We start from the raw sequence: 113419 nt of genomic DNA, 5'->3' as shown, positions 1-113419 counted from the left end.
AAGCGTCTATTCCATGGAAAGCGACGTGGCCCCGCTGGAACGGGTCGCGGAGCTGGCCCGTACCTACAACGCCTTCACCTACCTCGACGAGGTGCACGCGGTCGGCATGTACGGACCGCACGGTGCGGGCAAGGCCGCCGAACTGGGCCTCGACGGACGGTTCGACGTGGTGCAGGGCACGCTGGCCAAGGCGTTCGGCACGGCCGGCGGGTACGTGGCGGGCCCCGCGGCGGTCGTGGACGCGATCCGCAGCTTCGCCTCGGCGTTCATCTTCACCACGTCGCTGCCCCCGGCGGTCGCCGCCGGAGCGCTGGCGGCCGTCCGCCATCTCAAGCGCTCGGACCAGGAGCGCAAGCAGCTGCAGGCCAAGGCCGGCCTGCTGCAGGAACTGCTGCGGGAACGCGGCATACCGGTGGTGTCCGAGGCCGCGCACATCGTCCCGGTCCTGATCGGCGATGCCGTCAAGTGCCGTGAGGTGGCGAGCGAACTGCTGGAACGGCACGGCTACTACGTCCAGCCGATCAACGCGCCGAGCGTCCCCACGGGTTCCGAGCGGCTGCGGGTCACCCCGACCCCGCAGCACTCCGAGGACGAGATCGTGGGCTTCGCCCGGGCACTGGACGGGGTCTGGGAGCGCGCCGGCCTGCCGCGCAGGCTCGCCGGGGCCCTGGCCTGAACGGTGCTCCCGGCCGGGCGCCGCACGGGGTGGGGCGCCCGGCCGGGAGCCGGGTGAGGTACGGCCGCAGCAACAACGGCCTTACCGGCAAGGGCCCTGCCACGACGGCCACTTCGCAGGACGCCGCAACCACGGCCTCAGCGGGTGGCCAGTTCCCGTTCCGTGTGGTGGCGCGCCGCCTGAGGGGGCAGGCGCAGGGACCGGCGCGCCGAGATCACCCGGCGGGCCACCGCGGTGAAGCGGTCGGCCAGTGGATGGGCGCCCTGTGCGGGGCGGACCAGCGAGATGGGGACCTTCGGGGCCCCGCGCAGGGGCACGAACCGCACCGACGGGTGCAGATTGCGCCGCAGTACGAGGTCGGGCAGCACGCTGATCCCCCGCCCGGTGGCCACCGATTCCAGGCACTCGTCGAAGTTGTGGCACTGCACGGTGAAGACGGGCCTGCTGCCCGCCGGCCAGTCGTTCTCCCCGACGACACCGCTGACCGAATTGAACACGAGGGGATAGTCGGCCAGTTCGGCCCAGTCCGCCCATGGGCGTCCGCTCCATGGGTGCCCTTGGGGAACGGCGGCAACGCATTCCTCCGTGTCGAGTTCGGTGGCTCTCATTCCCTCGACCGTCGTGCGTCCGCGCAGCAGAGCGAGATCCACGATGCCCTGGTCGACGCCCGCACAGCGGTCGTCCCGGCGGCGCAGCTCGACCCCTGCCCCGGTCTCCTTCTCGAAACGGACAATGGCTTCCTGCATCCACGCGTCCGGCAGGAGCCAGGAGAACCCCAGCCGCAGTACCGGCCGTTCGGAGACCGGGAACAGGGCCCGCTCCAAGTGCGGGAGCAGCGTCTGCAGATGATCGCGGAGTTTGACTCCGGCCGGGCTCAGCGTCACCTGTCGCGTGGTGCGGTGGAAGAGAGGAACGTCGAGCTGTTCCTCCAGGCGCCGGATGGAGCGCGTCAGCGTCGGCTGGTTGCTGTCGAGCCGGGCTGCGGCATGAGTGAAGCTGAGGGTGTCCGCGACCGCCAGGAAGGCCTGGAGGTGCTTGAAATTGACATCCCATATGCGCATGGACGGGCTTCTTTTCTCCTCCTGGGAGTCCCCCGACGGCAGCCCACCGCTCATCGTGTACCCCGGCTGCCCTCTTCCGGGAGTGCGGCGGGGGGCCGGCAGGTGACGGACGCGGAGAAGCAGAGCCGGTCGTGTTGCACAGCCGTGACCCGCACCTGATGTTCCCCGGGCCCGTCGGTGTCCGTGACCGTCCGCAGTGGAGTGGCGGTGATCGTGCACGGTGCGTCCAGTTCGACATACTGCTGGAACTCGCAGTCGAGGCGGGTGACCTGGGCGCCTCCCACTGCCTGGTGGGCCGCTTCCAGCAGCACGATTCCCGGGACGTGGTCGACGGGGTGGTCGAACAGGACGGGGTGGCTCGTGTCCGTCCGCAGGAGCCACTGGTTCTCGTCGAGCGCCGAGAGGACCACGTCCTGGGGCCGGGAACGGCCTGTGGTGGCACACGGCACCGGCCGCCCGGGGGGCACGGCCGACGCCATGGCGGCCCCGGCGTCCGCACGCGCGCCGCGAAGCCGCCCGTACGCGCCGGGAGAGAGCAGGGCGAAGCGGGTCTCGACGGTGGCCACGCGCACACCGTCCCAGTAATAGACCGCCCGCAGGGACAGGGCCGCGGGGCGAGCACCTCGGTACGCAAGGTCGAAGCACTCGATGTGCAGCTCGGCGTGCGGGCCCCGGCCGGCGCCCGCGTGGGCGCTGTCCTCGATGGTGTAGCGCAAGGTGTCCCAGATCAGCTGGTGGCCCAGCGGTACGTCGTACGCGGCGTGACACAGCATCGGAAGAGCCTGGCGGACGGTCTCGCAGATCAGCAGCGGGTCCCCTTGCGCACCCACCCGGTAGAAGGCATGCGCCAGGGGCCGGCGCGCGTCGATCCGGAATCGGTCCTCGCCGGTCTGCTCCCAGTGCGTGAGGTAGACCTCGGCGGCGCGTTGCTTATGGGTGTGTATCGGCTCTACGACGCTCTTTCTGTTCAGGCATGACGACGCAACCACTCTTCCCCCTTGGTGCTGCGACCAGGGGCGGAACCCCCGGCCACGAAAGTACGTGTACAGGTAACATAGAGGTCGTTCCGTTTGTTTGTCGAGCAGTTGGTTGAAGGACTGATGACAGGAAGACGTATGCATGAGCGGGCCCTGCACACCCGGGCAACGCTCATCCGCGCGGCGGCCGAGGTGTTCGAGGAGTGCGGGTACCACGGAGCCGGGATCAACAGGATCCTGACCAAAGCGGGCGTGACGGCCGGCGCGATGTACTTCCACTTCAAGTCCAAGGAGTCCTTGGCGCGAGCAGTCATGCTGGAGCAGGCGACCGACGTCACGCTGCCGCAGCAGCCCCAAGGCCTCCAGCAACTCGTGGACGTGACACTGGCCCTGGCCAGGGAGCTGCAGAGCAACACCCTGCTGCGGGCGGGCGTGCGGCTCGCCGTGGACCAGGGCGGCCCGGCCGTCCAGGACGACACGGTGTACATGTGGTGGGCGGAGCGCTTCCGCGAGGAGCTCGTGGCGGCACGGCGGGAAGGCGAACTGCTGGCTTCCGTCGACGACGCGGAGTTCGCCAACGTGCTGGTGGCAGCCTTCACCGGGACACAGCTGAAGTCGCAGTTCTCGACCGGCTGGGCCGATCTGCCGCTGCGCATCATGTCCCTGTGGCGCTATCTGCTGCCCGGCATCGCGACGCCCGAGGCCGCGGCGCGGATCACCCTGGACAGCGAACGGCGCCTGCCATGGGAGTGAGGCCCCTGCGCATCGTCCTCACCGGCGCCACCGGCTTCATCGGCAGCAGAGTGGCGGCCGAACTGCTGCGGGATGCCGCACAGCCGCACGTCCGCGTCGTCGGGCGCTCGGCCCCGCACCAGCTGATCGCGGCAGGGGCGGAGTGGGCCGAGGCGGACCTGACGAGGCCGCACACCCTGCGCGGCGTCTGCACGGACGCCGACGTGCTGCTGCACCTGGCCTCGCGCGTCAGCGGCGACCCGGAGCAGTGCGCCGCGGTGAACACCGACGGCTCGGCGCACCTCATGGCCGAAGCCGCCCGGGGCGGCGTCGCGCGCGTGACCTATCTGTCGACCGCCGCGGTGTACGGCCACGGCCCGCACCGGGGAGCGGACGTGGCAGAGGCCGAGCCCGCCCCGGTTTCCGCCGCCAGCTCGACACGGCTGGCGGCCGAACAGTACGCCCTGAACGCCGGGGGCACGGTGCTGCGCCCCGGCCTGGTCCTCGGCGAGGGGGACCGCTGGGTGGTGCCCGCCCTGGCCGAGCTGCGCCGCCGGGTACCCGCCCGCTGGGCGTCCGGCGCGGCACGGCTCTCCCTGGTCGCCGTGGAGGACCTGGCCCGGCTGATCGCCAGGACCGCGCTGGCCCCCCGGCCCCTCCCCCGGGGCGTCCACCATGCCAGCCACCCCGAGCCGGTGCTCGCCCGGGACCTCATGGACGTCTTGGCCGACCATCACGTCCTGCCGCCCACCCCGGCGGACGACTGGCCCTGGCCCCGCTGCCTGGAACGGCTCGCCGCGACTCCGGGACGGATCTCCCCGCGGCAGTTCGCCCTGCTGGCCCAGGACAACTGGTTCCGCAGCGACAGCATCTGGCGGCTCACCGGCACCGCCCCGGGGCCGAGCCCCCTGGAACGCGTCGGGGGCTGGGCGCCCTGGTACCGCGAGCACCTCTCCCGTACGCCCCCCGCGCAGTGACCGCTCGGCGGTGGTGTCAGGGGGTGGTGGTGGAGACGACGTAGACGCGGGGGCGCTGGGGGTCGTCCATGTTGGCGACGATCTCGAAGTTGGGCTTGGGCTTGTCCTGGGTGTGCACGGCACCCTTCCAGTGGTGGGCGCCGGTGAACTTCCAGCCGACCACGGCGGCCTCGTCCTCGTCGATGGGCACCTCGCCGTCGCGCAGGGCGGAGGCGTCGGTGCCGATCTGCTGCAGCCAGGTGTCGAAGGCGCTGCGGGTGGTGGTGAAGCGCAGGTACAGCGAGCTGGCCTTCCACGAGTTGGTCTCGAAGGAGGCGACGTGCTGGGCGTAGGGCGGCACGGTCATCCCGTAGATGCGGCGCTGCAGGCGGGAGGGCCAGCCCGGTTCCAGGCCGGTGGCCGCGGCCTCCTCCCGCTTGGACTCGCTGCCGCTGCGGCTCTGCATCGCGGAGATGTAGAGGTAGCCGGCGGGGATGGCGATCAGCAGGAAGACGACGACGGGTTTGACCCAGCGCGGGCCGCGCCAGGGTACGGGCTGCTCGGTATGGTGCACGGCGCTCACCCCCGGCCCGCCCGGGAGTAGCGCTCGTAGCGTTCGGCGCGGCGCCGGTTGGCACGGCGGAAGCGGCGGGCGACGAGGCGGGCGAGGTCGGCGGCGCCGACCATGCCGGCCTCGGGGCCGAGCTGCGCCTTGACGATGCGGGCCTCGGGCCGGTAGCCGCGGCCGGTGAGGTGGCGGCGGAAGGCGTCGCGGGCGGGGCCGATGAGCAGGTCGTCGGCGGCGCTGACGCCGCCGCCGATGACGAAGCAGGAGGGGTCGAGGGCGGCGGCGAGGTTGGCGATGCCGACGCCGAGCCACTGGCCGATGTCCTGCAGGAGCTCGACGCACATGGCGTCGCCCTCGCGGGCGAGCTCGGTGATCAGGGGGCCGGTGATGTCGGGGACGTGCCCGCCGACGCGGTCGATGATCCCGTAGGCGACGGGGGATTCGGCGGCGGCCAGTTCGCGGGCTTCGCGCACGAGGGCGTTGCCGGAGGAGTACTGCTCCCAGCAGCCGCGGTTGCCGCAGGGGCAGCGGTGGCCGCCGGGGACGACCTGCATGTGGCCGAATTCGCCGGCGACGCCGAACTTGCCGCGCTTGACCTGGCCGTCCTCCAGGATGGCGCCGCCGATGCCGGTGCCGAGGGTGATCATGACGAGGTGGTCCTCGCCCCGGCCGGCGCCGAAGCGCCATTCGGCCCAGGCGGCGGTGTTGGCGTCGTTGTCGACCATGACGGGCACGGCGAGCCGGCCGGCGATGCGGTCGCGCAGGGGCTCGTTGCGCCAGGACAGGTGGGGGGCGAACAGGACGCGGTTGCGGTCGGCGTCGACCCAGCCGGCGGCGCCGATGCCCACGGCGTGCACGTCGTGGCGGTCGGAGAGGTCGAGGACGAGCTCGACGATGGTGTCCTCGACGACCTTGGGGCTCTTGGACTTGTCCGGGGTCTCGGTGCGCAGCTTCTCGAGGATGTTGCCGTCGGCGTCGACGACCCCGGCCATGACCTTGGTGCCGCCGATGTCGATGCCGACGGTGGGGACGCGGGGGGCGGTGAGGTGCGAGCGCCGCTCGCGCGTGCCGACCGTGCGGAGCACGGTCGCTCTGCCGGTGCCCCGGTGGACCCGCTCCCGGTACATGCTCATCGCGACTGTCGCCCCTGGAATGCTCTCGTGAGGCCGTGGCCTCGGTCTTTTCGTCGGTCCTGGCCGATTGTGCCTCACCGGCGAGGTGCCCCGCCAAACAGCGGGGGTGACCTCCGGGCCCGTGGCCGGGAGGTCACCCCCGCTGCGGAAGGGGAGCCTCAGGCGTCCTTCTCGGCCGCCTGCGCCGCGTCGAAGCGCTTGCCGCCGATGACGTCGGGCACGGGGGCCCGCTCCAGCTCGTGGCTGAGCTGCTCCAGCTCGCTGCCGCCGGCCATCTGCCGGGTGAGCTCGTCGAGGGCGATCTCCGCCTTGGTGTGGCTGCCGGCCATGGCCCCGCGCTTGAGCAGCACGAACCGGTCGCCGACGAGGTAGGCGTGGTGGGGGTTGTGCGTGATGAGGACCACGCCGAGGCCGGCGTCACGGGCGGCGGCCACGTACTTCAGGACGACGCCGGACTGCTTGACGCCGAGCGCGGCGGTCGGCTCGTCCAGGACGAGGACCTTGGCGCCGAAGTACACGGCGCGGGCGATGGCCACGCACTGCCGCTCGCCGCCGGAGAGGGTGCCGATGGGCTGGTCGACGTCGCGCAGGTCGATGCCCATGCGCAGCAGCTCGGCCCGGGTGGTCTCGCGCATGGTGCGCACGTCCAGGCGCTTGAAGGGCCCGGCGCCCTTGACGGGCTCGGAGCCGAGGAAGAAGTTGCGCCAGACCGGCATCAGGGGGACGACGGCGAGGTCCTGGTAGACGGTGGCGATGCCGCGGTCGAGGGCCTCGCGGGGGGAGGCGAGGGCGGCCGGCTCGCCCTCGATCTCGAAGGTGCCGGCGTCGTGCCGGTGCAGACCCGCGATGATCTTGATGAGGGTCGACTTGCCGGCACCGTTGTCGCCCAGGACGCAGGTGATCTCGCCGGGGTGGACCTCCAGGGAGACGCCTTCGAGCGCGCGGACGTTGCCGTAGTACTTGCTGACGTCGGCCAGCTTGATCAGCGCCGTCATTTGCTCGCCTCCGCGCGCCTGCGGACCCACGCGTTGAGCAGGGTCGCCAGGAGCAGCATCGCGCCCAGGAAGAACTTGAACCAGTCGGGGTTCCACTGCGCGTACACGATGCCCTTGCTGGTCATGCCGAAGATGAACGCACCGACCGCGGAGCCGATGGCCGAGCCGTAGCCGCCGGTCATCAGGCAGCCGCCGATGACGGCCGCGATGATGTAGAGGAACTCGTTGCCCACGCCCTCGCCGGACTGCACGACGTCGTACGACATCAGCAGGTGCTGGCCGGAGATCCAGGCGCAGAAGGCCACGGCCATGTACAGGCCGATCTTGGTGCGGTTGACGGGGACGCCGACCGCGCGGGCGGCGTCGGCGCCGCCGCCGACCGCGAAGATCCAGTTGCCGGCGCGGGTGCGCAGCAGGATCCAGGTGGCGAGGGCCACCAGGCCGAGCCACCACAGGACGGTGACCTGCAGGTCGACGCCGGCGATCGTGAAGTGGGAGGCGAAGACGGCGCGGGCGGAGGGGAAGCCCTCCATGTCGCCGATGGTCTTGGTGGAGACCGTGCCGCTGATGAGCTTGGTGAAGCCCAGGTTCAGGCCCGTGAGCATCAGGAAGGTGCCCAGCGTGATGATGAAGCTGGGCAGCTTGGTGCGGGTGAGCATGAAGCCGTTGAAGAAGCCGATGGCCAGGGTGACCAGCAGCGAGACCCCGGTGCCGACCCAGACGTTGGCCGTCATCTGGTAGCTGAACATCGACGAGACCAGGGCCGAGCTGGTGACCATGACACCGGCCGACAGGTCGAACTCGCCGCCGATCATCAGCAGCGCGACGGGCACCGCCATGATCCCGATCGTCGAGGACGCGTACAGGACGGTGGAGAGGCTGGAGGCCTTGAGAAACGTTTCGGCCGCGAACGAGAAGAAGACGAAGACCGCCGCCGCGCCCACGACCGCGCCGAGCTCCGGGCGGCCGATCAGGCGGCGCGCGAAGCCCCGGGTCATCAGGCGTTCGTCCGCCCCGGTGGTGGTCGCCGTCGTCATCGGGTGCCCCGCTTCGTGTACTCGGCCAGGGTCTTCGCGTCGTCCTTGGTGACGATCTGCGGACCGGTCAGCACCGGGCGGCCGCCGCCGAGCATGTCGCGGTTGTACTTGTACAGCCACAGCAGGTCGACGGCCTCGTAGCCCTGGAGGTACGGGTCCTGGTCGACGGCGAAGCCGAGGGAGCCGTCCTGCAGGCCGCCGGCGACCTTGGCGTTGAGGTCGAAGGTGTCGACCTCGGCCTTGCTGCCGGCCTGCTGGGCCGCCTTGACCGCGGTCGGCGCGAAGGGGGCGCCCAGGGTGACCACGGCGTCGACGTCCTTGTCGGACTGCAGCTTGGCCTCCAGCGAGGACTGGACGGCGGGCATGTTGGTGCCCTCGACGTAGAGGTTGTCCACCTGGCCCTTGAAGGTCTTCTTCACACCCTCGCAGCGCTGCTCGTGGCCGACGTTGCCCTGCTCGTGCAGGACGCAGACCGCCTTCTTCCTGCCACGCTGGTTCAGCTGCTCGCCGACGGCCTCGCCGGCGATGACCTCGTCCTGGCCGATGTGGGTCAGGGCACCGAACTCCTTGGACTTGTCGGAGCCCGAGTTCACCGTGATCACGGGGATGCCGGCCTTCTCCGCCTTGGCCACGACGTCCTTCATGGCGTCGGGCTTGGCGAGGGTGACGATCAGGCCGTCGACCTTCTGGTCGATCATGGCCTGCACGCTCTGCGCCTGCTTGTTGCCCTCGACGTCATGGGCGTAGAGGAACTTGATGTTGTCCTTGGCCGCCGCCTGCTTGGCACCGTTCTGCACGATGTCCCAGAACGTGTCGCCATCGCCCGAGTGGGTGACCATTGCGAAGGTCCACCGGGGAGTGTCGACCGCCGCGCGGCCCTGGGCCGCCTTGGCCGCCCGCTCCTCGGCGCGCTTGCCGCCCGTACTGCTGCACCCCGTCAGAGTGGCGCCGAGCACCGCTGCCAGCACGGCACTCACCGCGCGTACGCCTGTCCGAACCCTTGCCACGAGGACTTGCCCTTCTCACTGTCTGTCACGGTGCGGCCGGGCCCCTCGTTCCACGGACCCAACCGCCCAAGTATCCGTCACCATCCGTCACCGCTGTCGGCCGGGGCGTCGGCGGCGGCGTGCGGGCCGCTTCCTGTCCGTGGAGTTGTAGTGGCGCAGGCCACACGGCGTCAATACTTTGTCAGAACATTCTTACTGACTGACAACGTGGCCCGACAGCGCGGCCGGGTGGCTCAGGAACGGGCCAGGAGCTGGAAGTCGAAGGCGTAGCGCGAGGCGCGGTACAGGTGCGAGCCGAATTCCACGGCCCGCCCGGTGTCGTCGAAGGTGGTGCGCTCCATGGTCAGCAGCGGCGCACCGGCGGGCTCGGCCAGCAGCGCGCCCTCGGCGGCGGTGGCCGCCCGGGCGCCGACGGTCTGCCGGGCACTGTGCAAGGTGATGCCGGCGCCGCGCATCAGGCGGTACAGGCCGGTGGCGGCGAGGCTCTCGTCGTCCAGGTCGAGCAGCCCGGCGGGCAGGTGGTTGCGCAGGTGGGCCATCGGCTCGCTATGGGCCAGCCGCAGCCGCTCGATCACCACCACCTCGGTGCCCTCGGCGACCCCGAGGGCGGAGGCGACACGGGCGCAGGCGGGTTCGAGGGTGTGGCGCAGGACCTGCGTGGCGGGCTTCTGGCCGGCCTCCTCCAGGTCGTCGTAGAGGCTGCTGAGCTCCAGCGGGCGCTTGACCTGACTGTGGACGACCTGGGTGCCCACGCCGCGGCGGCGCACCAGCAGGCCCTTGTCGACGAGCGACTGGATGGCCTGCCGGACGGTGGGCCGGGACAGGCCCAGCCGCCCGGCGAGCTCGATCTCGTTGCCGAGCAGGCTCCCGGGCGCGAGCTCGCCGCGCTCGATGGCGGCCTCCAGCTGCTGGGAGAGCTGGAAGTACAGGGGGACCGGGCTGCCGCGGTCGAGGGTGAACCGGAGGGGATGCTGCTTCGCCACGGAGGGAGCGTAGCCCCAGGACCTGATGACGGGAAGTCGTGAGGTCAGGATGTCCGGACATGGCGACCGCACGCGGCGCCCCGCAGGGCGCGGGGCAGTGTCGATCTGCGGCTGCCGCCGGTGGGCGCGATCGCCCACCGGCGGCCTGCCGGCCGAGGCGCCACCGGCGGGGTCCGGGCGAAGCACGGCACTCCGTCTGCGGGCGCGTCGTGGCTTGTCGCGCAGTTCCCCGCGCCCCTGCGGGGCACTGCACCGCCGGATCGGCCCTAGAAGCGGACCGGCAGGCGCAGGGGGCCGCGCATCAGCAGGCCCTCGCGCCAGGTCAGTGCGTCCGGGTGGCAGTCCAGGGCGAGGTCCGGGCAGCGCTCCAGCAGCGAGCGCAGGGCGATCCGGGCCTCCAGGCGGGCCAGCGGCGCGCCCAGGCAGTAGTGGATGCCGTGCCCGAAGGCCACGTGCCCGCGCGCGTCGCGGCGTATGTCGAAGCCGCCGGGTTCGGGGAAGCGGGCCGGGTCCCGGTCGGCGTCGGCGAGCGCGACGAGCACCAGCTCGCCGCCGCCGGGCACGACGGTGCCGCCGATCTCGACGGGCTCGGTGGTGAAGCGGTACGTGGAGGTCTCCACCGGTCCGTCGTAGCGCAGCATCTCCTCGACCGCGCTCTCGTACAGACCGGCGTCGGCCCGCAGGGCCGCCAGCTGCTCGGGGTGGGTGAGCAGGGCGAACACGCCGTTGGTCAGCAGGTTGACCGTCGTCTCGTGACCGGCGACCAGCAGGATCCAGGCCATGCCGATCAGCTCCTCGGAGGAGAGCCGGTCGCCGTCCTCGGCCGTGGTGCGGATCAGCGCGCTCAGCAGGTCCTCCCCCGGCCGGGCCTGCTTGGCGGCGACCAGCCGGGTGAGGTAGGCGGCGACCTCCCGGGCGGAGGCGGCCTTCTCGGCCGGCGGCGCCGAGCCCACGGCCGTGGACGTCCACACGCGGAACGCCTCGCGGTCGAGGTCCGGCACGCCCAGCAGCTCGCAGATGACGCCCATGGGCAGCGGGAAGGACAGCGCGTCGACCAGGTCGGCGCGGCGGCCCGGGGAGGCGAGCATCGCGTCGAGGAGCTCGTCGGTCATCTCCTGCACGCGCGGCGCCATCGCCTCCACCCGGCGCGGGGTGAACTCCTTGGCGACCAGCTTGCGCAGCCGGGTGTGGTCCGGCTGGTCGGAACCGAGCATGTGCGGGCCGGCCGCCACCATCTCGATGCCCAGGCCGGGCGAGCGGTTGTCCCACCGCTTGGAGAGCCGCGGGTCGTTGAGGGTGGTGCGCACCTCGTCGTAGCCGACGACCAGCCAGCACACCGGCCCCTCCGGCATCCGCACCCGGTGCACGGGGCCGCGCTCGCGCAGCGCGGCGTACACGGGGTACGGGTCGCGGGCGAACGCCGCGCCCATTGCCGCCAGATCGACGACGCCGTCCCGCTCCTCCAGCAATGTCGACACCATGCCATCCCCCTGCGCGTCTTTGTTCGCACGAACATCCGTTCAGCGTTCACCTTACGCGCCGGTAGGGGGAGTTGAGCAGGTGTCAGCGGTCGGTGATCTCCTGGAGGTGGGGATCGGACAGGTGCAGCACCCGGTAACGCTCGCCGGCCTCGCCGTCGGGCACGCCCTCCTGCCACAGCACGAACCGCAGCAGCTGCCACTCGCGGGGGTCGACGCCGACGGCGGCCGTGTGCACCCCCGCCGTACGGGCCGCTCCGGCCAGCCCGGCCAGCGCCTCGGCGACCGCCTCGGCGGGGTCGGCGTCGGCCGGCAGGGGCGTGAGCTGCCGCGAGGCGGCCTTCGGCGCGCAGCCGCGGGCGGGGCCGGCCGCACAGGCCACACCCGTCCAGTGCCGGACGGCGGGGCGGCCGAAGTCGCGCACGATGCCCTGGAATCCGCCCCCGCCGACCAGGAAGTCGCTCATCGCGCCGGTGTCCTGCCACAGGTAGAAGGGGGCGTACGCGTTGACCGGGGACCCGTCGGCGCCGCGTTCGCGGACGAGGTAGGCCTTCAGCCCCAGGCCGGCCCGCTCGTCGAGCGCGTGGCCGCGGGTGGCGACCCGGTGCCGGATGATGCCCATGTCGTAGTCGGCGGGCAGGGCGATCTCGTACTGCATCGCGTACACGGGACGCGTTCTCCTTGTCGTTGTGCGTGCTGGACCGCTTCAGGCCGTGGCCTGCGCGGCCAGCAGGCCGAGCACGCCGTCGACGGCGCGGGTGAACGGCTCGGGGGAGCCCGCGGCCCGGGCGAGGACGTAGCCGCCCTGGAGCACCGCCATCACGGTCGAGGCGGTGGCCTGCGGATCGAGCGTGGCGGGGAACTCCCCCGCGTCCCGCCCCTGCGCCAGCACCTCGGCCAGCCGCTCGCGCACCCACGCGAACATCTCGTCGACGGGGACGCGCAGCACGGGATCGGCCATGACGTCGGGGTCCTGGGTGAGGCGTCCGATCGGGCAGCCCTTGAGCACGTCGCGCTCGCGCCGCAGGTACGCGGTGATCCGCTCCAGGGCCGTGCCCGGCCCGCCCAGCCACGTCTCGACGGCGGCGCGCATCTCGTCGGCGGTGCGCCGGATGGCGGCCAGGGCGAGGTCGGGCTTGCCGGAGAAGTGGTGGTACATGCTGCCCTGGCCGGCACCGGCGCGCTGCTGGATGGCCTTGGGGCTCGTCCCGACGTACCCGCGCTCCCACAGCAGCTCGCGGGTGCTCTCGATGAGGCGTTCCGAGGTACTCATGATCGTATTGTACATACCAGTAGGTACAGCTGGGGCCACGAAAAGCCGCCGCCCGGAGCGGGCGGCGGCCGGACGGCGGCCGCGATGCCTCAGCAGCCGAAGTCGACCAGGTCGAAGGTCTCGTAGTGGTCGCCGGTGTAGTAGTCCTCGTGCGCACCGCGGCCGGTGACGATGCGGCGGGCGCCGCGGTCACGGGAGCCCGGGGTGATCACGGTGTACTCGTGGTAGTAGCCGCTGTTCTGGGACGGCAGGACGCCCTCGCGGTTGGAGAAGACGACACCGTCCTTGGGGTACGGGAACGGTCCGCCGTTGTCGATCAGGCGCAGGGTGTCGTGGGCCTGCGAGGGCAGCTCGGAGTAGCAGACGTCCCCGACGCTGCTGGCGGCAGCGACCCGGGTGACCTGGGCGGGCGCGGCGAGGGCGGGCGTGGCGGTCAGCAGCGCGGCGGCGAGGGCGGCAACGGCGCCGAGGCGCGCAAAACGATGGGGGGTTGACATGGGCACAGCATCTCTCTGCGTGCACATGCCACGTCAAGAGATGGCCGGAAAGTTACCTCGGCATTCACCGGACACCGGCGGAATGTTTGCCTCAGAGGCAAAGATTTTGCCCAACGGACAACTTGGTGGCTATACCGGAAGCATGTCGCCACCACCCGCCTCACCCGGCGAACCCGGGACCGGGCACGTCCTGCCCTTCGTCGCCCCGCACCTGCGCGAGCTGCGCCGGCGCAGCGGGCTGACCCTGGAGGGGGCCGCCGCCCGGGTGGGCCTGTCCCCCGCCCACCTCTCCCGGCTGGAGACCGGGCAGCGCACGCCGTCGCTGCCGGTGCTGCTCTCCCTGGCCCGCGCCTACGGCACCACCGTCTCCGACCTGCTGGGCGAGGTCACCCCCGCGTCCGATCCGATCGTACGCGCGGACCGCATGGCACCCCAGGAGGCCGGCGGCTGGACCTACTGGCGGGCCGGCGGCTCCGGGCGCGCCATGCAGGCGCTGCGGCTGCACGTGCCGTACCACGGCGGTGGCCAGGAGGAACTGGTGCGCGTCCACCCCGGCGAGGAGTGGCTCCACGTCACCCACGGCCGGCTGCGGCTGGTGCTGGGCGACGCCACGCACCTGCTGGAGGTGGGCGACGCCGCCCACTTCGACTCGCTGACCCCCCACCGCATCGCCGCCGACTCGCCCGGCGGGGCGGACCTGTTGTTCGTGCACACGCTGATGCAGAGCGGCGTCGCCGGGCTGTGCCTGGGCGAGGCCGCATCCGACCGGAGGGCACTGCCATGAGCTTCCACGAGGAGGACCGCGCCCCCATGGGCATGACGGTCCGGGTCTTCATCTACCTCGTCGCCGTCCACTTCATCGCCGCCTTCATGTTCCTGCTGTTCTATCTGGGCGGCGCCGTATAGGCCTCGCTACGCTGGGTGCCATGGCCCGTACCGCCCGGGAAGCCGTCGACGAAGCGGTCCGCGCGCTCGCGCCCCGGGCGGAGGACAACCGCCTGGTCGCCCGGATCGCCGCGGGCCGGGCGCCGCTGGCGGCCGTGGCCGCCCTCGCGCTCGAACAGCACCACGTCGTCCCCGCCGACCGCCGCAGCTTCGCGCACCTCGCCCTGCGGGCCACCCCGCTGGGCGAGCCGGCCGTCGTCGCCTTCTTCGACCACCTCGTCCGCGGCGAGGACGCCGCGTACGCCCGCCTCGCCCCGCTCGCCCGCGCGTGCGGCCTGGACGAGACGGCCCTGCGGGCCCACGAGCCACGGGCCGGCTGCCAGGCGTACCCGGCGTACGTGGCCTGGCTCGCCCTGAACGCCGAACCCGTGGACGCGGCCCTCGCGCTGACCGCGAACTTCGCCGCCTGGGGCGGCTACTGCGCCACCGTGTCCCTCGCCCTGCGGGAGCACTACGGCTTCGAGGACGAGGCGTGCGGCTTCTTCGACCTCTTCGGCACCCCCGACCCCGAGGCGGCCGAACGGGCCCTCGCGGCCGTGGGCACGGGGCTGGTCGACGACCACCTGTCGGAAGGCCGGGCGCACCGCTACGGGCGGCTGCTGCAGGAGTACGAGGCCCTGTTCTGGCACACCCTGGAGGAGGCCGCCCGGCCGGCGCGCTGACGCCGTGCGGGTCTGCTCCACCACACGGGCGAGTGCAAGATCGCCGAAGCGCGGACGCCGCGCGGGGCGCCGCGCAACGATGTCGGCCATGTCGGGAGAGCCGTACAGCCAGCCCGCACCGGTGCGGTGCAACCGGTGCCACAACCCCCTGTGGTGGGACATGACGCCGGGGCAGCCGACCTGCTGGTACTGCTCGGTGTGCAACCATCCGCCGGAGCGCAAGGTCAACGCGGCTGCGTTCCCGCCGCCGTGTCCTGCGGGGTGCTCCTCCCCCGTCTTCGAGATGAGGGACGGCGCGCGCCGGCCCATCTGCCACTAGCGCCTGTCGGCGGCTCGGGCAGCGCCCCGTAGGGGCGCGGGGAACTGCGCGATCAGCCACCGACGGCCTGCAGTGGACGTACCACCTCGGGGCCCGGGCGCAGCACGGCACTTCATCTGCGGACGCGTCGTGGCTTGTCGCGCAGTTCCCCGCGCCCCTTCGGGGCACTGCCTCAGCCCTGTGTCAGGGAACCGTGCACCCGCAGGCGTGCGATGCCGCCGTCCGGGTGGATGTCCAGGCGGACGTGCGTGCCCACCGGGGCGTCCTCCAGCACGATCCTGTGCACCGCGTCGGGCTCCAGCCGCGTCCGTGGCACGATCTGCCGCCAGGCCGTGCCGGTGGCGGCGTCGAGGACCGACAGATCGGCCCATCCCGCCGCATTGCCCTTGTAGTGGCCCGTGTCGATCTCCACTGCCCGTATCCGTGCACGCCCCGTCAGCCGGTAGCGCACCCAGTCGTGTCCGTCGTCCCGGCGGCGGCGGGTCTCCCAGCCCTCGCCCATCGCGCGCGAGCGGCCGGGCAGGACGGTGCCGACCGGGTCCGAGAAGAAGCGGTCGGACGCGTCCTCCACCATGCCGCCGTTCTCCAGCGCGACGAGGTCGAAGGTGCCCAGGGCCGCGAGCCAGGCGGGATCGGGCACCGGTTCGCCGTGCACCCGCAGCCGGGCGATGCCGCCGTCGGGATACTGCTTCAGGCGCAGGTGGGTGAGGCGCTGCCGCCCGCCGAGCGGGAAGCCGTGGGCCGCGTGTCCGCCGACCGGCGTGCGCGGCACCAGCTCCGTCCACTTCACGTCGTCGGCGAGGAGGTCGGCCACGCTCGGCGTGCCGGGCAGTTCGGTGCCCTCCAGGGCGACCGCCTGCGGGTGGTTGCCGCGGAAGTGGGCCGTGTCGACGACGACGCCGTGCACCGTGCCGGGCACACCGAGCCGGACGAGCGCCCAGTCGTGGTCGTCGTCCGCGGGGTGCGGGGCGGTGGCGGACGCGCCGCGCCGGCGGCGGGTCTCCCAGCCGTCCATCACCTTGCCCTTGGGCCCGTACGCGGCGGGGTCGAACCGTGCGGGGCCGGGCAGGAGCAGGTTCTCGCGGTCGGCGAAGAACTCGTCGCTGGCGGCGACGACGGACGCCCCGAGCCGCCGGTCGGCGAGGTCGGGCAGGTGGGTGAAGCCGAAGTCGGCGTCGGCGCCGCGGTAGTCGGCGTACGGGTCGCCGCCGGCGTACGGGCGGGCGTTGCCGGTGAACGGCGGGAGGTGGCGCGGTGCGCTGCTCATGCACGCTCCAGGAGTCGGCCGGTGGGTTCGGTCAGGGGGGTGCCGTGATCGGCGATCCGGCGCCCGCGCAGCCAGGTGGAGCGGACCACCCCGTGCAGCGTGCGCCCCGCGTAGGCGGTGACGGGGTTGCGGTGGTGGAGCCCGGCCGCCTCGACGGTGAAGGTCTCGTCGGGGGCGAGGACGGCGAAGTCCGCGTCGCGGCCCGGGGCGATGGCTCCCTTGGTGTGCAGGCCCGCGAGGGCGGCGGGCGCGGTGGCCATCCAGCGGGCGAGGTCGCCGGGGCCGTGCCCGCGGCGCCGGGCCTCGGTCCACACGGCGGGCAGGCCCAGTTGCAGGGAGGAGATGCCGCCCCAGGCGCGGGCGAAGTCGGGCACCTTGAGGTCGGCGGTGCACGGTGAGTGGTCGGAGACGACGCAGTCGAGCGTGCCGGTGGCCAGAGCGCTCCACAACGCGTCGCGGTTGGCGGCCTCGCGGATGGGCGGGCAGCACTTGAACTCGGTGGCGCCGTCGGGGACTTCCTCGGCGGTGAGGGTGAGGAAGTGCGGGCAGGTCTCGGCGCTCACGGGCAGGCCCGCCGCCCGTGCCCCGGCGAGCACGGGCAGCACCCGGGCCGAGGACACGTGCAGCACGTGCACGCGCGTGCCGTGCCGCCGGACGGCCGCCAACAACGAGGTGACGGCGTCGCGTTCGGCGTCGTGCGGCCGGGAGGCGAGGAAGTCGGCGTACCGGGGGCCGCCGGGCTGCGGGGCGCCGGCCAGGCGGCCGGGGTCCTCGGCGTGCACGATCAGCAGCCCGCCGAAGCCGGCGACCTCGGGGGCGACGGCGTCGAGGTCGCCGGGCGCCAGGTGCGGGAACTCCTCCACGCCCGACGGGGAGAGGAAGGACTTGAAGCCGAGGACGCCCGCGTCGTGCAGCGGCCGCAGGTCACCGCGGTTGCCGGGCAGCGCCCCGCCCCAGAAGCCGACGTCCACGTGCACCCGGCCGCGCGCGGCGGCCTGCTTGCAGCGCAGGTGGGCCACGGTGGTGGTGGGCGGCAGGCTGTTGAGGGGCATGTCGACCAGGGTGGTGATGCCGCCCGCGGCGGCGGCCCGGGTGGCGGTGGGGAAGCCCTCCCACTCGCTGCGCCCGGGGTCGTTCACGTGCACGTGGGTGTCGACGAGCCCGGGCAGCAGCACGTCGTCCCCGAAGTCCTCGACGCGGGCGGCGCCGCCGGGCGGGGTCGCGTACGGCAGGACGGCCTCGATGCGGCCGCCGGTGACGGCGACGGCGGCGGGGCCGGTGCCGTCCGGCGTCACCACGCGGGTCGATCGCAGCAGGAGCTCCACGGTCCGCCTCTCGACAAGCCGGGGGATGGGGTTCAACATTTCGTTGCACGCCGCTCGCCCGCAGTCTCCAGGGCCCCTTCCGCTCCGTCAAGGCTTTCCCGGCAGGCTTTTCCGGGACATGGAAGCTATATTCCACGAGCCAGAAACCGGTCGGCGACGCCTCGGACGGCCGGTAGGCTTCTGCCCCCATTCCCCCGGAAGGAGCGCCGTGCCCCCGTCCGCCGAGCCCCGAACCGCAGCCAGCAGCGGTGGAGTCCAATCCCTCGAGCGAGCCTTCGACCTGCTCGAGCGGATGGCCGACGCCGGTGGCGTGGTCGGGCTGAGCGAGCTGTCCGCGAGCAGCGGCCTGCCGCTGCCGACCATCCACCGGCTGATGCGCACGCTGGTGGCCTGCGGATACGTCCGGCAGCAGCCCAACCGGCGCTACGCGCTCGGCCCCCGGCTGATCCGGCTCGGCGAGAGCTCCTCCCGGCTGCTGGGCACCTGGGCCCGCCCGCACCTGGCCCGGCTGGTGGACGAGACCGGCGAGACGGCGAACATGGCCCTGCTCGACGGCGACGAGGTCGTCTACGTCGCCCAGGTGCCCTCCCGGCACTCGGTGCGCATGTTCACCGAGGTGGGGCGCCGGGTGCTGCCGCACACCACGGGCGTGGGCAAGGCGCTGCTGGCCCAGTCCCCGGACGCGGAGGTGCGCGCCCTGCTGGCCCGCACCGGCATGCCGGCGGCGACCGAGCGGACCATCACCACGCCGGACACCTTCCTGGAGGAGCTCGCCCGGGTGCGCGAGGCCGGCTTCGCCGTCGACGACAACGAGCAGGAGATCGGCGTGCGCTGCCTGGCCGTGCCGGTGCCGGACTCGCCCACCTCCGCGGCCATCTCCATCTCCGGCCCCTCGGGCCGGGTCACCGAGGCGGCGACGGACCGGATCGTGCCGCTGCTGCGGCAGGCGGCCGCGGAACTGTCGGCCGCACTGGCCGGCTCCGGCGCCTGACACCTGCCCCCTGGCACCCGGCACCTGACGGCGGGAACGGGCCGGCCGGACCGGGACCGCGCGCCTACTCCCCCTCGCGCGGCCTGGGTACCTCGGCACCCGCGGCCGGCTCCGCCCCGTCCGCCGCGCCCGTTTGCGGCGCGGCGGAGCCGAAGCGCTCGACCGCGGCCCGTACCTCGCCCAGCGCCGGCGCGAGCGCGCTGACGGATCCGACGGCCCCTGCCACCAGCAGCAGCGAGCGGCGCAACCGGGAGACGTCGGGGTCGCCGGTGCGCACCATCGCGTCCAGAGCGGCGAGTTCGTCCTCGGCGGCGTCCCGGTCGGGCAGGGCGGCGGGGTGGCCCGCGAGTTCCCGGCGCATCCGGGACACCGCGGCGCCCAGCTGGTCCACCCTCGGATCCGGCTCCCCGCCGGACCGGCCCGTCCGTTGCGCGTCCACCACTACGGCGCCTTCCGCCACGACTGCCCCCCTCCCGTGCGCTCGCCCACCCGCCGGATCAGTTAACGCCACTTTCCGTGCGCCGCGCCACACGCACAGCGAAATTGAGGCTGCGCGTTCGCGTGCGGGTGACGAACTGACGTACAGCGCACATCCGGCCGTGTGTGCGGTATGCAGGAGCCATGACGGCACCCCCCGTTCCCGCGGTCGCGGGGCTCCTGCTGGCCGCGGGCGGCGGCCGCCGGCTCGGCGGCCGCCCCAAGGCGCTGCTGCCGTACGGCGACGGGCTCCTGGTGGACCACGCGGTGCGGGTGCTGCACGCCGGCGGCTGCTCCCCGGTGCTGGTGGTGCTGGGCGCCGGCGCGGACGAGGTACGGGCCCGCCTCGCCCCCGCACCGGGGACGACCCGGTGCGTCGACAACCCCGACTGGGCACGCGGCATGGGCACCTCGCTGCGCGCCGGCCTCGCGGCCCTGGCCGCGACGGACGCCGGCGCGGCGCTGGTGACGCTCGTCGACCAGCCGTACGTCGGCCCCGCCGCGGTGGCCCGCGTCCTGGCCGCGCACCGCGCGGGGGCGAGCCTGGCGGCGGCCGCGTACGACGGCGGGCGCGGGCACCCGGTGCTGCTCGGGCGCGAGCACTGGCCGGGCGTGGCGGCGGCCGCGGAGGCGGACCGCGGGGCGCGGGCGTACCTGCACCGGCACGCCGCCGCCGTACGGCTCGTGGAGTGCGGGGACGTCGCGGCGCCGGACGACGTGGACACCCCGGCCGACCTCGCCCTCCTGGACCGTCCCGGCGGCCGGAACGGCCCGATGCGCCATTGAACTTCCACGATGAGAAATCTATTCTCCACAGATCCGTTGCACCGGTGGGAGGTTGCACCGGTCGAAAGACCATCAAGGAGTGAGCGCCCCATGCCCGCACCAGCGCCGTCCCCGCTGGCAGTCACCCGCGCCCCGCACGTGGCACGGCAGGAGGAAGTGCTGACCGACGAGGCCCTCGCCTTCCTCGCCGCCCTGCACCACCGCTTCACCCCGCGCCGCGACGAGCTGCTCGCCCGCCGCGCCGAACGCCGGGCGGAGATCGCCCGCACCGGACGGCTGGACTTCCTGCCCGGCACCGCCGGCATCCGGGAGGATCCGCACTGGCGCGTGGCCCCCGCCCCGCCGGCCCTCGAGGACCGGCGCGTGGAGATCACCGGCCCCGCCGACGACCGCAGGATGACCGTCAACGCCCTCAACTCCGGCGCCCGGGTCTGGCTCGCCGACTTCGAGGACGCCTCCTCTCCCACCTGGCACAACGTCATCAATGGCCAGCTGAACCTGATCGACGCCCACCGCCGGCGCATCGACTTCACCACTCCCGAGGGCAGGACGTACGCCCTGCGGCCGGACGCCGAGCTCGCGACCGTCGTCGCCCGCCCCCGCGGCTGGCACCTGGACGAGCGCCACCTGACCGCCGGCGGCCGGGCCGTTCCCGGCGCCCTCGTCGACTTCGGCCTGTACTTCTTCCACAACGCCCGCCACCTGCTCGATGCGGGCAAGGGGCCGTACTTCTACTTGCCGAAGACCGAGTCGCACCACGAGGCCCGGCTGTGGAACGACGTCTTCCTCTTCGCCCAGGAGTACGCCGGCATCCCGCGCGGCAGCATCCGCGCCACCGTCCTGATCGAGACGATCACCGCCGCCTACGAGATGGAGGAGATCCTCCACGAGCTGCGCGAGCACGCCTCCGGGCTCAACGCCGGCCGCTGGGACTACCTCTTCTCCCTCATCAAGAACTTCCGCGACGCCGGCGAGGACTTCGTCCTGCCCGACCGCAACGCCGTCACCATGACCGCGCCGTTCATGCGCGCCTACACCGAACTGCTGGTGCGCACCTGCCACAAGCGCGGCGCCCACGCCATCGGCGGCATGGCCGCCTTCATCCCCTCGCGCAAGGACCCCGAGGTCAACGCCGTCGCCCTGGAGAAGGTGCGGGCCGACAAGGAACGCGAGGCCGGCGACGGCTTCGACGGCTCCTGGGTCGCCCACCCCGACCTGGTGCCGGTCGCCCGCGCCGCCTTCGACGCCGCCCTGGGCGAGCGCCCCCACCAGAAGCACCGCCTGCGCGAGGACGTCCGCGTCGGCGCCGGCGACCTGATCGCCGTGGGCGGCCTCGACGCCCGGCCGACCGCGGCCGGACTGCGCAATGCCGTCCAGGTCGCTCTGCGCTACATCGAGGCGTGGCTGCGGGGCATCGGGGCGGTGGCCATCTTCAACCTCATGGAGGACGCCGCCACGGCCGAGATCTCCCGCTCGCAGCTGTGGCAGTGGGTCCGCGCGGGCGTCGTGCTCGACACCGGCGAGAAGGTGACGGACGCCCTCGTACGCAAGGTCGCCGCCGAGGAACTCGCGGACGCGGGCACGGGCGCGGACGGCGCCTGGCAGGAGGCCCACGACCTCCTGCTGGAAGTGGCCCTGAGCGAGGAGTACGTCGACTTCCTGACGCTGCCGGCGTACGAACGACTGGGCTGAGGACTGCCGAGGACTGCCGTCGGGCCTACGGCTCGGCCATCGCGCCCAGGGCAACGAAGCCGCAGATCAGAACCGCCAGGATGAGCAGCAGCGGCCAAACGAACCGCAAGTACTTGTCGTAGCCCACCTTGGCCAGGGCCACGCCGCCCACCACCACCGCGGTGGTGGGCACCCACAGGTTCATCCAGCCGCTCGCCGCCTGCCAGGCCGTGACGACCACCGCCCGTGAGACGCCCGCGAACTGGGCCAGCGGGGCCAGGATCGGCATGGCCAGGGTGGCGTGGCCGGAGGTGGAGGGGATGAGGAAGGCCAGCGGCAGGTTGACCACGTAGACCATGACGCCGAAGAGGGCCTCCGGCGCGCCGCTGACCGCGCTCTCGACGGAGTGCAGCACCGTGTCGATGATCTTGGCGTTCGTCATCAGCACGGTGATGCCGCGGGCCAGCACGATCACCAGGGCCGGGGCGACGAAGTCGGCGACGCCCTGGACGATGGTCGCGCTCAGGCGTTGCTCGCCCAGACGGGCGACCACGCCGACGAGCACGGCGGCGGCGATGAAGAGCGCCGCCAGCTGGGCGAAGGACCAGTCGAGTTCCCAGCCGTAGGGGGTGGCGTCGGCCCGGCCCGTCAGCGCGCTCGCCCAGGGGATCACCGAGAAGATCATGAAGGCGAAGACGAGGGTCACCAGGACGAGCACGCCCTTCTGCAGCCCCGTCAGCTCCGGCGGCTCCTCGGCCTGGGCGGCGAGCTCGCGGTCGCCCGCGCGGAAGCCGACGAGCGAGCGCCCCGGGTCGGTGCGCACCCGGTGGGCGTAGCGGACGACGTAGGCGATGGTCACGGCGGTCAGAACGAGCCACATCGCGAACCGCAGGCCGATGCCGTCGCCGAGGGAGACGCCCGCCGCCGAGGAGGCGACCCCGGTGGCGAAGGGATTGACGGTGGAGGCCAGGACGCCGACGCCGGCCCCGAGGATGATGGCGCCGGTGGCAACCATGCGGTCGTACCCGAGTGCCAGCATCAGCGGCACCAGCAGTCCGTAGAAGCCGAGCGTCTCCTCCGCGAATCCCTCGACGGTGCCCAGCAGCGAGAAGACGGTCATGACGGCGGCGATGAGCAGGCCGCCGCGGTGCCGCAGCCGGTGGGCGAGCCGTTCGATGCCGCGGTCGAGGGCGCCGGTGGCGAAGACGACGGTGATGAAGGCGCCGATGGCGAGGACGAACAGGAACACCGCGGCGCTGCCGTACAGCACGCCCACCCCGTCGGGGGCGACCTGGCCGGTCTTGACGTCCCGCACGCCGTAGAGCCCGTTGACCGGGGCGAGGAAGAGCTGGCCGAGGCGGTGGACGAAGCCGCCGGGGGCGGCCTCGCGGTGGTACGTGCCGTGGACGGGGCTGCCGTCGGGGCCGCGGTCGTAGGCACCGGAGGGGATGAAGAAGGCGACGATCCACACCAGGACCGTGACGGCCGCGAGGACGGTCAGGGCGCTGGGGAAGACGAATCCGCGCTTGTGCCCCTCTTCCTCTCCTTCCTTCATCCCCTCCTCTGGTTGCTCCTCCACGGCGGGACCCCTTCGGCACGGGCGGACGATCGTCCCGATTGTCCCGTAATGGCGGGTTTCACTCTAGCCGCCACGCGAGGACCGGGGCACGGCGGTGCCGCGCCCCGGTCCCGCCGGCCGAGGGCCGTCCCCCTCGGCGGCTCGTGATGGCCCCGCACCCGGCCCGGTCAGCCGGCGGCCAGGCGGGCCAGGCGCCGGGCCTCGTCGCGCGCCCGGCGGGCGATGGCGTCCTCGTCGGCGGTCACCAGGTGCCCGTCCTCGACGACCACCCGGCCGTCGACGAGACAGAGGGCGACCGGCGCCGGCGGGCCGAGGACGAGCGCGGCGACGGGGTCGGCGATGGTGGAGTGCCCGAGCCCGTCCAGCTTCCACAGCACCACGTCGGCGAGCTTGCCCGCCTCCAGCGAGCCGGTCTCCGCCGCCCGGCCGAGCACCCGGGCGCCGCCGTGGGTGCCCAGGCGCAGCGCCCGGCGCACCGTCAGGGCGTGCTCGTCACCGGCGAGGCGGTGGACGAGCAGGGCGTTGCGCAGCTCGGTGTGCAGTTCCCCGGACTCGTTGGAGGCGGTGCCGTCGACGCCGAGGCCGACGGGCACGCCGGCGGCCAGCAGGGCGGGCACGCGGGCGGTGCCGGCGGCGAGGCGGGCGTTGGAGGAGGGGCAGTGGGCCACGCCGGTGCCGGTGCGGGCGAAGGCGGCGATGTCGGCGTCGTTCATGTGGACGCAGTGGGCCATCCAGACGTCCTCGCCCAGCCAGCCGGTGGACTCGAAGTAGTCGGTGGGCCCCATGCCGAAGCGTTCCTTGCAGAAGTCCTCCTCCTGCACGGTCTCCGAGCCGTGGGTGTGCAGGCGCACGCCCTTGCGGCGGGCGAGGGCCGCGGATTCGCGCAGCAGCTCGGTGGTGACGGAGAAGGGGGAGCAGGGGGCGACGCCGATGCGCAGCATCGAGTCGAAGGAGGGGTCGTGGTGGGTGTCGATGGCCTCCTCGGTGGCGAGCAGGGCCTGCTCGGTGCTCTCGACGGCGAAGTCGGGGGGCAGGCCGCCGGCGGAGGCCCCGAGGTCCATGGAGCCGCGGGTGGGGCTGAACCGCACGCCGAGCTCGCGCGCGGCACGGATCTCGGCGCCGAGGAGGTCGCCGCAGCCGCGGGGGAAGACGTAGTGGTGGTCGGTGGTCGTCGTCACGCCGCCGCGCATCATCATGGCCAGCGAGCCGCGCGCGGCCTCGTACACCATGGGCTCGTCGATGCGGGCCCAGACGGGGTAGAGGGCGGCGAGCCAGTCGAAGAGGGCGGCGTCCTGGGCGAGGCCGCGCGTGAGCCACTGGTAGAAGTGGTGGTGGGTGTTGACCAGGCCGGGGGTGGCCAGGTGGCCGGTGCCGTCCACGCGGCGGACCACGTCGTCCAGGTGGCCGGGGGCCGGGCCGGGGCCGACGGACTCGATCCGGTTGCCGGCCACGACGACGTGCCCGGTGGCGTGTTCGGTGTCGTCGGCGTCGACGGTGGCGACGGCGCAGTTCTCGATGACGATGCGGCCCGTGGGGCGCTCCGTGGGGGCGGGGGGTGTCATGGGCTGACGTCCTCGTGCTCGCAGGTCGGGGGGCGGGCCAGGGCCTGTCCGGCGGATCTTCGTCACGCGGTATCACGGTGCCCCGTAGGGGCGCGGGGAGCGTCGATCTGCGGCTCCGCCGCGCGGGCGCGACGAGCCACGACGCGCCCGCAGACGGAGTGCCGTGCTTCGTCCGGCTCCCGGGGTAGCACGTACGGGGCGCTGCACGATCCGCCGGACACGCCCTAGGGCAGGTTGGTCACGTCGACCGGTATGCGCGGCCGGGCGCCGTCGCGCAGGACGGTGGCCTCGATGAGCCCGTACGGGCGGTCGGCGGCGTAGTAGACCTCGTGGTCGTTCTTCAGGCCGAAGGGTTCGAGGTCGACGAGGAAGTGGTGCTTGTTGGGCAGGGACAGCCGGATCTCGTCGATGCCGGGGCACTCCTGCAGCACGCGCTCCCCCATCCGGTAGAGCGTCTGCTGCAGGGAGAGCGAGTAGGTGGTGGCGAAGGCCTGCAGGAGGTGCTCGCGGATCCGCTCGTAGGAGCCGTCCCAGGGGGTGGCGGGGTCCGGTTCCGCGGTGCCGGGCGCGGCGGCGTGCCGCCAGACCGCGTGGACCTCGGTGGCCAGGACGCGGTCCCGGGTCTCGGGCAGGGTGGTGTAGCGGTCCTTGGCGTAGCCGGTGAACTCGGAGTCGGTGGAGTTCAGGACGGTCAGGTGCTTGAGCCCCGTGAGGACCTCCCAGCCGCCGTCGTCGTGGGTGACCTGCGCCGTGCGCGTCTCCTGGCGGCCGCGCACGAAGGAGTGGCGTTTCGGGCCGGGGGTGGGGATGCGGCCCCAGGTGTGCTCCTCGATGCGGATGCGCGCTCTGGTGATGGGGTCGTGGTTGGTGACGAAGTGCCGGGCCAGCCGGATGCCGAACTGCTCGGCGGAGGCGATGCCGTGCTCCTTGGCGAAGGCGAAGACGGTGTTCTTGGTGGTGTCGGTGGTCAGGACGTTGGCATTGGACCCCGAGAGGTGGACGTCGGCCATGTCCCCGGAGAGGGCGACCGAGACGGTGAGGTCCTTGATGTGGTGGGTGGGGCCGTCGCGGGTGATGCGCACGACGCGGGTCTCGGCCTTGCCGTACTGGTTCTGGCCCAGGATCACGGTGCTAGCTCCCTCGGTAGACGGAGTATCCGAACGGGCTGAGCAGCAGGGGTACGTGGTGGTGCTCGCCCGGTGCGACGACGAAGGTCACCGTCACCTCGGGGAAGAAGGCCGCACCCGCACGGCGGGCCGCCACGTCGAAGCGCAGCCGGGCGGCGGTGGCGCCGGGCGGCAGGGGCGCGAGGCCCGTGCAGCGCCCGTCGTCGTCGGTCGTGGCGGATCCGGCCGGGGTCCAGCGGCCGGCGCACAGGGCGCTCAGCTCCACCCCGAGACCGGCGGCCGGGCGGCCGGCGGCGGTGTCCAGGACGTGGGTGGAGACGGTGGTCGTCGCCGGCTGTGCGGTCATGGTCGTGCCGTCCCTTCCCCAGCGGGTGCCTGCACGGCCAGGCGGGCCAGCCTGAGGCGGTTGATGCCGGCCAGTTCGCCGCGCAGGACCTCCCGCTCGCGCTCGGCGGTGTTGCCCAGGCGCCGGCGCAGCGCGTCGCGCAACTGCTCGGCCGTCAGGCCGGTGGCGCAGATCAGGAAGACGTGCCCGAAACGCTCCTGGTAGGCGAGGTTGAGGGCGGCCACCTCGGCCCGCAGGGCGGCCGGGGCGTCCGCCATGCCGCGCTGTTCCCGCGCGGAGACGGCGTCGCCGGGCCGGGGCCGGCCGATCGGCGGATGCCCGGCCATGGCCTCGGCCAGAGCGGCCTCGCCGAGCCGGGCGACGGCCGCGTCGCTGGCGGTCAGCAGCTCCTCGGCGTCGTGGTACGGGCGGCCGGCGAGGACGTCGTCGGCCCAGGCGGTGCTGGTGCAGATCTCGTGCAGGGCGGCGCGGGCGGCGTCCTGCCCGGCCGCGTTGAACCGGGCCAGGCCCGGCGGCGAACTCGCAGTCACGGTGCAGACCTCCGCAGACCTCCGTGGCGCGTCGGACGAGCGTGCGGACAGCTAACGCCCTCCGGGAGGTTGCGTCAACAGTTTGTTGAATAAACCCCGGTCATTCGGCCGCCCGTTGGCGGTTGAGGTAGTTGTAGATGGTGAAGCGGCTCACCCCGAGCGCGGCGGCCACGGTCTCCACCCCGTGCCGCAGCGCGAAGGCGCCGCGCGCCTCCAGGCTCCGCACGACCACCTGCTTGGTGGCACGGTCCAGTTCCGCCAGCGGCCCGCCGTACCGGCGCTCCAGCTCGGCGAGTATCCCGCCGAGCGAGGCCGACAGGTGCGGCAACCGCACGGCCACGACCTCACGGCCCTCCCAGGAGAGCACCACGTCGTCCTCGCCGGCCTCCTCCGGCGCCAGCATGTCCCCGCCCAGCGCGTCGACGAGGGGACGCAGGGCCGACCGGAAGGGATGCTCGCTCAACGGCCGCCCGCCTCTTCCCCGTTGATGACGTTGACCTGCAGCGACACCCGCGTGGCACCGGCCTGCAGGGCCTCGCGCAGCAGCGTGTCCAACGCCCCGAGGACGCCCTCGGCGCCGCCCTCGACGGTGTTGCCGAACGGGCCGATCTCGACCGCGTCCAGCGCGGCGCGCTGCACGGCGTCGCGGGCGGCGACGGCGTGCGGCGGGGGCTCGTCGAGATCGAAGGGCTCGGTCGTGAACTCCAGTCTCAGTCGCACGGGTTCACGGTACTTGACAGGGCTGCGGGGCAGCGGCAGCCTGCAGACACGCCTCACGCTTTGGAAGTTTCTTTCCGCATAACGGAAGGAGGTGGCTTCCGGTGGACCGCTTCGCGGTGAACCTCTCGATGCTCTTCACCGAACTCCCCCTGCTGGACCGCCCCGCGGCCGCCGCGGCGGCCGGCTTCACGGCCGTGGAGATGTGGTGGCCCTGGCCCGGCACGCCCGTACCGGACCGCGACGAACTCGACGCACTCGCGTCGGCGTTGAAACGCGCCGGTACGCAGCTGGTCGCGCTCAACTTCTACGCGGGCCACCTGCCCGGGCCCGACCGGGGCGCCGCCTCGGTACCCGGCGAGGAGTCCGCACGCTTCCGCGCCAACACCGCCGTCGCCACCGCCTTCGCCGGCGCCCTGGGATGCCGGGCCCTCAACGCCCTGTACGGCAACCGGGCCGACGGGGCCGACCCGCGCCACCAGGACGAACTCGCCCTGGAAAACCTCGCGCTCGCCGCGCGGGCCGCGGCCGACGTCGGGGCCGTGCTGCTCATCGAGGCCCTCAACGCGGCCGAATCGCCGCACTACCCGATCACGTCGTCGGCGCGGGCCGCCCGGCTCGCCGAGACCGTGAACGCCGTGACCGGACTGGACAACGCGCGACTGCTCCTCGACCTGTACCACCTGGCGGTGCAGGGCGAGGACCTCGCGGAGACCATCGCCCTCCACGCGGCACGAGCCGGCCACGTCCAGATCGCGGACGCGCCGGGGCGCGGGGCGCCGGGGTCCGGCTCGCTGGACTTCCCCGACGTCTTCGCGCGGCTGGCGAAGGCGGGCTACGGCGGCTGGATCGGCCTCGAATACCGCGCCGCCCCCGCAGACCGCTTCACGTGGCTGCGACGCTGAGCGCCTCGTACCCCCTGCCGCCGGTTTGTGGGCAGGCGTTCCGCTGGGCGGAACGGGTGGGCACAAACCGGCCCACCGGGCAGCAACCGCCCCGGGGGTCCGGGGCGCAGCCCCGGGAAACGGCGAAAGGGCGGGACCGGGGCACCACAACCCACCGAAAGGACACCGCATGGCCCCCGCAAAACGCTCCGTCGCCTGGATAGGCCTCGGCATCATGGGCTCCCCCATGGCCGAGAACCTGCTCGCCGCCGGCTACCACGTCACCGGCCACACCCTCGAACCGCACAAGCTCGACCGTCTCGCCGCCCGTGGCGGCGTTCCCGCCGCCTCCGTGGCGGAGGCCGTCTCCGGCGCGGAGGTGGTGGTCACGATGCTGCCCGCCGACGCCGAAGTGCGGGCCGTCGTCCTCGGCGACGGCGGCGTGCTGGAGCACGCCCGCCGCGGCGCGCTGCTCATCGACATGTCGACCGTCTCCCCCGGCACCGCCGTGGCCCTCGCCCGAGCCGCCGCCCCGCGCGGCGTACGGGTGCTGGACGCGCCGGTGTCGGGCGGGGAGGCGGGGGCGGTCGAGGGGACGCTGTCGGTCATGGCCGGCGGGGAGGCCGACGACGTCGCCGCGGCCCTGCCGCTGCTGCGTGCCCTCGGCACGACGGTCACCCACTGCGGCCCGCACGGCACCGGCCAGACCGTCAAGGCCGCCAATCAGCTGGTCGTGGCCGCCACCTTGCAGGCCTGTGCGGAGGCCGTGGTGCTGCTGGAGAAGTCGGGGGTGGACCTGGTCGCGGCCCTGGACGTGCTGGGCGGTGGTCTGGCCTCGTCCGCCGTCCTGTCCCGCAAGCGGGAGAACTTCCTTTCGCGCACCTATCCGCCGGGGTTCCGGATCGACCTGCACCACAAGGACATGGGCATCGTCCTGGCGGCCGCCCGCGAGGTGGGCGCGGCGCTGCCGCTGGGGGGCCTGGTGGCGGCGCTGGTGGCGGCGGCGCGGGCGCAGGGCGACGGGGGGCTCGACCATTCCGCCCTGCTGCGGGGCGTGGAGCGGCTCTCGGGCCTCACGCCGAAGGGGGAGGCGTCGTGAGCGTGCCGGTCGTCCCGGCGATGGCAGCTGCCGTGCACATCCTGCGCGACGAGGGCGTGGACGTGGTTTTCGGCTGTCCCGGCGCGGCGATCCTGCCGCTGTACAAGGCCATGGAGGTGGACGGGCGGATCGCTCACCTGATCGTCCGTCATGAGGCGGGGGCCGCCCACATGGCCGACGGCTGGGCGCGGACGAACGGCCGGGTCGGGGTGGCGCTGGCGACGTCCGGTCCGGGTGCCACCAATCTGGTGACCGGTCTGTACACCGCCTTCGCGGACTCGGTTCCGATGGTGTGCGTCACCGGTCAGGCGGTCTCCGGCAAGCTGCACCAGGAGGCGTTCCAGGCGGTGGACATCACCGCGGTGGTACGGCCGGTGACCAAGTGGGCCGTGCAGGTCAAGGAGGCGGCGCAGATCCCGTGGGCCTTCCGGGAGGCGTTCCGCGTCGCGCGGGAGGGGCGCCCCGGGCCCGTCCTGGTCGACATTCCGTTGGACGTGGCGCGGCGGGAGATCCGCTACGACGCGGGCCTGGACGCCCCGCTGCCCGTACGGACGGCGGCCCCGCACCCCCCGAGGGTGGAGGCGGCACTGGAGATGCTGCTGGCGGCCGAGCGGCCGCTGGTGCTGGCGGGCGGCGGGGTGGTGCTGGCCGAGGCGGCGGCGGAGCTGCGGGCGCTGGTGGAGCGTCTGCGGGTGCCGTTCCAGGTGACGTTGATGGGCAAGGGCGTCATCGAGGACGACCACGAGCTGAACATGGGCACCACCGGCATCCAGACGTCCCAGCGCTATGCCAACGCCTCCTTCCTGGAGTCGGACTTCGTGCTCGCGGTGGGCGCCCGCTTCGGTGACCGGCACACCGGTGAGGACCTCGCGGTCTACCGGGGGCGGCGCACGTTCGTGCACGTCGACGTGGACCCCGGCCAGCTGGGCCGGGTCGTCGAGCCGGACCTCGGCATCGTCTCGGACGCCCGGCTGTTCCTCGCCGCGCTGCTCGAGGCGGCCGAGCGCCGGGGCGTACGGGAGGGCGCGGGGTGGCGGGCGTGGCGGGAGCGGTGCCGGCACCTGAAGGGCACCCTGACCCGCCGGGAGGACTTCGCGGGTGTGCCCGTGAAGGCACCGCGTGTCTACAAGGAGATCAACGAGGCGTTCGGCGAGGACACGTACTTCGTGACCGCCATCGGCCTGTACCAGATCTGGGGCGGTCAGCACCAAAGGGCCCACCGGCCGCGCCACTACCAGGTGTGCGGGCAGGCCGGACCGCTGGGCTGGGAGGTGCCGGCGGCCATCGGGGTGAAGACGGCGCTGCGCGGCATGGGGCGGGGCGCCACGGAGGTGGTGGGGATCGTCGGCGACTACGGCTTCCAGTACACGGTGGAGGAGCTGGCGGTGGCGGCCCAGTACGACATCCCGTTCGTCCTGATCATGCTCAACAACGAGTACCTGGGCCTGATCCGGCAGGCGTCCGTCGGCTATCGCATGAACTATCAAGTCGACGTGCACTACGACGAGCGGGGCACCGACAACGTGGCGCTGATGGCCGCGTACGGGTGCGCCGGGCGCCGGGTGGAGACGCCCGAGGAGATCCGGCCGGCCGTCGAGTGGGCCCGCAAGGAGGCGGTGGCGACCTCGCGGCCCGTCCTCGTCGAAATCATGATCGACCGGGAGGCGAACACCCCGCACGGCTCGAACATCGATTCCGTGCGGGAGTTCGAGCCACTTCCGTGACATGAGCCCCTGTGGCCCCGGAAACCTCCGGGCGGCGGCGCACGACAGAAGACCGGTCGCGCCCGGCGCCGCCGTCCGGAGCACATGAGCCGCCCTGCCTTGCCGATTCGCTCCCCGGCCGCCCCCGCATCGTGGACGATGGGGATCCCCACTTCCCCTAGGACCCTTCGCTGGAGCCGAAGATGGCCAAGAGCGTGCCGGTGCACTGCCCCACGTGCCACCGGGAGCACTCCTTCACCCCACCGACCTTCCCCTGCGCCTGTGGAGCGCCGCTGACCCTGCCCGTGCCGGCCGACGCGACGCCGGAGTTACTGGCCCACCGCAGCTGGCGCGACTCCTGGGTCGCGGTGCGCTGCCCCTCGTGCGACCGGCAGGGCCAGTGGCCGCGGCCGGAACTGGGCTGCGCCTGCGGCACCGTGGTCCGCCTGCCCGTCGTACCGCCCCGCGCGAACGCCGCCGAGCCGGGTGCGCCGGAGGCGGGCGCGGCGGAGCGGGGAGCCGCCGAGCAGGGCGCGCCCCGGTCTGCGGCCGGCCGGGAGCGGCAGCGGCCGCGGGCTGCCGGGCCGTTCCGCCCGGTGCCCATCCGCACCGAGCGCGATGCGGTCATGTCGGCCGAGCGCTACCTGCGCTGGCTCGGCTTCACGGACGTGCGCCGGCCCGGCGTCCGCGCGGCTCCCACCGCCTCCGGGGTGAACCTCCGCGGCTCGCGGGTGATCGCCCGGATCGACCCCACGACCCTGCCCACCACGCTGCGTGACGTGGAGTGCCTGTGGCTGCGCAGTCTCATGGAGGACGTGATCGGCATCTGCTTCTCGCTCGCCGGCTACGCCCGGGACGCCCGGTGCCGGGCGGACGACCTGCGCCTTCCGCTGTTCGTGATGGACCTCACCGGGGCTCCGCAGGCCCTGAACGACTGGGCGGACGACCTGCTGCGCACGGGCCGCCCCTGAGGCGCGCGAGCCCTTGGCGCCCCCTGGGTACCACCGGGTCCCCCACGCTGCGTGAAACCTCAATTCTTGCTCTGAACTGCCCTTCCCCCATGGCCAGTTGGGCGAGCCGAGGCGGAGACTGGACGCAGGGCCCGCGAGCCACGGGGGACCGCGGGCCCGTCCAACGGGGGAGCACGGGGGAACCAACGGGGGAAACGCAGGAGGGAACGGGGGACAACGGGGGGAACGAGGAAGAGTTCGACGGGGGAACCGGGGGCGGTGGGGCAGGGCCCGTGAAGGGCCGGCCCACCGCCCCCGGCCCGTGCCGGCCCTAGCCGCCCGCGGCCGCCGGGTCCGTCCCGCCCAGCAGGGCCGCGCCCTGCTCCCGCAGCTCGACCTTGCGCACCTTGCCGCTGACGGTCATGGGGAAGGCGTCCATCACCCTCAGGTGGCGCGGCACCTTGTAGTGCGCGAGCCGGCCGTCGCAGTAGGCGGCGAGCTCCTCGCGCGTGAGGGGGTCGGCCGGATCCCGCAGGACGACGCAGGCCATGATCTCCTCCCCGTACTTGGCGTCGGGGACCCCGACGACCTGAACGTCGGCGATCTTCGGGTGGGTGTGCAGGAACTCCTCGATCTCGCGCGGGTAGACGTTCTCCCCGCCCCTGATGATCATGTCCTTGATGCGGCCCACGATGCGCACGTAGCCGTCCTCGTCCATCTCGGCGAGGTCGCCGGTGTGCATCCAGCCCTCGGCGTCGACGACCTCGGCCGTGCGCGCGGGGTCGTCCCAGTAGCCGAGCATCACCCCGTGGCCGCGGGTGCACAGCTCGCCCGGCTCGCCCCGGCCCACCGTGGCGCCGGTCACCGGGTCGGTGATCTTCACCTCGGTGTGCGGCAGGACGAGACCCACCGTGCCGGTGCGGCGTTCGAGGTCGTCGTCGCGCCGGGTCTGGGTGGAGACCGGGGAGGTCTCCGTCATGCCGTAGCAGATGGCGACCTCGGCCATGTGCATCTCGGCGACCACCCGCTTCATCACCTCCGACGGGCAGGGCGAGCCGGCCATGATGCCCGTGCGCAGGGAGGACAGGTCGTAGGTGGCGAAGTCCGGCAGGCCCAGCTCGGCGATGAACATCGTCGGCACCCCGTACAGCGAGGTGCAGCGCTCGCGTTCGACCGCGTGCAGGGTGGCGGTGGCGTCGAAGACGGGCGCCGGGATGACGATGCAGGCGCCGTGCGAGGTGGCGGCGAGATTGCCCATGACCATGCCGAAGCAGTGGTAGAAGGGCACGGGCAGGGCGATGCGGTCCTCCTCGCCGTAGCCGAGACCCTCCCCGACCAGGTGGCCGTTGTTGAGGATGTTGCGGTGCGAGAGGGTGGCGCCCTTGGGGAAGCCGGTGGTGCCCGAGGTGTACTGGATGTTGATCGCGTCGTGGCAGCTCAGCGTGGCCTCGCGAGCGGCGAGCAGGGCCGGGTCGGTGCCGCGGCCGAGCTCCACCAGTTCGTCCCAGGTGGAGTCGCCGATGAAGACGACGTCGCGCAGCCCGGGGCAGTCGCCGCGCACCTGCCCGGTCATGTGCCGGTAGTCGCTCGTCTTGTACGCGGTGGAGGCGACGAGCACGCCGACGCCCGCCTGCCGCAGCACGTACCCCAGTTCGTGCACGCGGTAGGCCGGGTTGACGTTGACCATGACGGCGCCGATGCGGGCGGTGGCGTACTGGATCAGGACCCACTCGGGGCAGTTGACGGCCCAGATGCCGACCCGCTCGCCCTTGGCCACCCCCTTGGCGAGCAGTCCGAGGGCGACCTCCTCCACGGCCCGGCCGAACTCGGCGTACGTCCAGCGGCGCCCGCCGCCGACGTCGACGAGCGCGTCCCGGTCGCCGAAGCGGGCGACGGTACGGGCGAGGTTCGCCCCGATGGTCTCCTCCAGGAGCGGGGTGTCGGTGGGGCCTGCCGTATGCGCGGGCGTGTGCGCGGACAAGGTGCTGCTCACCGGTGGTCCTCCTCGCGGTACTCGGTTCCCTCGCCGCGCGCGGTGCGCTCGCGCAGCTCGATGCGGCGGATCTTGCCGGAGACGGTCTTGGGCAGGTCGGCGAACTCCAGGCGCCGCACGCGCTTGTACGGGGCGAGCACGGCCCGCGAGTGGGCGAAGAGGACCTTGGCCGCCTCCGGCCCCGGCTCCCAGCCCTCGGCCAGGACGACGTACGCCTTGGGCACCGACAGCCGCAGCGGGTCGGGGGCGGGCACGACGGCGGCCTCGGCCACGGCCTCGTGCTCCAGCAGGGCGCTCTCCAGCTCGAAGGGGCTGATCTTGTAGTCGCTGGATTTGAAGACGTCGTCGGCCCGCCCGATGTAGGTGATGTATCCGTCCTCGTCCCGGGCGCCGATGTCGCCGGTCCGGTAGTAGCCGTCCGCCATGACCTCGGCGGTGCGCTCCGGGTCGCCCGCGTAGCCGGTCATCAGGCCCACCGGCCGCTCGCCCAGGTCGAGGGCGATCTCCCCTTCGCCGGCCGGCCGCCCGGTGTGCGGGTCCAGCAGGACGACCCGGTAGCCGGGGCTCGGGCGGCCCATGGAACCGGGCTTCAGGCGCTGCCCGGGCGGGTTGGCGATCTGCACGCACGTCTCCGTCTGCCCGAAACCGTCGCGGACGGTCACCCCCCAGGCGCGCCGTACGGCCTCGACGACCTCGGGGTTGAGCGGCTCTCCCGCGGCCACGGCCTCGCGCGGCGGGGTGCGCAGGGCGCGCAGGTCCGCCTGGATGAGCATGCGCCACACGGTGGGCGGGGCGCAGAAGCTCGTCACCCCGCAGCGGTCCATCTCCGCCATGAGGCGGGCGGCGTCGAAGCGGGTGTAGTTGTGGACGAAGACGGTGGCCTCGGCGTTCCAGGGCGCGAAGAGATTGGACCAGGCGTGCTTGGCCCAGCCGGGCGAGGAGATGTTGAGGTGGACGTCACCGGGGCGCAGCCCGATCCAGTACATGGTGGCCAAGTGGCCGATGGGGTACGAGGTGTGGGTGTGCTCGACGAGCTTGGGGCGGGCAGTGGTGCCGGAGGTGAAGTACAGCAGGAGGGGGTCGTCGGCCCGGGTGGGCCCGTCCGGGGTGAAGTCCTCCTCGTCCCCGGCCGGCTCCTCGTAGGAGATCCAGCCCTCGGGCGCTCCCCCGACGGCGATGCGGGTGAAGTCACCGGTGAGACCTGCGAACTTGGCGGTGTCCTGCGCCCGCACGACCACGTGCCGGGCGCCGCCGCGCCCGATGCGGTCGGCCAGGTCGGCCGGGCCCAGCAGCGGGGTGGCGGGGATGACGACGGCACGCAGCTTCATCGCCGCCAGCGCCGTCTCCCACAGCTCGGCCTGGTTGCCGAGCATCACCACGATGCGCTCCCCGGCCCGTACGCCGTGTGCGCGCAGCCGGTTCGCGACGCGGTCGGAGCGGCGGCGCAGCGCGTCGAAGGAGATGCGCTCCTCGCCGCCGTCCTCCTCCACGATCCACAGCGCCGTGCGGTCGTTGCCGCGGGCGATCGCGTCGAACCAGTCCAGGGCCCAGTTGAAGTGCGCGGGCCGGGGCCAGGCGAAGCCCTCGTACGCCGCCGCCCAGTCCTCGCGGTGGGCGAGCAGGAAGTCCCGCGCCGCCCGGAACCCGGCCGGGGCCGGTGCGTCCGCCGGGCCCGGGGCGCCGGTCGCGTTCATTGCCGTCACATGTCCTCCCTGTCGCCGGGCACCCGGTCGGGCCCGCACTCCAGCATCGTGCGCCGGTGATCGCCCGCGGACCAGACCCGGGGGGAGTGGTTTCCCGCCCGGGCAGGCACCGGGCCCGGACCGCGGGCGGCGTCAGCGACGCGTCAAGGGACGGCCGGGCAGGGTCAATGTGCTGTCAAAGCGGCGTACGACCGCGCCGGGAACGGGCATACCGTGACCGACGAACCGACCGATCCTCCGACTGTTCTCCCGAGGAACGTCATGCATGTGAGCCGTACCCCGGCCGAGGCCGCCGCCGTCGCCGCGGCCGCCGCCGGCACCGACACCCCGCAGGGCCCCGCCGGCCGCGCCGGCGAGGACGGGGAACCCTCCCATCCCGGCCCGGCGAAGCCCCTGTACGTGCCCGTCAGGCCCTGCCCCTGGGGCTTCGCCCTCCGCGTCTTCCGCACTCCCCTCGGCACCCGGACAGCCGTCGCCTTCAGCAGCAGGCGGCGGCTGTCGGACTGTCTGGGGCCCGGCGTGGCCGCCGTCCGTCTGTCCCTGCCGGCCGTCCGGGCGCTGGCCGCGCCGCTGGGCGTCCGCGAGGTCTCGGTGGACCCGCAGCTGAGCGCTCCCCCGGTACGGCCGTTGCCGCCGGAGGACACCGCACCCTCCCTGCCGGCCCTGCCCGCGTAGGCCGTGTCCGGCGGATCGTCCAGTGCCCCGTCAGGGGCGCGGGGCGGTGCCGATCTGCGGCTGCCGCCGCGTGGGCGCGACCAGCCACGACGCGCCCGCAGATCGCCCGGGCCTCGGGGCGGTGTGTCAGCTGCGGGCCGTCGCGGGCCGATCGCGCAGTTCCCCGCGCCCCTTCGGGGCGCCGTGGTGGCCACGTGCCGAAGAGCGCCGGACATGCCTCGAAGCCCCCGCGCCCCCGTGCCGCGGGCGCTCGCCGTTCATTCTTCGTGCCCCTGGAGTCCTTGACGTGACCCTGCCCCTGTCCCCCGCCGCCCTGCCGCCGTTGCCGCCCCTGCCCGGGACGCCCGCGCCGGTGTGGCCCGCCTCCACCACCCTCCTCTCCCCCGGCGATCCGGCCGTCGGCGGCGTCGGTCTGGCCGAGCTCGCCGACCGCTTCGGCACCCCGGTCTACGTGATCGACGAGGCGGAGGTGCGGGCCAGGGCCCGGGCCTGGCGGGCGGCGCTGCCGGACGCGGACGTCGCGTACGCCGGCAAGGCGTTCCTGTCCCGCGCCATGATCCGCTGGGTCGAGGAGGAGGGCCTCCTGCTCGACGTGTGCTCGGCCGGCGAGCTGGACCTCGCCGCCCACGCCGGCTTCCCCGCCGAGCGGATCGTCCTGCACGGCAACGCCAAGAGCCCGGCCGACCTGCGCGCCGCCCTGCGGCTGGGCGTGGGACGCATCGTCCTCGACAGCGCCGGCGAAGTGGCCCGGCTGGCCGCGCTGGTACCGGCCGGAACGCGCCAGCGCGTACTGCTGCGCGTGGTGCCCGGGGTGGCCGCGGGCGCGCACGCGGCCGTACGCACGGGGGTGGAGGGACAGAAATTCGGGCTGCCGGTCGCGGGCGGCGAGGCGGAGGAGGCGGTGGCGCGGATCCTGGGCCAACCGCGGCTGGAACTCACCGGACTGCACTGCCACCTCGGCTCCCAGATCACCTCGACCGGCCCCTACGTCGACGCCGTGCGCCGCCTGGTCGACGTGCTCGCGCGCATCCGCGACCACCACGGCGTCACGTTCCCCGAGCTCGACCTCGGCGGCGGCTTCGGCATCGCCTACCGCGAGGGCGAAAGCGCCCTGGACCCGGTCGCCTACGCCACCCGCGTCACCGCCGAGCTGGCGCTGCGCTGCGCCCACGCCGACCTGCCGGTGCCCCGGCTGACGGTGGAGCCGGGACGCTGGATCGCCGGGCCCGCCGGAGTGGCGCTCTACCGCGTCGTCGCCGTCAAGCACACCGGCGCCCGCACCTTCGTCGCCGTCGACGGCGGCATGAGCGACAACCCGCGCCCGGCGCTGTACGGGGTGCGCTACACCGTACGGCTGGTGGGCCGCGCCCCGGCACAGCCCACGCGCCCGGTGACCGTGGTGGGCCGGCACTGCGAGGCGGGCGACGTGCTGGCCGAGGGCGTGGAACTGCCGCGGGACGTACGCCCCGGCGACGTGCTCGCGGTACCGGCGTCGGGCGCGTACCAGGTGTCGATGGCCTCGGCGTACAACCTCGTCGGCCGGCCCCCGGTCGTCGCGGTCGCGGACGGCCGCGCCCGCCTGCTCGTCCGCCGCGAGACACCGGCCGACCTGCGCAGCCGCGACGTCGGGGAGTGAGGGCCGGGACCGGGCCCGGACCGGCCGGAGAGGTGGCCGGCCCGGGGCGGGTCAGGAGATCTTGCCCGCCGCGCGCAGGGAGGCCAGGACGGCGTTGACGGCCTCGGAGGACAGGTCCTCGCCGGTGGCGCGCCGGTGGTAGTTCAGGCCGCCGGGGTTCTCCATGTTGACCTCGATCACATAGGGGTAGGCCAGATCGATGCCGACGTAGAAGATGCCGTGGTCCATCATGCGCTTGCCGAGACGGCGCAGGAAGGCGTCCTCCTCCTCGGTGAGGGTCAGCCGCTCGAAGCGGGCGCCGACGGTGGCGTTGGCGCGGTTGTCGTTCTCGCGGTGGAAGCGCAGGAAGCCGGTGACCGGGGTGTCGCCCGCGAGGATCACGCGCTTCTCGTTCTCGCGGACGTTGGGGATGTACTCCTGGATGGCGGTGTACCGCTTGGCCATGCCGATGATGTCGCGGCCGTAGCTGATGTAGCGGGAGGTGACGTTGCCGGTGGCGGACGCCAGCAGGGCCGAGCGGTTGCGGTCGCGCTCGTTGACGACGTAGACGTTCTGGCCGCAGCCGCCGTTGGTGGGCTTGGTGACCCAGGAGCGGTCGGGGTCGGCCTCGACGAGCTCGTTGAGGAAGTCGTAGTCGTTGGAGACGTACGACACCGGCAGGTTCTCGCGGGGCACCAGCGCACCGAGGTTGATCTTCGAGTTGAGGTAGAAGAGGGCGGTGGCGTCGTTGACGAAGGGCACGCGCTGGTTGAGCAGCCACAGGAGCTGGAAGTAGTCGGTGAGGGCTTCGGGGTGGGTGCCCGCCAGCACCCACACGAGGTCGAAGTCCTCGGCGGAGGCGTAGGACTCGCTCAGCTGCGGGAACGCGCCGCCGGCGACGAACTCCTGCGAGACGCGCATGCGGTCGCAGACGACGACGCCGTCGTGCAGGCAGAGGGTGTCGATGTCACCGATGTGAACGTCGTGGCCCTCGCGGTACAGGGCGCTGGGGATGATCGAGTGGTTGTCGAGCTTGAACTTGTACGCCTCGGACACCAGGACGAGGATCCGGTAGGCCATGGGGGTCGCCTTTCTCGTGGTCATGCGCTCGGCAGGTCTTCCAGGTGCTCCATCAGCCACGTCTCGGCCTGCAGGAGCCGCTCCTCCACCTCGGCGGCGTCGCGGCCGCGGACGGTGACGAAGCACAGGTACGAGGCGCTGTGGAGGGTGACCGCGTCGGGCGCGATCTGTTCGTTGACCTCGTAGTGGTGCACCCACTCGAACGGCGGCCGGCCGGGCAGGCGCACCGGCCGGCCCTGCGGGAGGATCGACACCGAGCCGTGCACCTCGGCGGGCGCGGCCGTCGTTGGGGGGTCGGCGGGCAGGCCGCTCGACAGGCGCAGGGCGGCGGTGTGCAGGTCCACGCCGTAGGTAGCGCGGGTCAGGACGGGGATGCGGTCGCCGCCGACGCGCGCGGCGATCTCGCAGAAGACCAGTTCGTCCCCGGGGGTGTGGAAGACCTCCAGGTGGTAGGCGCTGGCCTCAGGCACCTCGAAGGCTTCCAGGACCCGGTCGAGGTACTCCTCCAGGCGCTTGGCGAAGGGATCGTCCGGCCGCAGCTGCACGGAGCCGTTGTTCTCGCCGGAGAAGACGCCGAGGCAGCTGCGCAGGTAGCGGGAGGAGGCCACGAAGCGGTAGCCGGGGCCGAGGACGGCGTCCACGTGGTACATCGGCCCCTCGACGAACTCCTCGGCCATGAGGTCCTCGCGCCAGGGGCGGCGGCTGAAGGCGACGAGGTCGTCGTCGCCGCGCAGGACGGAGATGTCGCGCGAGCCGCCCTGCTTGACGGGCTTGACGACCACCGGGTAGCCGGTCGCCTCGATGAAGTCGGTGAGGTCGGTGAAGACCTCCAGCCGGGCGAAGCGGGCGGTGGGCACCGTGCGCGCGGCGACGCGCTTCATGACGGACTTGTCGCGGAAGGACAGCGCGCTGGCGGACGACTGGCCGGGGAGGCCGAGGTCCTCGCGCATGCGGGCCACGCGCTCCAGGTCGTACTCGTTGTCCGTGATGATGTGCGTGAAGGGCTTCTCGCGCGCCAGGCGGCGGATCATCAGCTCCGGGTACGGCACGGTCTCGCAGTTCTCGACGTACTCGTAGTGGGCCAGGCCCTCGGTGTTCTTCAGCTCGTGGTGGCTGAAGACGTGGAGCCGGTCCTTCGCGTCGGGGAACATGGCGGGGTAGTCGAGCCGGGGGCCGTAGTTGATCACGGCGACGTTGGTCATGGGAGTCGGCCTCTTCCTGTGGCGTGCGAGGGGCTTCGTCGGGGGTGCGGGCGCGGCTCAGTGGAGCCGGCGGCTGCCGGGGACGGCCCGGTGGCGGATGTCCCACTGGTTGCGGCGCACGTAGGTGCGCTGCAGCCAGCGGTCCCGGCCGTCGTAGCGGGCGGTGAACGGCGAACGGGCGTGCAGGCCCTTGCGGTTGTTGATCAGCAGCGCCTGTCCGGGACGCAGGAGGACCTCGTGGGCGACCTGGCGGCAGGCGGCCTGCAGGCGGTCGAGGGCCGTACGGGCCTCCTGCGTCATCGGGTGGACACCGTTGGCCGCGGCGGACACCTCGGGGAAGGCGTCCGGGCCGCTGATCATCGGGACCGGGTCGGAGAGCACGTCGACGCCGCCGGCGACGTCCCGCACGTAGCTGCCGGGGGCGTTCATGCGGAACAGCGGGCTGCGCAGGACCGTCAGGGTCTCGGCGTCGACGGCGCGGCAGATGTCGCGGGCGTCGGCGTAGTACGTGCCGGCCACCCCCTCGTGGTCGGCCCGCAGGCAGCTGAGCACGAGGAAGTCGGGGCTGGCCAGGTCGTAGCGGCCGCCGGCGTCGTGGACGATGTCGTTGTGGAAGTTGAGGAAGACGGAGGAGCCCTGGTTGGTCTGGGTCATGGCGCCGCCCGGGACCGGCACGACGTCGTGCACCAGTTGTCCGTCCTTCTCAGTGGCGAAGCCGACGGGCTCTCCTAGCAGGCCGCTCAGGCCCAGCAGCACGCCCTCGGCGACGAAGGTGGTCTTCTCGCGGCTGGGGCGGCCGTCCGCCGGGGTGGCGGGCAGGTGCGCGTCGACGGGCAGGTTGCGCACGTAACCGACGCCCGGGGTGTCGCAGTGGCGGCCGAAGTCGAGGATGCGCTGGAGGGTGTCGGTGGGCAGCTGGGCGAAGACCTGCAGGTAGCGGGTCATGGCCCGGTCGATGTCCGCGGTCGGCTCGCCCTCGGCGGCCAGGGCCGCGCCCAGGCCGTCGCGCACGTCGTCGGGCAGGGCGATCTCGATGAGGGTGGCTTCCGCGGCGGCCGCGGGTGCGTGGACGGTCATGGGCGTGCTCCTGCGGGGAGGGGAAGGTCCGGGGAATCGGGGGTGGACAGGGGCAGTTCGGCGTGAAGCCGGCGCGCGAGCGCGACGGCCGCGTCCTCGTCGGCGGCGACGTGGACGGCGGCCCGGCCGCCGCGGATCCGCGTGACGGGGATGCCGACGACGCGGCCGGGGGCCAGGCCGTGGCGGCGCAGGGCCTCCTCCTGGTCCACGTAGCCGCCGATGACGGCGACCCGCGGGCCGTCCACGAGCCGGATCGCGTCGACGCCGTCGGCGCGGAAGGCGTCGAACGCCAGGTCGGCGGCCGTCCCATCGGGGAAGTCCAGGACGACGGAGCGCAGGTTGAGGACGACCGCGTCGGCCCCGGCACCGCCCGCGCCGATGACGGTGCCGCGCGCGAAGGGTGCCTTGTTGTGGCGGCAGACGAGGGTGACGCCGTGCTGTTCGGCCAGGCGCACGGCCCGCCGGTGCAGGACCTTGGCGCCGTGCCGGGACATCTCGGCGGCGTCCCGGTAGGAGACGTGCTGCAGCAGACGGGTGCCGGTGACCTGGTTGGGGTCGCTGGTGTGGATGCCCTCGACGTCGGAGTGGATCTCGCAGTGGGTGGCGCCCAGTGCGACGGCCACGGCGACCGCGGACAGGTCGGAGCTGTTCTTGCCCAGCCAGGTGGGCCGGCCGCGCCCGTCGGCGGCCTGCCCGCCGGGGACGACGACCACGTCGTGCGCGGCGGCGGCCCGCCGCAGCGGCTGCGGGTCGATGTGCTGCAGCCGGGCCCACATGAAGGTCTCGTCGGTGGTGAACCCGTTCTCGTGCCCGGCCAGGACGGTGGCGGATCTGCCGGCCGCGTTCAGGGCGGCGGCCAGCAGGTGGGCGCTGACGGTGTCGGCGAGGGTGAGCAGGCCGGCGACGCGGTCGCCGGTGGGCCGGGGGTCGGCCTCGTGCAGCCGCGCGCGCAGCAGTTCCGTCTCGCCGGGCATGGCGCTGACCACGACGGCCAGCGGCCGGCCCTCGGCGTCGACGCGGGCGGCCAGCTCCTTCGCCAGCTCGCCGTAGGCGGCGGGGCGGGGGAAGCTGGAGCCGCCGAACTTCAGCACGGCGGGCGTGCGGGAGGACTTCGCGGCACTCACAGCACGCCCCGCTCGGTGAGGGCCTCGGCGATCTGAAGGGCGTTCAGGGCGGCGCCGATGCGCAGGTTGTCCGCCACGATCCACATCCAGAAGCCGCGCGGGTTGTGCGGGGCGACGCGGACGCGACCGACGTGGACGTGGTCGGGCTCGCCGGCGGTGCGCGGCGTGGGGAAGGCGCCGGGCGTGGTCGCGTCGTGGACGGTGACCTCGGGCTCGGCGGCCAGCAGGCGGACGAGCTCGTCGCGGTCGACGACGTCGTTGCACTCCACCCAGGCGGCCTCGGAGTGGCCGTTGACGACGGGGACGCGCACGCAGGTGGTGGTCACGTCGAGGTGGGGCAGGCCGAGGATCTTGCGGGATTCCTGGAGCATCTTCTGCTCCTCCAGCGTGAACCCGCTCTCCAGCAGCTCGTCGATGAAGGGGATCACGTTGAAGGCGAGGGTGGGGGTGAACTCCTCGGCCGGCGCCTGGGCGGCGGGGTCCGCGAGCGTGACGCGGCTGGCCTCCTGCAGCTCGGCGATGCCGGAGTGGCCGCGCCCGGAGGCGGCCTGGTAGGTGCTCACCACGACCTGCCGGATGCCCCACCGGTCGGCGACCGGCCGCAGCAGCCTGACGAGCGGGATGGTGGAGCAGTTGGGGTTGGCGATGATGCCGCTGTCCGGACGCCGGCCGAGCTCGTGGGCGTTGACCTGCGGAACGACCAGGGGGGTGGCCGGGTCCATCCGGAAGGCGTTGGTGTTGTCGACGACGAGCGCGCCCTGTTCGACGGCACTCGGCACCCAGGTGCGACTGACGGAACTGCCGGCGGAGAAGAAGGCGAGGTCGACGGTGGAGAAGTCGAAGGTGTCCAGCGCCTCCACGCGGTAGGGGCGGCCGTCGACCTCCAGTTCGCGGCCGGCCGAGCGCGGTGAGGCGACCAGGCGTACGTCGCGGTAGGCGAAGCCGCGCTCCTCGATGAGGCGGATGAGCGCGGTGCCGACGGCGCCGGTGGCGCCGACCAGGGCGATGCGGGGGGCTGGGGCGTCGGTGGTGAGGGTCATGACGGTGGTGTCTTTCCGTTCGATTCCGGCTCGTTCCGAATTCGGCCGGGCCGGCGGCCCGGCGCCGTTCACAGCAGGTGGGCGAGCACCGCGCGCAGCGCGCCGGGCCGCTCGGTGACGGGCAGGGGGTCCACGAAGTGGACGGGCGAGCCGAGGGCGGCGGCCCCGGCGTCGGCGACGCGGTCGTCGCCGACCATGGCGACGTCGGGTGCGGCCAGGCCGAGGAGGTCGCAGGCGATGCGGAACAGCCGCGGGTCGGGCTTTTGGATCTCGTGCTCGAAGGAGAGCACGAAGGCGTCGACGTACTCCTCCATCCCGTGGTGGCGCAGGATGGGCCGCAGGTCGTAGCCGATGTTGCTGACCACGGCGACGGGCACGCCGCGCTCGTGCAGCGTGCGCAGCACCTCCAGGGTGTCGGGGTAGGGCTGCCAGGCGGGCGGGGTCATGTGGCGCTCGTAGAGGGGCTCGACGAGCTCGGGCCAGGGCAGGCCGGCGGCGCGCAGCAGCCCGGTGTACGCGGCCCGGTGCCGGACGACGTCGAGGTCCCGTTCCTGCCACAGCCGCATGAGTTCGGGGCCGGCGGCGGTGGGGGCCGGGCCGCCGGGCACGGCGCCGAACTCCCGCAGCCGTGCCGCCCACCTGCGCACGTCGTCCTCGCCGATGCCGAGCCCCGAGTCCGCGGCGACCGCACCGAGCCAGGTCTCGGCGTCCTCCAGGTGGAAGAGCGTGCTGGAGAAGTCGAACATGCATCCTTTGACGGCCATGGGGCCTCCTTCGGTCGTGACAGGGGGTGCGGCGCGGGGTGGGCGCGGTGGGCGGTGAGCGTCCCTCAGGCTGGTGGGCGGTGGCGCCGGGCGCGGTCCAGCAGGTGGCCGAGCAGCGCGGCGAGGGCGGCGAGGGCGGCGATGGTCGTCATGGCCCGGGGCAGGCCGAACGCCTCGGTGAGGAAGCCGATGGAGGGCGGGCCGAGCAGGATGCCGGTGTAGCCGAGGGTGGAGGCCACCGCGACGCCGTGGGAGCCGCCGAGGGCGCCGGCGCTGCCGACGGCGACGGGGAAGACGTTGGCGAGGCCGAGCCCGGTGAGCCCGTAGCCGGCGAACACCAGCCAGGGCTGGGGGGCCAGGGCACCGGTGAGCATGCCCACCGCGGCCAGCAGGCCGCCGGCGACGAGGACGGGGGTGCCGCCGAGGCGTTCCAGGAGGCGGGTGCCCGTGGCCCGGGCGAGGGTCATCAGCAGGGCGAAGAACGCGTAGCCGGCCGCCGCGACGCCGGGCCCGGTGTGCAGGTCCTCGGCGAGGTGGAGCGAGCCCCAGTCGGCGAGGGCGCCTTCACCGTAGGCCGTGCACAGGGTGATCAGGCCGTAGACGGTGAGGAACAGCCGTACCCGGCCCGCCGGCGTCCCCGCGCCGCCCTGCCCGGTCTCCGCGCGGGCCGCGGCGCCGCCGGCGGGCGGTACGGGCGCGCGCAGCAGGACGCGTCCGGCGCCGGCGGTGACGAGCAGGCCGATCAGGGTCAGCAGCAGCAGGTGCGGCTGGGGGCCCAGGTGGGGGGCGAGCAGCCCGCCGAGGCCGGCGCCGGCCAGGCCGCCCGCGCTGAAGGCGGCGTGGAAGGACGGCAGGATCGGGCGCCGGACGGCCTCGGCGAGGTCCACGGCGGCCGCGTTGAAGGCGACGTTGAGGCCTCCGTACGCGGCGCCGAAGACCAGCAGCACCAGCCCGAGGGCCGGCGCGGACCCGGCGAGCGGGGGCAGGGCGACCGACAGCGACAGCAGGGCCGCGGTGACCACCGTGACGGGGTGGTTGCCGTAGCGGCGGCACAGCCGTCCGGTGAACAGCATCGTGGTCACCGAGCCCACCGACACGCCCAGCAGGGCCAGTCCGAGCGCGCCGGCGGAGGCGTCGGTCTGTTCTTTGATGGCGGGGATGCGCACGACCCAGCCGGCGAAGACGAAGCCGTCGAGGGCGAAGAAGAGGCTGATCGCCCAGCGCAGCCGGGTCACGGGCAGGTCGGCGGCGGCCGGCGCGGGCCGGCCGGTGTCCATGAGCTGGTCCATGAGGGGGCCTTCAGCGGCTGGTGGGGGCGGCGGGGGCGAGCGGGGCGGCCAGGGCGGCCGCGAGGGCCTCGCGCAGGATGCGGCCGGCGATCTCGACCTCCTCGGCCGTGCAGTTCAGGGGCGGCAGCATGCGCAGCACCCCGTCCTCGCGGCCGCCGAGCTCGATGATCAGTCCGCGCTGCAGGGCCTCGCGCTGGACGCGTGCGGCCAGGTCGGAGGCGGGCCGGCCGGTGACCGGGTCGGCGAGCTCGACGCCGAGCATCAGGCCGAGGCCACGGACGTCGGCGACGCGGTCGGTCAGGCCGCGCAGGTCCGCCAGGTGGCGGGTGAGCTGTTCGGCGCGGTCGCGGACGTTGGCCAGAATGCCGTCGCGCCGCACGGCCTTGATGGTGGCGACGCCTGCGGCGAAGGCGGCCTGGTTGCCGCGGAAGGTGCCGGTGTGCGCGCCGGGGGCCCAGGTGTCGAGCCGCTCGTCGTAGAGGATGACCGCGGCGGGCAGGCCCAGGCCGCTGAGGGCCTTGGAGGCGACGACGACGTCGGGCTCGATGCCGTACTGCTCGAAGGCGAACCAGGTGCCGGTGCGGCCGCATCCGGTCTGCACCTCGTCGACGACGAGCGGGATGTCGAGGGCGCGGGTGAGCTCGCGCAGGCGGCGGACGAACGCCGGGTCGGCGGGGATCACGCCGCCCTCGCCCTGGACGAGTTCGAGGATGACGGCCGCCGGCAGCGGGATGCCGCCGTTGGGGTCGGTCAGTGCGCGCTCCAGGTAGGTGGCGCAGTTGACGGCGCACGTGTCGCGCTTCAGGCCCAGCGGGCAGTCGTGGCAGTGGGGGTAGGGGAAGAAGTGCACGCCGGGCATGCGGCCGCGCACCGGTGCCTTCTGCTCGACGAGCCCGGTCAGGGACAGGGTGGCCAGGGTGCTGCCGTGGAAGCCGCCCTGGAAGGCGATGATCTCCTCCCGGCCGGTGGCCGTACGGCACAGCTTCAGTGCGGCCTCGACGGCGTTGGCGCCCGTCGGCCCGCAGAAGTGGATCTTCGTACGGTCGCGCATGGCGTCGGGGAGCATCCCGAGGGTCAGGTCGGTGAACTCGTCCTTGACCGGGGTGGGGAAGTCCAGGCCGTGGACCAGCTCGTCCAGCTGGCGGTGGGCCGCGGCCAGGGGCTCGGGCGGGTTGTGGCCGAGCGAGAGCACGCCCGCGCCGCTGAGGAAGTCGAGGAAGACGTTGCCGTCGAGGTCCTCGACGAAGCTGCCGGACGCCCGCCGGATCGCGAGCGGCAGCCGGCGGGGGTAGGTGCGGGCGCTGGACTCGCGCCGGCTCTGCCGTTCGAGCAGCTGCGCGCTGCGGGGGCCGGGGAGTTCCCCGCTGACGAAGGGTTCCTTGTGGCGCGGGGCTGCGGGCACGGGAACGTCGGCGGTCTGGGTCACGATCCACTTCCCTCGGACGGGTGGGCGGGGACGGGGGTGCGGTCCCGGCGGGCGGGCCGGGCGGTGACGAGGACGACGAGGACCGCTGCGAGCAGGGCCTGCGCCCCGGCGTAGAGCCAGAAGTCCTCGGCGGCGCCGCCGGACTGGGCGGTGGCGTACAGCTGGCCGCCGGCGATGCCGCTGGTGAAGGAGCCGAGGCCGAGCGCCAGGCGCTGGCTGCCGACGGCGAGCACCGGGCGGCCGGGGACGGCCGCGAGGGCCTCCAGCTCGTTCTTGAGGAAGATCACGCCCTCGCCGATGCTCATCAGCACGGTGCCGGCGATGACGAACACCACTCCCGGCTGCGCGAAGGCCAGCAGGCCGAGCGTGAACGCGGGGAAGGCGACGGCGACGGCGACCGGGTAGCGCACCCGGCCGATCCAGCGGGCCGCCGGCGGCTGGCCGAGGATGACCAGGGCGCTGTTGACGACGAGGGCCAGGCTGTAGACGAAGGCCGGGTGCCCGGCGGTGACGAAGACGCCGAGGTAGTTCTGGAAGAACCAGAAGACGTAGGCGGTCACGAAGGCCACCAGGGCGGGCGGGGTGAGGAAGGCCCGGGCCCAGTCGGCACGTGAGCCGCCCGCGGTGGGCCGGGTGGCCGACGCGCGCGGCAGCAGCACCGCGTGCAGCAGCGTGAGCGCGGCGAACATCGCCGTGACCACCATGAACACCAGGAACGGCCGGGTGACGATGAGCACTCCGGAGATCAGGGTGCCGAGCGCCATGCCCGTGCTCAGCGCCGAGTTGTTCAGCGACAGCAGGACGGGCCGGTGCTCCTCGGGCACCTCGCCCACGACGAACGCCTTGTTGGCCGGGGAGTACAGGGCGTCGCCCACGGCGGTGAGCAGCACGGCGGCGACGGCGAGCCGCGGCACCGACAGGCCGGCCGCGAACAGGGCGAACCCGCTGGTGCGGACGGCCAGTCCGGTGACCATGGCGGTCTTCAGGCCGATGCGCTCGGCCACGAGGCCGCCGCCGAGCGCCCCGGCGAACTGCAGGAAGGAGGTCACGCCCAGCAGCAGGCCGACGGTGCCCATGGCCATGCCCATGCGCTCGTGCAGCAGGATCGCCAGGAAGGGCAGCACCATGAAGCTGGCGAGCGGCATGAAGAACGAGGTGGCGAGCAGGAAGCGCAGGGTGACGGGGAGGCCGGCCAGCTGCGCCCACAGCTCAGAACGACGGGTGCCAGACATCGCCGTCCTCGAACTCGACCCAGTAGGTGCGGGAGATCTCCTGCTTGGTCGCCTCCGCGGCGGCCTCGTCGGGCACGTGCAGCCAGATCAGGCCGGGCCGCTTGGTGTTGGCGGCGACGGGCAGCGGCACCTCTCCGGGCCGCAGGTCGATCTCGAAGTCGTCCACGCCGTCGATGGCGCGCAGGAGTTCGGGGTCGGCGGTGCGGCGGATGCGCTTGGCGGGCGGGATCAGCGAGACGACCATGCCGATCGCGTGGGTGGGCGGCAGGTGGGGGGAGGTGACGTCCTGCCCGCCCGGCAGCAGGCTGCGCAGGGCGGTGGCGATCTCGTCGACGCCGCCGGCGTGCTCGACCATCTTGAAGAGGCGGTAGCCGCCCATGCGGGTCTGGGACTCGATGATCACCGGCCGGCCGTCGCGGGCGATCTTGAGCTCGGTGTGGGTCAGGCCCCAGGTGTGCCCGATGGTGTCGAGGAAGGTCACGACGGTGCGGGCGAGGGCCGGTACGTGCCGGTCGTGGGGGGCGGGCGGCGGTACGCAGACCTCGGTGATCGCGGGATTCGGGTGCGCCGCCAGGCGGCACAGCGACACGCCCGCGACCGCGTGCCGCCCGCCGAGGGTGACGGTCTCCACGCTGAAGAGCTCGTCGCCCTCGATGAACTCCTCGGCGATGTAGGGGCCCTTGATCCAGAAGGCGGAGTCCTCCAGCAGGGCGCGCAGCTCGTCGGGGGTGGTGATCTGGCGCACCCCGACGCTGCCGGACCCGGCGACGGGCTTGACGATCAGCGGCAGGCCGTGGCGGGCGTGGAACTTCTCCAGGTCCCCGGCGCCGGCGACCCGGGCCCAGCCGAGGGCGAGCTCGGGGTGGTCGGCGAGGATCTCGCGCATCCGGTCCTTGTAGCGGGTGACGGCCACCGATTCGAGCGGCAGGCCGGGGATGCCGAGGGCGTCGGCGATCACGGCGCAGCTCTCCAGGCCGAACTCGCCGAAGGAGACGGTGGCGTCCAGCCGGTGGGCGGCGTCGAAGCGGCGGGCGGCGCTCAGGCAGGCGACGACCTGTTCGGCGGGGATCGGGGCGACGAACCGGCAGCGGTCGAGGACCTCCATGTCGCGCGGGGCGAAGTCGGCGGTGTTGCCGATGAAGCTGACGTCGAAGCCAAGCGACAGGGCGGTCTCGACGACTCCGGCCCAGCCGCTGAGGACGAGCAGGTGCGGGGCGCGGTCAGTCACGGCACTCCCCCTCCATCCGGACGGTGATCTCGGCCGCGGCCGACAGGACGTTCTGCAGGGCCAGTTCGGAGGTGGCGCCGTGGGCGAAGACCACGGCGACGCAGCCGTCCTGGTGGGAGGTGGCCTGCACGACCGTGCCGGGCGGCAGGGCGGGGTACAGGGCGGGGTCGCCCGGGTGGCCGTCGAGCAGCTCCTCGCCCTCGCACGCGGTGAACAGGCCCGGGCACGGGGCGTACACCCGCGCGTGGGCGGTGCCGTGGCGCGGGGTGAGCGGGGCGTCCAGCAGGGCGGGGCGCCGGCGCAGGGCGAGGTCGACGAAGGCCCCGTAGACGTTGGCGCCGAGGGTGCGGCACATCTGCTCGCCGAGCAGGCCGCCGCCGAGGCGGGGGTTGATCTCGACGACCTCGAAGCCGTCGTCGGTCAGGATGAACTCGGTGTGGGCGAAGCCCTCGGTGTAGCCGACGGCCTTGAGGACCTGCTCGATCCATCCGGCGGCGTCCTCGGCGAGGGCGGGCGGCAGGGCGACGGGGAAGGCGAGGGCCTCCTCGCGCACGACGGGGGGCGCGGACAGGACGCGGCTGCTGACGCCCAGCACCCGGGTGCGGCCCTCCCAGGTGAGGGTCTCGATGCTGTACAGCGGTCCGAGGAAGTACGGCTCGGCGGTCGGCCGGCCGCGCAGCGAGGAGCGCCGGATCTGCTCCAGCGCGGACGTCAGCTCGTCGAAGGTGCGGGCCAGCCAGACGTGCTTGCTGCCGGTGCCGGCGCTGTCCTTGAGGACCAGGGGCAGGCCGACGCGGGCGGCGACCGCGCGGGCGTCGTCGTCCGGGGCCAGGGGGGAGGCGTCGGCGCGGGAGAGCCCGTGCTCGTACAGCCGCCGGCGCAGCCGGGCCTTGTCGCGCACCAGGCGCACGCCCGCGGGGTCCTGACCGGCCAGGCCGAGCTCCTCGCGCACGGCGAGGGAGACCAGGCTCCAGGTGTCGGTGGTGCTGACCAGGCCCGCCACGTCGCCGATGCGGCGGACGGCCGCGACGACCTCGCCCACGTCGTGGGTGTTGACGTCGTGGACGACCAGGTGGGGGCTGCGGACGAGGGACAGCTCGTGCAGGTACTCCGGCCGGTCGCAGGTCAGCAGGTGGACGGTCAGGCCCTCCTCGGCGGCCGCGGCCACGAGGCGGCCGAGGCCGAACTGCAGCCACTCCAGGGCGATGATGTTCCGTCCCGAGGGCGTGTTCACTGGGCGTGCTCCTTGAGGTGGTGGTGGAAGGGCCGGCGGTCCCAGTCCATGACCGACCAGGGCAGGGCCAGCTGGTCCAGGGAGTCGATGCGCCGGGGGGCCAGGTCGAGGACGCCGTGGTCGAGCGCCCCGGGGCGGGCGTAGACGTTCTCGGCGTAGCGGTGCCCGGTGTCGGCGGCGAGGAAGACGCAGGGGCGCCCGGTCTCCCGGGCCGCCTCCCAGCGGGCGGCGAGGAAGTTGCAGCCCGAGGAGAGCCCGGCGTAGACGCCGTGGCGGCTGAAGAGTTCGACGGTGGCGCTCACGGCGGCGTCGAAGCCCACCCAGTGCACCCGGTCGAACAGTTCGTGGCGCACGTTGCCCATGACGATGGGGCTGCCGATGCCGGAGATGCTGGCGACGGGGTCCTCGACGGGGTCGCTGCCGAAGGTGACGCTCTCGAAGGGTTCGACGCCCACGAGCCGGACGTCGTCGTTGAGCTCCCGCAGGGCGGTGGTCAGGCCGCCGGAGGCGGCGCCGGTGCCCACGCCGGCGACCAGGGTGAAGGGCTCGCCGCCGAACTCCTTGTTCAGGAACTGGGCGCATTCGCGGTAGCCCAGGTAGTGCACGGAGTCGTGGTACTGCCGCATCCAGTGGACGCCGGGCTCGGTCTCGAGGATCTCGGCCACCCGGGCCAGCCGGGCGCCCTGGTCCATCTTGTCGACCAGCGGACCGGGCGGCACCCGGACCTGGTCGACCTCGGCGCCCAGCATCTCGAACTGCCGCCGGACATTGTCGTCGACCTTCGTCGAGCAGACGATCCGGCATTTCATTCCGTATTTGTGGCAGGCCAGTGCCAGGGAATAGCCGTACGTGCCGCTCGAACTGTCCATGAGCGTATCGCCCGGTTCGACGACTCCGGTCGCCAGAAGATGCCGGACGGCTTCGAGAGCGGAATACAGCTTCATCATCTCGAAGCGCAGGACATAAGTGTCACGGTCCAGCCGGACCACATCCGGCTGCTTCATCGCGTCCGCGATGTGATCAAACACGGCCCCATCCTCCAGGGGGTTTCCGGGGATTTCCCGGGGTTTTGCGCCGAGGCTGTGCCAGTGGTTTCCCGGCGTGCGAGGGGACGCGGCCGGCGCCGGGGGTACGCCGGCCGCGCCGTCGGGAAGGGCGGTCGTCAGGCCGCCGCCACCATCGCCTCCGCGGCGATACCGAAGGTGCGGTGCGCGGTGCGGGCGATGAGGTACTGGATGTCCTGGTCGGACAGGCCGTTGGCCTTGGCGTTGGCGATGTGCCGGGCGAGCGGCTGGGAACCGGCCGCCACGACGCCGTTCTCCTCGTACCACAGGCCGTTGTCGCCGGTGTGGTGCAGCGGACGGCCGCCGAGGCGGGCGGAGTCGCACCGGTCGGTCATGATCATGGCGTTGCGCGGGCCCATGAGCTGGACGGCGCGGGTGGCCAGGGCCAGGTCGACGTGTTCGCCGTCGAAGTTGATGCAGGCGGCGATGCGGCAGTTGACGGCCTGCTTGATGATGGCGCCGGGCACGGGGCCGGCGATCTCGCTGATGTTGTCCAGCGTCCAGTTGGGCACGTCGTACGACTCGATGATGCGGTCGCGCTCGCGCCGGGCCCGCTCGGTGCGGAAGGCGTGCCGGATGTTCAGCGGCATGTCGTTGAAGAGGTGGTCGGTGGTCACGCGCACGCCCGTGCCGTTCCACTCCGACTGGTAGGCGATCTCCACGATGGCGTCCACGGTGTCCGCGCTGCGCTGCGGGTTGTCGCGGGTGAAGTGGCCGAGGGCCGGGCGCACGCCGTGGGCCAGCAGGGTCGGCACGATCCAGGAGAAGTCGCTGGTGCGCAGGTTGGGGTCGTCCTGCAGGACGGACTCCGGGGAGTAGGCGTCGGGGGAGACCACGGTGTAGACCAGGCCGTGGTCGCCGAGGGCGGCCAGGCGCTCCCACTCCTGGCGGCTGGGCGCCCACACGGTGGAGGTCGGGGTGCCGCCGCGGTGGGAGAGCAGCGGGCCCTCCAGGGCCACGCCGGGCACGTGCGGCAGCAGGCCGTCGTTGCGCATCTGCGCATAGCGCTTCATGAACTGCTCGAACTCGGCGAGCCGGTCGCGGTGCAGGTACATGGTGGGCAGGGCGAGCACGCCCTCGCCGGCACACCACTTGTCGAGGCGGGCCAGGTCCACGCGGGTGAAGTCGGAGAAGTCCACGTCGCCGAATCCGTGGCAGTGGACCTCCACCGGACGCATGCCGTTCTCGTCCACCTCGAACGGCTTGATGCCGGTTGCTGCTTCTGTCGAACTCATCACCCAAAGCTCCCTGTTCGGTCGGGGGGTCGCCATGATTCTGGGCCGCTCGAAGACGCCGTATCCAGTGCGGATCACGGTCATGAAGCTGCATTGCAGCTTGCTGAAGGAGCGGAGCCGCAGGGGCCGGGGCTTATTCTCACGATGCCGGACCACGGGATCTTTACGGGCGGCGGCCGCGTGAACGACCCACGGCCGCAAGGCCGTCACACGCGCGGCGTCGCCGACCCCCCTTCCTTCCACGGGAGTCAACCTCCATGTCCTCTCCTGCGGTCGTATCCGACCGGGAATTCACCATGCCCCGCCAGGGGCTGCGAGTCCTCGTCTCCAGCGTTTCCTCCGATTCCCACACCTGGAATCTGGTCTATCTCCAGCTGCTGCTGGAGGAGATGGGCCACGAAGTGCACAACACCGGCGCCTGCGTGCCGGACGACCTCCTGCTGGGCGAGTGCCGCCGCCTGCGGCCGGACCTGGTGGTCATCAGCAGCGTCAACGGCCACGGCTTCCTCGACGGGCGGCGCCTGATCGGCCGGTTGCGGCGCGAGGCGGACCTCGCGGCGCTGCCCGTCGTCATCGGCGGCAAGCTCGGCACCGAGGGCGCGGGCGCCGGCCGGTACGGGCCCGAGCTGCTGGCGGCCGGGTTCACCGCCGTCTTCGAGGGCGACGACGCCATCGAGGACTTCCGCGCGTACCTCGACCCGCACGGCGCCCTGCTGCTGCCGGCGGCGCCGGCCCTGGCGGGCGTGGCGTGAGCGCCGGCCCCGCGGCGTCCGGCGGCTTCGTGCCGGCCGTGCCGTCCTTCGGGGCGGCGGTCGCGGCGGCCCGGGCGGCCGGCGAGCTGGTGGTCCAGCCGCGGATGGGCTTCGCCACCCGGCCGGCCATGCGGCGCGGGCTGGAGGCCGTGCGGGACGTGCCGGTGCGCACCGTCGGCACGATCACGCTGGACAGCTACACGAGGGTCGGCGACCACGCCTCCGCACGCCGGGCCCTCGACGGCGGCGAGAGCCTCAACGGCTATCCGCTCGTCGCCCAGGGCGCCGCGGCCACGCGGGAGATGACCGCGGGCCTGGGCGGCGGGCGGCACTTCGCGCTGCAGGTCCGGCACGGCTCGTCGCTGCCGCTGGACATCTTCCGCACGCTGCTCGACGCCGGGCTCGACGCCACCGAGGGCGGTCCCGTCTCGTACTGCCTGCCCTACAGCCGTACGCCGCTGGAGCGTTCGGTCCGGGCGTGGGCGCGGTGCTGCGAGATGCTCGCGGCCCGCTCGCCCACCGCGCACCTGGAGAGCTTCGGCGGCTGCCTGCTGGGCCAGCTGTGCCCGCCGGGCCTGCTGGTGGCGACGACCGTGCTCGAAGGGCTGTTCTTCGAGCAGCACGGGCTGCGCGACATCTCCCTCAGCTACGCCCAGCAGACGCACTTCGGCCAGGACGCGGCGGCGATCGCCGCGCTGCGCCGGCTGGCCAGGGAGATGCTCACGCGCTCGCGCTGGCACCTGGTCCTGTACACGTACATGGGCGTCTTCCCCCGCACCGAGGCCGGTGCGCTGGCCCTGCTGCGGCACAGTGCCGCCCTGGCCGCGCACACCGGGGTGGACCGCCTGATCGTCAAGACCCCGGCGGAGGCCCACCGCATCCCCACCGTCGAGGACAACGTCCTGGCGCTGACGGAGGCGGCCCGGGCGGCGGCCGCGTACGGCGCACGGCCCGGTGCCGTGGCCGACGACGGGGTGTACGAGGAGGCCCGGGCCCTGGTGGAGGCCGTCCTGGAGCTCGACGCGGACGTGGGGCGGGCGCTGGTCACCGCGTTCGCCCGCGGATACCTGGACGTGCCGTACTGCCTGCACGCCGACAACGCCCAGCGCTCGCGCAGCTGGATCGACGGCGACGGCCGGCTGCGCTGGTTCTCGGTGGGGTCCATGCCGATCCGTGCCCAGGCGCCGCCGGGCGCCTCGCGGCTGCGGGCGGACGACCTCCTCGGGATGCTCTCGCACGTGCAGTCGGCCTTCGACCACGCCGCCCTCGCCCGGGCCTGACGCCTTCGCCGCGCCCTCGCCCCCGCTCCCCCAGCCTCCCGTTCCCCCACCCCTTCCGCCCCGTGCGGCGCGCACCGCACCCCACCGGGCACTAGGAGAGTCGCAGTGAACAGCCACGCACAGCCGCCCGTCCCCTACACCGTCGTCGTCGTCGGCACCGGGCCCCGGGGCGTCTCCGTCCTGGAGCGCCTCGCCGTCCTGCTGCGCGACGCCGGCACCGATCCGCATCCGGTCCACATCTACGCCGTCGACGCCGTGGAGGTCGGGGCCGGCCGGGTGTGGCGCACCGACCAGGACCCCTGGTACACGATGAACACCGTCATCGGGCAGGTCACCATGTTCTCCGGCGAGCCCGACGGCGGCCGTCCGCGTCCCGGCGCCGGGCCCTCGCTCGGCCAGTGGCTCGCCGCGTACGCGCCGGACGCCGCCGATCGCCCGGCCCCCGACCCGGACGACTTCGCCTCCCGCCTCGACTACGGGCGCTACCTGCGCTTCGTCCACCGCACCATCACCGAGGAACTCCCGGCGCACGTCCGCCTGTTCTCCGTGCGGGGCCGGGTCACCGCCGTACGGCCGGGTCCGCCGGGCGAGTACCGGGTGACCCTGGACGACTCCCGCACGCTCACGGCGCACAAGGTCGTGCTCGCCACCGGGCACCCCCGCAACGAGCCCGACGACTTCGACCGGACCATGCAGGAGTTCGCCGCCGAGCACCCGGGCCTGGCCTACATAGCCGGCGACTCGGCCGCCGACATGGACCTCGCCTCCGCCGTGCCTCCCGGGGCCACCGTGGCGGTGCGCGGGCTGGGGCTGTCCTTCTACGACGTCGTGCTGTCGCTGACCGTCGGGCGCGGCGGCACCTTCGCCCGCGAGGACGACGGCCGGCTGCGGTACGTGCCCGGCGGGCGCGAACCCCGCATCGTCGCCGGCTCCCGCAGCGGCCTGCCCATCCCGGCGCGCGGGCGCAGCCAGAAGGACCCCGGCTATGTGCACCCGGCGCTGTTCCTGACCAAGGAGGCCGTCGCGGCCGCCCGGGCCCGGCGGCGCGAGGCGACCGGCAGCGCGCTGCTGGACTTCGCCGAGGACCTGCTGCCGCTGCTGCTGAAGGAGGTGGAGCACGTCTACCGCACGACGTACGTGCGGATGCGCTCCGGCGAGGAGGCGGCGCAGGAGTTCGCCCGCGCGCACGCGCAGCTGCTGCACGCGGACGAGGACACCTCCGTCCTGCTCAAGGAGGCCGGCCTGGACGACGTTCCCGCGCTCGACCTGTGGGCCCTGGCCCGCCCCTTCGAGGGCGAGTCGTTCGAGAGCCCGCTGCAGTGGCGCGAGCGCCTCTTCGACGTGCTGCGGCGCGACGTGGCGGAGGCCGCGCTGGGCACCGTGGACGGTCCGCTGAAGGCCGCCCTGGACGCCCTGCGGGACCTGCGCGGGATCGTCCGCTGGGCCGTCGACTACGGCGGGTTGCTGCCGCACTCGCACCGCGACGCGTTCCTGCGCGACTACGTGCCCGTCAACGCCCTGCTCTCCGCCGGGCCGCCCATGGTCCGCACCGAGCAGCTGATGGCGCTGATGGAGGCGGGCGTCGTGGAGGTCGCCGGGCCCGGCACCCGGTTCGCCACCGACGCCGCGACCGGCCGGTTCGTCGTGGGATCGCCGCAGGTGGCGGGCTCGGAGCGGACGGCCGAGGTGCTGATCGACGCCCGTATCCCCACCCCGTCCCTGCCCCGCGACACCTCGCCGCTGATGCGCCAGCTGCTCGCCGAGGGCGTCGTACGGGAGTTCGTGAACACCGACGAGCCGTCCGGCACGCGGTTCGCCACCGGGGGCGTCGACGTCGTCGAGGGCTCCTTCCGCGTCCGTGACGGCGCGGGGCACGTGCACCCCGGCCTGTACGCCCTGGGCATCCCGACCGAGCACGTGCGCTGGTTCACCCAGATCGGCAACGGCCGCCCGGGAGTGGCCACCGACTTCATGAAGGTGGCGGACACCGTCGCCCGCGACGTGCTGGCCCCGCTCGCCGCAGGCGACGGCCCCCGGGCCCACCATGCGCTCGTCGCCGCGCAGGCCGCCCTCGCCGGGCCCGAGTCCCGTGCGCACGGCTAGGCCCCACCCTTCCCACCACGAAAGGCACCACCGGCAATGACACTGCACGAGAACGACGCCACGCGCGCCTTCCGGCAGGCACGCGACGTCCTGCTCGACCACCGCGACGACCTCGACGAGGCCCGGCGGCTCTTCCGCTGGCCCCGGCCGGAGCGCTTCAACTGGGCGCTGGACTGGTTCGACGTGATCGCCCGCGGCAACGACCGCCCCGCCCTGCGGGTCCTGGGCCCCGGCGGGGTCACCGACCACTCCTTCGACGCCATGGCGCGCCGCTCGGACCAGGTGGCGTGCTGGCTGCAGGCGCTGGGCGTGCGCCGCACCGACCCGCTGCTGCTCCTGCTGGACAACCGCGTCGAGCTGTGGGAGGTGATGCTCGCGGCCATCAAGCTGGGGGCCGTCGTCGTCCCCACGTACACCACGACCACTCCGGCCGACCTGGCCGACCGCGTGGAGCGGGCCGGCATCCGGCACGTGGTGGCCGCCTCCTCCCTGGTGGACCGCTTCGCGGGCATCGCCGGCGACTTCACGCGCATCGCGGTGGGCGACGACCGGCCGGGCTGGCTGCCGTACGCCGCCTCGCGCACCGCTCCCGAGGAGTTCACGCCGGAGGGCGTCACCCTCTCCGGCGACCCGCTGTTCCGCTACTTCACCTCGGGCACCACCTCGCGGCCGAAGATGGTCGAGCACACCCACCTCAGCTACCCGGTCGGCCATCTGTCGGGCATGTACTGGAACGGTGTGCGCCCGGGCGATCTCCACCTGAACGTCTCCGCGCCCGGCTGGGCCAAGCACGCCTGGAGCTCGTTCTTCGTGCCGTGGAACGCCGAGGCCACGATCGTCGTCCTCGCCGACCCGCGGCCGGGACCGGCCACGGTCCTCGACGCGCTGCGCACCCACGGGATCACCACGCTGTGCGCCCCGCCGACCGTCTGGCGCGGCATGGTCCAGCAGGGCCTGGGCGAGCGGCCGGCCCACCTGCGGGAGGCGTCGGCCGTCGGCGAGTCGCTGGAGCCGGCCCTCTTCCACGCCGTCCACGACGCCTGGGGCATGCCGGTGCGCGACGGCTTCGGCCAGACCGAGACCACCGCCCAGATCGGCAATCCCCCGGGGCGACCGATCACGCCCGGCCGGATGGGCTGGGCCCTGCCCGGTTACGACCTGGTGCTGATCGACAAGGAGAGCGGACGCGAGGTGCCCGACGGCACCCCGGGCGAGTTGTGCGTGCGCCTGGACCCCCGCCCCGCCGGCATGATGACGGGCTACGCGGGCGACGAGGAGCGCACGGCCCGCGCCTTCGAGGGCGGCGTCTACCACACGGGCGACCTGGTGGTGCGGCACGAGGACGGCAGCTTCGGCTACCTCAGCCGCACCGACGACATGTTCAAGTCCTTCGACCACCGCATCTCGCCGCTGGAGCTCGAACGCGCCCTGCTGCGCAGCCCGCTGGTCGCCGACGCCGCGGTCGTGGCCGTCCCGCACCCGGTGGGTCTGTGGGAGCCGAAGGCGTACGTGGTGCCCGCCCGCGGCCATGCCGCGGACGCGGCCTGTGCCGAGGCCGTCTTCCGCCGGGCCGTCGAGGAGCTGCCCCGGGAGAAGTGGGTGCGGCTGCTGGAGTTCACCGACCGGCTGCCGCTGACACCCTCGGGCAAGATCCGCCGCGCCGAGCTGCGGGAGCGGGCCGAGGTGCCCGGCATGGTCCACCGGCTGCCCGGCACGTGGGAGGAGGAGAGTGATGGAGAAGCACACCGAGGAGTCGAGCCCGCTGCTGTGCACGTGCCTTCGGGTGACGGAGCGTGAGGTGATCGAGGCCATCGAGGGCGGTGCCCACGACCTGCCGGCGGTGCGCGAGGCCACGGAGGCCAACACCGGCTGTGGTGACTGCGCCGACGACATCGAGGACCTGATCGCCGACCACTTCGAGCGCCGCCCGGCCTGCTGAGCCGTGCCGCGGGGGGCGGGGGCCGGGCCGGTGGCCCGGCCCCCGCGCCGTTCAGCGGCGGACACGGTTGGCCAGCAGCGTGCCGGCGGTGGCCAGGACGAGCCCGCCGAGGGTGAGCGGGCCGAGGTGCTGCCCGAGCACCAGGGCGCCCAGCACGGCGGTGCTCATGGGCACGAGGTAGAACAGGCTGCTGACCTGGCTCGTGCCGTGCCGCTGCAGCAGGTGGTAGAGCAGGCCGACGCCGACGATGGAGTTGATCAGCGCGCTCCACAGCAGCACGGGCGCGTAGCCGGCGGTGAACTCCACGTCCCAGCCCTCGTACGCGAGCGCCGGGACGAGTGCGACCAGCGAGGCGGCCAGCAGCTGCACGGCGTTGCCGCTCACCGGGTCCATCCGGCCGCAGAACCGCTTCTGGTAGACCGTGCCGACGGAGATGCCCAGCAGCCCCAGGACGAGGAAGCCCAGGCCCAGCAGGTAGCCGCCGCTCACGTGGATGCCCTCGGCGACCGCGAGGGCCACGCCGCCCAGGCCGAGGACGAGCCCGAGGTACTGGCCGGCCGTCACGCGCTCGCCCAGCACCGGCACGGCCAGCAACGAGGCGGTCAGCGGGTACAGCGCGATGATCAGTGCCGCGAGGCCGGAGGGGACGCCGAGGTCCATGCCCACGTAGATGCTGGAGAACTGCACCGCCTGGACGAGGGCGCCCGCCACGCACAGGTGCAGCAGCTGCCGCCCGCGCGGGAGCCGGTCGCGCCGGGCGAGCGCGACGGCCAGGAGCACCAGGCCGGCGATGGCGAAACGTAACGCCGCGAAGGTGTAGGGCGCCGCGTGCCGCAGCCCGAGCTTGCCCGAGATGAAGCCGGAACTCCACACCACCACCAGGGCCGCGCGGGCGGTGAGGTCGGCGGCGCGCCCGCCGGACGCGGCCGGGGCCGGGGTGGCCGCCACCGGGGCCGTGGGGCGCTCGGAACGGTGGACGGGCGGGTTCGGGATGGACACCGCTGACACTCCCTCCTGTTCGATAAAAAGCACTGTAGAGCAGAATATCGCTCAGTCTCAACGTCGCCCCGAAAGCCGAAAAGCCCCACGGACCGTGGTCCGTGGGGCTGTTGAGCAGGAAACGGGAAGGCCGCCGGCGGCGGGCCGCTCAGTAGAGGCTGGAGAAGAGGATGCAGACCAACTGGGCCGGCTCGTCGGTGTCGTTGCGGAAGCTGTGCGGATGGCCGGCCGACCACTGGGCGCAGTCCCCGGCGCGCAGCACGTGGTCCACGCCGTTGTACCGCGCGACGATGACGCCACGGGTCACCGTGACCAGGTCGGAGCCCTCGTGCTGAAGGTCCTCCGTCAGGCCGCTGCGGGGCTCGAAGTCGCCGGTGACGACCTGGTAGCCGAGCTCCGGCGAGCGCAGGACGCGGTAGAGCACGCCGGGCGCGCGGTGGAGCACCTCCTGCTTCTCCCGGGGGAAGAGCGAGGGGGTGGCCCGGCCCCGGGAGAAGCCCAGGAAGGAACCGACGTCGTGGTCGAAGACCTTGGCCAGCCGGCCCAGGCGCTCCAGGGCGATGTCGGTCTCGCCCCGCTCCAGCGCCGCGAGGAAGGACACCGACAGCCCGCACTCCGCGGCCACTTGCCGCAGCGACATCCCCTTGTGCGTGCGCAATCGGTGCAACACCTCACCGGGAGGCGGGAAGCCCAGTTCCGGGTCCCGCGGGAGGGCGCCGGGCGTGGCGGGGGACGGGTCAGTCATACCCGGCATCCTAGAGGCTTGCGCCCGCCGGCCGACCGGCCCGCACCCGGGCTCATCTCTGCCCGAGGAGGCCGGACTGGGCGATGAGCACGCCCAGCTGGCAGCGGCTGCGCGCGCCCAGCTCCTCGTAGATCTTGGCGACGTGACTGCGGCAGGTGCGCACGCTGACGCCGATGCGACGGGCGATCGCCTCGTCGGTCTCGCCCTCGGCCAGGAGCTGGATGATGGACATCCGCACACCGGAGATGAGTTCGCTCACGTCCGCCGCGCGGTTGTGGCTCTCGAAGGGCCGGGCGGCCAGCCAGGCCCGCTCGAAGACGCCGGCCAGGTAGCCGACGACGCCGGGCTGGCGGACGACGAGGGCGGCGCCGCGGTCGCCGTCGGCCGGGATGACGGCCACGTCACGGTCGAAGATCAGCAGGTGCTCGAAGGAGTCGCCGAGGGTGCGCACTTCTCCCCCGGCCGCCGCGATGCGCTCGACGTGTTTCCTGGTGGGCGTGTCGAAGCGGGTGGCGTGCTGGTACAGCGCCCGGGTGCGCACCCGGCGGGCGAGCTCGGCCTCGGGCGGCTCCCAGGCGATCTGCAGGACGTCGGCGGCGCTGCGGCCGCCTCCGGGCCGGGCGATGAGGGCCTCGGAGCGGCACTCCTCGGCGGCCGCCGCGATCTCCGCCGCGATGGCGTCCTCGCCCACCACCATCTGGAACGGCTCCGCCATCCGGGCCTCGCGCAGCACCTGTTCGTGCAGTTCCTGGAAGACGGCCAGCTCCGCGCGGATCTCCTCCGACTCCCGTTCCATGCGCGCGATCTGCGAGTGCAGCGGGGCCAGCCGCCGGGAGGCGGCCGTGCGCGGGGCGACGGGGACGAAGACGCTGCGCCCGCTCGCCAGGGGCCGCAGCAGCTGCCCCTCCACCAGCACCCGCACGGCCCGGGCCACTCGGGCCTCCGGCCAGTCCAGCTCCTCGGCCGCGCGGCTCAGGCACAAGAACTGCCGCCGTATCGCCAGTTCGTAGAGCTCCTCGACGTCTTCGGTCTCCCTTAACGGGTCGGCGTGCCGACTTTTGAGATCCGCCTGCATCAATCCCCCTTTGTGCGGCTGGGCGAGAGGCCAGTCGTCACTTATACTGGCCAATCGTCCTTAATATCGCACGCAGTTGATGCATCCGTCAACGATGGCGGATGAAGGAATCGTTCCATGGTGGCGACTGTCCATTCTGGCGGATGCCCGGCCGGCGGGCATCCGTTCATCCGGGCGGACGGAGCGCGGTGACCGCACCGCCCCGGCGCGCGAGCCAGGCGTCGAAGCCGCGCACCGCGGGAGAGGTGTACGCCGTCGCCACCTCGACCAGGAAGGACGTCTCCTCGCACAGATCCGCGGTGCGGAAGTCGCCGACGGCGGACGGCTCCTTCCCCGGCGGCAGCCCGTCCAGTACGGCACGGCGTGCCTGGCGCGCCAGGCACGCGAGGACGGCGGCGCCGTGGCCGACGAGCGGCGCGCGCACCGTGCGCAGGTACTCCTCCGCCAGGCCGGGCATCGCGGGCCCGCTGTGGGAGCTCAGGACGAGCAGGGCGTCGCGGATCTCGATCACCTTGCGGTACTGCAACAGCGAAAAGGACCCCTGGGGACGCAGCAGTTCACCCAGCCGCGAGCGCCGCCGGACGAGGACGACGTGGGGCGCGAGCGCCGTCACATCGCGCCACAGCGGCCACAGCCGCCAGACCGTGACAACGTTTTCCCAGGCTCCGGCCACCGCGGTGACCAGGGGCACGAGGATCGCTCCCGCCCGCAGCAGCCCGTGCAGGACCATGCAGTACGGCAGCAGCATGCCGATGCCCGGCACCGGCAGGGTCACCCGCAGCAACTGGCCGGACCAGTACAGGCCGGAGAAGGCGGTACCCAGGCCGAAGAGCCACAGGCCGCGGCGGGCCGGGCGGCTCGCGCTGCGGCGGGCGTAGTGGCAGCACACCCACGTGCAGGCCGCGTCCGCCGTCAGGTGGGTCCCGATCAGCAGCAGCCAGTACGCCAGTCCCGGGTGGCACAGGCCCACGCGGTGGATGGCGTGCGTCCCGTGCGCGCTGCCGGTCCGGTCGAGCACGACCAGCGCGGTGATCACCAGGGCGGTGGCCAGGTACAGGGCATACCGGCGTCTTCGACCCCGGCCCGTCGCGACCATGACAAAGTCCAGGACGGCTCCGGCGGAGACGACTCCGAAGAGGTTGGTGGCCAGCCCCAGGACCTCGGTGCAGCCGAAGGCCCGCCGCAGGAGAGGTGCCGGCACGACGCTGAGCGTCATGGCCGTGGCCGCGGTGGCCACCGCCAGCCACAGCCCGCGCTGCCGGGGACGGCGGACCGACGACGGGGCGCGCAGCACCACGGCGGTCCACAGGACGACGGCCGCCGCGATCTCGAGCCGGCGGCCGAGGACGGTCAGCTCAGCGATCATCAGGACGTTCCGACTCCCAGTGCCGCCTCCGGCCCGGCCGGCAACCCGGCGCCGCCCGGCGCCGGCGCGTCGTGCCTGCCCTGCCACGTCCGCAGCACGCTCGCGAACATCTCCGCCTCCTGCTCCTCCCGCGTGGTGTAGTCGGTGCGGCCCAGGAGGCGTCGGATCAGGCGCGGGCTGAGATCCGGCAGCAGGGCGGCGAGGCCGCCGAAGTCGTCCGACCGCAGGGACCGGTGGTCGAAGAGCATGTGCCCGATCTCGTGGAGCACGATGTGCTCCTGGTGCGCGCGCGTGGTGCGCTGCTCGTAGAAGATGTGGTCGTCGGTGTCGGTGGCCAGCCACAGGCCGCAGGCCCCCGACGCCGCCGCCTGCAGCGGCAGCGGATGCAAGTGCAACGGGCGCCCGCGCCGGCGCACCAGAGCACGGCGGAGCTCGTCCAGCGAGAACGGGCGGGGTGGGTCCAGCTCGTCCAGCATCGCCTCGCACCGGCGGCGAAGCTTGACATACCTGGCCGGCATCGACTGTTCCCCCGTGCTGTGTCACGTCCGCTGGAGCGCCCGTGAGCGCCCGCCGGCGGACGGGCGGTTCAGTCCTGCGCGGCGGTCCGCGGGGCCTCGCGCCCCTCGTCACCGATCCGCGGCAGGTCCTGCATCCGCCGGACGTCGTCCACCATCGCCAGCAGGGCGTCCAGGCTGGCCGGCGAGAGCCCCTGCGCGCGCAGCGCCAGGTTGCGCACCTGGGCGTCTCCGAGGGCCGAGGCCAGCGCCAACTGGGAGTTGACCCTATCCGCCACGCCGTCATTCAGGAAATACTCGGTGGGGACGCCGAAGAACTCGGCGAGCGCGTCGAGGTGATCGAGCGTCACATTCGACTTCTTCCCCGTGGCCAGCTCCCACAGGTACGTGCCCGAAATCGGCCGCCCGGTCGTCTCCCGTATTTCCTCGGCGAGTTTGGCGTACCCGGGCCGCTTGCGCTCGTCCGGGTAGACGGTGGCGATGAGGGCGGTGAGCCGCTCGTCGATCTTCCGCTCGGTGGCGGCCCCCGGGCGACGGGCCTGGCCTCTCGTCATGTTCCTCTGTGCTCCTCGTTCATCGGACCGGCGCCGCGCGCCCTCCGCTGGCGTGGACGAGGACGGCGCCTATAGCAGTACAGTCAACCGCCAACGTTGACAAGCCGCCCATGAACGCCGTGCGCGAACACGCGCCGCGGAGCCATGGGCCGCATCGGTCACAGCGGTGACGTACGCGGTTCGACGTGGAAGCCGAAGCCCACCGTGCCGGGGTCGACGGCCGTGACGCCGCCGTCCACGGTGAGCACCGCGCCGTTGACGAACGAGGCGGCGGGCGAGAGCAGCCACGTGACGGCCTCGGCGACCTCGCCGGGCTCGCCGGGGCGGCCGGTGGGGATCAGGCGGGTGGCCTGCGCGTAGGCGGCCTCGACACCGTCCTCGCCCGCGCCGAGGTCCGCGTCGTCGGCGAAGCGCCTCATGCGCCCGTCGGCCATGTCGGTGCGCACCCAGCTGGGGCACACCACGTTGGCCCGCAGCCCCTGGGGGCCGTAGTCGACGGCGATCGAGCGGCACAGTTGCAGCAGGCCCGCCTTGGACGTGGCGTAGGCGGGGTTGCCGATGCCGTTGCGCAGGGCGGCGACGGAGGCGACGGCGACGACCGCGCCGCGGGTGCGGACGAGGTGCGGGAGCGCGGCGCGCAGGAGCAGGAACGGGCCGGTGAGGTTGGTGCGCAGCACCGCTTCCCAGTCCTCGACGGGCAGCTCCCCCACCTTCCCGGGCCGCCCGGTGCCGGCATTGAGGACGAGCCCGTCCAGCCGCCCGTACGCAGCGACCGCAGCCTCGACCAGGGCAGTGACGTCGGCGGGGTCGCCGGTGTCGGCAGGGTGGGCCAGTGCGCCCGTCTCCTTCGCGAGGCGCTCCAGCGGCTCCGCCCGCCGCCCGCTGACGACCACGTCGTGCCCGGCCGCCCTCAGGGCTCGCGCGGTGGCCGCGCCGATCCCGGTGCCTCCGCCGGTGACGAGGTAGGTCTTCTGCTCGGCCATGGTGTTCAACCCTTCCCAGCCGGTCGGCACATTGTGCGGTGAGCACCTTACCCGTGGCCTTTACCGGTGGCCCGGCAAAAAGCGGAATAAGCAATTCCGGCAATGGGCGCACAGAGGCCATTGCTCCCGCAACGCACGGAGTCGGCACGGTCGTTGCAAGTCATAGCTATGCTGATCATATCCATCACTTCCGGTTTGACTATCATCCGGTGACTCTTCAAGACTTCGCCTTCACCAGCCCTTTACTTACGGGGGGTTTATCGCGATGAAAAGGGTCAGTCGAACCAGCATGGACTTCAGACACACCACGTCCGCCCGCCTGCGGCGGATCCTCACGCACGGCCTCGTGACCACCACCGCCCTCGCCGCCGTCACCGCGGTGGCCGCGCCGCAGGCCGCCCTGGCCGCGCCCGCCGACGCGGTCAGCAGCGCCGCCGGCATCGGGACCACGGACACGCAGCGCGTCGACGCGGCCGCCGTCGTCCGCCTCGACCCCACCCCGGACGTGCTGCTGCTCAGCGACGAGGACTTCATCCACGCCCTGTGGCAGAAGGCCCGCGACGCCGGCGAGTCCCTGGAGGCCGTGCGCCTGGCCGCCGAGGAGGCCATGGTCAGCAGCAGCGCCGAGGACCAGGTGCGGTTCATCACCACCGGCATCCACGAGGCGTACGCCGTCGACAAGCAGCGGGAGAAGGACCGGGCCGACGCCGACCGCGCCGCCCGGCTCGCCAAGTCCCAGGCGCTGATAGCCGTGGGCATACCGAGCACCCCGGAGCTGCTGGCGCTCAGCGACGACAACTTCATCCGCGCCGTCATGAAGCACGAGGCCGCGGGCCCCGAGGTACGGGCCGCCGCCGCGGCAGCCCTGGCCGGCGACGCCGCCGCCTGGCAGGCGTTCATCACCAACGGCGCCCGCGAGGCCCACCAGCGCGACGTGGCCAACGAGCTCAAGGAGCTGGAGCAGAAGAACCGCGAGGAGGCCCAGCGCCGTGCGGAGCTGGCCGCCCGCAAGAACGCCGCGGCGCTCTTCGGCCTGACGCCCTCCGACGCCGTCCTGAGCCTGGGCGACGACAACTTCATCCGCGAGCTGCTGCGCAGCGTGCCGGCCGACGCCCAGGGCACCGAGCTGTACGCCGCGGCCCAGAAGGCCGTCCTGAGCCCGGACCCGGCCGTGTGGAAGGAGTTCATCCACACCGGCGCCGAGCAGGCGTACAAGCGGGACGACGAGGCCCGCCGCAAGAAGATCGCCGAGGTCAACCGCCGCCGCGCCCTGGCCGTCCAGGCCGCCGCGGAGAAGACCGGCATGAACCCGTGGCTGGTGGCCCAGGCCAAGAAGGCGCTGGCCGGCAGCGACGAGGCCGTGGCGGCGTTCCTCAAGGACGAGGCCCAGTACCGAGCCAAGCGCCAGTCGCTGACCCCGGCGAGCGGCAAGCCCGCCGGCTTCCACGTCCGCCAGTCCTCCCCCGACGGCGGCGAGGTCTTCCTCGCCCCGGTCGACCCCAAGGGCAAGCAGGCCGACCGCGAGGACGCCACCTGGGTCGTGGTGCCCTCCCTCAACGCCCAGCCCGGCTGCTACTCCTTCGAGTCCGTCCGCAAGCCCGGCTACTACCTGGCGCTGAAGGACCTGCGCGTGCGCCTGATGGCCGACGACACCGGCGCCGCCTTCCGCAAGGACGCCACCTGGTGCCCCCGCAAGGGCCTGGCCGGCGCCGGCACGTCCTTCGAGTCGGCCTCCCAGAAGGGCCGCTTCCTGCGCAGCTCCTGGGGCGACCTGTACGCGGCCTCCGGCAAGGGCGGCAAGAACCGCTACGACGCCGAGAAGGACTTCGCCCAGGACGCCACCTGGAAGATCTCCGCTCCCCTCGCGCCCTGATCCGTCCGGCGCCGCAACCCCCCATGAGATCTCCTGAGAAGAACGGAACACCCATGTCTCGGATCACCCGGGTCGCGCTGGCCATCGGCGCGAGCGTGGCCGCCCTCGCCGGCGGCGTGAGCGCCGCCCACGCCGACGAGGCCCCCGCCACCGCCGCGGGCAGCCCCTCGGTCGTCCAGCTGCAGGCCGCGCACAGCGGCAAGTGCCTGACCGTCGCGGGCGCCAGCCTGCGCAACGGCGCCGACGCCGTGCAGGCCACGTGCGCCGACGACCTGGACAACCAGCTCTTCGAGCTGGTGCCCGGCCCCTCCGCCACCTTCGAGCTGCGTGCCAAGCACAGCGGCAAGTGCCTGGAGGTCGAGAACGGCAGCACCAACACCGGTGCCAGGGCCCAGCAGTGGTGGTGCGTGAACGCTGCGCACCAGCGCTGGCGGCTCGTCCTCGCCGACGTGACCAAGGACCTGTACGAGCTGCACCCGGACCACGCCGACGCGCGCTGCCTGGACGTCAAGAGCTCCAGCAAGGACGACGGCGCCGTCGTCCAGCAGTGGAACTGCAACGGCACCACCGCCCAGCAGTGGCGCATCCAGCCGGCCAAGGGCTGAGCTCAAAAAGTCGAGAGGAAACGAGAAACACCATGGCACGGATCACCCGGGCCGCGCTGGCCCTCGGCGCGAGCATCGTCGTCCTGAGCGGCGGCGCCCTGACCGCCCACGCGGACACCGACGACCCCTCCGACGCCGCCAAGAAGGCGGCCGAGGCCGCGTACAACGCCACCCAGGCGGCCGTCGCCGGCGCCCAGGAGGCCAAGAACCGCGCGGCCATGCCGGAGACGCTCGTGCGCCTGCAGGCCGCCCACAGCGGCAAGTGCCTGACCATCGAGGACGGCAAGACGGCCGACGGCGTCAAGGCCACGCAGGCCGCGTGCACGGAGGGCAAGCCCCAGGAGTGGCGCATGGTCCCCACCGCCGGCTCCTCCTACCAGCTGCGCTCCGCGGCCAGCGGCAAGTGCCTGGAGATCGAGGGCAGCGGCACCCAGCTCGGCGCCGACGCCCAGCAGTGGAAGTGCATCGACGGCGCCAAGCAGATGCGCTGGCAGGTCGTCCTCGTCGACCCGGTCAAGAAGCTCTTCCAGCTGCGGCCGACCCACGCCGAGGACCGCTGCCTGGACATCCCCGAGGGAAGCAAGGCCGACGGCGCCATGGCGCAGTCGTGGAGCTGCAACCAGACCCCGGCCCAGCTCTGGAAGATCGCGCCGGCCAACGTCAGAGGACCGCAGTGAACCGTCGGTGGCGCGTGGCCCGGGCCGTGACGGTCGTGCTGCTGGCGAGCGGCGGCGCCGTGGCCGGGGTGGCTCCGGCGTGGGCCGGCACGTCGGTGCCGGCCACCGTTGCCGCTGCTCAGCCCGCCGCCGACGGGCCCGCGCAGATGAGGGCCGCGGCGGCGGAGGACGCGCGGGGCCGCGTCCTGTACTACGCGAAGTACCACCCGGCCGCGGAGGTGCGCGTCTCCGCGTGGAACGCGCTGCGCAACTCCGCCGGCGACGCGGCCATCGCGCAGTGGCTGGCTCCCGGCGGCGGTTTCGACGCCGCCAAGCAGCGGGCGCGCGAGGTCCGGGCGCGCAACAGGGCGTTCTGCGAGCGGGTGGTGGCCACCCACACCAAGGAGTTCTCCCCCGAGGTGCGCTCGGCGGCCGAGCGTGCTCTGAAGGGCACGGCCGCGGACCAGGCGGCGTTCGTGAAGAGCGGGTACGCCGAGGCGCAGCAGCGCGACCGGGCCGTCCGCGAGGCGGATGCCGCGCACCGGGCGGAGGTCGGTGCCAAGGACCGGGCGTTCGTCGCTTCGGTGGCCGAGCACGACCCGGGCGAGCAGGTGCGGGTGGCGGCGCAGTGGGCGCTGCGGCCCGGTGCCACGGATGCGGACGTGGCCGAGTTCTTCGGCTACGGCTGGGCCACGGGCGGAACGCTGGACCTCGAGGCGTACCGGTCGCGGGTGGCCGACGCGGAGACCGTACGGCATGCCGTGCTGTCGCAGCTGATCGCGAAGGCGGCGGCCGCGGAGGAGGCCGTCAAGGGCGCGGCGGACGCGGCGAAGGCGCGGGCCGATGCGGAGGCGGCGTGGAAGGCGGTGGCCGATCACGCCGGTGCCGCGCGCGCGGCCTGGCTGGCGGAGCAGGCTGCGGCTGCCGCGCAGGCGGAGAACTGGCGCGCCATTGCCGCGGCGGCCCAGGAGTCCGCGGACGCGCTGTGGAAGAACATGGGCAAACCGGCCGAGGCCCACCAGAGCTCCTGGTCGCTGGAGCAGGCCGAAGCGGCCAAGGCCGCCGATTTCTGGCAGGACATGGCCGACCGGGCCCAGGAGGCGGAGACCCGCGTGAAGGGCTGACCGGCCCGATCGCCCCGGTGCCCGGCCGGCCCGACCCGCCGGCCGGGCACCTTTGTTTTTCTTTTTCGTCAATTGAGGGGGATTCATCCCGTGATGGGAAGATTCCGGCCGAGAGCCGGAACATCACGCGGCCGTACGGTCGTGACGGCGTCGCGGACGGTGTCCGCGGCGCTCGCGCTGGCGATCCTGGGCGGCATGACCGGCCAGGCCACCGCCGCCACGAACGCCCGCGCCGAGCAGACCTCGTACGCCAAGTCACTGGCGGCGCTGGACAAGCTGGCCGCGGCCCTGCCGAAGCCCGGCGCTGCGCCGGCTGCTGCTCCCAAGTCCGAGCTGGACAAGCTCAGTGCGGACCGGGACCGGCAGCTGGTGGAGGACTTCGCGGAGTTCGACGAGGAGGAGGAAGTCCGCGCGGCCGCCAAGGCGGCGCTGGAAAGCTCCGACCCCGGCGCGATCAAGGCGTTCCTGGAGCACGGCGAGGCCGAGGCGCGTCAGCGTGCCAAGGACAAGCGCGACGGCGTCGACACGGAGAACCGCAAGAAGATCGAGGCGATGCGGGGCACCGGCGGCCCGGTGTTCAACGCCGAGGTCGAGCGCGTCCTGAAGTCCGACGCGAAGGCGCGGGCGGACTTCCTGGCCTACGGCGCGGACATCGCCCGCGCGCAGGACAAGAAGAACGAGCAGAACGCCAAGGACCGCGCGGCCGAGCTGCGCAAGCGCGTCGAGATGCTGGCCAACTCGGGTGGCCCGGAGGTCAAGAAGGCCGCCACCGCGGCACTGGCCACCAACGACGACAAGGTCATCGAGGAGTTCCTGGAGAAGGGCTACCAGGTCGCGGCCCAGAAGGACGCCGACGACCGCGCCGCGACGGAGAAGGCCCTCAAGGACGCCCAGGAGGCCGCGGAGAAGCTGCGCCAGCTGGCCGAGAAGGCCGCCCGCGCGGCCGAGGCCCGCACCAAGCTCATCGCCGCCCACGGCACCGCGGTCAAGGCCCTCAAGGAGGCCTCCAACGCGATGACCTCGGCGGCCGCTCAGGCCCGCGAGGCCGACCGGATGCTCTCGGCCGACCGGGCCGGCAAGCGCCTGTCGTCCTACGACGGTGTCAAGGCCGAGGCCGCCCGTCAGGTCGAGATCGCCGCGGGCGCGGCGAAGGCCGCCCAGGTGGCCGCCGCCCAGGCCAAGGTCCAGGCCGACGTCCTGGTGGAAACGGGTCTGACGTACGGCACGCAGTGGTCGGACGTCGCCTCCGGCATCGCGGCTGCGGCCGACGCCGCCGTCCAGGCCGCGAAGACCGCGCAGAACGCGATCGACGCCACCGAGGCCGACGCCAAGGGCCTCAACGCCAAGAACCAGGCCGAACTGCACGAGCAGCAGGCCAAGCAGTGGCGCGCCAACGCCGAACAGCACGCCAAGACCGCCGCCAAGCTCGCCGAGGCCGCCGACAAGCAGGCCAAGATCGCCGCGGACGCCGCCACGCGCACCCGCGACGCGCGCATCGCCGCCGAAAAGGCCGAAGCGGAGGCGTGGGAGCACGCGAACAAGACCCGCGAAGCCCGCCTGGAGGCGGAGCGCCAGGCCAAGATAGCCGCCGACCAGCGCGCCATCGCCGAACGCGAACGCGACCTGGCCGCCGCGGCCCGCGCCCGCGCCGAGCAGGAGCGCGACAACGCCGCCGCGGCCCGCGCCCGCGCCGAGGCCGAGGCCCGGACCGCGGCCGCGCAGCGGGCGCAGGCCCTTTCCGCGGCTGCCACGGCAGCCGCGGCGCGTGCGGACGCAGCGGAGAAGGAAGGTATCGCCGCCAAGGCGGACGAAAGCGCCCGGGGCGAGGAGACCAAGGCTCGCGAAGCCCGCAACAAGGCACGCGCGGCGGAGAAGGAACACCAGGAGAAGGAGGCCCGCGCCAAGGCCGGCGAGGCGTTGGCCGCAGCCCTTCGGGGTGATGCCCAGGCCGGTGTCGCCAAGGCCGCGGCCGAGGATGCCAGGGCGGACGCCAATGCCGCCGGCAGCGCCGCGGGCGAGGCCCGTAGTGCCGCCGACGCGGCCAGTGGTGCGGCCGTCAGGGCACGTTCGGCAGCCACGGAGGCTGCAGGTGCAGCGGCCCGGGCGCGGGCAGCGGCCGCCGAGGCCACTGCGCATGCCGCGCGCGCCAATGCCGCAGCCAACAAGGCCGAAGCTGCCGCTGCCGCGGCAAACGCGGCGGCCAACCGTGCCGAGGCCGAGGCCGCCGCCACCCACGCCGCCGCCCTGCGGGCCAACGCCAAGGCCGCCGAGGCCACCGCGCAGGAGGCCCGCGCGGGCGTCGCCGCCCACGAGGCCGCGCGACTGGCGGGTCTGGCCGCGATGGAGGCCAAGAACGCCCTCCAGGCCGCCAACCGCACCAAGGACGAGGCCGAAGGCGCCACTCGCGAGGCGGCGATGGCCAAGGTCCAGGCCACCGTGGCCGTGCAGGCCGCCGCGGCCGCCCGCGGCACCGCCGCCGGCATCGCCGACCCGGCCAACACCGCCATCCAGCTGACCGCCCCCTTCGCCGGCACGGACGTCGACGCGGACTTCGCCGCCGCGGTCGCCACCGCCGCTCAGGAGACGGGCGACGAGCAGGTCGCCTCCGCCGAGGCCAAGGCCGCCGAAGCGGTCAAGGCCGCCGACGCCGCCGCAGCCGCGGCCAAGAGCGCGGGCGCCCAGGTCGCGCCGGCCTTCAAGGCCGCCGCCGAGGCCGCCCGCTCCTCCGCGGACGCCGCCCGCTCCATGGCCGCCGCCATGAAGTCGGCCGCCCAGGCCGCCGTCGACGGCGCCAAGGCACGGGCCGCTGCAGCACGCGCCAACCAGGCCGACGCCCAGGCCCAGGCCGACGCCGACCAGGCCCGCAAGGCCGCCAACCAGGCCTACGCCGACGCAGCTGCGGCACGTCAGGCCGCCAACGACGCGGAGGCCGAAGCCGCCCGCGCCCGCAGCGCCGCCGCCCAGGCCGACAACGAGGCCGCCGCGGCCGACAGCGCCGCCACCCGTGCCGAGAACGACGCCAGCGTCGCCCAGAGCGCCGCGACCCAGGCCGAGAAGGACGCCGCGGACGCCGGCAAGCTCGCCGATTCCGCCGAGAGCCACGCCAAGGCTGCGGAAGAGGCCGCCAAGAACGCGCACAAGTACGCCACCGAGGCGGACGAGGCGGCCAAGCGGGCCGAGGAATACCAGAAGAAGCTGGAGGACGACGCCCGCCGTGAGGCCGCCAAGGCGGGCAAGGAGCACGGCGAGAACCTGACGGACGAGGAACTGGAAGCCCTCGCCGACGCCGGCATGACGAAGGAGGAGTACGAAGAGGCCCAGAAGGCCTCGGACCAGGACCTCATCGACTACCTGATGGAGAACGGAGGAGAGCTCCTTGTCGAGCTCTTCCTCGAGGACATCAAGAAGTGCGTTGAGGACCCCGACATCCCGACCTGTCTCTGGGCGATCGTCCAGAACGTAGGCCCGGGCAAGGCCCTCAAGCTCGCCGAGAAGTTCCCGCGGATCGCCAAGGCGATTTCGGGCATCACCAAATTCCTGGACAAGGTCACCGAGGCCAAGGGGAAGCTGAAGAAGGCCCGGGAAATCCTCGAGAGCGTCTGGAAGAAGCTCGACTGCCCCCGCAAGCACAGCTTCCTGCCGGGAACGCAGGTCCTGCTGGCGGACGGAAGTCACCGGGCCATCGAGGACGTCCGCATCGGCGACCGGGTGATCGCCTCCGACCCCGGGAGCGGGCAGACCGAAGCCCGTCCGGTGACGAACCACTTCACCACTGAGGACGACAAGGACTTCGTCCGTCTCACGGTCGCCACCTCCCAGGGGCCCGCCGCCATCACGGCGACCGCCAACCACCCCTTCTGGGCGTCGGACCGCAAGCAGTGGGTGGATGCCGGGGACCTGCGCGCGGGCAACATCCTGCGCACCCCGTCGGGCTCCGGCCTGGCGGTGACCGCTGTCGTCAACTATCACAAGCGCCAGCGGACCCATGACCTCACGGTCGGCGAATTCCACACCTACTACGTGGGCGTCGGTGCAACGGATGCCCTGGTCCACAACTGCGGCGATCTGTCGGCCGCGGAACGCCGCTTCGGTGAGGACTTCGCCCACACGCTCAAGGACCATGTCCGCATCACCAACGACCAGATGAGGGCAAAGGCCGCCCGGGACGGAATCGCCACACGCTGGACGGACGCCGATACGGCGCAGAAGGCGGTCGACCACGTCCTTTCCGACCCGGACATCAAGGAGTTCATCAGCAAGCGGATGGCCAAGTGGACCGAGGGCAGTAAGCTGGAGCTTCCCTCCAGGTACTTCAAGGATTCCCCCTCGCTGGGCACGTACCTCAAGAGGGACGGTTCTTCCGGGGCCACGGGAAACAAGGTCACAGTCGTCCTGATGAGGGCCAAGAAGGACCCGGCGGGCAAGAAGGTCCCGGGCGGTTTCTACGTCTACACGGCTTATCCGGAGTAGGCGGGAACGAAAGTCCGTTCCGATAGACGAAAGGGAGACAGTTGGAATTCGATTTCGGGCTGACAGCGCTGGGTGAACAGTTCCACATGGACTGGCGGTACAGCGGGAACACGCCTCAGGACGTGGTACGCGGCTGGGCCGAGGTCTCCGGCGGCGACGAGGGAAGCCCGGAAGACGTCCGACTTCTCCACGAGGACATTCAGCTGTTGCTCGCCTCATCGCTGTCCGATGAGGAACTGCACGCCTTGTGGAGGGTGGCGGCGACGTATTATCCGGACTTCCCGGCGGACGGTGTGGAACCCCCGCGTGGACGTGCCTGGCTGCAGGACGTCGACCGCGAGATCCGGCCGTTCCTCCGGGAACCGGTGGACGCAGCCCCCGCCTCCCGGGGTACGAGCGCATCAGCGCAGTCGGCGGTCTGTGCACTCGCCGAACGCCTGACGCCGCAGCGAGAGCTTCCGCTGGAGCCCCTGCCCGCCCGGGCGGTGATTGCAGCAGTGCAGCGTTGCGCGACGGAGGTCGGCGCGGCCCTCGCCTTCCGCTTCCTCCTGCGCGCCTACGCCGCATACGACAGTCCTGTGGCCGCTGATTCCTGGCAAGCCTTCGAAGAGCTCAATCGTCATTTCGGATACGGCAAGTTCCTCCTCTTGACGATCGACTACCTCAAGGAGGGTTAGGCAAGAAATGCGCGATGCCCCGCCGGGATACTCCCGGCGGGGCATCGCGTGTTTTCACTCCATCTGCCGTCGCACCAGCTCCCGGAACGGCCCGCCCTCGTCCGCCAGCAGCTCCGCCGGCGTCCCCTCCTGCACCACCCGGCCCTCCGACATCACCAGCACCCGGTCCGCGTCCATCACCGTCGACAGGCGGTGGGCGACCACGACGCGCGTGGCCCGCAGCGCTCGCGTCGACTCGATGACGATGCGCTGCGCCTCGTTGTCCAGCGCGCTCGTCGCCTCGTCCAGGAAGAGCAGGCGCGGCTTGCGCACCAGGGCCTGGGCGATCATCAGGCGCTGGCGCTGGCCGCCCGAGATCGTGCCGCCGCCTTCCGAGAGCATCGTGTGCAGGCCCATGGGCATGGCCTTGATGTCCTCCGCCAGGCCCGCCAGGGCCGCGGCCTCCCAGGCCTCCTCCGGGGAGTACGTCTCGGCGCCGCCGATGCATTCCAGGATCGAGCCGGCGAAGGGCTGGGCGTTCTGCAGGACGACGCCGCACTGCCGGCGTACAGCGGAGCGGTCGAGGGCGGCCAGGTCCTGGCCGTCGTACAGGACAGTGCCCGAGGTCGGGGTGTCGAGGCCGATGAGCAGGCGCAGCAGGGTGGACTTGCCGCAGCCGCTCGCGCCGACGATCGCCACGAACTCCCCGGGGTGGATGCGCAGGCAGACGCCGTCGAGGACGAGCGGGCCCTCGTCCGCGTAGCGGAAGGACAGGTCGCGGGCCTCCAGGGCGCCGGTCAGTTCGCCCGGTGGGGCGTCGCCGGAGCGGGTTTCGGGGTGGGCCTGCAGGATGGGGCGCAGCTGTTCGTACATCGGCTGTACGGCCGCCGCCGACAGCAGGGCGCCCGTCAGCTGCGTGACCGAGGTCAGCAGCATCGTCACCGAGGTGCTGAAGGTGAGGAAGTCGCCGGCCGTGAGGCTCCCCCGGGCCGGGCCCGCGAGCAGGACGAACAGGACGAGGGTGCACAGGGGCAGGCAGACGGCGTTGAGCACGGTGACGGTGTTCTTCAGGCGGCCGATGCGCTGCTGCAGTTCCCTGGTGCGGGCGAATTCCTTGGCCCACGCCGCGTACGCGAAGCTCTCGGCCGCCGCGACGCGCAGTTTGGGCAGGCCGCGCAGGGTCTGGAACGCCTGGTTGTCGAGCTTGTGGCTCAGGGCGACCAGCCGGCGCTGGTGGCGCAGCTGCCACCAGCCCAGGCCGAGGAAGACGGCGGCGATCGCCAGCAGCATCGCGAGGGCCACGAGGGCGAGCGGCACGCTGTAGACGAGGAGCAGCACGAGGTTCACCGCGCCCACCGTGCCGGCTTGGAGGAGCACGGGGGCGATGCCGGAGACGGTGCGGCGGATGGCGCTGATGCCCATGGCGGCTCCGGCCAGTTCGCCGGTGGAGCGGCCGGCGAAGAAGGCGGCCGGGAGCCTGAGGAGCCTGTCCCACACGGCCGGTTGGAGCGCGGCTTCGACGCGGCCCTCCAGGCGCAGGACGCCGGTGTTCTGCAGGAGCATGAAGGCGGCCGAGACGACGGCCGCGGCCACCAGGGCCAGGCCGGTCTGCACGATGAGGCCGGTCTCGGCGCGCGGGACGTACACGCCGAGCACCTTGCCCGTCGCGACGGGGACCAGGGCGCCCAGGCCGACCGCGACGAGGACGCCGAGCGCGATGCCGCGCAGTTCGCGGCCGCTGCCGCGCAGGCCGAAGCGCAGCAGGGTGCGCAGGGTCACCCGGCCGTCGGGCAGGGGGCGGTAGAACATGACGGCGCGCGGCGCGTAGTGGTCGTGGTTGTGCCGGCCGATGCGCTCGCGGCTGCCGGTCGCCGGGTCGACGGCCTCGTAGCCGCCGCGGCGCCACAGCAGGGCGACGGGGGCCGCGTCGTCCTCCCGGTGGCCGACGAGGGGGCCGGTGTCCTCCTGCCACCAGGGGCCGGTGAGGCGCACGGTGCGGGTGCGGACGCGGGAGGCGAGGGCGATGCGGGCGACGGGGTCGTGACGGAGGGCCGCGCCGGGCGGTTCGGCCGCCTCGGCCGGCTCGGCCCGCTCGATGCCGTCCGCCTCGGCCACCAGGCGGCAGGCGGCGTAGGTCGCGTCGGCGCCGGCGGCGGCGCGGCGGCCCCGGCGGCCGGGGCCGCCGATCGAGGCCAGCAGGGTGCGGTCGGCGCCGGCGCGGGCCGCCTCGCCGGCCGCGATGCCGGCGGCCGCCCGGTCCTCGTGGGCCCGTTCGAGCTCCTCGATCCAGCGGTCGACGGCGTACAGGAGCCGGTGCTGCTGTTCGACCATGCCCTGCCACAGGGTGGGGTCGATCAGGAGCGTGCCGTCCGCGTACCCCTCGTACGCCGCGCCGTAGCGGACGCTGCCGGCGGGGACGTGCATGCCCAGGACGTCGTCGGGGGTCTGGCACAGCACGCGCAGACCGCGGCCCGCGCCGAGCGCGAAGGACTGTTCGAGGGGGCCGGGTTCGCCGGTGCCGTACCAGGACCATCCGTCCTGCTCGGTCCACTGCAGTTCGCGCAGGGCGATGCGGCGCAGGACGCAGTCGCGGCCGGGGCGTGCGACGAGGGTGTGCCGCGGCCCGGGGGCGGGGCCCAGCAGCAGGGAGCCCGGCGCCAGGCGGCCGAGGTGGTGCCAGGGGCCGGCCGCCTGCGCGTCCACGGCGAAGAGGTCCATCTCGCCGGCCGCGAGGAGCCACAGGACGTGCGGGCCCTCCAGGGCGAGGCTGCGCAGGCCGGTGCAGTCGACCGGGGTGCCGAGGGCGCCGAAGGCCGCGGCCACGGTGTCCTGGTGGTGGGCGGTCGCACCGGTCGTGGTCGGTGTCGTCATGCCGGCAGGGCTCCTTGACCGCCGATGAGCCGGGCGTACGCGCCCCGGGCCGCCAGCAGGTCCTCGTGGCGGCCGCGTTCGACGACGGTGCCCCTCTCCAGGACGACGATCTCGTCGCTGTCGCGGACGGTGCTCAGGCGGTGGGCGATGACGACGCAGGCGCAGCCGCGGCGGCGCAGGTTGTCGATGACGAGCCGTTCGGTGACCGCGTCCAGGGCGCTGGTGACCTCGTCCAGGACCAGCACGCTGGGGCGGCGCACCAGGGCGCGGGCGATCTCCAGGCGCTGGCGCTGGCCGCCGGAGAAGTTGCGGCCGTCCTGCTCGACGCGGCTGCGGATGCCGCCGGGGCGGCGGGCGACGACGTCGTACACGGCGGCGTCGGTGAGGGCGGCGACGACGGCCTCGTCGGTGACGGAGGGGTCCCACAGGGCGACGTTGTCGCGGACGGTGCCCTCGAAGAGGAAGACGTCCTGGTCGACGAAGGAGACGGAGGCGGCCAGCACGCCGCGCGGGATGTCCTCCAGGCGCATGCCGTCGATGCGGATGGTGCCCTCCCAGGGGGCGTGCAGGCCGGACAGGAGGCGGGAGACGGTGGACTTGCCGCTGCCGGAGCCGCCGACGAGCGCGACCTGCTGCCCGGGGCCGACGGCGAGGTGGAAGTCCTTGAGCAGGGGTGGGTCGAGGGGGCTGTGGCCGAAGGTGATGCCGTCCACCTCGACGTGGCCCGCGAGGCGGCGGGTGGCGCCGGCGGGTGCGGGGCGGGTGTGCAGGGGGTCGGCGGGGAAGTCCTCGACGTCCCTCAGGCGGGCGACGTCGGCGGCGAAGTCCTGGATGCGGCCGGCCACGCCGTTGAGGCGGGTCAGGGGTGCGGTGAAGCCGGTGATCAGGGCCTGGAAGGCGACGAGCAGGCCGATGGACAGGTGGCCCTCGACGGCGCGGACGCCGCCGGTCGCCAGGATCAGCGCGCTGTCGACGGCGGCCAGCGCGGGCGCGGTGACCGCGAGCCGGGCGGCGGGCACGCCGAGGCGCTGCTGGACGTCGAGGGTGACCGCGTGCCGGCCGGCCCAGCGGCGGAAGAAGCCGTCCTCCGCGCCGGTGGCCTTCATGGTCTCGATGAGCTGCAGGCCGCTGTAGGAGAGGTTGGTGAGCCGGGCGTTCTCGGCGCGCAGCTTCTGCGCGCCGGTGGCCCGTACGCGCACGGTGATGCGCAGGGCGACGACGTTGAGCAGGGCGATCAGGACGCCGAGGACGGTCAGTTGCGCGTCGTAGGTCCACAGCAGCACCGCGTACAGGACGACGACCACGGCGTCCACCGCCGCGGCGGCCAGGTCCCGGGCGAGGGTCTCGGCGACCGCGTCGTTGGAGCGCAGGCGCTGGACGAGGTCGGCAGGGTTGCGCTGGGCGAAGAAGGCGACGGGGAGCCGGAGCAGGTGGCGCAGGAAGCGGGCGCTGCCGAGGGTGGAGGAGATGATGCGCCCGCGCAGCAGGTTGGCCTGCTGCAGGGCGGTGAGGGTCGCGGTGAGCGCCAGGGCGACGGCCATCGCCGTGAGCAGGACGGCGAGGGAGGAGGTCCGCCCGCCGATGAGGAACTCGTCGATGTACGTGCGGCTGAGCGCGGGCACCGCGGCGCCGGTGACCACCAGCAGCAGGCTGGCGAGCAGGGCGGCGAGCATGGTGCCCGACATGCCGCGCAGCCTGCCGCGCAGGGAGGTGGCGGGGCCGGGGCGGCGGCCGGAGCGGCGGAAGCCGGGGCCGGGCTCGAAGGTGAGGACGACGCCGGTGAAGCTGGTGTCGAACTCCTCCATGGGCACGCATCTGCGGCCGCTCGCGGGGTCGTTGACGTGGATGCCGCGGCGGCCGGGTCGGCGGGCCGTGCCGTCGTAGACGACGTAGTGGTTGAACTCCCAGAACAGCACGGCCGGCGGGCGGACCTCGGCGAGCGCGGCCAGGTCCATCTGCATGCCCTTGGCCTGGAGGCCGTAGCTGCGGGCGGCCTTGAGGAGGTTGCTGGCGCGCGAGCCGTCGCGGGAGACGCCGCAGGCGATGCGCAGTTCCTCCAGGGGCACGTGGCGGCCGTAGTGGCCGAGGACCATGGCCAGCGCGGCGGCGCCGCACTCGACGGCCTCCATCTGCAGCACGGTGGGGGTGCGCACGGCCCGCGGCGGGCGGCCGGCGGGGCGGGTGCGGCGGCGGGCGCGGTGCGTGGTGGTGCTCATGGCAGGAGCCAGTCGACGGGCCGGCGGTCGGCGAGGTGGACGGCGGCGGTGACGGCGGTGGTGGTGCGCGGGGCCTCGGGGGGTCCGCCGGCGCGGGACCAGCGGTAGCCGGAGGGGGTGGCCGCGCGGTCGAGGCGCACGACGACGGCGACCGGGTCGCCCTGGCGGGCGAACTGTGCGGCCAGGCGGGTGTCGCCGAGGAAGCCGGTGATCTGTTCGGGCGTCAGGGGGGCGCGGCCGACCTGGGCGACGTGGCCGCGCAGGACGCCGTACTGCGCGGCCGCGGTGGGCACGGTGAGGTCCACGGGGGCGCCCGCGGCGATGCCGGCGCTGTCCGCGCCCGGCACGTACAGGACGGCCACCGGTGCCTCGGCGGGGTCGGTCACCTTCTCCACGGTCGCCACGTCCGCGCCGGTGGTCAGGACCGATCCGATCCGGGTGCGCAGGGTCGCCACCCGGCCGGCGGCCACGGCGCGCACCGTCTTCTCGCCCCGGTCGGTGGTGACGGTGAGCAGGGGCGCGCCCGGGGCCAGCTGCTGGCCCTCGCGGACGAGGACGGCGGTGACCTGTCCGGCGTAGGGGCTCTGCAGCAGGTAGCTGCCCTCGGCGTGGGTCAGGACACCGCTCGCGCCGAGCGTGGCCGGAACCGATCCGGTGAGCGCCCAGCAGCAGCCGGCGGCCAGGACGGCGAGGGTGACGGCGAGCACGAGCCGGCCCTGCGGCCTGGCGAAACGCACGGGCAGATCGAGTTCTTCGGGCGATTGCAGCTTGGAAAGCGCCTTTTGGCGGAACTGCACGGATGGGTCCTTCAACTGCATTCGTGACGCGGCGGCAAAAGGAACGGCAACGGCAGTGAACCCCGGAACGGGGAGAGTTCCGGGGTTCATTTGCAAGCCGTCGATCAGAGGCCGGCAATACCGACGTGGACGCCGGCGATGCCCTCGACCTGGCCGGGCAGGGCGGTGGCGGCGTGGACGGTGTGCAGGCCGGTCACGGTGCCCAGGACGTTGTCGACGTCGCCGGTCACGGCGCCGAGGAGGCCACCGGAGATGCCGATGCCGCCGGCCACGGCGTCCAGCTCGGCGTCGGCGATCTCGCGGGTCTCGAGGTTGTCACGCATGGGTGCGCACCTTTCTTTCGTGTTTTCCCGGGGGAATTCGGGCAGGAATCGGGCAGGCTCGGCCAAAGGCCGGCCATTCCAGCAGCGGCCCGGTCGGATCGACCACCGTTCGAAGAGCCGCTGCGGTGCGCAGATGTAAGCACGTGAACCGGTGGCAGTTCCAACCGCGTTGCCCTCCGCTCCCGCATGCACGGGCCATTCAAATGGCGCACTTTCCTGTTCCTTTACTGGATCATCACAACTTCTCCACAGGATCGAGTAACAGATCCGGGCCCCCCGTCCCGCTCGGGGAACACATCCGGACACACGATCATCAAGCGCGTGCGGCAAACCCGGCATTTCGCGGGACGGCCGTGTGGTGACGGACACACGGCTCACGCCGTGTGAAGATTCATTGAAGTGACGATGCGTGACCGGTCCACCACGGGCATCGCACGTGTGGGCCGCGCCCGGCCGGGCAGGAGCCACCGCGTCCCGGCCCCGACCACAGCAGGTGAAGGATTTGAGCGCCGATCGCAGAAGATTCCCGAAGCGGCAGTCCGCGCCCGGGCGCACCCCGCAGCGCGGCGGCACTTCGGCCACCGACCGGATGCTCAGAATCGTGCTGCGGCGCGGCAAGCAGCCGCTGACCATCGAGGACGTCACCGTCACCGACCGCCCCGAGGTGCACCGCGCCGTCTCGGCCGCGGCGCTCGGGAACATGATGGAGTGGTTCGACTTCGGCGTGTACGCCTACATGGCGGCCACGCTCGGCAAGGTCTTCTTCCCCGCCACGTCCCCCGGCGCCCAGGTCGTCTCCGCCTTCGCCACCTTCGCCGCGGCCTTCGTCGTGCGCCCGCTCGGCGGCCTGGTCTTCGGCCCGCTGGGCGACCGCATCGGGCGGCAGCGGGTGCTCGCGGCCACCATGATCATGATGGCGGTCAGCACCTTCGCGGTCGGCCTGCTGCCCGCGTACGCCACGGCCGGCTTCGCCGCCCCCGTCCTGCTGCTCCTGTGCCGCCTGGTGCAGGGCTTCTCCACCGGCGGCGAGTACGCGGGCGCCACCACGTACATCGCCGAGTACGCACCGGACAAGCGGCGCGGCTTCCTCGGCAGCTGGCTCGACTTCGGCACCTTCATCGGCTACGCCCTCGGCTCGGGCCTGGTGACCCTGCTCACCGCGGCCCTGGGCACCGACGGCATGACCGACTGGGGCTGGCGGCTGCCCTTCCTGGTGGCGGGCCCGCTCGGGCTGATCGGGCTCTACATGCGCATGCGTCTGGAGGAGACGCCCGCCTTCCGCGCGGAGGCCGAGAGCGAGGCCGAGGTGGCCAGCGCCGAGCAGGCCCGGCAGTCCGGGCACGGCCGACTGAAGGAGATCTTCACCGGGCACTGGCACGCGGTGCTCATCTGCATGGGCCTGGTGGTGGTCTACAACGTCACCAACTACGTGGTGACGTCCTACCTGCCGACGTTCATGACCGAGACGCTTCGTCAGAACCCCACCACCGCGCAGCTGCTCGTCCTGGCCACGATGATCCTGGTGGCGCTGACCATCACCACCGTCGGCCGGCGCTCGGACACCTGGGGGCGCCGCCCGCTGTTCATGGCGGGCAGCGCCGCCCTGGTCGCCCTGGCCGTCCCGGCGGTGCTGCTCATCCGGGCCGGCGGCGTGCTGCTGCCGGCGCTCGGCTGCTTCATGCTCGGGCTGCTGCTGGTGGTCTTCGCCGGCACCTCGGCGGCGACGCTGCCGGCGCTCTTCCCCACCCGGATGCGCTACGGGGCGCTGTCGGTGTCGTACAACATCTCCGTCTCGCTGTTCGGCGGCACCACGCCGCTGGTCGTCTCGGCGCTGCTGGAGAGCACGCACAACGAGATGATCCCGGCCTACTACCTGATGGGCGCGGGCGTCATCGGCTTCTTCTCGGCGTTCTTCCTGCACGAGACGGCGGGCAAGCCGCTGCGCGGCTCCGGCCCGATGGTCGAGTCGCCGGAGCAGGCGCGGCGGCTGGTCGCCCGCAGCCGGGCCGAGGCCGGCCGCCGGGCCCGGGACATGTGGATGCACCTGCGCCACCCCGGGCACCGGCACGACGAGGAGTCCTGACGGCGGGCCGGCGGCCCGCCGCCACCGGCCTCAGACGTTGGTGAACGCCAGCTTGGCGCCCAGCGCCACGAAGGCGCCGGCGAAGGTGCGGCGCATCCACATCATCACGTGGGGCCGCGAGATGACGTGGTCGCGGACGGAGGCGGCCAGCAGGCCGTAGCCGACGAAGACCACGAACGTCATCAGCATGAAGACGGCGCTCAGCTCCAGCATGCGCGGCACCGGGTCGGCCTCGTCGGTGCTGACGAACTGCGGCAGGAAGGCCAGGAAGAAGATGGTCAGCTTGGGGTTGAGGATGTTCAGCAGGATGCCGGTCAGGGTCACCCGTGCGGCCGAGGGCGGCTCGCCCTGCTGCTCGTCGACGCTCAGGGTTCCGCGGTCGCGCCAGGTGTTCCACGCGACGTACAACAGATAGGCGACGCCGAGGTACTTGAAGGTCTGGAAGGCGAGGGCGCTGGTGTGCATGAGCGCCGCCAGGCCCATGATGGTGGCGGCCATGTGGGGGACGATTCCCAGGGTGCACCCGAAGGCGGCCACGATGCTCGGCCGGAAGCCGCGCGAGAGTCCGGTGGCGAGGGTGTACAGGACGCCGGTGCCGGGCGAGACGGTCACGATTAAGGACGTGACCAGGAATTCGATGCCCACGGGCGGTGCTCCTTAGCGACGGAGGCGGGATCGGATCGTACGAAAGACGTTTTACTCGATCGCCGCGTCGCGTTCGGGCGTTTCGCGCGTCAGGATCGCACGGGTGGCCGCCTCGATGTCCGGTTTCCGCATGAGGGACTCGCCGATGAGGAAGGCGTTGATGCCCACCCGGGCGAGCCGGGCGAGGTCGGCGGGGCCGGTCAGGCCGCTCTCCCCGACGACGACCCGCTCGGCCGGCACCCTCGGGGCCAGCCGCTCGCTGGTGGCCAGGGTCGTCTCGAAGGTGTGGTGGTCGCGGTTGTTGATGCCGAGAAGGCGGGAGCGCAGGCGCAGGGCCCGCTCCAGCTCGCCCTCGTCGTGAACCTCGACCAGCACGTCCATGCCGAGGCCGAGGGCGGTGTCCTCCAGGTCCTTGGCGGTGGCGTCGTCGACCGCGGCCATGATGATCAGTACGGCGTCGGCGCCCCAGGCCCGGGCCTCGATCACCTGGTAGGGGTCGTAGAGGAAGTCCTTGCGCAGCACCGGCAGGGCGGTGGCCTCGCGGGCCGCCGTCAGGTGCCCGGGGGCGCCCTCGAACGAGCGCGCGTCGGTGAGCACCGACAGGCAGGTGGCGCCGCCGGCTGCGTAGGCGCGGGCGATGGCGGGCGGGTCGAAGTCGGCGCGGATGAGGCCCTTGGAGGGGCTGGACTTCTTGATCTCGGCGAGGACGGCGTACGCGCCGCTCGCCGTGCGGGCCTCGATCGCGGCGAGGAAGCCGCGCGGCGGCGGGGCCGCGGCGGCCTCGCGGGCGAGGACGGCCGGCGGGCGCTCGCGCTTGGCCGCCGCGATCTCCTCGCGCTTGTAGGCCTCTATGCGGGGCAGGAAGTCGGACAAGACACGCTCCTCGCAGGACGGTTGCGGTGGGGCAGGTCAGGCGTTCGAGGCGGCCACCAGCAGGTCCAGGCGGCGGAGGGCCTCGCCGGAGTCCACGGACTGCGCGGCCAGCGCCACGCCCTCCTTGAGGTCCGCGGCCCGGCCGGCCACCACGAGGCCCGCGGCCGCGTTGAACAGCGCCACGTCGCGGTACGGGCCCGGCTCGCCGCGCAGCACGGCGCGCAGCGCATCGGCGTTGGCCCGCGCGTCGCCGCCCTTGAGGTGCTCGGGTGCGACGCGGGGCAGGCCCACGTCCTCCGGGGCGACCTCGAAGGTGCGGACCGTACCGTTCTCGAGCGAGGCGATCGTGGTGGGGCCGGCGGTGGTGATCTCGTCCAGGCCGTCGGAGCCGTGGACGACCAGGGCCCGCTCCGAGCCGAGTTCGCCGAGCACCCGGGCCAGCGGCTCGGTCCATTCGCGGGCGAAGACGCCGACGACCTGCCGGCGCACCCCGGCCGGATTGGTCAGCGGGCCCATCAGGTTGAAGACGGTGCGGGTGGCGAGCTCGATGCGGGTGGGGTGCACGTGGCGGGAGGCCGGGTGGTGGTCGGGGGCGAACATGAAGCCGATGCCGGCCTCGGCCAGGCACCGTTCGATGGCGGCGGGCGGCAGCTGGATCCGTACGCCGAGGGCGGCCAGGACGTCGGCGGCGCCGCTGCGCGAGGACAGCGCCCGGTTGCCCTGCTTGGCGACGGGCACGCCGGCGCCGGCGACGACGAAGGCGGCGCAGGTGGTGATGTTGTACGAGCCGGAGGCGTCGCCGCCGGTGCCGAGCAGGTCCATCGCGCCGGGCGGGGCGGCCACGGGGAGCATCCGCGCGCGCATGGCCGTGACGGCGCCGGTGATCTCCTCGACGGTCTCGCCGCGCAGCCGCATGGCCATCAGCAGCGCGCCCATCTGGGAGGGGGTGGCCCGGCCGGCCATCATCATCTCGAAGGCGTGGGCGGCCTGGTGGCGGGTGAGCGCCGCCCCGGTCGCCACGGTGCGGACCACGTCCTTGAAGTCGGTGAACGCGGAAGCTCCGGTCATGGGCTTGGTCTCCTTCAGCGCGTGGCCCGCGGGTCGGCACCGAGCAGGGGCAGGGGCCGCTCCGGGCGGAGCTCGACGTTCTCGCGCCGGTAGGGCGTCTCGTCGGTCAGGGCCGTGTCGAGGGTGCGGGCGAACAGGTGGCCGCTGTGCACGGCGGCCGCGATGATGCCCGGCCCCAGGCAGTCACCGACCCGTACGACGCGGCGGATGCCCGCGGCCGCCAGCGCCTGCTCGCCGTGGGCGCGCAGGTCCCGGTAGAGGTCGTCGCGCGGCACCATGCCGGTGACCAGGACGACGGCGTCCGCGGCGACGGTCCGCTCGCGGCCGGTGTAGGTGCAGGCGAGCACGGCGGCCTCCGGTTCCAGGCGGACGAGGGCCGTCGTCGGCAGCACGTCGGCGCACACCTCCATCACCCGCCGCTGCACGCGCTTGTGTTCGGCCGTGAACTGGGTGAAGGCCGACACCAGCGGCTCGGGGGTGACGAAGGTGACCTCGCAGCCGTGCGCGGCCAGCCGCTCGGCGAGGACCCCGCCCATGTAGTAGTGGTCGTCGTCGAAGACCACGACCCGGCCGGCGGGCAGGCACCCGGCCATGATGTCGTCCGGGGTCAGGACGGGCACGGCGCCCAGGCCCGACAGGGGCTCGCTGTGGACGCGCCCCATGCCGTCGGCGCGCCAGGCGGCGCCGGTGGCCACGGCGACGAGCGAGAAACCGGCGTCGAGCACCATGTCCGCGGTGATCTCGTTGTCCTGCGCTATCTGGACGTTGCGCATCCGGCGCAGCTGCGTCAGGCGCCAGTCGCGCACCCGGGCCCACTCCCCCAGGCCGGGCAGCCGGCTCTCCAGGGTGACCCGGCCGCCGAGTTCGCGGGTGCGCTCGGCCAGCAGCACCTCGTACCCCCGCTGGCCCAGCGCGCGGGCGGCCTCCAGGCCCGCGGGGCCCGCGCCGACGACGAGGACGGTGTCGTCGGTGTCCTTGGGCGGGATGTACTCGGGATGCCAGCCGCGCCGCCACTCCTCGCCCATGGTGGGGTTCTGGGTGCATCGCATGGGCACCCCCGCCTTGTCCCCGGCGACGCAGATGTTGCAGCCGATGCACTCGCGCAGGTCGTCGAAGCGGCCTTCCTCGATCTTGCGGGGCAGGAAGGGGTCGGCGATGGAGGGGCGGGCGGCGCCGATGAGGTCGAGGGTGCCGCCGTGCACCATGGCGGCCATGGTGTCGGGCGAGGTGAAGCGCCCGACGCCGACCACCGGCTTGGTCGTGACGCTCTTGACGAACTTCACGTACGCGGCCTGGAAGCCCTCGGCGGCGAAGCGGGAGGTCTGCCCGTCGTTGTCGAAGTTGCTGAGGTTGACGTCCCACAGGTCGGGCAGGTCGGCGAGCATCTCGACGACCTCGCGCCCCTCGTCCTCGGCACCGATGCCGCGCGGGCCCATCAGCTCGTCGACGCCGAAGCGGACGGCGACGGCGCAGGTGTCGCCGACGGCCTCCTTGGCGTCCTCGATCAGCTCGCGCAGGAAGCGGGCGCGGTTGGCCAGGCTGCCGCCGTACTCGTCGGTGCGGTGGTTGTGGCGGCGGGAGAGGAAGTGGACGGGCAGCGACATGTCGTGGCCGGCGTAGACGTAGATGATGTCGAAGCCGGCGCGCCGGGCGTTGAGGGCGGCGGTGCGGTGCCAGCGCCGGGCGGCCCGGATGTCGTCCTTGTCCATGGCCCGGGCGGTGACGGGCGCGATCCCGCGGGTGGGCCGCAGGCTCGGTGCGATGGGGACGGTGCGGCTTTCGAGGTTGGCGACGTGGAAGCCGTTGTGCGCGAGCTCGATGCCGGCCAGGGCGCCGTGGCGGTGGATCGCCTCGGCGGCCCGGGCGAGGTGGGGGATGTCCTGCTCGTCCCACAGGCGCAGCTCGCGCAGGTGGTTGCCGGAGTGGTGGACGTCGCACTGCTCGGTGACGACCACCCCCCAGCCGCCCTCGGCCTTCACCCCGCGCATGGCGGCCATGGAGCTGGGGAAGGCGCGGCCCATGCCGTTGCAGTGCGGCACCTGGAAGAAGCGGTTCTTCGCGGTGACCGGGCCGATCCGCACCGGCTCGAAGAGGATGTCGTAGCGCGCGGGCCTGCTCATGCGGCCGTCCACGGCGGCCGCGCACCGAATATCGCGCTGCCCACGCGCACATGGGTGGCCCCGTGCTCGACGGCACTGGCGTAGTCGTTGCTCATGCCCATCGACAGCAGGGGCAGCCCGTTGCGGGCCGCGATGGCGGCGAGCAGGGCGAAGTGCGGCTCCGGCGGCTCACCGGCCGGCGGGATGCACATCAGGCCGCGCACGTCGAGGCCGTAGGTCTCCTTGCAGGCGGCGACGAAGGCGTCCGCGGCGTCGGGCAGGACGCCGGCCTTCTGCGGCTCGGCACCGGTGTTGACCTGGACGAAGAACTGGGGCATGCGGCCTTGGCGGGCGCATTCGCGGGCGAGGGCCTGGCACAGGCTCGCGCGGTCCAGGGAGTGGACGACGTCGAACAGGGCCACCGCCTCGCGCGCCTTGTTGCTCTGCAGGGGCCCGATCAGGTGCAGTTCGATCTCCGGACATCGCTCGCGCAGAGGTGGCCATTTGGCGCGGGCCTCCTGGACGCGGTTCTCGCCGTACACCAGGTGCCCGGCCTCGATCGTGCGCGCGAGGACGTCGGGCGGCACGGTCTTGGAGGCGGCCACGAGGGTGACCGATCCCGCCTCCCGCCCGGCGCGGGCGCACGCGCTGTCCACTGCCTGCCGCACGGCCGCGAGGCCGGCCACGGGATCGGTGCGCGGGGTCTCCTCGGTGGTGGTCACGGCCTCTCCTCGCTGGTGGATTCCTCGCCGGGGAATGCGGAGAAGAACTCCAGCCGGCGCTCGGTCGGCCGGACGAGCTTGGCGGCACCGACGCGCACGCGGCATTCGCCCAGGACGGTGGTGATCTCCTGCTGGAGGGCGGTCAGGTCGGCTTCGGCGCTCGGGTGCAGGGCCTCGGCGACGATCAGGGCGCGCTCGGTGTGCGGGCCGACCACCGAGCGGGCGCTCTGCCGGAACGTCCAGCGCCGGGAGTGGGCGTACCCGGCGGCGTCGGTGAAGACGACCTCGCCGGGCGCGGGGTGCTCGCTGTCGCCCTGGAAGGTGGTGTACTCCTCGGTGCCCTCGGCGGGGCGGACGGTGATGCCGCCGGCGACGCGGTCGCAGTCGAAGACGGCGACGGGCACGGCGAAGGCCATGGAGACGGTGTTGAGGTAGTCGACGAGCGGGTGGAAGGCCGGCAGCGAGCGCTCCTTGCGGTAGCGGCGCAGCAGGGCCTCGGAGGCGCAGCGGTACTGGGTGGGCTTCAGGCCCATGGCGGAGAACGCCTCGCGCCAGGCGGAGATCTCCGGCATGGCGGATTCGCCGCCGGCGGCGAGGCGTTCCTCGACGCGCGGCAGGAGCTTGTCCTGGTAGGCGCGGGTGGCGGTGATGCCGAGGACGCCGTCGACGGCGATCACGGCGGCGCGCAGGCCCGGGTGGGCCTCCCAGACGGCATCGGCGTGCGTGAAGTACATGCGTGCTGTCCCTGAAGTGTGTGCCGGGTACGGGATCGTGCGGTGGTACGGGCCGCTGGGCGCGGGGCCGCCGCTAGGGGTAGAGCCGGCCCCTGTCCCAGTCGCCCTCCGGCTTGTCCCGGGTGAACACCAGGCGGTCGTGCAGCCGGAAGGGCCTGTCCGTCCAGAACTCCAGATAGACGGGTCTGACACGGTAGCCGGTCCAGTGCGGCGGGCGCGGCACCTCGCCCGCGGCGAAGCGGGCCCTCTCGCGGGCCACGGCCTCCTCCAGCTCGGCGCGGCCGGACAGCGGGCGGGACTGCCGGCTGGCCCAGGCGCCGATGCGGCTGTCGCGGGGGCGCGAGGCGAAGTAGGCATCGGCCTCGGTGTCCGTGACGCGCTCCACGGGCCCGCGGAAGCGTACCTGCCGGCGCAGGGACTTCCAGTGCAGGACGCCGGCCGCCTGCATGTTGGCGGCGAGCTCGGTGCCCTTCTGCGACTGGGTGTTGGTGTAGAAGACGAATCCGTCGGTGTCGTACCCCTTGAGCAGCACCATGCGCACGTCGGGCAGGCCGTCGGGGCCCGCGGTGGCGATGGCCACGGCATTGGGGTCGTTGGGCTCACCGGCCTCGGCGTCGGTGAGCCAGGTGCCGAAGAGCTCGAAGGGGTCGCTGTCGGGTGAAGGCAGTGCTCGGTCGTCGGTGGGCACGGGCCCGCTCCTCGCCGTGGGTTCGAATCGTCCGGACGCCGGTGGCACGGTCGGGCCCTAGCGCCCGACGGGCTGCTTCTCGTGCAGCAGGTGCCGCCACTTGTCGAGGTCGTCGCCCCGGGCGGTGATCAGGTGCGGCGTGCCGGCGGTGTCGATGAGCACTTCCGCGGTCGGCGGGATGTTGAGGAACTCCATGTGCTGGGTGGCGCAGTAGGCGCCGACGTCGAGGATGAGCAGGTGGCCGCCGGCCCCCACGCCCTCGGGCACGGCGTATTCGCCGGGCAGGATGTAGTCGTGGCGCAGGATGCTGCGGCCGCGCAGCATCGCCTCGACGCCCTTGGTGCCGTCGCCCGGCGGGAGCTCCTTCATGTCCGCGTCGAGGAAGACCACGTTGTGGCGGCGGTCGCGCAGCTGGGCGGAGGGCATGAGCATGCGGGAGCCGTCGGTGACGACGAGGCTGCCGACGGAGTGGGTGATGACGTTGCGCTCGACGCTCAGCAGCAGTGCACCGGTGTCGGCGAGGACGTCGCGGGCCGGCTCGAAGAGGAAGGTGACGTGCTCGGGGATGCCCATCCGGTCGGCGGTCTCGCGCAGGGCCGCGAAGTACTGCCGCCAGTCGAAGTGCTTCTCCTCCTCGTCCCATTTCTCGTACACGAACCCGTGCCCGCCGGCGAAGTTGATGGACCGCGCGGTCGGGAAGTGGGTGGTGTAGATGTGGAACAGGTTCTCGATGATGCCGACCATGTCGTCGAGCGAATTGCCGCTGCCGCAGTAGACCTCCAGGCACTCCAGCTCCCGCCCGTGGTCGGCGAGGAGTGCGGAGAGCTCGCCCAGCTGGCTGAACTTCACGCCGGGCTTGCCCGAGTCGAGGCTGTCGATGCGCACGCTGATGGTCGGGGCGCCGGTGCGCAGGGAGTGGGCGACCTCGTCGAGGCTGGAGAGGAAGACGGGGTGGCCGGCGCGGTCCCAGAAGGTGATCTCCTCGTCGGAGACATGGCCCGGCGAGACGATGAACTTCTCGAAGCCGAACCGTCGCAACAGCCGGTATTCACTGGGCAGTTGCAGCAGAATCCCCACGCCGAGCTCCTGGAAGGGCTTCAGGACGTGGGGATTGGAGTTGGGGAAGAACGGTACGTACAGCTCGACGCGCGAGCCGAGCCCGGCGGCCTGAGCAGCCCCTTTGATGCGGGCTATGTTCTTGAGGATCTGTTCCTGGCTGTAAATGAAGACCGGCGTCCCTACCTGATCGGCTATCAGCCGCAGATCGGCCCTGCCGACCCAGGAGCCGGTCAGTCTACAGTCGCTCGCGGTCATGTGCCGCCCTCGCTCTCGTGATTACCGAAGCTCTTGCCGTGTGCCGACGTGCCTTGGTGCGTGGAGAGAAACGGGAGGTGCGAGAAGTGCGTGAAGGAGAAAACGCGGGGGAACGAGAAGTGGAAGGAAAGCATCCACAAGGAAGCCGACGACGGAACCACGGTCACCGAAATGACGTTCGCTCATCGCGTCGGCGTTCGAAGCATACACCGGCACCGTGGCCCGCGCGGCGGCCGGTCTGATTCCGCTTATTCCCCGGAACGGACGGCGGCGGAACGGGCCGCAGTGATGAACTCTTCAATCAGAACGGGGTCCTTGACGCCCCGGCTCGCCTCCACACCACTGGAGACGTCCACGCCCCAGCAGCCGGTGGCCCGCACCGCCGCGCGCACATTGCCGGGGGTCAGGCCGCCCGCCAGCAGCCAGGAGCCCTCGGGCGCGACGAACGCCTCGTCCCCCCAGTCCCACGGCCGGCCCGCCCCCGGGGCCGGGGCGTCCAGCAGCAGGTGGTCCTCCCCCAGCTCACCGCAGCGCAGCGCGGCGCCCCGGAAGGACGTGGCCCGGATCAGCGTCCAGCCCTCGGGCCGCAGCGCCTCGTAGTACTCCGGCCCCTCGTCGCCGTGCAGCTGTACGGAGCGCAGCCCCGCGGCACGGCTCAGCTCGCGCACCTCGGCCACGGACTGCCCGCGGAACACCCCGACCGTCAGCACGTTGCCGGGCACCCGCTCGGCCAGGCGCCGCGCCGTCGCCGCGTCGACCCGTCGGGGGCTCTCGGCGAAGACGAAACCGACCGCGTCGGCCCCCGCCACGACGGCGGTGTCGACGTCCCGCGCGGTGCTCAGCCCGCAGATCTTGATGAACAGCGACGATCCCACGCGCGGCGTTCCTCCCCCTGCGTCCTGCTACGTCCCTCGACGTCCTTCGGTCCCGAGAACGTACCTCATGCCTCACCCCCGGGTGAACAGGTTGCGCACCCGGCGCTGGGCGCGCCCGCCGCGGCCGTAGTCGTCGTCCGCGTCACCGTTCTCGTCGTCCGCCGGACCGCTCAGCACCGTCCAGCTCACGGCCGAGACCGCCGGCTCCAGTGACAGCCTGCTCACGGCCTCCTCCAGCATGCGCTCGTCCCGCCGCTCGGTGCTGAGCTCCGCCGAGACCGTCACCTTCCCCGGCGTCTCGGCATCCTTGCTGTGCACCGACCGCAACAGGAACCCGGGCCGCGCCACGGCCTGCACCACCAGGGTGCGCACATGGGCCTCCTCCGGCTCGGTGCACACCACCTCGAAGAGATAGTCGGTGACGACCTCCGCGCCGCCCCGGCTCCCCCGGTCCAACCCTCGCGCCAGCGGCCGCAACGCCGTATTGGCCGCGATCACCCCGGCCGTACCCAGCCCCGCCAGCACGTACAACCCCGTACCGGCCAGCGCACCGACGGCGGCCGAGCACCACAGCGTGGCCGCGGTGTTCAGCCCCCGCACGTTCAGCCCGTCGCGCATGATGACACCCGCACCGAGAAAACCGATGCCCGAGACGATCTGCGCCGCCACCCGCGAGCCGTCATAACCCGCACTGCTCGTCGCCGTCGAAAACCCGTACGTCGACAGCAGAACGAACAGGGCGGACCCGGCGGCCACCAGAGCATTGGTACGCAACCCCGCCATCCGCGCCCGCCACTGACGCTCCAGCCCGATACACGCACCGAAGCCCAGACCCGCGCCGATATTGGCCGCCATGTGCCACTCGTTGATCACCGCCATGGTCCGCTCTCCTCCTTCTTCGTCTCCTCGTCACGGCGGCACGACGAATTCAACGAAAACGGCAGCCGCACCGGACGGAACGACGGGCAGCAGAAAACGCCCGAAAGAACACCGAGGCAACAGAAAAACCCGCCAGGGGCTTTCAGGAAACAGGAAATCCCGCGCGCAATCCCGCGCGACTCAGTGGGCCGAACGGCTGATGCGAGGACTTCCCTCGGGACTGTGACTCCTCATCCCGACCACCTCCTCGCTCGCGGGGGCACCTTCGGCCACCCAGCATGCCACACGCGATCCGTGAGGTGCAGATGCTCTCCGGGAGCCGTGTTCGGCGACACAGCGGTCGCACGCGTAGACGTGGGCGGCGACTTGATCGCCGTACACGACATCCACGACGAGGGCCTCGCCGGGCGGCACCATCTCCTTGTGCCAGGCACACCACCGCATCACGGTGCCACCACCGCGGTGAGTACGGCGGCCGGGTCGCACAGCTCGCCCGGCCCCTCGGGCGGGGGCAGCAACCAGTAACTACCGGGCGGCGCATCCCGCTCCACGGCGGGCACCCCGAGGTAATCCCCCGGCCCGGCACAGGCGATCCGCCCATCACCCCGCGTGCGGGACGTACCGGGCGGCACGAGCACGTAGTACGACCACCCGTGCACCCCGACAATGACCCCACGCCCCACGCCGCACCGCCGGAACACCTCCCGCACGACACCGGGCTCCTCCCCACCGGCGGCCCGATGCACGAGCCCGGCCGGCAACCGCAACGCTTCGAGGTGCGCACCCATGCGCAGCATGGCGGGCTGACCGTGGGCCCAGTCCTCCCAGGCGTCACGGGGGTGCGTCGCGCGGGAGACGAGCCAGCGGGCGGCGGACGTTGCCCCTGCGGGCTGCAGGCAGTCCCCTGATGGGGGCAGGTTCTTCGACTTCTGTGCGTGTTCGCTGATCACAGGGGGATGATGCTGTTCCGCGACACCTGCCGACCAGGCCGACGAGCGGCCACTCACCGGCCATTCGACGGCCACACCTGCGGAGCGTTCCATGGGGCACCACACCACGCCGGACGGCGGAAACCACCTCTTACGAGCAGCGCGGCTCAAGCGCGGCTGGCGATCAGGGGAAGCCGCCGCGCGAGGAGTTACGGAAGCCGGCAGAGACGTACTCGGCGACGCGGGATTCGAGGTCTCCCCGAGGACATGGCGGCGCTGGGAGTCGGCCAAGCCCGGGTGGCCACGCGGTGATTACGCCACGGCGCTCCACGCCGCTTTCGGCGCATGGCCCGAGGACCTGGGCTTCGCGGCGCCCTCCGGCTGGGTCCGCGCAGAGCGCGGTGCGGAGTCGCCCCGACCGGACCGCCCCACCCTCGCCTCCGTGACGGCTGCCGCCCTCACCACCGGGCCCGTGGAACGACGTCATGTGGACCCCGCGCTGATCGGATACTTCCGCGACCAGCTGGAGGGCCACTACAAGGCCGACATGCTGCTCGGCCCGCACGATCTCATCGGCACGGTGTCGGCCCAGTACGAGCTGATCGACCGGCTGGTCAGGGCTGCGCGGGCAGAGACCCGACGCGAACTGCTCCGAGTCGGAGCCGCGTACGCCGCCCTGATCGGCTGGCTCTACCAGGACGCCGGCGATCTCGGCGCGGCGTCGTTCTGGCGAGGCATCACGCAAGAGCTCGCCATGCGGGTGCAGGACCCCGATCTGATCGGCTACTCGCTCGTCAACCTGGCCCACGTACGAACGGACCTGGGGGACGGCACCGGCGTGGTCGACCTGTGCGAGGCGGTGCTGACGGGCGGACGTGCGCTCTCCCCGAAGGTGCGGGTCATGGCGTTGCAGCAGCAGGCCCACGGGGCGAGCCTGAACGACGACCGCCGGTCCGTCGACACGTTCATCGACGAAGCGGAAGCACTCCTGGGGCGTGTCGACGACGAGGTGCCCTGGGGCAACGCCTGCCGACGAACCCCCTGCTACCTCGAAGTGCAGCGCGCGACGTGCTACGGACGCCTCGGGCTCGGCGCGGAAGCCGATGCGCTCTGGAACCACGTGCTGGCCGAGGTTCCGGCGACAGCCCGCCGCGACCGCGGCGTCTACCTGGCCCGCCAGGCAACCGCCGCGGCAATCGCCCGGGCCCCCGACCGTGCCGTGGACATCGCGCGGGACGCGGCGCGGATCGCCCGGGACACCGGCTCTGCACGGATGCGCCGGGAGCTCGGACTCCTGCGGCGGGCCATGCACCCGTGGCACGATGAGCCGGTCGGCGAGCAACTCGATGCGGTGCTCGCAGCAGCCGCGGGAAGGGGATGACGTGGGCCAGGCATCGGTGACCCCGATGACGGACGAGGAGATCTCCGAGCGACTCGGGTCGCTGCCGGGCTGGCAGCGCCAACAGGACCGGATCACCCGTGCATTCGGCATCCGTTACCACGGCGGGGTGGCACTGATCGTGCACGTCGCGGACATCGAACGCCTCATCGGCCACCATGCCGACATCGACCTGAGGTGGGACCACGTCCGCTTCTCGATCACCACGCACGACGCCGGTCACAAGCTCACCGAGGCCGACTTCGACCTCGCCGAGCGGATCGACGCCATTGCCGCGGCCCACGGCGCGGACCCTGCGCCGCAGGAGCCGGCATGGCCGAAGTGACCTACCAGCACACCGACGGCGCCCAGGCAATCGGGCAGCTCGATGCCTTCCTGCCCGCCTACGAAGAGGTGTACGTCGAGCCCCCGTATTGCGAAGGCCCGCGGGACGTCGCCGAGTTCCTCGAACGCTTCCGGCGCCAGGCCCGGCGGCCGGGCTTCCGCCTCGTACTCGCCCGGGCGGGTGAGGAGGTGGTCGGTTTCACGTTCGGGTACCGGCTGCCGGCCGACACCACCTGGTGGAACGGTCTGCTCGACCCGCTCCCGCAGGACTTCACCCGCGAAACGGGTGACCGCACCTTCGCCGTCATCGAGCTCGCCGTGCGCAAGCCGTGGCGCCGCCGGGGCATCGCAGCCGCGCTGCACGCGCATCTCATCGACGGCGCAGGCGTCGAACGGATCACCCTGACCATGCGACCGGAGCCCGAGGCGGCACCGGCGCAGTGCGCCTACCGGGCGTGGGGGTACGTGAAGGTGGGACGGTCCCAGCCGTGGGACGAGGCCCCGGTGTACGACGCGATGGTGCTCCGGCTCACCTGAGGTGCGGGGCGGGGGCTGCGCCCTTGAGGCCCATCCGCTGCGCGGCTGGAAGGGCGAGCCCCGCACGGGAGCGGTGCCCGGCACCGGGGGCGGGTGACGGAGCGTGCGCTGCGCCGCTGCGCGGCTTGGGGGGCGGAGGGCCGGGCTGCGCCCTGGGGGCCCACCCGCTGCGCGGCTGGAAGGGGGAGCCCCACACGGTGCTGGATCCCCGAGCCGTTTGTCTGGCGGAGTTGGCCCGCCGCTGCGCGGCTTGAGGGGACAGCCCGCACTGACAGCGTTGCCCCTCACCGCAAGGAGACCCAACGCGAGGGTTCCGCTGCCAGGACGGCACCCGAGCCGAGGTCGGGCCTCCTGACAGCGCAGCGAAGCGGAGCGGCCCGGCCACGGCGAAGGGAAACGCTGCCACCCCGCAGCAGCACTCCCGCAGCCGCGCAGCGGCGGACCCCACTCTCCCAGCCAAACGATTCTGCGCACCCCACTTCTGCCGGGCTCGCCCTTCCAGCCGCGCAGCGGGTGGGCTCCAAGGGCGCAGCCCGCCCCTCCGCCCCCCAAGCAAGCGAAGCGGCGCAGCGCACGCTGCCGCCCCAGCGCAGCGAAGCGGAGCAACCCACCCACCGCGAAGGGAAACGCTGCCACCCCGCAGCAGCACTCCCGCAGCCGCGCAGCGGCGGGACCCACTCTGCCAGGCAAACGATTCTGCGCACCCCACCTGTGCGGGGCTCGCCCTTCCAGCCGCGCAGCGGGTGGGCCCCCAGGGCGCAGCCCGCCCCCTCCGCCCCCCAAGCAAGCGAAGCGGCGCAGCGCACACTCCACCACCCCGCGCAGCGAAGCGGAGCGGGGCGCAGCCCCGTCATCCCCCGCGCCTCGCCGTCCCCGTCCGTACCGCTCCCGCGCTTGCCGTCACCACCAGGGCGATTGCCGCGCACTGCACCGCCGACAGTGCCTGGTCCAGGACCAGGAAGCCGGCCAGGGCCGCCACCGCCGGGGCGAGGCTCATCAGGATCGCGAAGGTCGGTGCGGGCAGGCGGCGTAGGGCCAGGAGTTCCAGGGCGTACGGGACGCCCGAGGACAGGACGGCCACCGCCAGGCCCAGCCCCAGCACGCGCGGCTGCAGCAGCGTCGTGCCCGCCGCGGCGGCGCCCAGCGGCAGGCTCACCAGCGCAGCGACCGCCATCGCCAGGGCCAGTCCGTCCAGGCGGGGGAAGCGGGCTCCTGCTCGCGCGTTGAAGACGATGTACGCCGCCCACAGGGCGCCCGCGCCGAGGGCGAACGCGGCGCCTGCCGGGTCGGTGCGGTCGAGGCCGTCGCGGCCGAGGAGGAAGACGCCGGCGAGGGCGAGTGCGGCCCACAGCAGGCCGGCCGCGCGGCGGGCGGTGGCCACCGAGAGGGTCAGGGGGCCGAGGACCTCCAGCGTGACCGCCGGTCCCAGTGGTATGCGGTCGATCGCCTGGTAGAAGAGGATGTTCATGCCGCCGAGCGCCAGCCCGAAGGCGCCGACGACGGCCCAGTCGCCGCGGCTGTGGCCCCGTAGCCGGGGCCGGCACACGGCCAGCAGCAGGGCCGCCGCGAGGCTCACCCGCAGCGCGACCACGCCGAGGGCGCCGGCGCGCGGGAAGAGGAGGGCGGCCGCGGCGGAGCCGAACTGCACCGAGAGCGTGCCGGCCAGCACCAGGGCGATGCCGCCGAGGCTGCCGGGGCCGGGGGTGGTCGTCGTACGGATGCGGACGGGGGTTGCCCCGGCCGCCGCCCGGGACCTCAATTGCGTCATGGTGTCCACGCTACGAAGCGGACCGCTCCGCCGTGAAATGCCGGTTCACCGGCGCTTATGCTTGACAGGCATGAGCATGGAGCTGCGCCATCTACGGGCCTTTCTCGCCATTGCCGACGAGGGCACGATCACGCGTGCCGCCGCCCGGCTGCACACCGGCCAGCCCGCCCTGTCCCGTACGCTGCGCCAGCTGGAGGATCATCTCGGCGTGCGTCTGATCGACCGTTCCACGCATCACCTGGAGCTGACGGCCGCGGGCCGGGCGTTCCGGGAGAAGGCGGCCACGGCGCTGGCGGCGGTCGATGCGGCTCTCGACCCGCGCGCGCTGCCGGTACTGCCGTTGCGCCTGGGGCACCCGTGGGCCGCGTTCGGGGAGCACACGGTTCCGCTCCTGCGCCGCTGGGACGTGGAGCACCCGGACGTACCACTGCTGCTGCGCCGGATCGACGACCGGACGGCCGGGCTCACCCGGGGCGCGGTGGACGTCGCGCTGCTGCGCGGCGAGGTGACGGCGCCGGGGCTGGTGACGGAATTGCTGCTGGAGGAGGAGCGGGTGGCCGTGGTGCCCGCGGGCAGCGAGCCGGCCGGCCGCGAGACCCTCACGCTGGCGGATCTCGCCGCCTGGCCGATCGCGCTGAACACGGTGGCGGGCACCACCACGCTGGACCTGTGGCCGGCCGGGGCGCGTCCCACGCGCACGATCGAGGTCGCCAATACGGACGAGTGGCTGACGGCCATCGCCGCGGGCCGGGCGGTCGGCATCTCGACGGCGGCGACGCCCCGCCTGCACGACCACCCGACGATCGCCTACCGCCCGCTGGTGGACGCCCCCGCGGTGCCGCTGTTCCTGGCCTGGCGCGCCGGCGTCCCGGCCCACCCGGCGATCCCGGCGCTCGTCCGGTTGGTCCGCGAGATGGTGGCGGAACGTCCTTGAGGCGTGCGTGCTCAGGTGGTGCGGATGTACTGGATGCCCTGACCGAGGTCGGCGTTGTCGGACAGAGCCGTCAGGTGAAGGGGCGTCTGGGAGGAGGTCAGGCCGGCGGGGACGAGGCACAGCGGGTCGTTGTAGCCGATGACGACGCTCCGGTCGGTGCGGTTCTTGACGGAGCGGGCGGTCATCAGGCGTTCGGGGGCGTCCGCGGACGGCTTGACGATGCGGGTGCATTCGGCGAGTGCGGACTTGTAGACGGTCTTCTGTCCGTGGAAGCCGGGTTCGGACCAGAAGCAGATGTTGCCGGCCGTGCAGTCGTCGTGGGCGACGGCCTGCCCCCTGTCGTGCTGCCCCCTGTCGTGGGCGACTGCCGGGGCGGCGAGTGCGAGGGCACCTGCCGCCGCGAGGGCGAGGCCGAGGGCGGACGCGGCGATGCGCTGCAGCATGACTGACTCCCTGGAGTGGGTCGGGGCAGGCCCCGGCTGTCTCATTCGTGCGATTAACCGATGAGACCGGTGCCGGTTGCGCTCGCTGCTGAAGATCCCGTCCTGCGGGCGACGGGCCGCACCTCGTTGACACCGTCACCCGGACGCCCCGTCCCCTCCGGCGCCCTGGGTGGGACTTCAGCCGTCCAGGGGGTTCGTCGTGGCGCGGTCGGTGATGCCCGCGGCGATCGCCGATGCCGCCGCGCTGCCCGGTTTGCGGGTGGCCTGGTCCTTGAAGCAGGTGATGAATTCGTCCGGGAGCCCCAGGCGCGGGTAGCGCTCCAGGACGTCGGTGCGCAGGCTCGCGGGGAGGGCGTCGGCGCCGCGGCCCGAGATGTCGAGGGAGGTGGCGTACTCCAGCAGGTGGCCCTCGGGGTCGTCGGCGCGGTCGACGCGGTTCCACATGTGCCGGACGATGACGTCGGAGACGCGCCGGCGCCGGTCCGCGGGCCAGCCGGCGGCGGCCGCGAAGACCCATGCCACGTGGCCGCCGGCCTCCTCGAAGGGCACGGTGTGGCTGTCGAACTCCGGCACCAGGCCGAGGTCGTGGAGGAGGGCGGCGACGTACAGCAGCTCCGCGTCGAAGGCGATGTCGTGGGCGGTGGCGTGGGCCGCGCCCCACAGGTAGGAGCGGATCGAGTGGTTCAGGAGGGCGGGCGAGCAGTACGCGCTCGCCACCTCCAGGGCCGCCGCCGAGGCCCCGGTATCGGGCAGGACAAGATCGTCGGGTCTCATGACACGATTGTCGCCCACCGGCCACGGCCCTGGAGGGGGGGGGCATCACGGTGACAGTGACGTACGAACGGCACGAGGGCCCGGAGGCGGCGCGGCTGCTGGGCGCCTTCCTGTCCGCCTACGAAGAGGTCTACGCCGAACCGCCGTACTGCGAAGGCCCGCAGGACGCCGCAGAGTTCGTCGGGCGCTTCCGGCAGCACGCGCAGCGTCCCGGTTTCCGGCTGGTGCTGGCGCGGGAGGGGGCGGGGGCCGGGGCGGAGGTCGTGGGGTTCGCGTTCGGCTTCCCGTTGCCGGCGGATGCGACGTGGTGGGGGCTGATGCTGGAGCCGTTGCCGCCGGAGTTCACCCGGGAGACGGGGACGCGGACGTTCGCCGTCGTCCAGCTCGCCGTGCGCGGGCCGTGGCGCCGGCGCGGCACGGCGGCCGCGCTGCACGCGGCGCTCCTGGACGGGGCCGGCGTCGAGCGCGCCGCCCTCCACGCGTACCCGGCGGCGGGCCCGGCCCAGGCCGCGTACCGCGGGTGGGGCTACGTCGACGTGGGCCGGTGCCGGTTCGCGGACGGCGGGGAGGAGTTCGACGCCCTGGTCCTCACGCTGCCCCGACGCTCAGGTGCGTGAAGCCGGTGCTGTGCCGGATGCCGCCGGCCAGGGCGCAGTCGGTGGGCAGGCCGTCGGGAAGCGTCTGAATGGTCTTCTGCGCGGTGGAGCCCTTGCCGCGGCCGGCGACCACGACGCCGTGGAGAGTGGCGCGGTTGACGCCCAGCAGGCGGGTGGAGGTGCCGTTCTTGTACTCGATGACCGACTTCGTGCCGTCGCTGTACCGCACGGTCTCCCGTGACTGGTTGGAGGCGAACAGCAGGCACGTGCCCGGCGTGGTGCCCTCGGTGTGGTACGGGGCCGTGGCCTTCCAGCCGGAGTCGTCCGAGCAGTGGTAGAGCCCGTCCACCGACACCGTGGTGGGCTCCGACGACAGGCCCAGGCCGCCGTAGGTGATGTTCTCCTGGCCGGTGCACTCGAAGGACGACGACCCGTGGGCGTGCGCGGCCGGCGCCCCGAGGGCGGTCGCGGCAACCATCGCGAAGGAGCCCAGAACCGTTCCGACACCACGCCTGCTGACCGGCATCGCTTCCCCCATGTCCGTCGTCCCTTGGGCCTTCTGGCTACCCATCGCGCGGCGCATTGCACCGGCTCCCCGGGAGCACTGCCGGGCCACAGCGCCGGATCCCGTACCTCGCGCCCTGTCCGTACGCCCCGGCGCCCCCGCACCGTGAGGCGACGTGAGCCGCGCACGAACACAGGGGGATCCATGGCCATCGATGCGCACGTCCCCGGTCCGCGCGTGGCCGCCGTCGCGGTCGCCGTACCGCCCCACCGGTACCGGCAGCGGGACATCGCGGCGGTGTTCGGGGAGGCGTTCCTGTCCGACGACGACGCCGTGCGGCGCCGGTTCACCGCGATCGCCGCGCGCTGCGGCATCGCGTACCGCAACTTGTCGCTGCCGCTGGACGCCTACCGCCGGCCGCGCACGTTCACGGAGTACAACGAGGTCTGGACCGGCACCGCGGCCCGGGTCGGCCACGAGGCCGTGACCCGCGCCCTGGCGGCGGCCGGTGTGCGGCCGGACGAGGTCGGGGTGCTGGTGAGCACGACCACCACGGGCGTGTCCGTGCCCTCCTACGACGCCGGGCTCGTCCGCGACGCCGGGCTTGCGCCGGACGTCGTGCGCGTGCCCCTGCTGGGGCTGGGCTGCGCGGGCGGGGCGGCCGGCCTGGCCCGGGTGCACGACCACCTGAGCGCCCACCCGGAGCGGGTGGCCGTGCTGGTGTCGGTCGAGCTGTGCTCGCTGAACTTCCAGTCCGCGGACACCTCACCGCCCAACCTCGTGGCCACCGCCCTCTTCGGCGACGCCGCGGCGGCCGTCGTCGTCCTCGGCGCCCGTCATCCGCGCGCGGCGGCGCACGGCCCGGCGCTGCTGGCCGGGCGCAGCCGCCTGCACCCCGGTACCGGGCACCTGATGGGGATGCGCGCGGGGACGCACGGTCTCGCCGTCTTCCTCTCCCCCGAGGTGCCCGAGGTCGCGGAGAAGCACCTGCCCGACGAAATCCACCGCTTCCTCGCCGACCACGGCCTGACCGTGGAGGACGTCGCCGCGTGGGTCGTCCACCCGGGCGGTCCCAAGGTCGTCGACGCCGTGGCCCGCCCCCTGGGCCTGCCGCCCGCCGCGCTCGCCCACACCCGCGCCTGCCTGGCCGAGCACGGCAACGTCTCCTCCGCCTCCGTACTGGACGTCCTGCGCCGTCACACGGCCGCCCCGCCCGCCCCGGGGTCGGCGGGCCTGCTGGTGGCCATGGGCCCGGGCTTCACCACCGAACTGGTGCTGCTGCGCTGGTAGCCGGGTTCCCGGTTCAGGAGCGGCCGAAGCGCCTGACGTATCGCCGCTGCCAGGGCGTCTCGACGGCGTGACGGTCGTAGTGGGCGCGCACGTACGCCACCGCCTCCGCGGCGGGCACGCCGTCCAGGACGGCGATGCAGGCCAGGGCGGTGCCCGTGCGGCCGCGGCCGCCGCCGCAGGCGACCTCCACGCGTTCGGTGGCGGCACGGGACCAGGCGTCGTGGAGGACGGAGCGGGCCCGGCCGGGATCGCTCGGCAGGCGGAAGTCCGGCCAGCGCAGCCAGCAGGACTCCCAGGCGGTCGCGGGTGGTTGCCTGCCGAGCAGGTACACGCCGTAGTGGGGGTGCGGGCCCGGGGGCAGGGGCTGGCGCAGGCCGCGGCCGCGGATCAGGCGGCCGGAGGGCAGGCGCAGCACGCCGGGGCCGGTGGGGTGCCAGGTGCCGGTCGTCACCCGGCGATCCTAGAAGCGGCGGTCCCCCGCGCGGGCCTTGGCGGCCCGGGGCCCCAGGACGCCCACCAGCACGGCCGGTACGGCCAGGAGGGCGCCGAAGACCACGTCCCCCACGCCGAAGGTGCCGAGCAGGACGGAGTCCGCGAGGATGACGGCGGAGGGAGTCAGCAGCAGCCAGCCGGTGGCGAGGGAGCCCACGGGTGGCCGGTACGGCACCACCGCGGCGAAGGCGGCGGCCCCGAGCAGGAGCCAGTAGACGGCGAGCCGCCACAGCAGCGAGCTGCCGGAGTCGGGCAGCAGGCGGGTGGTGCGGCCGCCGACCGCGACGCTGGTCACGGTGCCCTGCCACATGCGCAGGTCGGCGGGGGCGTGGACGTATGCCGCCTCGAAGGTCTCCTGGTCGACGCTCAGCCACGTGGTGTCCTGGCCGTGGCGGATGCGGAGGCGGTGGTCCTTGTGGCACTCCTCGCCGGGGCATCCTCTGATGCCCTTGTCCACGACTTCGCCCCTCACGTGTGCGACACAGTCGCCGCCGGTGTGCGCGCCGGAACACGCGGGCGCCGCGCGGTACGCGACGCGGTCGCGGTACGCCTCCTCCACCCACGAGGTGGCCTGCACGAGGCCGAGGACCGCGGCCGCCAGGACCACCACACGTATGCACACGTTGAGCCACCGGCTCATTCCGGGCCCCTCCCCCTGTACGACGGCCTCAGCCTAGGGTGTTGCAGCGCCCCGTCGACGGCCCGTCCGGGCGGAGCACGGCACTCCGGCTGCGGACACGTCGTGGCTTGTCGCGCAGTTCCCCGCGCCCCTGCGGGGCGCTACCGACGCGCCAAGCTGCGCGCATCGCGGTGGATCGGCATCGTCCCGGTCGTCAAAGGGGCGCCGGAGGCGCCGTGGCGTACGGCGACGATCTCGGCGGCGATGGACAGGGCCGTCTCCTCGGCGGTGCGGGCGCCCAGGTCGAGGCCGATCGGGGAGTGCAGGCGGGCCAGTTCGGCGTCGGTCAGGCCCGCCTCGCGCAGCCGGGCCAGGCGGGCGGCGTGCGTGCGGCGCGAGCCCATTGCGCCGACGTAGGCGATCGGCAGCCGCAGGGCGCGCTCCAGCAGGGGGATGTCGAACTTGGCGTCGTGGGTCAGAACGCACACCACCGTGCGCGCGTCCAGCTCCTGGCGCTCGAGGTAGCGGTGGGGCCAGTCGGCGACCACCTCGTCGGCCTCGGGGAAGCGTGCGCGGGTGGCGAAGACGGGCCGCGCGTCGCACACGGTGACGTGGTGGCCGAGGAACTTGCCGGCGCGCACCAGCGCCGCCGCGAAGTCGATCGCGCCGAAGACGAGCATCCGCGGCGGCGGGACGCGGCATTCCACCAGCAGCCGGACCGTCTCCCCGCAGCGGGCGCCGTCGGCGCCGACCTCGACGAGGCCGTTGCGGCCGGCGTGCAGCAGGGCGCGGGCCTCGCGGGCGGCCGTGGCGTCCAGGGCCGCCCCGCCGCCCAGGCCGCCCTCGTACGTGCCGTCCTGCGTCACGAGCAGGGCCCGGCCGAGCAGGCCGGGCGGGCCGGTCAGGGCGCGGACCAGCGCCACGCTCGCGCCGTCCGCCGCCGCGCGGACGGCCACCGTGGTCACCGGGTCCGCGGGCGCGACGAGCACGTCGAGCTCGCCGCCGCAGGTCAGGCCGACGGCGAAGGCGTCCTCGGCGGAGTAGCCGAATCGTTCCAGCACCGGCCGGCCGCTCGTCAGGGCCTCGCGGCACAGCTCGTACACGGCGCCCTCGACGCAGCCGCCCGAGACCGATCCGGCGGCCGTGCCGTCCGCGGCGACGGCCAGGGCCGCCCCCAGCGGGCGGGGGGCGCTGCCGCGCACGCCCGCGACCGTGGCGACGGCGAAGTCGCGGCCCTGTGCGCTCCAGCGGGCGAGTTCCTCGGCCAGTTCCAGCACGGTGGTCGCACGCTCCTCACTTGACGCCGAGCCACTGCTCGATGGGGTGCAGGGCGAAGTAGCCGGCGAAGACGGCGGTGAGCACCCACATGAAGGCGCCCGGCTCGCGCCACTTGCCCTGCGCGGCCTTGATGACGGTGTACGCGATGACGCCGCCGCCCACGCCCACGGTGATGGAGTAGGTAAACGGCATGAGGACGACGGTGAGGAAGACCGGGACGGCGACGGCTCTGTCGGCCCAGTCGATGTGCCGGGCGTGGGTCGTCATCATGGCGCCGATGACGACGAGGGCCGCGGCGGCGATCTCGCCCGGCACGATGCGGGTGAGCGGGGTGAGGAACAGGCAGGCCGCGAACAGCAGGCCCGTCACGACCGAGGACAGGCCGGTGCGCGCGCCCTCGCCCACGCCGGTGGCGGACTCGACGAAGACGGTCTGCCCGGAGGCACCCGCCACGCCCCCGAGGGCCCCGCCGGCGCCGTCGACCAGCAGGGCCCGGCTCAGTCCGGGCATCCGGCCGCGCTCGTCGGCGAGCCCGGCCTCCGTACCGACGCCGATGATGGTGGCCATCGCGTCGAAGAAGCCGGCCAGGACGAGCGTGAAGACGGTCATGGCGACGGTGACGCCCCCCACGTCGGCCCAGCCGCCGAACTCGACGCGGCCGAGGAGGGAGAAGTCGGGCAGCGAGACGGCGCCGCCGTCGAGCGTGGGGGCGCCGTTCTGCCAGGCGCGCGGGCCGGGGTGGAAGACGGCGTCGACGACGACGGCGAGGACGGTGCCGGCGAGGATGCCGATGAGGATGGCGCCGGGCACCTCGCGTGCCTGCAGCACGAAGATCAGCAGCAGGGTGACGCAGAACAGCAGGACGGGCCAGCCGGCGAGTTCGCCAGCCGGCCCGAGGGTGACCGGGCCGCCGGCCTTGGCGGCGTGCACGAAGCCGGCCTTCACCAGGCCGACGAGGGCGATGAACATGCCGATGCCGATGGTGATCGCGTGCTTGAGTGCGAGCGGGATGGCGTTCATGACCCGCTCGCGCAGCCCGGTGAGGACCAGCAGCATGATCACCACGCCGTAGACCACGCACAGGCCCATGGCCTGCGGCCAGGTCATGTGGGGGGCGACCTGGGTGGAGACGACGCCGGAGACGCCCAGGCCCGCGGCCAGGGCGAGCGGTACCCGGCCGACGAGGCCCATGAGCAGGGTGGACACCGCGGCGGCGAGGGCGGTGGCGGTGATCAGGGCGGTGCGGGCCAGGGTGTGCTGCTCGGCGTCGGGGCCGGAGAGGATCAGGGGGTTGAGCAGCAGGATGTAGCTCATGGCCATGAAGGTCGTCACGCCGCCGCGCACTTCGCGCGCGGGCGTCGATCCCCGTTCGCCGATGCGGAAGTACGTGTCGAGCCGGGACCGTCCGGCGGGCGGGCGCGGGCGGGGGCCCGCCGCTGCGGCCAGGCCGTCCGGTTGCGCGGGTGCATGGGTCATGGTGCCTGCTCCAGGGATGTCCGGGTGGGGGCTGCACGACCCGGCCCGGGGGACGGCCCGAGACGGTGGATGCGGGGGGTGTGCGTTCAGAGGGACGAAGGGGGGTTCAGGTGCCGGTGAGGTGCTCCGGTCGCAGGGGTACGCGGGTCAGGGCCAGGCCCGTGGCCTGCCGGACGGCCGCCACGACGGCGGGCGTGGAGGAGAGCGTGGGGGCCTCCCCCACCCCGCGCAGCCCGTACGGGGCGTGGGCGTCGGCCAGTTCGAGGACGTCGAGGGGGATGGCCGGGGTGTCGAGAATGGTGGGGATGAGGTAGTCGGTGAAGGAGGGGTTGCGGACCTTGGCGGTCACCGGGTCGACGACGATCTCCTCCATGAGGGCCAGGCCCAGGCCCTGGGTGGTGCCGCCCTGGATCTGGCCGGCGACGGACAGCGGGTTCAGGGCCTTGCCGACGTCCTGGGAGCAGGCCAGCTCCACGACCTTGACCAGGCCGAGTTCGGTGTCGACCTCGACGACGGCGCGGTGGGCGGCGAAGGAGTACTGCACGTGCCCGCGACCCTGGCCGGTGCGCAGGTCGAAGGGCTCGGTGGGGCGATGGCGCCACTCGACCTCGGCGTCGACGCCCTCCTCGCCCAGGACGTCGGCCAGGGAGGCGAGGACCTCGCCGGCGTCGGTGACGACCTTGCCGTCCTCCAGCAGCAGTTCGGCGGTGTCCCAGGCCGGGTGGTAGGTGCCCAGCCGGGCCCGGCCGAGGGCGAGGACCTTCGCGCGGACCTCCTCGCAGGCGCGCTTGACGGCGCCGCCGGTCACGTACGTCTGCCGCGAGGCCGAGGTGGAGCCGGCCGAGCCGATGCGGGTGTCGGCGGGGCGCAGGGTGACGCGGGCGACGCCGAGTTCGGTGCGCACGATCTGCGCGTGGACGGTCACCCCGCCCTGGCCGACCTCGGCCATGGCGGTGTGCACGGTGGCCACCGCCTCCCCGCCGGCGATCTCCAGGTGCACGCGGGCGGTGGAGTAGTCGTCGAATCCCTCGGAGAAGCCGACGTTCTTGATGCCGACGGCGTAGCCGACGCCGCGGACGACGCCCTCGCCGTGGGTGGTGTTGGACAGCCCGCCGGGCAGGGCCCGGATGTCGGCGGCGCCGCCGGCGCTCTCCCACTGCCGCTCGGGCGGCAGGGGCATCGCCTTGACGCGGCGCAGGAGTTCGGCGACGGGGGCGGGCGCGTCGACGACCTGGCCGGTGGGCATGACCGAGCCCTGGGACATGGCGTTGCGGCGGCGGAACTCGACCGGGTCCATGCCGAGTTCGGCCGCGAGCCGGTCCATCTGCGCCTCGTAGGCGAAGCACGCCTGGACGGCACCGAAGCCGCGCATGGCGCCGCAGGGCGGGTTGTTGGTGTAGAGGGCGAGGGCCTCGACGTCGACGTGGCCGACCTCGTACGGGCCGACGGCCAGGGAGGCGGCGTTGCCGACGACGGCCGGGGAGGAGGAGGCGTAGGCGCCGCCGTCGAGGACGATGCGGGCGCGGACGAAAAGCAGCCTGCCGTCGCGGGTGGCGCCGTGCTCGTAGTGCAGGCGGGCGGGGTGGCGGTGGACGTGGCCGAAGAAGGACTCGAAGCGGTTGTAGACCATCTTCACGGGCCGGCCGGTGCGCAGGGCGAGCAGGCAGGCGTGGGCCTGCATGGACAGGTCCTCGCGGCCGCCGAAGGCGCCGCCGACGCCGGAGAGGTTCATGCGGACCTTCTCCTCGGGCAGGCCGAGGACGGGCGCGATCTGGCGCAGGTCGGCGTGCAGCCACTGGGTGGCGATGTACAGGTCGACGCCGCCGTCCTCGGCGGGGACGGCCAGGCCCGACTCGGGGCCGAGGAACGCCTGGTCCTGCATGCCGACCTCGTAGTCGCCGGTGACGACGGCGTCCGCGAGCGCCTCGACGGCCGCGACGTCGCCGCGCACGACCGGCTGGCGGTGGACGACGTTGGGGTGCGGCACGTGGCGGGCGTGGGCGTCGGTGCGGCCGGGGTGCAGGACGGGGGCGCCGGGGGCGGTGGCGCTGCGCTCGTCGGTGACGACGGGCAGGGGCTCGTAGTCGACGACGATCTTCGCGGCGGCGCGCCGGGCCGTCTCGGGGTGGTCGGCGGCGACCAGGGCGACGGGCTCGCCGTGGTGGCGCACGACGCCGTCGGCGAGGACGGGGGTGTCCTGGATCTCCAGCCCGTAGCGGGTGGCGGCGGGCAGGTCGGCGTACGTCAGGACGGCGTGGACGCCCGGCGTGGCGAGGGCGGCGGAGACGTCCAGGGAGCGGATGCGGGCGTGGGCGTGGGGGCTGCGCAGGGTCTGGCCCCAGAGCATGTCCTCGTGCCACAGGTCGGAGGCGTAGGCGAACTCGCCGGTGACCTTGAGCGTGCCGTCCGGGCGCAGGGTGGACTCGCCGATGCCGCCCCTGGTGCGGCTGTTCTGGGTGAGGCCGGCGGGGGTGATGTCGCGCATGCTCACGGGGCCTTTCCGGTGCGGGCGGCGGCCAGGCGCACGGCGTCGAGGATCTTCTCGTAGCCGGTGCAGCGGCAGAGGTTGCCGGAGAGGGCCTCGCGGATGTCGGCGTCGGAGGGGTCGGGGTTGCGGGTCAGCAGGTCGTCGGCGGCGACGAGCAGACCGGGGGTGCAGAAGCCGCACTGGACGGCGCCGGCGTCGACGAACGCCTGCTGCACGGGGCCGAGTTCGCCCTCGGCCGCGGCGAGGCCCTCGACGGTGACGACGTCGCGGCCCTCGGCCTGGCCGGCCGCCACCAGGCAGGCGCACACGGGCACGCCGTCCAGGCGGACGGTGCACGAGCCGCACTCGCCCTGTTCGCAGGCGTTCTTCGAGCCGGGCAGGCCGAGCCGTTCGCGCAGCACGTACAGCAGGCTCTCGCCCTCCCAGACGTCGTCGGCCTGCCGCTCGCGGCCGTTGACGGTGAACGTCACGCGCACGGTGCCGCCCTCCCTTCGCCCCGCCGGTAGGCCTCCCAGGCCCAGCCGAGCGTGCGGCGGGCCATGACGGCGACGGCGTGCCGGCGGTACGCGGCGCTGCCGCGCACGTCGTCGATCGGGTTGCAGGCGCCGGCGGCGAGGCCGGCGAACTCGCGCGCCACCGCCTCCGGCACGGCCGCGCCCGACTCCCACAGGCCCTCCTCGGCCAGGGCCGCGGCGAGGAACTCCTCGGCGGCCCGGGCCCGTACGGGCGTGGGCGCCGCGGATCCGATGCCGGTGCGCACCGTGCGGCGGTCCGGGTGCAGGGCGAGGGCGAACGCGCAGACGGCGATGACCATCGCGTTGCGGGTGCCGACCTTGGAGAACTGCTGGGGGCCGGTGGCCCTGCGCACGCGCACGGCCCGCACGAGCTCGTCCGGGGCGAGGGCGTTGCGCTTGACGCCGGTGTAGAACTCCTCGACGGGGATCAGCCGCACCCCCCGCACGGACGCGGCCTCCACCTCGGCGCCCGCGGCGAGCAGCGGCGGGTGGCTGTCGCCGGCCGGGGAGGCGGCGCCGAGGTTGCCGCCGACGCTGCCGCGGTTGCGGATCTGCGGGGAGCCGACGGTGCGGGCGGCCAGGGCGAGGCCGGGCAGCGGGGCGGCGAGCTCGTCGATGATCCGCGTGTAGGGGACGGCGGCGCCCAGGCGTACATACGTCCCCTCGTCCTGCCAGTCGTGGAGGTCGCCGATGCGGCCGAGGTCGAGCAGGTGTGCCGGCCGGCGGTGGTCGAAGTTGATCTCGACCATCACGTCCGTGCCGCCCGCCACCGGCACGGCCGAGGGGTGGGCGGCCTTCGCGGCCAGCGCCTCCTCCCAGCTCGCGGGGCGCAGGAAGTCCATGGGCGGTCTCTTCTCGTGGAGCCGAATGGAGCCGGATGGAGCGGGATGGAAGCCAGGTGCAGCCAGTACAGCGAGGGCCGGGCGGGCCGGTGCAGTCACCGAAACCATGAAGCGGTTGGCTGGTCGGGCGCAGTGTCTTGTAGATTCGAACGAAAGACGGGGTTCGGAAACCTCACTGCATTCCACTGGCAACAAGAAGACAGATCGGCGGCGACGACGATGCGGCTGCGCGCACTCCTGGAGACCGAGGCGCTGGGCCTGCGACTGCTGGGCGGCGAGGAGGAGCTCGACCGTACGGTGCGCGGCGTGATGACCACCGACCTGCGCGACCCCAGCCGGTACCTCTCCGGCGGGGAACTGGTCCTCACGGGCCTGGCCTGGCGGCGCGAGCCCGCGGACTCGGAGCGCTTCGTGCGCATCCTGACCGCCGCCGGGGTGGCCGGGCTCGCCGCGGGCGAGGCGGAGATCGCCTCCACCCCCGACGACCTGATCGAGGCCTGCGGCCGCCACCGGCTGCCGCTGTTCTCCGTCGACGAGACCGTGTCCTTCGCCTCCATCACCGAGCACGTCGTGCGGCAGGTCTCCAGCGAGCGGGCCGGGGACCTCGCCGCCGTCGTCGACCGGCACCGCCGGCTGATGACCGGCGGCCCCGCGGGCGGCGGGCCCGAGGTCGTCCTGGACCTGCTCGGCTCCGACCTGGACCTGCGCGCCTGGGTGCTCTCCCCCACCGGGCGCCGCATCGCCGGCTCCTCCCTCGCCGACGCCGGCCCCGGCCTGCCGGCGACCGCCGGGGCCGCCCTGGCGGGCGAGCACCTGGCCGCCGCGCGCGGCGGCCGGCCCGGCCCGCACCGGGTGACGGTGGGCGGCACCACCTACTCCCTCTTCCCCATCGCCGGCGACACCCGCCCCGCACCCGCCGACACCCGCGAGACCCTGCTGTCCGACTGGCTGCTGGCCGTCGAGGCCGACGCCGGCGACTGGCCCGAGGAGCGCCTCGACCTGCTGCAGGGCGTCACCCAGCTCATCGCCGTCGAGCGCGAGCGGCGCGACGCCGCCCGCACCGTGCGCCGCCGCCTGGCCCAGGAGGTCCTGGAGCTCGTCCAGGCCGGCGCCGCGCCCGCCGAGATCGCCGCCCGCCTGCGGGTGGCGGCACCCGTGCTGCTGCCGGGCCTGGGCACGGCCCCGCACTGGCAGGTCGTCGTCGCCCGCGTGGAGTGGGAGGGCGCGGACATCCCCGGCGGCCCGGTGGCCCAGGCCCTGCTGGAGGAGGTCCTGGTCGACCCCGGCGCCACCGGGCCCGAGCCGTCCGACCGCATCGCCGTCGCCCACACGGGTGATGAGGCGGTGGCCCTGGTCCCGCTGCCCGCCGTCACCCCCGCGGCGGCCGACGGCACCCCCGCCACCGGCCTCGACGCCTCCGCCGGCCTGCACGCCGACGCGCTGCTCGCCGCCGTGCGCGACCCGCTCGCCCGCGGCCTGGACGGCGACGGCCGCCTGACCTTCGGCGTCAGCGCCGCCGTGCACTCCGCCGAGGGCCTGCGCGGCGCCCTGGAGGAGGCCCGGCACGCCCGCCGCGTCGCCGCCGCCCGGCCCGGCCGGGTGTGCGCCGCCGGCCACCAGGAGCTGGCCTCCCACGTGCTGTTGCTGCCGTTCGTCCCCGACGACGTGCGCCGCGCCTTCACCGCCCGGCTGCTGGACCCGCTGCGCGACTACGACCGGCGCCACCGGGCGGAGCTCATCCCCACGCTGGAGGCGTTCCTGGACTGCGACGGCTCCTGGACCCGCTGCGCGACCCGGCTGCACCTGCACGTCAACACGCTGCGGTACCGGGTGGGGCGCATCGAACAGCTGACGGGCCGCGACCTGTCCCGCCTGGAGGACAAGCTCGACTTCTTCCTCGCCCTGCGCATGAGCTGACCGCCCGCGCCGGTAGGGTGCGCGCTGAACGCCGGGCTTTGTGAATTCCTTCACACCGGACCCTTGGCCGCGCCCGGGTCCGCGTGCTGAGATCGGAGCAGGCTTCCGGCTCGACGGCGCGCTTTGGGGAGGGCACTGTGGCGGAAACCGCCATGCGGAACGCGGGGTTGTCGAAGCAACGAAGGCCATCGGGCAGGGCATCCGGGCCGGCACCCGGCCCCCGGGCGGACGAACCGCTCGACCGGGCCGTATGGCGGCTGCGCTCCCGCGCCTGCTGGCACGACGCCGCCGAACTCCTCGCCCCCGCCGCCACCACCGACCCGGCCGCCGCCCTGCACCGCACGGCCGTCCTCGTCGAACAGTGCCTCTACACCGCCGACGGCTGGGAACCCGCCGAGGACGCCCTGCGCGCCGCCGAGGCCCTCGCCGCCGGCGACGAGGAACGCGGCGCCGCCGCCTGCGAACGCGGCCACCTCGCCTATGCGGCGACCCTGCTCGGCGTGCGCGACCGGGCCGACGAGGCCCGCTCCGCCCTCGGCCGGGCCGCCGCCCTCCTGCCCCCGGGCTCGCCCACCCGGCCCCTGCTGGACTTCCGGCGCGGCCTGATCGCCCAGCACCTGTCCGACAACCCCTCCGACGCCACCGCCGCCTTCGAGCGCGCCCACGCGGGCGCCGCCGCCCACGGCCACCGGCTGCTGCTCTCCGCCACCTGGCGGCACCTGGCGGCCATGGCCGAGCACGACGGACGCCAGGAACAGGCCCGGCACGGGTTCGCGGAGTCGCTGCGGATCAGGGAGGAGCTGGGGTACCTGGTGGGGATCGCGCCCGCGCTCGCGTCGCTGGCGGCGGTCACGGAGGAGGAGGCGGAGGCGGGGCGCCTGCGCGAGGAGGCGCGGCGGCTGGTCCGCGTCCTGGGCGGCGTGCCGACGTGGCTGGCGGAGCAGCTGAGTGCGTCGGGTGCGCCTGCGGCGGGCTGAGCCCCGGTCCCGCCCTTTCTCCCCCAGCTACCGTTGGGAGGTGCCCCCAGTTTCCCGGGGGCAAGCCCCCGGCCCCCCGGACCGGGCTGCGCCCGGTGTCCTCAAACGCCGGACGGGCTGACTTGTCAGCCCGTCCGCCG

105 protein-coding genes (1 of these 105 cut by a window edge) are annotated in these 113419 nt (G+C 73.3%); 35 read left to right on the top strand and 70 right to left on the bottom strand.

The genetic code is table 11. The annotated features are described in order from the left end of the window. Positions 1-676, top strand: the 3' portion of a protein-coding gene (hemA, locus tag ABD361_RS22040) for a 5-aminolevulinate synthase (protein ID WP_344437198.1). Its footprint begins 554 nt before the window's first position; only the last 676 of its 1230 coding nucleotides appear in the window; its start codon lies off the left edge, out of view; it ends in the stop codon at positions 674-676. 137 nt (positions 677-813) lie between these two features. Here hemA and ABD361_RS22035 read toward each other — a convergent pair whose 3' ends face one another. After that, on the bottom strand, positions 814-1737 hold the full coding sequence (locus tag ABD361_RS22035; RefSeq protein WP_344437197.1) for a LysR family transcriptional regulator: 924 nt from the start codon (positions 1735-1737) through the stop codon (positions 814-816). A 50-nt stretch (positions 1738-1787) separates the two neighbouring features. After that, positions 1788-2726, bottom strand: coding sequence for a ScbA/BarX family gamma-butyrolactone biosynthesis protein (locus tag ABD361_RS22030; protein WP_344437196.1), 939 nt, complete (start codon positions 2724-2726; stop codon positions 1788-1790). 126 nt (positions 2727-2852) lie between these two features. On the opposite strand from ABD361_RS22030, the gene ABD361_RS22025 reads away from it, so the two are divergent. Continuing rightward, positions 2853-3467, top strand: a complete 615-nt coding sequence (locus ABD361_RS22025; RefSeq protein WP_344437195.1) for a ScbR family autoregulator-binding transcription factor — start codon at positions 2853-2855, stop codon at positions 3465-3467. Beyond that, a complete protein-coding gene (locus ABD361_RS22020) occupies positions 3458-4423 on the top strand; it encodes an NAD-dependent epimerase/dehydratase family protein (RefSeq protein ID WP_344437194.1) in 966 nt (321 codons plus the stop codon). Before ABD361_RS22025 ends, ABD361_RS22020 begins: the two co-directional genes overlap by 10 nt. 16 nt (positions 4424-4439) lie before the next feature. On the opposite strand, the gene ABD361_RS22015 is transcribed toward ABD361_RS22020, so the two are convergent. The 10 genes from ABD361_RS22015 to ABD361_RS21970 form a co-directional block, all read right to left on the bottom strand. After that, positions 4440-4976: a hypothetical protein gene (locus ABD361_RS22015; RefSeq protein ID WP_344437193.1), complete on the bottom strand. Its 537-nt coding sequence runs from the start codon at positions 4974-4976 to the stop codon at positions 4440-4442. Positions 4977-4981: 5 nt separating this feature from the next. Then, positions 4982-6103 (bottom strand): ROK family glucokinase, encoded by a 1122-nt coding sequence (locus tag ABD361_RS22010; protein ID WP_344437191.1) that lies wholly within the window; start codon positions 6101-6103, stop codon positions 4982-4984. Between the two features lie 158 nt (positions 6104-6261). Then, positions 6262-7098 carry an ATP-binding cassette domain-containing protein gene (locus ABD361_RS22005; protein ID WP_344437190.1) on the bottom strand — a complete coding sequence of 279 codons (837 nt, stop codon included), beginning with the start codon at positions 7096-7098 and terminating at the stop codon, positions 6262-6264. Then, positions 7095-8135, bottom strand: a complete 1041-nt coding sequence (locus ABD361_RS22000) for an ABC transporter permease (protein WP_344437189.1) — start codon at positions 8133-8135, stop codon at positions 7095-7097. The genes ABD361_RS22005 and ABD361_RS22000 overlap by 4 nt, the downstream gene beginning before the upstream one ends. Further along, a complete protein-coding gene (locus ABD361_RS21995) occupies positions 8132-9142 on the bottom strand; it encodes a sugar ABC transporter substrate-binding protein (RefSeq protein WP_486387913.1) in 1011 nt (336 codons plus the stop codon). Before ABD361_RS21995 ends, ABD361_RS22000 begins: the two co-directional genes overlap by 4 nt. 233 nt (positions 9143-9375) lie before the next feature. Beyond that, positions 9376-10125: a GntR family transcriptional regulator gene (locus ABD361_RS21990; RefSeq protein WP_344437187.1), complete on the bottom strand. Its 750-nt coding sequence runs from the start codon at positions 10123-10125 to the stop codon at positions 9376-9378. 266 nt (positions 10126-10391) lie between these two features. Next, positions 10392-11606 carry a cytochrome P450 family protein gene (locus tag ABD361_RS21985; RefSeq protein WP_344437185.1) on the bottom strand — a complete coding sequence of 405 codons (1215 nt, stop codon included), beginning with the start codon at positions 11604-11606 and terminating at the stop codon, positions 10392-10394. Positions 11607-11688: 82 nt separating this feature from the next. Further along, complete coding sequence (locus ABD361_RS21980) at positions 11689-12270, bottom strand: DUF4865 family protein (protein WP_344437184.1); 582 nt, start codon at positions 12268-12270, stop codon at positions 11689-11691. 39 nt (positions 12271-12309) lie between these two features. Beyond that, on the bottom strand, positions 12310-12876 hold the full coding sequence (locus ABD361_RS21975; RefSeq protein WP_344437183.1) for a TetR/AcrR family transcriptional regulator: 567 nt from the start codon (positions 12874-12876) through the stop codon (positions 12310-12312). An 89-nt stretch (positions 12877-12965) separates the two neighbouring features. Further along, a complete protein-coding gene (locus tag ABD361_RS21970; RefSeq protein WP_344437182.1) occupies positions 12966-13373 on the bottom strand; it encodes a guanyl-specific ribonuclease in 408 nt (135 codons plus the stop codon). 142 nt (positions 13374-13515) lie between these two features. Between ABD361_RS21970 and ABD361_RS21965 the strand changes: the two genes are divergently transcribed. Genes ABD361_RS21965 through ABD361_RS21955 form a run of 3 tightly spaced genes read left to right on the top strand, consistent with a single transcriptional unit; the run spans position 13516 to position 14980 of the window. Next, entirely contained in the window at positions 13516-14157 is a 642-nt protein-coding gene (locus ABD361_RS21965; protein ID WP_344437180.1) for a helix-turn-helix domain-containing protein, read from the top strand. Then, complete coding sequence (locus ABD361_RS21960) at positions 14154-14279, top strand: DUF6126 family protein (protein WP_344437179.1); 126 nt, start codon at positions 14154-14156, stop codon at positions 14277-14279. Before ABD361_RS21965 ends, ABD361_RS21960 begins: the two co-directional genes overlap by 4 nt. 20 nt (positions 14280-14299) lie before the next feature. Continuing rightward, positions 14300-14980, top strand: a complete 681-nt coding sequence (locus ABD361_RS21955; RefSeq protein ID WP_344437178.1) for a thiaminase II/PqqC family protein — start codon at positions 14300-14302, stop codon at positions 14978-14980. A gap of 491 nt (positions 14981-15471) precedes the next feature. On the opposite strand, the gene alc is transcribed toward ABD361_RS21955, so the two are convergent. Further along, entirely contained in the window at positions 15472-16566 is a 1095-nt protein-coding gene (alc, locus tag ABD361_RS21950; protein WP_344437177.1) for an allantoicase, read from the bottom strand. Beyond that, the gene (gene allB / locus ABD361_RS21945; RefSeq protein WP_344437176.1) at positions 16563-17891 is read right to left on the bottom strand and encodes an allantoinase AllB; all 1329 of its coding nucleotides are present in this window, start codon (positions 17889-17891) and stop codon (positions 16563-16565) included. The genes alc and allB overlap by 4 nt, the downstream gene beginning before the upstream one ends. A gap of 208 nt (positions 17892-18099) precedes the next feature. On the opposite strand from allB, the gene ABD361_RS21940 reads away from it, so the two are divergent. Beyond that, positions 18100-18882, top strand: a complete 783-nt coding sequence (locus ABD361_RS21940) for an IclR family transcriptional regulator (protein WP_344437175.1) — start codon at positions 18100-18102, stop codon at positions 18880-18882. 64 nt (positions 18883-18946) lie between these two features. Here the strand turns inward: ABD361_RS21940 and ABD361_RS21935 are convergent, their stop codons facing one another. After that, positions 18947-19273: a DUF5955 family protein gene (locus ABD361_RS21935; protein ID WP_425583286.1), complete on the bottom strand. Its 327-nt coding sequence runs from the start codon at positions 19271-19273 to the stop codon at positions 18947-18949. 230 nt (positions 19274-19503) lie between these two features. On the opposite strand from ABD361_RS21935, the gene ABD361_RS21930 reads away from it, so the two are divergent. Together ABD361_RS21930 and aceB are read left to right on the top strand one after the other, a co-directional pair. Then, a complete protein-coding gene (locus tag ABD361_RS21930; protein ID WP_344437173.1) occupies positions 19504-20145 on the top strand; it encodes a nucleotidyltransferase family protein in 642 nt (213 codons plus the stop codon). 90 nt (positions 20146-20235) lie between these two features. Then, the gene (gene aceB, locus ABD361_RS21925; protein WP_344437172.1) at positions 20236-21837 is read left to right on the top strand and encodes a malate synthase A; all 1602 of its coding nucleotides are present in this window, start codon (positions 20236-20238) and stop codon (positions 21835-21837) included. 25 nt (positions 21838-21862) lie between these two features. On the opposite strand, the gene ABD361_RS21920 is transcribed toward aceB, so the two are convergent. The 7 genes from ABD361_RS21920 to ABD361_RS21890 form a co-directional block, all read right to left on the bottom strand. Then, positions 21863-23371 carry a YfcC family protein gene (locus ABD361_RS21920; protein WP_344437238.1) on the bottom strand — a complete coding sequence of 503 codons (1509 nt, stop codon included), beginning with the start codon at positions 23369-23371 and terminating at the stop codon, positions 21863-21865. 191 nt (positions 23372-23562) lie between these two features. Continuing rightward, complete coding sequence (locus ABD361_RS21915) at positions 23563-24957, bottom strand: 8-oxoguanine deaminase (protein ID WP_344437171.1); 1395 nt, start codon at positions 24955-24957, stop codon at positions 23563-23565. Positions 24958-25181: 224 nt separating this feature from the next. After that, positions 25182-26084 (bottom strand): factor-independent urate hydroxylase, encoded by a 903-nt coding sequence (pucL, locus tag ABD361_RS21910; protein ID WP_344437170.1) that lies wholly within the window; start codon positions 26082-26084, stop codon positions 25182-25184. A gap of 4 nt (positions 26085-26088) precedes the next feature. After that, positions 26089-26430: a hydroxyisourate hydrolase gene (gene uraH / locus ABD361_RS21905; protein WP_344437169.1), complete on the bottom strand. Its 342-nt coding sequence runs from the start codon at positions 26428-26430 to the stop codon at positions 26089-26091. Further along, on the bottom strand, positions 26427-26960 hold the full coding sequence (gene uraD / locus ABD361_RS21900) for a 2-oxo-4-hydroxy-4-carboxy-5-ureidoimidazoline decarboxylase (RefSeq protein WP_344437168.1): 534 nt from the start codon (positions 26958-26960) through the stop codon (positions 26427-26429). Before uraD ends, uraH begins: the two co-directional genes overlap by 4 nt. 100 nt (positions 26961-27060) lie before the next feature. Next, positions 27061-27363, bottom strand: a complete 303-nt coding sequence (locus ABD361_RS21895) for a helix-turn-helix domain-containing protein (RefSeq protein ID WP_344437237.1) — start codon at positions 27361-27363, stop codon at positions 27061-27063. A gap of 56 nt (positions 27364-27419) precedes the next feature. Next, entirely contained in the window at positions 27420-27680 is a 261-nt protein-coding gene (locus ABD361_RS21890) for a hypothetical protein (protein ID WP_344437167.1), read from the bottom strand. Between the two features lie 128 nt (positions 27681-27808). Between ABD361_RS21890 and ABD361_RS21885 the strand changes: the two genes are divergently transcribed. The 4 genes from ABD361_RS21885 (at position 27809) to ABD361_RS21870 (ending at position 32334) form a co-directional block, all read left to right on the top strand. Then, complete coding sequence (locus tag ABD361_RS21885) at positions 27809-28582, top strand: TIM barrel protein (RefSeq protein WP_344437236.1); 774 nt, start codon at positions 27809-27811, stop codon at positions 28580-28582. A gap of 169 nt (positions 28583-28751) precedes the next feature. Further along, positions 28752-29660 carry a 2-hydroxy-3-oxopropionate reductase gene (locus ABD361_RS21880; RefSeq protein WP_344437166.1) on the top strand — a complete coding sequence of 303 codons (909 nt, stop codon included), beginning with the start codon at positions 28752-28754 and terminating at the stop codon, positions 29658-29660. Further along, complete coding sequence (gene gcl, locus ABD361_RS21875) at positions 29657-31384, top strand: glyoxylate carboligase (protein ID WP_425583284.1); 1728 nt, start codon at positions 29657-29659, stop codon at positions 31382-31384. Before ABD361_RS21880 ends, gcl begins: the two co-directional genes overlap by 4 nt. A gap of 182 nt (positions 31385-31566) precedes the next feature. Next, positions 31567-32334, top strand: a complete 768-nt coding sequence (locus ABD361_RS21870; protein ID WP_344437165.1) for a hypothetical protein — start codon at positions 31567-31569, stop codon at positions 32332-32334. 310 nt (positions 32335-32644) lie between these two features. On the opposite strand, the gene ABD361_RS21865 is transcribed toward ABD361_RS21870, so the two are convergent. Continuing rightward, positions 32645-34306, bottom strand: a complete 1662-nt coding sequence (locus ABD361_RS21865) for an AMP-binding protein (protein ID WP_344437164.1) — start codon at positions 34304-34306, stop codon at positions 32645-32647. Further along, on the bottom strand, positions 34303-36000 hold the full coding sequence (locus tag ABD361_RS21860) for an AMP-binding protein (RefSeq protein ID WP_344437233.1): 1698 nt from the start codon (positions 35998-36000) through the stop codon (positions 34303-34305). The genes ABD361_RS21865 and ABD361_RS21860 overlap by 4 nt, the downstream gene beginning before the upstream one ends. Positions 36001-36276: 276 nt before the next feature. Between ABD361_RS21860 and ABD361_RS21855 the strand changes: the two genes are divergently transcribed. Together ABD361_RS21855 and lysA are read left to right on the top strand one after the other, a co-directional pair. Beyond that, positions 36277-36684: an SAV_915 family protein gene (locus tag ABD361_RS21855; protein ID WP_344437163.1), complete on the top strand. Its 408-nt coding sequence runs from the start codon at positions 36277-36279 to the stop codon at positions 36682-36684. A gap of 292 nt (positions 36685-36976) precedes the next feature. Then, positions 36977-38320 carry a diaminopimelate decarboxylase gene (lysA, locus tag ABD361_RS21850; RefSeq protein ID WP_425583291.1) on the top strand — a complete coding sequence of 448 codons (1344 nt, stop codon included), beginning with the start codon at positions 36977-36979 and terminating at the stop codon, positions 38318-38320. A 51-nt stretch (positions 38321-38371) separates the two neighbouring features. Here lysA and ABD361_RS21845 read toward each other — a convergent pair whose 3' ends face one another. The 13 genes from ABD361_RS21845 to ABD361_RS21785 all read right to left on the bottom strand — a co-directional run bounded on the left by ABD361_RS21845 (position 38372) and on the right by ABD361_RS21785 (position 53294). Continuing rightward, positions 38372-39403: an ATP-grasp domain-containing protein gene (locus ABD361_RS21845; protein ID WP_344437162.1), complete on the bottom strand. Its 1032-nt coding sequence runs from the start codon at positions 39401-39403 to the stop codon at positions 38372-38374. Next, positions 39400-40581, bottom strand: coding sequence for an ATP-grasp domain-containing protein (locus tag ABD361_RS21840; RefSeq protein WP_344437161.1), 1182 nt, complete (start codon positions 40579-40581; stop codon positions 39400-39402). Before ABD361_RS21840 ends, ABD361_RS21845 begins: the two co-directional genes overlap by 4 nt. Before the next feature lie 57 nt (positions 40582-40638). Further along, positions 40639-41658, bottom strand: coding sequence for a TauD/TfdA family dioxygenase (locus ABD361_RS21835; RefSeq protein WP_344437160.1), 1020 nt, complete (start codon positions 41656-41658; stop codon positions 40639-40641). Next, positions 41655-42782, bottom strand: a complete 1128-nt coding sequence (locus tag ABD361_RS21830) for an amino acid kinase family protein (protein ID WP_344437158.1) — start codon at positions 42780-42782, stop codon at positions 41655-41657. The genes ABD361_RS21835 and ABD361_RS21830 overlap by 4 nt, the downstream gene beginning before the upstream one ends. Further along, positions 42779-43822, bottom strand: coding sequence for an aspartate-semialdehyde dehydrogenase (locus tag ABD361_RS21825; protein ID WP_344437156.1), 1044 nt, complete (start codon positions 43820-43822; stop codon positions 42779-42781). Before ABD361_RS21825 ends, ABD361_RS21830 begins: the two co-directional genes overlap by 4 nt. 68 nt (positions 43823-43890) lie before the next feature. Further along, positions 43891-44586 carry an HAD family hydrolase gene (locus tag ABD361_RS21820; RefSeq protein ID WP_344437155.1) on the bottom strand — a complete coding sequence of 232 codons (696 nt, stop codon included), beginning with the start codon at positions 44584-44586 and terminating at the stop codon, positions 43891-43893. Between the two features lie 65 nt (positions 44587-44651). Continuing rightward, complete coding sequence (locus ABD361_RS21815; protein WP_344437154.1) at positions 44652-45875, bottom strand: MFS transporter; 1224 nt, start codon at positions 45873-45875, stop codon at positions 44652-44654. A 10-nt stretch (positions 45876-45885) separates the two neighbouring features. After that, positions 45886-47301 carry a diaminobutyrate--2-oxoglutarate transaminase family protein gene (locus tag ABD361_RS21810; protein WP_344437153.1) on the bottom strand — a complete coding sequence of 472 codons (1416 nt, stop codon included), beginning with the start codon at positions 47299-47301 and terminating at the stop codon, positions 45886-45888. Continuing rightward, the gene (locus tag ABD361_RS21805; protein WP_344437152.1) at positions 47298-48533 is read right to left on the bottom strand and encodes an MFS transporter; all 1236 of its coding nucleotides are present in this window, start codon (positions 48531-48533) and stop codon (positions 47298-47300) included. The genes ABD361_RS21810 and ABD361_RS21805 overlap by 4 nt, the downstream gene beginning before the upstream one ends. Continuing rightward, positions 48511-49761 (bottom strand): ATP-grasp domain-containing protein, encoded by a 1251-nt coding sequence (locus ABD361_RS21800; protein ID WP_344437151.1) that lies wholly within the window; start codon positions 49759-49761, stop codon positions 48511-48513. The genes ABD361_RS21805 and ABD361_RS21800 overlap by 23 nt, the downstream gene beginning before the upstream one ends. Next, positions 49754-50995, bottom strand: a complete 1242-nt coding sequence (locus ABD361_RS21795) for an ATP-grasp domain-containing protein (protein WP_344437150.1) — start codon at positions 50993-50995, stop codon at positions 49754-49756. The genes ABD361_RS21800 and ABD361_RS21795 overlap by 8 nt, the downstream gene beginning before the upstream one ends. Continuing rightward, entirely contained in the window at positions 50992-52023 is a 1032-nt protein-coding gene (locus tag ABD361_RS21790; RefSeq protein ID WP_344437149.1) for a pyridoxal-phosphate dependent enzyme, read from the bottom strand. The genes ABD361_RS21795 and ABD361_RS21790 overlap by 4 nt, the downstream gene beginning before the upstream one ends. Positions 52024-52157: 134 nt before the next feature. Then, positions 52158-53294, bottom strand: coding sequence for a hypothetical protein (locus ABD361_RS21785; protein WP_344437148.1), 1137 nt, complete (start codon positions 53292-53294; stop codon positions 52158-52160). 257 nt (positions 53295-53551) lie between these two features. Here ABD361_RS21785 and ABD361_RS21780 point away from each other — a divergent pair, with 257 nt between their 5' ends. The 5 genes from ABD361_RS21780 (at position 53552) to ABD361_RS21760 (ending at position 59368) form a co-directional block, all read left to right on the top strand. Continuing rightward, positions 53552-54046, top strand: a complete 495-nt coding sequence (locus ABD361_RS21780) for a cobalamin B12-binding domain-containing protein (RefSeq protein WP_344437147.1) — start codon at positions 53552-53554, stop codon at positions 54044-54046. Then, positions 54043-55326, top strand: coding sequence for a methylaspartate mutase (locus tag ABD361_RS21775; protein ID WP_344437145.1), 1284 nt, complete (start codon positions 54043-54045; stop codon positions 55324-55326). The genes ABD361_RS21780 and ABD361_RS21775 overlap by 4 nt, the downstream gene beginning before the upstream one ends. Positions 55327-55431: 105 nt before the next feature. Then, entirely contained in the window at positions 55432-57429 is a 1998-nt protein-coding gene (locus ABD361_RS21770) for an FAD/NAD(P)-binding protein (protein WP_344437144.1), read from the top strand. Positions 57430-57471: 42 nt separating this feature from the next. Then, a complete protein-coding gene (locus tag ABD361_RS21765; RefSeq protein ID WP_425583290.1) occupies positions 57472-59226 on the top strand; it encodes an AMP-binding protein in 1755 nt (584 codons plus the stop codon). Next, positions 59162-59368, top strand: coding sequence for a (2Fe-2S)-binding protein (locus ABD361_RS21760; RefSeq protein ID WP_344437142.1), 207 nt, complete (start codon positions 59162-59164; stop codon positions 59366-59368). Before ABD361_RS21765 ends, ABD361_RS21760 begins: the two co-directional genes overlap by 65 nt. A gap of 51 nt (positions 59369-59419) precedes the next feature. Here the strand turns inward: ABD361_RS21760 and ABD361_RS21755 are convergent, their stop codons facing one another. From ABD361_RS21755 to ABD361_RS21725, 7 genes are all read right to left on the bottom strand, one after another. Then, the gene (locus tag ABD361_RS21755; protein ID WP_344437141.1) at positions 59420-60367 is read right to left on the bottom strand and encodes a DMT family transporter; all 948 of its coding nucleotides are present in this window, start codon (positions 60365-60367) and stop codon (positions 59420-59422) included. A 148-nt stretch (positions 60368-60515) separates the two neighbouring features. Further along, positions 60516-61112: a cupin domain-containing protein gene (locus ABD361_RS21750; protein ID WP_344437140.1), complete on the bottom strand. Its 597-nt coding sequence runs from the start codon at positions 61110-61112 to the stop codon at positions 60516-60518. Between the two features lie 52 nt (positions 61113-61164). Continuing rightward, positions 61165-62187 (bottom strand): helix-turn-helix transcriptional regulator, encoded by a 1023-nt coding sequence (locus ABD361_RS21745; protein ID WP_344437139.1) that lies wholly within the window; start codon positions 62185-62187, stop codon positions 61165-61167. Positions 62188-62353: 166 nt separating this feature from the next. Next, positions 62354-63553: an MAB_1171c family putative transporter gene (locus ABD361_RS21740; RefSeq protein ID WP_344437137.1), complete on the bottom strand. Its 1200-nt coding sequence runs from the start codon at positions 63551-63553 to the stop codon at positions 62354-62356. Then, a complete protein-coding gene (locus tag ABD361_RS21735; protein ID WP_344437136.1) occupies positions 63553-64071 on the bottom strand; it encodes a hypothetical protein in 519 nt (172 codons plus the stop codon). The genes ABD361_RS21740 and ABD361_RS21735 overlap by 1 nt, the downstream gene beginning before the upstream one ends. Positions 64072-64139: 68 nt before the next feature. After that, a complete protein-coding gene (locus ABD361_RS21730; protein ID WP_344437135.1) occupies positions 64140-64622 on the bottom strand; it encodes a hypothetical protein in 483 nt (160 codons plus the stop codon). A gap of 158 nt (positions 64623-64780) precedes the next feature. Then, positions 64781-65605: an SDR family NAD(P)-dependent oxidoreductase gene (locus ABD361_RS21725; protein WP_344437134.1), complete on the bottom strand. Its 825-nt coding sequence runs from the start codon at positions 65603-65605 to the stop codon at positions 64781-64783. A gap of 289 nt (positions 65606-65894) precedes the next feature. Between ABD361_RS21725 and ABD361_RS21720 the strand changes: the two genes are divergently transcribed. The 6 genes from ABD361_RS21720 to ABD361_RS21695 all read left to right on the top strand — a co-directional run bounded on the left by ABD361_RS21720 (position 65895) and on the right by ABD361_RS21695 (position 75010). Next, a complete protein-coding gene (locus tag ABD361_RS21720) occupies positions 65895-67478 on the top strand; it encodes an AbfB domain-containing protein (RefSeq protein ID WP_344437133.1) in 1584 nt (527 codons plus the stop codon). A 53-nt stretch (positions 67479-67531) separates the two neighbouring features. Beyond that, positions 67532-68083, top strand: coding sequence for an RICIN domain-containing protein (locus ABD361_RS21715; protein WP_344437131.1), 552 nt, complete (start codon positions 67532-67534; stop codon positions 68081-68083). 32 nt (positions 68084-68115) lie between these two features. Then, positions 68116-68760 carry an RICIN domain-containing protein gene (locus tag ABD361_RS21710; RefSeq protein ID WP_344437130.1) on the top strand — a complete coding sequence of 215 codons (645 nt, stop codon included), beginning with the start codon at positions 68116-68118 and terminating at the stop codon, positions 68758-68760. Next, entirely contained in the window at positions 68757-69863 is a 1107-nt protein-coding gene (locus ABD361_RS21705) for a hypothetical protein (RefSeq protein WP_344437129.1), read from the top strand. The genes ABD361_RS21710 and ABD361_RS21705 overlap by 4 nt, the downstream gene beginning before the upstream one ends. Before the next feature lie 141 nt (positions 69864-70004). Further along, a complete protein-coding gene (locus ABD361_RS21700; RefSeq protein ID WP_344437128.1) occupies positions 70005-74333 on the top strand; it encodes a polymorphic toxin-type HINT domain-containing protein in 4329 nt (1442 codons plus the stop codon). 41 nt (positions 74334-74374) lie between these two features. After that, the gene (locus ABD361_RS21695; RefSeq protein ID WP_344437126.1) at positions 74375-75010 is read left to right on the top strand and encodes a contact-dependent growth inhibition system immunity protein; all 636 of its coding nucleotides are present in this window, start codon (positions 74375-74377) and stop codon (positions 75008-75010) included. Between the two features lie 54 nt (positions 75011-75064). On the opposite strand, the gene ABD361_RS21690 is transcribed toward ABD361_RS21695, so the two are convergent. From ABD361_RS21690 to ABD361_RS21675, 4 genes are all read right to left on the bottom strand, one after another. Further along, positions 75065-77860 (bottom strand): NHLP bacteriocin export ABC transporter permease/ATPase subunit, encoded by a 2796-nt coding sequence (locus ABD361_RS21690; RefSeq protein WP_344437125.1) that lies wholly within the window; start codon positions 77858-77860, stop codon positions 75065-75067. Then, the gene (locus tag ABD361_RS21685) at positions 77857-80076 is read right to left on the bottom strand and encodes an NHLP family bacteriocin export ABC transporter peptidase/permease/ATPase subunit (RefSeq protein ID WP_425583283.1); all 2220 of its coding nucleotides are present in this window, start codon (positions 80074-80076) and stop codon (positions 77857-77859) included. Before ABD361_RS21685 ends, ABD361_RS21690 begins: the two co-directional genes overlap by 4 nt. Continuing rightward, positions 80073-80873: a biotin/lipoyl-containing protein gene (locus ABD361_RS21680; RefSeq protein WP_344437124.1), complete on the bottom strand. Its 801-nt coding sequence runs from the start codon at positions 80871-80873 to the stop codon at positions 80073-80075. The genes ABD361_RS21685 and ABD361_RS21680 overlap by 4 nt, the downstream gene beginning before the upstream one ends. Before the next feature lie 104 nt (positions 80874-80977). After that, positions 80978-81196, bottom strand: coding sequence for a hypothetical protein (locus ABD361_RS21675; protein WP_344437123.1), 219 nt, complete (start codon positions 81194-81196; stop codon positions 80978-80980). A gap of 589 nt (positions 81197-81785) precedes the next feature. On the opposite strand from ABD361_RS21675, the gene proP reads away from it, so the two are divergent. Beyond that, the gene (gene proP, locus ABD361_RS21670) at positions 81786-83279 is read left to right on the top strand and encodes a glycine betaine/L-proline transporter ProP (RefSeq protein WP_344437230.1); all 1494 of its coding nucleotides are present in this window, start codon (positions 81786-81788) and stop codon (positions 83277-83279) included. Positions 83280-83309: 30 nt separating this feature from the next. Here proP and ABD361_RS21665 read toward each other — a convergent pair whose 3' ends face one another. The 11 genes from ABD361_RS21665 to ABD361_RS21615 all read right to left on the bottom strand — a co-directional run bounded on the left by ABD361_RS21665 (position 83310) and on the right by ABD361_RS21615 (position 94126). After that, on the bottom strand, positions 83310-83924 hold the full coding sequence (locus ABD361_RS21665) for a LysE family translocator (protein WP_344437121.1): 615 nt from the start codon (positions 83922-83924) through the stop codon (positions 83310-83312). A gap of 51 nt (positions 83925-83975) precedes the next feature. Continuing rightward, positions 83976-84797 carry an indole-3-glycerol phosphate synthase TrpC gene (trpC, locus tag ABD361_RS21660; protein WP_344437120.1) on the bottom strand — a complete coding sequence of 274 codons (822 nt, stop codon included), beginning with the start codon at positions 84795-84797 and terminating at the stop codon, positions 83976-83978. A gap of 36 nt (positions 84798-84833) precedes the next feature. Continuing rightward, positions 84834-85865, bottom strand: coding sequence for an anthranilate phosphoribosyltransferase (trpD, locus tag ABD361_RS21655; protein ID WP_344437118.1), 1032 nt, complete (start codon positions 85863-85865; stop codon positions 84834-84836). 14 nt (positions 85866-85879) lie between these two features. Further along, a complete protein-coding gene (locus ABD361_RS21650) occupies positions 85880-87985 on the bottom strand; it encodes an oxidoreductase (RefSeq protein ID WP_344437117.1) in 2106 nt (701 codons plus the stop codon). Continuing rightward, positions 87982-88686 carry a YggS family pyridoxal phosphate-dependent enzyme gene (locus ABD361_RS21645; protein WP_344437116.1) on the bottom strand — a complete coding sequence of 235 codons (705 nt, stop codon included), beginning with the start codon at positions 88684-88686 and terminating at the stop codon, positions 87982-87984. The genes ABD361_RS21650 and ABD361_RS21645 overlap by 4 nt, the downstream gene beginning before the upstream one ends. After that, complete coding sequence (locus ABD361_RS21640) at positions 88683-89420, bottom strand: B3/B4 domain-containing protein (protein ID WP_344437115.1); 738 nt, start codon at positions 89418-89420, stop codon at positions 88683-88685. Before ABD361_RS21640 ends, ABD361_RS21645 begins: the two co-directional genes overlap by 4 nt. A 73-nt stretch (positions 89421-89493) precedes the next feature. Beyond that, positions 89494-90108: a pyridoxamine 5'-phosphate oxidase gene (gene pdxH, locus ABD361_RS21635; RefSeq protein ID WP_344437114.1), complete on the bottom strand. Its 615-nt coding sequence runs from the start codon at positions 90106-90108 to the stop codon at positions 89494-89496. Between the two features lie 57 nt (positions 90109-90165). After that, a complete protein-coding gene (locus ABD361_RS21630) occupies positions 90166-91422 on the bottom strand; it encodes a hypothetical protein (protein WP_344437112.1) in 1257 nt (418 codons plus the stop codon). 248 nt (positions 91423-91670) lie between these two features. Then, positions 91671-92297 carry a phosphoribosylanthranilate isomerase gene (locus ABD361_RS21625; RefSeq protein WP_344437111.1) on the bottom strand — a complete coding sequence of 209 codons (627 nt, stop codon included), beginning with the start codon at positions 92295-92297 and terminating at the stop codon, positions 91671-91673. Between the two features lie 72 nt (positions 92298-92369). Next, positions 92370-93176 (bottom strand): MgtC/SapB family protein, encoded by an 807-nt coding sequence (locus tag ABD361_RS21620; protein WP_344437110.1) that lies wholly within the window; start codon positions 93174-93176, stop codon positions 92370-92372. Between the two features lie 443 nt (positions 93177-93619). Continuing rightward, positions 93620-94126 (bottom strand): hypothetical protein, encoded by a 507-nt coding sequence (locus ABD361_RS21615; protein ID WP_344437109.1) that lies wholly within the window; start codon positions 94124-94126, stop codon positions 93620-93622. A gap of 91 nt (positions 94127-94217) precedes the next feature. Between ABD361_RS21615 and ABD361_RS21610 the strand changes: the two genes are divergently transcribed. The 3 genes from ABD361_RS21610 to ABD361_RS21600 are packed head-to-tail and all read left to right on the top strand — an operon-like array spanning position 94218 to position 96365. Further along, complete coding sequence (locus tag ABD361_RS21610) at positions 94218-95486, top strand: NsdA family TPR-like regulatory protein (protein ID WP_486387912.1); 1269 nt, start codon at positions 94218-94220, stop codon at positions 95484-95486. 25 nt (positions 95487-95511) lie between these two features. Next, the gene (locus ABD361_RS21605) at positions 95512-95829 is read left to right on the top strand and encodes a 4a-hydroxytetrahydrobiopterin dehydratase (RefSeq protein WP_344437228.1); all 318 of its coding nucleotides are present in this window, start codon (positions 95512-95514) and stop codon (positions 95827-95829) included. Continuing rightward, positions 95817-96365 carry a GNAT family N-acetyltransferase gene (locus ABD361_RS21600; RefSeq protein WP_344437107.1) on the top strand — a complete coding sequence of 183 codons (549 nt, stop codon included), beginning with the start codon at positions 95817-95819 and terminating at the stop codon, positions 96363-96365. Before ABD361_RS21605 ends, ABD361_RS21600 begins: the two co-directional genes overlap by 13 nt. 850 nt (positions 96366-97215) lie before the next feature. Here the strand turns inward: ABD361_RS21600 and ABD361_RS21595 are convergent. Continuing rightward, a complete protein-coding gene (locus tag ABD361_RS21595) occupies positions 97216-98133 on the bottom strand; it encodes an EamA family transporter (RefSeq protein ID WP_344437106.1) in 918 nt (305 codons plus the stop codon). A gap of 70 nt (positions 98134-98203) precedes the next feature. On the opposite strand from ABD361_RS21595, the gene ABD361_RS21590 reads away from it, so the two are divergent. After that, a complete protein-coding gene (locus tag ABD361_RS21590) occupies positions 98204-99067 on the top strand; it encodes a LysR family transcriptional regulator (RefSeq protein ID WP_344437104.1) in 864 nt (287 codons plus the stop codon). 11 nt (positions 99068-99078) lie between these two features. On the opposite strand, the gene ABD361_RS21585 is transcribed toward ABD361_RS21590, so the two are convergent. Together ABD361_RS21585 and ABD361_RS21580 are read right to left on the bottom strand one after the other, a co-directional pair. Next, entirely contained in the window at positions 99079-99510 is a 432-nt protein-coding gene (locus ABD361_RS21585; RefSeq protein WP_344437103.1) for a peptidase inhibitor family I36 protein, read from the bottom strand. Positions 99511-99687: 177 nt separating this feature from the next. Continuing rightward, positions 99688-100284, bottom strand: a complete 597-nt coding sequence (locus ABD361_RS21580; RefSeq protein ID WP_344437102.1) for an HD domain-containing protein — start codon at positions 100282-100284, stop codon at positions 99688-99690. Between the two features lie 50 nt (positions 100285-100334). On the opposite strand from ABD361_RS21580, the gene ABD361_RS21575 reads away from it, so the two are divergent. Then, on the top strand, positions 100335-100901 hold the full coding sequence (locus ABD361_RS21575; protein ID WP_344437101.1) for a GNAT family N-acetyltransferase: 567 nt from the start codon (positions 100335-100337) through the stop codon (positions 100899-100901). Here the strand turns inward: ABD361_RS21575 and ABD361_RS21570 are convergent. Beyond that, on the bottom strand, positions 100873-101358 hold the full coding sequence (locus ABD361_RS21570) for a hypothetical protein (RefSeq protein WP_344437100.1): 486 nt from the start codon (positions 101356-101358) through the stop codon (positions 100873-100875). The genes ABD361_RS21575 and ABD361_RS21570 overlap by 29 nt on opposite strands. A 231-nt stretch (positions 101359-101589) precedes the next feature. On the opposite strand from ABD361_RS21570, the gene ABD361_RS21565 reads away from it, so the two are divergent. Continuing rightward, positions 101590-102675: a type III polyketide synthase gene (locus tag ABD361_RS21565; protein ID WP_344437099.1), complete on the top strand. Its 1086-nt coding sequence runs from the start codon at positions 101590-101592 to the stop codon at positions 102673-102675. Positions 102676-102688: 13 nt separating this feature from the next. Here ABD361_RS21565 and ABD361_RS21560 read toward each other — a convergent pair whose 3' ends face one another. From ABD361_RS21560 to ABD361_RS21530, 7 genes are all read right to left on the bottom strand, one after another. Further along, positions 102689-103126, bottom strand: a complete 438-nt coding sequence (locus ABD361_RS21560) for a protein-tyrosine phosphatase family protein (protein WP_344437098.1) — start codon at positions 103124-103126, stop codon at positions 102689-102691. Positions 103127-103135: 9 nt separating this feature from the next. Beyond that, a complete protein-coding gene (locus tag ABD361_RS21555) occupies positions 103136-103807 on the bottom strand; it encodes a hypothetical protein (RefSeq protein ID WP_344437097.1) in 672 nt (223 codons plus the stop codon). A 140-nt stretch (positions 103808-103947) separates the two neighbouring features. After that, positions 103948-105063, bottom strand: coding sequence for an XdhC family protein (locus tag ABD361_RS21550; protein ID WP_344437096.1), 1116 nt, complete (start codon positions 105061-105063; stop codon positions 103948-103950). 16 nt (positions 105064-105079) lie between these two features. After that, positions 105080-106540, bottom strand: coding sequence for an NCS2 family permease (locus ABD361_RS21545; protein ID WP_344437095.1), 1461 nt, complete (start codon positions 106538-106540; stop codon positions 105080-105082). A 106-nt stretch (positions 106541-106646) separates the two neighbouring features. Next, positions 106647-109025, bottom strand: coding sequence for a xanthine dehydrogenase subunit D (gene pucD / locus ABD361_RS21540; RefSeq protein WP_344437227.1), 2379 nt, complete (start codon positions 109023-109025; stop codon positions 106647-106649). 2 nt (positions 109026-109027) lie between these two features. Next, a complete protein-coding gene (locus ABD361_RS21535) occupies positions 109028-109504 on the bottom strand; it encodes a (2Fe-2S)-binding protein (protein ID WP_344437094.1) in 477 nt (158 codons plus the stop codon). Further along, on the bottom strand, positions 109495-110385 hold the full coding sequence (locus tag ABD361_RS21530; RefSeq protein WP_344437093.1) for an FAD binding domain-containing protein: 891 nt from the start codon (positions 110383-110385) through the stop codon (positions 109495-109497). The genes ABD361_RS21535 and ABD361_RS21530 overlap by 10 nt, the downstream gene beginning before the upstream one ends. Positions 110386-110604: 219 nt before the next feature. Here ABD361_RS21530 and ABD361_RS21525 point away from each other — a divergent pair, with 219 nt between their 5' ends. Then, on the top strand, positions 110605-112302 hold the full coding sequence (locus tag ABD361_RS21525; protein ID WP_344437092.1) for a PucR family transcriptional regulator: 1698 nt from the start codon (positions 110605-110607) through the stop codon (positions 112300-112302). Positions 112303-112454: 152 nt separating this feature from the next. After that, positions 112455-113279, top strand: coding sequence for a hypothetical protein (locus ABD361_RS21520; protein ID WP_425583289.1), 825 nt, complete (start codon positions 112455-112457; stop codon positions 113277-113279). Positions 113280-113419: the final 140 nt, after the last annotated feature.

This window comes from Streptomyces luteosporeus (genome assembly GCF_039532865.1).
Lineage (GTDB): Bacteria > Actinomycetota > Actinomycetes > Streptomycetales > Streptomycetaceae > Streptomyces > Streptomyces luteosporeus.
The sequence above is the reverse complement of the archived record's forward strand: the minus strand, read 5'-3'. Positions and strand labels throughout refer to the sequence as shown.

Coding starts and splice junctions, on each gene's coding strand:
- ABD361_RS21920 (WP_344437238.1), bottom strand. CDS start 23,371: ATGAAGGAAGGAGAGGAAGAGGGGCACAAGCGCGGATTCGTCTTCCCC.
- ABD361_RS21595 (WP_344437106.1), bottom strand. CDS start 98,133: ATGACGCAATTGAGGTCCCGGGCGGCGGCCGGGGCAACCCCCGTCCGC.
- ABD361_RS21745 (WP_344437139.1), bottom strand. CDS start 62,187: ATGCAGGCGGATCTCAAAAGTCGGCACGCCGACCCGTTAAGGGAGACC.
- ABD361_RS21620 (WP_344437110.1), bottom strand. CDS start 93,176: ATGGCGGTGATCAACGAGTGGCACATGGCGGCCAATATCGGCGCGGGT.
- ABD361_RS21735 (WP_344437136.1), bottom strand. CDS start 64,071: ATGCCGGCCAGGTATGTCAAGCTTCGCCGCCGGTGCGAGGCGATGCTG.
- ABD361_RS21820 (WP_344437155.1), bottom strand. CDS start 44,586: ATGGCCGTCAAAGGATGCATGTTCGACTTCTCCAGCACGCTCTTCCAC.
- ABD361_RS21725 (WP_344437134.1), bottom strand. CDS start 65,605: ATGGCCGAGCAGAAGACCTACCTCGTCACCGGCGGAGGCACCGGGATC.
- ABD361_RS21590 (WP_344437104.1), top strand. CDS start 98,204: ATGAGCATGGAGCTGCGCCATCTACGGGCCTTTCTCGCCATTGCCGAC.
- ABD361_RS21545 (WP_344437095.1), bottom strand. CDS start 106,540: ATGACCCATGCACCCGCGCAACCGGACGGCCTGGCCGCAGCGGCGGGC.
- ABD361_RS21840 (WP_344437161.1), bottom strand. CDS start 40,581: ATGACCAACGTCGCCGTGATCAACTACGGCCCCCGGCTCGACTACCCC.
- ABD361_RS22005 (WP_344437190.1), bottom strand. CDS start 7,098: ATGACGGCGCTGATCAAGCTGGCCGACGTCAGCAAGTACTACGGCAAC.
- ABD361_RS21805 (WP_344437152.1), bottom strand. CDS start 48,533: ATGTCTGGCACCCGTCGTTCTGAGCTGTGGGCGCAGCTGGCCGGCCTC.
- ABD361_RS21520 (WP_425583289.1), top strand. CDS start 112,455: ATGCGGAACGCGGGGTTGTCGAAGCAACGAAGGCCATCGGGCAGGGCA.
- ABD361_RS21685 (WP_425583283.1), bottom strand. CDS start 80,076: ATGAGCACCACCACGCACCGCGCCCGCCGCCGCACCCGCCCCGCCGGC.
- ABD361_RS21880 (WP_344437166.1), top strand. CDS start 28,752: ATGGCCCCCGCAAAACGCTCCGTCGCCTGGATAGGCCTCGGCATCATG.
- ABD361_RS21585 (WP_344437103.1), bottom strand. CDS start 99,510: ATGCTGCAGCGCATCGCCGCGTCCGCCCTCGGCCTCGCCCTCGCGGCG.
- ABD361_RS21570 (WP_344437100.1), bottom strand. CDS start 101,358: ATGGTTGCCGCGACCGCCCTCGGGGCGCCGGCCGCGCACGCCCACGGG.
- ABD361_RS21985 (WP_344437185.1), bottom strand. CDS start 11,606: ATGGTGTCGACATTGCTGGAGGAGCGGGACGGCGTCGTCGATCTGGCG.
- ABD361_RS22020 (WP_344437194.1), top strand. CDS start 3,458: ATGGGAGTGAGGCCCCTGCGCATCGTCCTCACCGGCGCCACCGGCTTC.
- ABD361_RS21760 (WP_344437142.1), top strand. CDS start 59,162: ATGGAGAAGCACACCGAGGAGTCGAGCCCGCTGCTGTGCACGTGCCTT.
- ABD361_RS21555 (WP_344437097.1), bottom strand. CDS start 103,807: ATGAGCCGGTGGCTCAACGTGTGCATACGTGTGGTGGTCCTGGCGGCC.
- ABD361_RS21710 (WP_344437130.1), top strand. CDS start 68,116: ATGGCACGGATCACCCGGGCCGCGCTGGCCCTCGGCGCGAGCATCGTC.
- ABD361_RS21690 (WP_344437125.1), bottom strand. CDS start 77,860: ATGACGACACCGACCACGACCGGTGCGACCGCCCACCACCAGGACACC.
- ABD361_RS21565 (WP_344437099.1), top strand. CDS start 101,590: ATGGCCATCGATGCGCACGTCCCCGGTCCGCGCGTGGCCGCCGTCGCG.
- ABD361_RS21845 (WP_344437162.1), bottom strand. CDS start 39,403: ATGACCACGAGAAAGGCGACCCCCATGGCCTACCGGATCCTCGTCCTG.
- ABD361_RS21650 (WP_344437117.1), bottom strand. CDS start 87,985: ATGAGCAGGCCCGCGCGCTACGACATCCTCTTCGAGCCGGTGCGGATC.
- ABD361_RS21530 (WP_344437093.1), bottom strand. CDS start 110,385: ATGGACTTCCTGCGCCCCGCGAGCTGGGAGGAGGCGCTGGCCGCGAAG.
- ABD361_RS21780 (WP_344437147.1), top strand. CDS start 53,552: ATGTCCTCTCCTGCGGTCGTATCCGACCGGGAATTCACCATGCCCCGC.
- ABD361_RS21605 (WP_344437228.1), top strand. CDS start 95,512: ATGACGGACGAGGAGATCTCCGAGCGACTCGGGTCGCTGCCGGGCTGG.
- ABD361_RS22010 (WP_344437191.1), bottom strand. CDS start 6,103: ATGAGCATGTACCGGGAGCGGGTCCACCGGGGCACCGGCAGAGCGACC.
- ABD361_RS21895 (WP_344437237.1), bottom strand. CDS start 27,363: ATGCTGGCGCCGGAGGAGGCCGGCGAGGACGACGTGGTGCTCTCCTGG.
- ABD361_RS21885 (WP_344437236.1), top strand. CDS start 27,809: ATGCTCTTCACCGAACTCCCCCTGCTGGACCGCCCCGCGGCCGCCGCG.
- ABD361_RS21675 (WP_344437123.1), bottom strand. CDS start 81,196: ATGCGTGACAACCTCGAGACCCGCGAGATCGCCGACGCCGAGCTGGAC.
- ABD361_RS21970 (WP_344437182.1), bottom strand. CDS start 13,373: ATGTCAACCCCCCATCGTTTTGCGCGCCTCGGCGCCGTTGCCGCCCTC.
- ABD361_RS21930 (WP_344437173.1), top strand. CDS start 19,504: ATGACGGCACCCCCCGTTCCCGCGGTCGCGGGGCTCCTGCTGGCCGCG.
- ABD361_RS21975 (WP_344437183.1), bottom strand. CDS start 12,876: ATGAGTACCTCGGAACGCCTCATCGAGAGCACCCGCGAGCTGCTGTGG.
- ABD361_RS21715 (WP_344437131.1), top strand. CDS start 67,532: ATGTCTCGGATCACCCGGGTCGCGCTGGCCATCGGCGCGAGCGTGGCC.
- ABD361_RS21870 (WP_344437165.1), top strand. CDS start 31,567: ATGGCCAAGAGCGTGCCGGTGCACTGCCCCACGTGCCACCGGGAGCAC.
- proP (WP_344437230.1), top strand. CDS start 81,786: ATGCTCAGAATCGTGCTGCGGCGCGGCAAGCAGCCGCTGACCATCGAG.
- ABD361_RS21720 (WP_344437133.1), top strand. CDS start 65,895: ATGGACTTCAGACACACCACGTCCGCCCGCCTGCGGCGGATCCTCACG.
- ABD361_RS21740 (WP_344437137.1), bottom strand. CDS start 63,553: ATGATCGCTGAGCTGACCGTCCTCGGCCGCCGGCTCGAGATCGCGGCG.
- ABD361_RS21640 (WP_344437115.1), bottom strand. CDS start 89,420: ATGTACTTCACGCACGCCGATGCCGTCTGGGAGGCCCACCCGGGCCTG.
- ABD361_RS21525 (WP_344437092.1), top strand. CDS start 110,605: ATGCGGCTGCGCGCACTCCTGGAGACCGAGGCGCTGGGCCTGCGACTG.
- ABD361_RS21955 (WP_344437178.1), top strand. CDS start 14,300: ATGGCCCGTACCGCCCGGGAAGCCGTCGACGAAGCGGTCCGCGCGCTC.
- pucD (WP_344437227.1), bottom strand. CDS start 109,025: ATGCGCGACATCACCCCCGCCGGCCTCACCCAGAACAGCCGCACCAGG.
- ABD361_RS21785 (WP_344437148.1), bottom strand. CDS start 53,294: ATGAGTTCGACAGAAGCAGCAACCGGCATCAAGCCGTTCGAGGTGGAC.
- ABD361_RS21825 (WP_344437156.1), bottom strand. CDS start 43,822: ATGACCCTCACCACCGACGCCCCAGCCCCCCGCATCGCCCTGGTCGGC.
- ABD361_RS21960 (WP_344437179.1), top strand. CDS start 14,154: ATGAGCTTCCACGAGGAGGACCGCGCCCCCATGGGCATGACGGTCCGG.
- ABD361_RS21730 (WP_344437135.1), bottom strand. CDS start 64,622: ATGACGAGAGGCCAGGCCCGTCGCCCGGGGGCCGCCACCGAGCGGAAG.
- uraH (WP_344437169.1), bottom strand. CDS start 26,430: ATGACCGCACAGCCGGCGACGACCACCGTCTCCACCCACGTCCTGGAC.
- ABD361_RS21815 (WP_344437154.1), bottom strand. CDS start 45,875: ATGGACCAGCTCATGGACACCGGCCGGCCCGCGCCGGCCGCCGCCGAC.
- trpD (WP_344437118.1), bottom strand. CDS start 85,865: ATGACCGGAGCTTCCGCGTTCACCGACTTCAAGGACGTGGTCCGCACC.
- ABD361_RS21860 (WP_344437233.1), bottom strand. CDS start 36,000: ATGAACGCGACCGGCGCCCCGGGCCCGGCGGACGCACCGGCCCCGGCC.
- ABD361_RS21630 (WP_344437112.1), bottom strand. CDS start 91,422: ATGACCGCGAGCGACTGTAGACTGACCGGCTCCTGGGTCGGCAGGGCC.
- ABD361_RS21965 (WP_344437180.1), top strand. CDS start 13,516: ATGTCGCCACCACCCGCCTCACCCGGCGAACCCGGGACCGGGCACGTC.
- ABD361_RS21610 (WP_486387912.1), top strand. CDS start 94,218: ATGGGGCACCACACCACGCCGGACGGCGGAAACCACCTCTTACGAGCA.
- aceB (WP_344437172.1), top strand. CDS start 20,236: ATGCCCGCACCAGCGCCGTCCCCGCTGGCAGTCACCCGCGCCCCGCAC.
- ABD361_RS22025 (WP_344437195.1), top strand. CDS start 2,853: ATGCATGAGCGGGCCCTGCACACCCGGGCAACGCTCATCCGCGCGGCG.
- ABD361_RS22035 (WP_344437197.1), bottom strand. CDS start 1,737: ATGCGCATATGGGATGTCAATTTCAAGCACCTCCAGGCCTTCCTGGCG.
- ABD361_RS21750 (WP_344437140.1), bottom strand. CDS start 61,112: ATGACTGACCCGTCCCCCGCCACGCCCGGCGCCCTCCCGCGGGACCCG.
- ABD361_RS21600 (WP_344437107.1), top strand. CDS start 95,817: ATGGCCGAAGTGACCTACCAGCACACCGACGGCGCCCAGGCAATCGGG.
- ABD361_RS21835 (WP_344437160.1), bottom strand. CDS start 41,658: ATGACCGTCCACGCACCCGCGGCCGCCGCGGAAGCCACCCTCATCGAG.
- ABD361_RS21580 (WP_344437102.1), bottom strand. CDS start 100,284: ATGAGACCCGACGATCTTGTCCTGCCCGATACCGGGGCCTCGGCGGCG.
- alc (WP_344437177.1), bottom strand. CDS start 16,566: ATGAGCAGCGCACCGCGCCACCTCCCGCCGTTCACCGGCAACGCCCGC.
- ABD361_RS21915 (WP_344437171.1), bottom strand. CDS start 24,957: ATGACACCCCCCGCCCCCACGGAGCGCCCCACGGGCCGCATCGTCATC.
- ABD361_RS22000 (WP_344437189.1), bottom strand. CDS start 8,135: ATGACGACGGCGACCACCACCGGGGCGGACGAACGCCTGATGACCCGG.